The 115,343-nt window shown below is 46.9% G+C and carries 109 protein-coding genes, 1 pseudogene and 2 riboswitches (2 of these 112 running past the window's edge); of the genes and pseudogenes, 77 read left to right on the top strand and 33 right to left on the bottom strand.

Translation table 11 applies throughout. The features are described from left to right. The 4 genes in view from KAI37_RS24480 to KAI37_RS24465 are tightly spaced (at most 28 nt apart) and all read left to right on the top strand, a layout consistent with a single transcriptional unit that may run on beyond the window. Positions 1 to 435, top strand: the end of a protein-coding gene (locus KAI37_RS24480; protein WP_258383022.1) for a hypothetical protein. 609 nt of this gene lie to the left of the window's left edge; only the last 435 of its 1,044 coding nucleotides appear in the window; its start codon lies beyond the left edge, outside the window; it ends in the stop codon at positions 433 to 435. 17 nt (positions 436 to 452) lie between these two features. Then, positions 453 to 2,474, top strand: a complete 2,022-nt coding sequence (locus KAI37_RS24475; RefSeq protein ID WP_220030400.1) for a DUF4163 domain-containing protein — start codon at positions 453 to 455, stop codon at positions 2,472 to 2,474. A gap of 21 nt (positions 2,475 to 2,495) precedes the next feature. Then, positions 2,496 to 3,890: a phage late control D family protein gene (locus tag KAI37_RS24470; RefSeq protein WP_220030399.1), complete on the top strand. Its 1,395-nt coding sequence runs from the start codon at positions 2,496 to 2,498 to the stop codon at positions 3,888 to 3,890. Positions 3,891 to 3,918: 28 nt separating this feature from the next. Beyond that, a complete protein-coding gene (locus tag KAI37_RS24465; protein WP_220030398.1) occupies positions 3,919 to 4,065 on the top strand; it encodes a hypothetical protein in 147 nt (48 codons plus the stop codon). Between the two features lie 255 nt (positions 4,066 to 4,320). Here KAI37_RS24465 and KAI37_RS26600 read toward each other — a convergent pair whose 3' ends face one another. The 4 genes from KAI37_RS26600 to KAI37_RS24445 form a co-directional block, all read right to left on the bottom strand. Next, entirely contained in the window at positions 4,321 to 4,473 is a 153-nt protein-coding gene (locus KAI37_RS26600) for a hypothetical protein (protein ID WP_258383020.1), read from the bottom strand. A 47-nt stretch (positions 4,474 to 4,520) separates the two neighbouring features. Next, entirely contained in the window at positions 4,521 to 4,865 is a 345-nt protein-coding gene (locus tag KAI37_RS24455; protein WP_061830511.1) for a hypothetical protein, read from the bottom strand. 195 nt (positions 4,866 to 5,060) lie between these two features. Continuing rightward, entirely contained in the window at positions 5,061 to 5,417 is a 357-nt protein-coding gene (locus KAI37_RS24450) for a hypothetical protein (protein ID WP_220030397.1), read from the bottom strand. A gap of 540 nt (positions 5,418 to 5,957) precedes the next feature. Then, positions 5,958 to 6,311, bottom strand: a complete 354-nt coding sequence (locus KAI37_RS24445; RefSeq protein WP_258383019.1) for a hypothetical protein — start codon at positions 6,309 to 6,311, stop codon at positions 5,958 to 5,960. Positions 6,312 to 6,391: 80 nt separating this feature from the next. Here KAI37_RS24445 and KAI37_RS24440 point away from each other — a divergent pair, with 80 nt between their 5' ends. The 12 genes from KAI37_RS24440 to KAI37_RS24385 all read left to right on the top strand — a co-directional run bounded on the left by KAI37_RS24440 (position 6,392) and on the right by KAI37_RS24385 (position 18,142). After that, on the top strand, positions 6,392 to 7,855 hold the full coding sequence (locus KAI37_RS24440) for a lipase family protein (protein WP_220030396.1): 1,464 nt from the start codon (positions 6,392 to 6,394) through the stop codon (positions 7,853 to 7,855). A gap of 37 nt (positions 7,856 to 7,892) precedes the next feature. Next, positions 7,893 to 8,189, top strand: coding sequence for a WXG100 family type VII secretion target (locus KAI37_RS24435; RefSeq protein ID WP_220030395.1), 297 nt, complete (start codon positions 7,893 to 7,895; stop codon positions 8,187 to 8,189). Positions 8,190 to 8,221: 32 nt separating this feature from the next. Next, on the top strand, positions 8,222 to 8,533 hold the full coding sequence (locus KAI37_RS24430; protein WP_220030394.1) for a hypothetical protein: 312 nt from the start codon (positions 8,222 to 8,224) through the stop codon (positions 8,531 to 8,533). 403 nt (positions 8,534 to 8,936) lie between these two features. After that, positions 8,937 to 9,281 (top strand): hypothetical protein, encoded by a 345-nt coding sequence (locus KAI37_RS24425; RefSeq protein WP_023990832.1) that lies wholly within the window; start codon positions 8,937 to 8,939, stop codon positions 9,279 to 9,281. 175 nt (positions 9,282 to 9,456) lie between these two features. After that, positions 9,457 to 10,530, top strand: coding sequence for an ABC transporter substrate-binding protein (locus KAI37_RS24420; RefSeq protein ID WP_104497685.1), 1,074 nt, complete (start codon positions 9,457 to 9,459; stop codon positions 10,528 to 10,530). Continuing rightward, on the top strand, positions 10,530 to 11,459 hold the full coding sequence (locus tag KAI37_RS24415) for a nucleoside hydrolase (protein WP_071643699.1): 930 nt from the start codon (positions 10,530 to 10,532) through the stop codon (positions 11,457 to 11,459). Before KAI37_RS24420 ends, KAI37_RS24415 begins: the two co-directional genes overlap by 1 nt. A 27-nt stretch (positions 11,460 to 11,486) precedes the next feature. Next, positions 11,487 to 12,308: an ABC transporter permease gene (locus tag KAI37_RS24410; protein ID WP_013312457.1), complete on the top strand. Its 822-nt coding sequence runs from the start codon at positions 11,487 to 11,489 to the stop codon at positions 12,306 to 12,308. A gap of 6 nt (positions 12,309 to 12,314) precedes the next feature. After that, positions 12,315 to 13,103: an ABC transporter permease gene (locus KAI37_RS24405; RefSeq protein WP_013312456.1), complete on the top strand. Its 789-nt coding sequence runs from the start codon at positions 12,315 to 12,317 to the stop codon at positions 13,101 to 13,103. A 16-nt stretch (positions 13,104 to 13,119) separates the two neighbouring features. Beyond that, positions 13,120 to 14,178, top strand: coding sequence for an ABC transporter ATP-binding protein (locus tag KAI37_RS24400; protein ID WP_025721836.1), 1,059 nt, complete (start codon positions 13,120 to 13,122; stop codon positions 14,176 to 14,178). Positions 14,179 to 14,206: 28 nt separating this feature from the next. Further along, a complete protein-coding gene (locus KAI37_RS24395) occupies positions 14,207 to 15,934 on the top strand; it encodes an adenine deaminase C-terminal domain-containing protein (RefSeq protein ID WP_220030393.1) in 1,728 nt (575 codons plus the stop codon). Positions 15,935 to 16,351: 417 nt separating this feature from the next. Further along, on the top strand, positions 16,352 to 16,828 hold the full coding sequence (locus tag KAI37_RS24390) for a Dps family protein (protein WP_076292720.1): 477 nt from the start codon (positions 16,352 to 16,354) through the stop codon (positions 16,826 to 16,828). Between the two features lie 150 nt (positions 16,829 to 16,978). After that, entirely contained in the window at positions 16,979 to 18,142 is a 1,164-nt protein-coding gene (locus tag KAI37_RS24385) for a nitric oxide synthase oxygenase (protein ID WP_220030392.1), read from the top strand. 25 nt (positions 18,143 to 18,167) lie between these two features. Here KAI37_RS24385 and KAI37_RS24380 read toward each other — a convergent pair whose 3' ends face one another. Next, entirely contained in the window at positions 18,168 to 18,329 is a 162-nt protein-coding gene (locus KAI37_RS24380) for a hypothetical protein (RefSeq protein WP_220030391.1), read from the bottom strand. A gap of 120 nt (positions 18,330 to 18,449) precedes the next feature. Here KAI37_RS24380 and KAI37_RS24375 point away from each other — a divergent pair, with 120 nt between their 5' ends. Then, on the top strand, positions 18,450 to 18,908 hold the full coding sequence (locus KAI37_RS24375) for a hypothetical protein (RefSeq protein WP_071643691.1): 459 nt from the start codon (positions 18,450 to 18,452) through the stop codon (positions 18,906 to 18,908). Between the two features lie 69 nt (positions 18,909 to 18,977). Here the strand turns inward: KAI37_RS24375 and KAI37_RS24370 are convergent, their stop codons facing one another. The 5 genes from KAI37_RS24370 to KAI37_RS24350 form a co-directional block, all read right to left on the bottom strand. Continuing rightward, positions 18,978 to 19,415, bottom strand: coding sequence for an AbrB/MazE/SpoVT family DNA-binding domain-containing protein (locus KAI37_RS24370; RefSeq protein ID WP_071643672.1), 438 nt, complete (start codon positions 19,413 to 19,415; stop codon positions 18,978 to 18,980). Positions 19,416 to 19,600: 185 nt separating this feature from the next. Then, the gene (locus KAI37_RS24365; protein ID WP_013312448.1) at positions 19,601 to 20,320 is read right to left on the bottom strand and encodes a 3-ketoacyl-ACP reductase; all 720 of its coding nucleotides are present in this window, start codon (positions 20,318 to 20,320) and stop codon (positions 19,601 to 19,603) included. Between the two features lie 120 nt (positions 20,321 to 20,440). Further along, positions 20,441 to 21,292, bottom strand: coding sequence for a DUF4097 family beta strand repeat-containing protein (locus KAI37_RS24360; RefSeq protein ID WP_071643487.1), 852 nt, complete (start codon positions 21,290 to 21,292; stop codon positions 20,441 to 20,443). Positions 21,293 to 21,296: 4 nt separating this feature from the next. After that, positions 21,297 to 21,848, bottom strand: a complete 552-nt coding sequence (locus KAI37_RS24355; RefSeq protein WP_071643483.1) for a DUF1700 domain-containing protein — start codon at positions 21,846 to 21,848, stop codon at positions 21,297 to 21,299. After that, positions 21,841 to 22,170, bottom strand: coding sequence for a PadR family transcriptional regulator (locus KAI37_RS24350; protein ID WP_061830478.1), 330 nt, complete (start codon positions 22,168 to 22,170; stop codon positions 21,841 to 21,843). The genes KAI37_RS24355 and KAI37_RS24350 overlap by 8 nt, the downstream gene beginning before the upstream one ends. A gap of 382 nt (positions 22,171 to 22,552) precedes the next feature. Between KAI37_RS24350 and KAI37_RS24345 the strand changes: the two genes are divergently transcribed. Then, positions 22,553 to 23,086, top strand: a complete 534-nt coding sequence (locus KAI37_RS24345) for a DUF6985 domain-containing protein (RefSeq protein ID WP_220030390.1) — start codon at positions 22,553 to 22,555, stop codon at positions 23,084 to 23,086. 87 nt (positions 23,087 to 23,173) lie between these two features. Here KAI37_RS24345 and metE read toward each other — a convergent pair whose 3' ends face one another. The 4 genes from metE to KAI37_RS24325 all read right to left on the bottom strand — a co-directional run bounded on the left by metE (position 23,174) and on the right by KAI37_RS24325 (position 29,237). Next, positions 23,174 to 25,492 (bottom strand): 5-methyltetrahydropteroyltriglutamate--homocysteine S-methyltransferase, encoded by a 2,319-nt coding sequence (gene metE / locus KAI37_RS24340; protein ID WP_220030389.1) that lies wholly within the window; start codon positions 25,490 to 25,492, stop codon positions 23,174 to 23,176. 161 nt (positions 25,493 to 25,653) lie between these two features. Next, positions 25,654 to 25,849, bottom strand: a riboswitch (cobalamin riboswitch). A gap of 182 nt (positions 25,850 to 26,031) precedes the next feature. Further along, complete coding sequence (nrdG, locus tag KAI37_RS24335; RefSeq protein ID WP_220030388.1) at positions 26,032 to 26,529, bottom strand: anaerobic ribonucleoside-triphosphate reductase activating protein; 498 nt, start codon at positions 26,527 to 26,529, stop codon at positions 26,032 to 26,034. Then, a complete protein-coding gene (locus KAI37_RS24330; RefSeq protein WP_220030387.1) occupies positions 26,526 to 28,475 on the bottom strand; it encodes an anaerobic ribonucleoside triphosphate reductase in 1,950 nt (649 codons plus the stop codon). The genes nrdG and KAI37_RS24330 overlap by 4 nt, the downstream gene beginning before the upstream one ends. Positions 28,476 to 28,766: 291 nt before the next feature. After that, a complete protein-coding gene (locus tag KAI37_RS24325; RefSeq protein ID WP_076292715.1) occupies positions 28,767 to 29,237 on the bottom strand; it encodes an AbrB/MazE/SpoVT family DNA-binding domain-containing protein in 471 nt (156 codons plus the stop codon). Positions 29,238 to 29,471: 234 nt separating this feature from the next. Here KAI37_RS24325 and KAI37_RS24320 point away from each other — a divergent pair, with 234 nt between their 5' ends. Together KAI37_RS24320 and KAI37_RS24315 are read left to right on the top strand one after the other, a co-directional pair. Next, entirely contained in the window at positions 29,472 to 32,423 is a 2,952-nt protein-coding gene (locus tag KAI37_RS24320) for a glycoside hydrolase family 3 protein (RefSeq protein ID WP_220030386.1), read from the top strand. A 66-nt stretch (positions 32,424 to 32,489) separates the two neighbouring features. Next, on the top strand, positions 32,490 to 32,987 hold the full coding sequence (locus KAI37_RS24315; RefSeq protein ID WP_025720321.1) for an Rrf2 family transcriptional regulator: 498 nt from the start codon (positions 32,490 to 32,492) through the stop codon (positions 32,985 to 32,987). An 87-nt stretch (positions 32,988 to 33,074) separates the two neighbouring features. Here KAI37_RS24315 and KAI37_RS24310 read toward each other — a convergent pair whose 3' ends face one another. Then, positions 33,075 to 34,166 (bottom strand): diguanylate cyclase, encoded by a 1,092-nt coding sequence (locus KAI37_RS24310; protein ID WP_220030385.1) that lies wholly within the window; start codon positions 34,164 to 34,166, stop codon positions 33,075 to 33,077. A 224-nt stretch (positions 34,167 to 34,390) separates the two neighbouring features. On the opposite strand from KAI37_RS24310, the gene KAI37_RS24305 reads away from it, so the two are divergent. From KAI37_RS24305 to KAI37_RS24295, 3 genes are read left to right on the top strand one after another with little or no spacing between them, the layout of a single operon-like run. Continuing rightward, positions 34,391 to 36,025 (top strand): spore germination protein, encoded by a 1,635-nt coding sequence (locus KAI37_RS24305; protein WP_220030384.1) that lies wholly within the window; start codon positions 34,391 to 34,393, stop codon positions 36,023 to 36,025. A 43-nt stretch (positions 36,026 to 36,068) separates the two neighbouring features. After that, complete coding sequence (locus KAI37_RS24300; RefSeq protein ID WP_028540755.1) at positions 36,069 to 37,244, top strand: Ger(x)C family spore germination protein; 1,176 nt, start codon at positions 36,069 to 36,071, stop codon at positions 37,242 to 37,244. Positions 37,245 to 37,271: 27 nt separating this feature from the next. Further along, complete coding sequence (locus tag KAI37_RS24295; RefSeq protein ID WP_220030383.1) at positions 37,272 to 38,384, top strand: GerAB/ArcD/ProY family transporter; 1,113 nt, start codon at positions 37,272 to 37,274, stop codon at positions 38,382 to 38,384. Between the two features lie 325 nt (positions 38,385 to 38,709). On the opposite strand, the gene KAI37_RS24290 is transcribed toward KAI37_RS24295, so the two are convergent. After that, complete coding sequence (locus tag KAI37_RS24290) at positions 38,710 to 39,027, bottom strand: YczF family membrane protein (RefSeq protein ID WP_104497705.1); 318 nt, start codon at positions 39,025 to 39,027, stop codon at positions 38,710 to 38,712. Between the two features lie 187 nt (positions 39,028 to 39,214). Here KAI37_RS24290 and KAI37_RS24285 point away from each other — a divergent pair, with 187 nt between their 5' ends. From KAI37_RS24285 to KAI37_RS24260, 6 genes are all read left to right on the top strand, one after another. After that, on the top strand, positions 39,215 to 39,610 hold the full coding sequence (locus tag KAI37_RS24285) for a Fur family transcriptional regulator (protein ID WP_023990809.1): 396 nt from the start codon (positions 39,215 to 39,217) through the stop codon (positions 39,608 to 39,610). Next, a complete protein-coding gene (locus KAI37_RS24280) occupies positions 39,586 to 40,425 on the top strand; it encodes a winged helix-turn-helix domain-containing protein (protein ID WP_071643454.1) in 840 nt (279 codons plus the stop codon). The genes KAI37_RS24285 and KAI37_RS24280 overlap by 25 nt, the downstream gene beginning before the upstream one ends. Before the next feature lie 146 nt (positions 40,426 to 40,571). After that, positions 40,572 to 40,985, top strand: coding sequence for a BlaI/MecI/CopY family transcriptional regulator (locus KAI37_RS24275; RefSeq protein ID WP_023990807.1), 414 nt, complete (start codon positions 40,572 to 40,574; stop codon positions 40,983 to 40,985). 2 nt (positions 40,986 to 40,987) lie between these two features. Further along, the gene (locus tag KAI37_RS24270) at positions 40,988 to 41,848 is read left to right on the top strand and encodes a M56 family metallopeptidase (protein ID WP_220030382.1); all 861 of its coding nucleotides are present in this window, start codon (positions 40,988 to 40,990) and stop codon (positions 41,846 to 41,848) included. A gap of 119 nt (positions 41,849 to 41,967) precedes the next feature. Next, a complete protein-coding gene (locus tag KAI37_RS24265) occupies positions 41,968 to 42,375 on the top strand; it encodes a DoxX family protein (RefSeq protein WP_028540751.1) in 408 nt (135 codons plus the stop codon). Between the two features lie 155 nt (positions 42,376 to 42,530). Beyond that, positions 42,531 to 44,519 carry a methyl-accepting chemotaxis protein gene (locus tag KAI37_RS24260; RefSeq protein ID WP_220030381.1) on the top strand — a complete coding sequence of 663 codons (1,989 nt, stop codon included), beginning with the start codon at positions 42,531 to 42,533 and terminating at the stop codon, positions 44,517 to 44,519. A 216-nt stretch (positions 44,520 to 44,735) separates the two neighbouring features. Here the strand turns inward: KAI37_RS24260 and KAI37_RS24255 are convergent, their stop codons facing one another. Then, entirely contained in the window at positions 44,736 to 45,716 is a 981-nt protein-coding gene (locus KAI37_RS24255; RefSeq protein WP_252508936.1) for a DMT family transporter, read from the bottom strand. A 181-nt stretch (positions 45,717 to 45,897) separates the two neighbouring features. Here KAI37_RS24255 and KAI37_RS24250 point away from each other — a divergent pair, with 181 nt between their 5' ends. The 19 genes from KAI37_RS24250 to KAI37_RS24160 all read left to right on the top strand — a co-directional run bounded on the left by KAI37_RS24250 (position 45,898) and on the right by KAI37_RS24160 (position 65,907). Continuing rightward, entirely contained in the window at positions 45,898 to 46,755 is an 858-nt protein-coding gene (locus tag KAI37_RS24250) for a LysR family transcriptional regulator (protein ID WP_023990802.1), read from the top strand. 69 nt (positions 46,756 to 46,824) lie between these two features. Continuing rightward, positions 46,825 to 47,538 (top strand): pirin family protein, encoded by a 714-nt coding sequence (locus KAI37_RS24245; RefSeq protein ID WP_220030379.1) that lies wholly within the window; start codon positions 46,825 to 46,827, stop codon positions 47,536 to 47,538. Between the two features lie 15 nt (positions 47,539 to 47,553). Continuing rightward, the gene (locus KAI37_RS24240) at positions 47,554 to 47,892 is read left to right on the top strand and encodes a hypothetical protein (RefSeq protein WP_028540747.1); all 339 of its coding nucleotides are present in this window, start codon (positions 47,554 to 47,556) and stop codon (positions 47,890 to 47,892) included. Between the two features lie 179 nt (positions 47,893 to 48,071). Further along, on the top strand, positions 48,072 to 49,697 hold the full coding sequence (locus KAI37_RS24235) for a spore germination protein (protein ID WP_104497710.1): 1,626 nt from the start codon (positions 48,072 to 48,074) through the stop codon (positions 49,695 to 49,697). Then, positions 49,697 to 50,914 (top strand): Ger(x)C family spore germination protein, encoded by a 1,218-nt coding sequence (locus KAI37_RS24230; protein WP_220030378.1) that lies wholly within the window; start codon positions 49,697 to 49,699, stop codon positions 50,912 to 50,914. The genes KAI37_RS24235 and KAI37_RS24230 overlap by 1 nt, the downstream gene beginning before the upstream one ends. Beyond that, a complete protein-coding gene (locus tag KAI37_RS24225) occupies positions 50,907 to 51,131 on the top strand; it encodes a hypothetical protein (RefSeq protein ID WP_220030377.1) in 225 nt (74 codons plus the stop codon). The genes KAI37_RS24230 and KAI37_RS24225 overlap by 8 nt, the downstream gene beginning before the upstream one ends. 43 nt (positions 51,132 to 51,174) lie before the next feature. After that, a complete protein-coding gene (locus tag KAI37_RS24220) occupies positions 51,175 to 52,329 on the top strand; it encodes a GerAB/ArcD/ProY family transporter (protein ID WP_220030376.1) in 1,155 nt (384 codons plus the stop codon). A 101-nt stretch (positions 52,330 to 52,430) separates the two neighbouring features. Next, entirely contained in the window at positions 52,431 to 53,282 is an 852-nt protein-coding gene (locus KAI37_RS24215; RefSeq protein WP_069080101.1) for a uroporphyrinogen-III synthase, read from the top strand. A 206-nt stretch (positions 53,283 to 53,488) separates the two neighbouring features. After that, on the top strand, positions 53,489 to 54,043 hold the full coding sequence (locus KAI37_RS24210; protein WP_023990794.1) for an LOG family protein: 555 nt from the start codon (positions 53,489 to 53,491) through the stop codon (positions 54,041 to 54,043). 57 nt (positions 54,044 to 54,100) lie between these two features. Further along, positions 54,101 to 54,286, top strand: a riboswitch (cobalamin riboswitch). A 311-nt stretch (positions 54,287 to 54,597) separates the two neighbouring features. Further along, positions 54,598 to 56,394: a precorrin-3B C(17)-methyltransferase gene (gene cobJ / locus KAI37_RS24205; RefSeq protein WP_071643439.1), complete on the top strand. Its 1,797-nt coding sequence runs from the start codon at positions 54,598 to 54,600 to the stop codon at positions 56,392 to 56,394. Between the two features lie 91 nt (positions 56,395 to 56,485). Next, on the top strand, positions 56,486 to 57,568 hold the full coding sequence (locus KAI37_RS24200) for a sirohydrochlorin chelatase (protein WP_220030375.1): 1,083 nt from the start codon (positions 56,486 to 56,488) through the stop codon (positions 57,566 to 57,568). Further along, positions 57,565 to 58,344: a precorrin-6A reductase gene (cobK, locus tag KAI37_RS24195; protein ID WP_220030374.1), complete on the top strand. Its 780-nt coding sequence runs from the start codon at positions 57,565 to 57,567 to the stop codon at positions 58,342 to 58,344. Before KAI37_RS24200 ends, cobK begins: the two co-directional genes overlap by 4 nt. A gap of 379 nt (positions 58,345 to 58,723) precedes the next feature. Further along, positions 58,724 to 59,368, top strand: a complete 645-nt coding sequence (locus KAI37_RS24190; RefSeq protein ID WP_013312413.1) for a precorrin-8X methylmutase — start codon at positions 58,724 to 58,726, stop codon at positions 59,366 to 59,368. A gap of 113 nt (positions 59,369 to 59,481) precedes the next feature. Then, the gene (locus tag KAI37_RS24185) at positions 59,482 to 60,588 is read left to right on the top strand and encodes a cobalt-precorrin-5B (C(1))-methyltransferase (RefSeq protein ID WP_220031523.1); all 1,107 of its coding nucleotides are present in this window, start codon (positions 59,482 to 59,484) and stop codon (positions 60,586 to 60,588) included. Continuing rightward, positions 60,581 to 61,837 carry a precorrin-6y C5,15-methyltransferase (decarboxylating) subunit CbiE gene (gene cbiE / locus KAI37_RS24180; RefSeq protein WP_220030373.1) on the top strand — a complete coding sequence of 419 codons (1,257 nt, stop codon included), beginning with the start codon at positions 60,581 to 60,583 and terminating at the stop codon, positions 61,835 to 61,837. The genes KAI37_RS24185 and cbiE overlap by 8 nt, the downstream gene beginning before the upstream one ends. A 31-nt stretch (positions 61,838 to 61,868) precedes the next feature. Beyond that, positions 61,869 to 62,585, top strand: a complete 717-nt coding sequence (cobI, locus tag KAI37_RS24175; protein ID WP_220030372.1) for a precorrin-2 C(20)-methyltransferase — start codon at positions 61,869 to 61,871, stop codon at positions 62,583 to 62,585. Continuing rightward, on the top strand, positions 62,582 to 63,376 hold the full coding sequence (cobM, locus tag KAI37_RS24170; RefSeq protein ID WP_220030371.1) for a precorrin-4 C(11)-methyltransferase: 795 nt from the start codon (positions 62,582 to 62,584) through the stop codon (positions 63,374 to 63,376). The genes cobI and cobM overlap by 4 nt, the downstream gene beginning before the upstream one ends. Next, positions 63,369 to 64,457: a cobalt-precorrin 5A hydrolase gene (locus tag KAI37_RS24165; protein WP_025719610.1), complete on the top strand. Its 1,089-nt coding sequence runs from the start codon at positions 63,369 to 63,371 to the stop codon at positions 64,455 to 64,457. Before cobM ends, KAI37_RS24165 begins: the two co-directional genes overlap by 8 nt. After that, a complete protein-coding gene (locus KAI37_RS24160; protein ID WP_220030370.1) occupies positions 64,450 to 65,907 on the top strand; it encodes a cobyrinic acid a,c-diamide synthase CobB in 1,458 nt (485 codons plus the stop codon). The genes KAI37_RS24165 and KAI37_RS24160 overlap by 8 nt, the downstream gene beginning before the upstream one ends. Positions 65,908 to 66,041: 134 nt before the next feature. On the opposite strand, the gene KAI37_RS24155 is transcribed toward KAI37_RS24160, so the two are convergent. Beyond that, a complete protein-coding gene (locus tag KAI37_RS24155; RefSeq protein ID WP_023990783.1) occupies positions 66,042 to 66,491 on the bottom strand; it encodes an AbrB/MazE/SpoVT family DNA-binding domain-containing protein in 450 nt (149 codons plus the stop codon). Positions 66,492 to 66,930: 439 nt separating this feature from the next. Between KAI37_RS24155 and KAI37_RS24150 the strand changes: the two genes are divergently transcribed. The 9 genes from KAI37_RS24150 (at position 66,931) to KAI37_RS24110 (ending at position 75,214) form a co-directional block, all read left to right on the top strand. Beyond that, the gene (locus KAI37_RS24150; RefSeq protein ID WP_071643427.1) at positions 66,931 to 67,569 is read left to right on the top strand and encodes a ThuA domain-containing protein; all 639 of its coding nucleotides are present in this window, start codon (positions 66,931 to 66,933) and stop codon (positions 67,567 to 67,569) included. A 102-nt stretch (positions 67,570 to 67,671) separates the two neighbouring features. Next, positions 67,672 to 68,031, top strand: a complete 360-nt coding sequence (locus tag KAI37_RS24145) for a phasin family protein (protein ID WP_013312404.1) — start codon at positions 67,672 to 67,674, stop codon at positions 68,029 to 68,031. Position 68,032: 1 nt separating this feature from the next. After that, complete coding sequence (locus KAI37_RS24140) at positions 68,033 to 69,703, top strand: ABC1 kinase family protein (RefSeq protein WP_023990781.1); 1,671 nt, start codon at positions 68,033 to 68,035, stop codon at positions 69,701 to 69,703. Between the two features lie 23 nt (positions 69,704 to 69,726). After that, positions 69,727 to 70,284, top strand: a complete 558-nt coding sequence (locus KAI37_RS24135; protein ID WP_104497724.1) for a hypothetical protein — start codon at positions 69,727 to 69,729, stop codon at positions 70,282 to 70,284. Positions 70,285 to 70,554: 270 nt separating this feature from the next. Then, entirely contained in the window at positions 70,555 to 72,003 is a 1,449-nt protein-coding gene (locus KAI37_RS24130) for a SulP family inorganic anion transporter (RefSeq protein ID WP_068938975.1), read from the top strand. A gap of 219 nt (positions 72,004 to 72,222) precedes the next feature. Continuing rightward, a complete protein-coding gene (locus tag KAI37_RS24125) occupies positions 72,223 to 72,888 on the top strand; it encodes an amino acid ABC transporter permease (protein WP_071643423.1) in 666 nt (221 codons plus the stop codon). Then, a complete protein-coding gene (locus KAI37_RS24120; RefSeq protein WP_220030369.1) occupies positions 72,869 to 73,546 on the top strand; it encodes an amino acid ABC transporter permease in 678 nt (225 codons plus the stop codon). The genes KAI37_RS24125 and KAI37_RS24120 overlap by 20 nt, the downstream gene beginning before the upstream one ends. An 18-nt stretch (positions 73,547 to 73,564) precedes the next feature. Further along, a complete protein-coding gene (locus tag KAI37_RS24115; protein WP_220030368.1) occupies positions 73,565 to 74,320 on the top strand; it encodes an amino acid ABC transporter ATP-binding protein in 756 nt (251 codons plus the stop codon). A gap of 18 nt (positions 74,321 to 74,338) precedes the next feature. Next, positions 74,339 to 75,214, top strand: coding sequence for a cysteine ABC transporter substrate-binding protein (locus KAI37_RS24110; RefSeq protein WP_220030367.1), 876 nt, complete (start codon positions 74,339 to 74,341; stop codon positions 75,212 to 75,214). Positions 75,215 to 75,744: 530 nt separating this feature from the next. Here the strand turns inward: KAI37_RS24110 and KAI37_RS24100 are convergent. Further along, complete coding sequence (locus KAI37_RS24100) at positions 75,745 to 76,977, bottom strand: PHB depolymerase family esterase (RefSeq protein WP_220030366.1); 1,233 nt, start codon at positions 76,975 to 76,977, stop codon at positions 75,745 to 75,747. Between the two features lie 424 nt (positions 76,978 to 77,401). On the opposite strand from KAI37_RS24100, the gene KAI37_RS24095 reads away from it, so the two are divergent. Together KAI37_RS24095 and KAI37_RS24090 are read left to right on the top strand one after the other, a co-directional pair. Beyond that, positions 77,402 to 78,886 (top strand): phytoene desaturase family protein, encoded by a 1,485-nt coding sequence (locus KAI37_RS24095; protein WP_220030365.1) that lies wholly within the window; start codon positions 77,402 to 77,404, stop codon positions 78,884 to 78,886. Positions 78,887 to 78,911: 25 nt separating this feature from the next. Continuing rightward, positions 78,912 to 79,526 carry a TetR/AcrR family transcriptional regulator gene (locus tag KAI37_RS24090; RefSeq protein ID WP_104497729.1) on the top strand — a complete coding sequence of 205 codons (615 nt, stop codon included), beginning with the start codon at positions 78,912 to 78,914 and terminating at the stop codon, positions 79,524 to 79,526. Between the two features lie 68 nt (positions 79,527 to 79,594). On the opposite strand, the gene KAI37_RS24085 is transcribed toward KAI37_RS24090, so the two are convergent. Continuing rightward, positions 79,595 to 81,016 (bottom strand): SMI1/KNR4 family protein, encoded by a 1,422-nt coding sequence (locus tag KAI37_RS24085; RefSeq protein ID WP_220030364.1) that lies wholly within the window; start codon positions 81,014 to 81,016, stop codon positions 79,595 to 79,597. A gap of 17 nt (positions 81,017 to 81,033) precedes the next feature. Continuing rightward, positions 81,034 to 81,810 carry an SMI1/KNR4 family protein gene (locus KAI37_RS24080; RefSeq protein WP_220030363.1) on the bottom strand — a complete coding sequence of 259 codons (777 nt, stop codon included), beginning with the start codon at positions 81,808 to 81,810 and terminating at the stop codon, positions 81,034 to 81,036. Between the two features lie 158 nt (positions 81,811 to 81,968). On the opposite strand from KAI37_RS24080, the gene KAI37_RS24075 reads away from it, so the two are divergent. Next, positions 81,969 to 83,603, top strand: coding sequence for a DUF6138 family protein (locus KAI37_RS24075; protein ID WP_220030362.1), 1,635 nt, complete (start codon positions 81,969 to 81,971; stop codon positions 83,601 to 83,603). A gap of 53 nt (positions 83,604 to 83,656) precedes the next feature. Here the strand turns inward: KAI37_RS24075 and KAI37_RS24070 are convergent, their stop codons facing one another. Further along, complete coding sequence (locus tag KAI37_RS24070; RefSeq protein WP_220030361.1) at positions 83,657 to 84,316, bottom strand: hypothetical protein; 660 nt, start codon at positions 84,314 to 84,316, stop codon at positions 83,657 to 83,659. Positions 84,317 to 84,536: 220 nt separating this feature from the next. Between KAI37_RS24070 and KAI37_RS24065 the strand changes: the two genes are divergently transcribed. Beyond that, positions 84,537 to 84,680 (top strand): hypothetical protein, encoded by a 144-nt coding sequence (locus KAI37_RS24065; RefSeq protein ID WP_220030360.1) that lies wholly within the window; start codon positions 84,537 to 84,539, stop codon positions 84,678 to 84,680. A 62-nt stretch (positions 84,681 to 84,742) separates the two neighbouring features. On the opposite strand, the gene KAI37_RS24060 is transcribed toward KAI37_RS24065, so the two are convergent. From KAI37_RS24060 to KAI37_RS24025, 8 genes are all read right to left on the bottom strand, one after another. Continuing rightward, complete coding sequence (locus tag KAI37_RS24060; protein WP_220030359.1) at positions 84,743 to 85,186, bottom strand: immunity 26/phosphotriesterase HocA family protein; 444 nt, start codon at positions 85,184 to 85,186, stop codon at positions 84,743 to 84,745. A 2-nt stretch (positions 85,187 to 85,188) separates the two neighbouring features. Next, complete coding sequence (locus KAI37_RS24055; protein ID WP_071643410.1) at positions 85,189 to 85,749, bottom strand: hypothetical protein; 561 nt, start codon at positions 85,747 to 85,749, stop codon at positions 85,189 to 85,191. Then, on the bottom strand, positions 85,733 to 86,260 hold the full coding sequence (locus KAI37_RS24050) for an SMI1/KNR4 family protein (protein WP_220030358.1): 528 nt from the start codon (positions 86,258 to 86,260) through the stop codon (positions 85,733 to 85,735). The genes KAI37_RS24055 and KAI37_RS24050 overlap by 17 nt, the downstream gene beginning before the upstream one ends. A gap of 83 nt (positions 86,261 to 86,343) precedes the next feature. Further along, on the bottom strand, positions 86,344 to 86,973 hold the full coding sequence (locus KAI37_RS24045) for a hypothetical protein (RefSeq protein WP_071643409.1): 630 nt from the start codon (positions 86,971 to 86,973) through the stop codon (positions 86,344 to 86,346). Positions 86,974 to 87,002: 29 nt separating this feature from the next. Further along, complete coding sequence (locus KAI37_RS24040) at positions 87,003 to 87,509, bottom strand: HEAT repeat domain-containing protein (protein ID WP_071643407.1); 507 nt, start codon at positions 87,507 to 87,509, stop codon at positions 87,003 to 87,005. A 46-nt stretch (positions 87,510 to 87,555) separates the two neighbouring features. Next, positions 87,556 to 87,966, bottom strand: a complete 411-nt coding sequence (locus KAI37_RS24035) for a hypothetical protein (protein WP_071643406.1) — start codon at positions 87,964 to 87,966, stop codon at positions 87,556 to 87,558. Beyond that, positions 87,959 to 88,603, bottom strand: coding sequence for an immunity 50 family protein (locus tag KAI37_RS24030; protein WP_071643405.1), 645 nt, complete (start codon positions 88,601 to 88,603; stop codon positions 87,959 to 87,961). The genes KAI37_RS24035 and KAI37_RS24030 overlap by 8 nt, the downstream gene beginning before the upstream one ends. A gap of 39 nt (positions 88,604 to 88,642) precedes the next feature. After that, positions 88,643 to 89,251: a hypothetical protein gene (locus KAI37_RS24025; RefSeq protein ID WP_258383103.1), complete on the bottom strand. Its 609-nt coding sequence runs from the start codon at positions 89,249 to 89,251 to the stop codon at positions 88,643 to 88,645. Between the two features lie 350 nt (positions 89,252 to 89,601). Here KAI37_RS24025 and KAI37_RS24020 point away from each other — a divergent pair, with 350 nt between their 5' ends. The 13 genes from KAI37_RS24020 to KAI37_RS23960 all read left to right on the top strand — a co-directional run bounded on the left by KAI37_RS24020 (position 89,602) and on the right by KAI37_RS23960 (position 105,784). Continuing rightward, positions 89,602 to 91,251 carry a DEAD/DEAH box helicase gene (locus tag KAI37_RS24020; RefSeq protein WP_220030356.1) on the top strand — a complete coding sequence of 550 codons (1,650 nt, stop codon included), beginning with the start codon at positions 89,602 to 89,604 and terminating at the stop codon, positions 91,249 to 91,251. Positions 91,252 to 91,460: 209 nt separating this feature from the next. Then, positions 91,461 to 92,363: a cation diffusion facilitator family transporter gene (locus KAI37_RS24015; RefSeq protein WP_013312377.1), complete on the top strand. Its 903-nt coding sequence runs from the start codon at positions 91,461 to 91,463 to the stop codon at positions 92,361 to 92,363. A 91-nt stretch (positions 92,364 to 92,454) separates the two neighbouring features. After that, entirely contained in the window at positions 92,455 to 93,468 is a 1,014-nt protein-coding gene (locus KAI37_RS24010) for an LCP family protein (protein ID WP_220030355.1), read from the top strand. A 150-nt stretch (positions 93,469 to 93,618) separates the two neighbouring features. Continuing rightward, a complete protein-coding gene (locus tag KAI37_RS24005) occupies positions 93,619 to 94,782 on the top strand; it encodes an AI-2E family transporter (RefSeq protein WP_071643397.1) in 1,164 nt (387 codons plus the stop codon). Between the two features lie 103 nt (positions 94,783 to 94,885). Further along, a complete protein-coding gene (locus KAI37_RS24000) occupies positions 94,886 to 95,905 on the top strand; it encodes an LLM class flavin-dependent oxidoreductase (protein ID WP_220030354.1) in 1,020 nt (339 codons plus the stop codon). Between the two features lie 231 nt (positions 95,906 to 96,136). Beyond that, on the top strand, positions 96,137 to 97,030 hold the full coding sequence (locus KAI37_RS23995) for an ABC transporter ATP-binding protein (protein ID WP_025722201.1): 894 nt from the start codon (positions 96,137 to 96,139) through the stop codon (positions 97,028 to 97,030). 12 nt (positions 97,031 to 97,042) lie between these two features. After that, positions 97,043 to 97,846, top strand: coding sequence for a hypothetical protein (locus KAI37_RS23990; RefSeq protein WP_220030353.1), 804 nt, complete (start codon positions 97,043 to 97,045; stop codon positions 97,844 to 97,846). Between the two features lie 87 nt (positions 97,847 to 97,933). Beyond that, positions 97,934 to 98,410 carry a glutathione peroxidase gene (locus KAI37_RS23985; protein ID WP_220030352.1) on the top strand — a complete coding sequence of 159 codons (477 nt, stop codon included), beginning with the start codon at positions 97,934 to 97,936 and terminating at the stop codon, positions 98,408 to 98,410. 391 nt (positions 98,411 to 98,801) lie between these two features. Continuing rightward, positions 98,802 to 100,163, top strand: coding sequence for an FAD-dependent oxidoreductase (locus tag KAI37_RS23980; RefSeq protein WP_071558124.1), 1,362 nt, complete (start codon positions 98,802 to 98,804; stop codon positions 100,161 to 100,163). 387 nt (positions 100,164 to 100,550) lie between these two features. Then, complete coding sequence (locus tag KAI37_RS23975; RefSeq protein WP_104411481.1) at positions 100,551 to 101,384, top strand: formate/nitrite transporter family protein; 834 nt, start codon at positions 100,551 to 100,553, stop codon at positions 101,382 to 101,384. 371 nt (positions 101,385 to 101,755) lie between these two features. After that, a complete protein-coding gene (locus KAI37_RS23970; protein WP_220030351.1) occupies positions 101,756 to 103,888 on the top strand; it encodes a molybdopterin-containing oxidoreductase family protein in 2,133 nt (710 codons plus the stop codon). A gap of 46 nt (positions 103,889 to 103,934) precedes the next feature. Further along, complete coding sequence (locus KAI37_RS23965) at positions 103,935 to 105,185, top strand: MFS transporter (protein ID WP_220030350.1); 1,251 nt, start codon at positions 103,935 to 103,937, stop codon at positions 105,183 to 105,185. A gap of 104 nt (positions 105,186 to 105,289) precedes the next feature. Further along, positions 105,290 to 105,784: a GNAT family N-acetyltransferase gene (locus KAI37_RS23960; protein ID WP_071558126.1), complete on the top strand. Its 495-nt coding sequence runs from the start codon at positions 105,290 to 105,292 to the stop codon at positions 105,782 to 105,784. Between the two features lie 99 nt (positions 105,785 to 105,883). On the opposite strand, the gene KAI37_RS23955 is transcribed toward KAI37_RS23960, so the two are convergent. Both KAI37_RS23955 and KAI37_RS23950 read right to left on the bottom strand, forming a co-directional pair. Further along, positions 105,884 to 106,432: a GNAT family N-acetyltransferase gene (locus KAI37_RS23955; RefSeq protein WP_025722193.1), complete on the bottom strand. Its 549-nt coding sequence runs from the start codon at positions 106,430 to 106,432 to the stop codon at positions 105,884 to 105,886. Between the two features lie 84 nt (positions 106,433 to 106,516). Next, positions 106,517 to 107,242: a copper amine oxidase gene (locus KAI37_RS23950; RefSeq protein WP_071558127.1), complete on the bottom strand. Its 726-nt coding sequence runs from the start codon at positions 107,240 to 107,242 to the stop codon at positions 106,517 to 106,519. A gap of 207 nt (positions 107,243 to 107,449) precedes the next feature. Here KAI37_RS23950 and KAI37_RS23945 point away from each other — a divergent pair, with 207 nt between their 5' ends. Next, entirely contained in the window at positions 107,450 to 109,129 is a 1,680-nt protein-coding gene (locus KAI37_RS23945) for a glutamine--tRNA ligase/YqeY domain fusion protein (protein WP_220030349.1), read from the top strand. A gap of 187 nt (positions 109,130 to 109,316) precedes the next feature. Here the strand turns inward: KAI37_RS23945 and KAI37_RS23940 are convergent. Further along, a pseudogene (locus KAI37_RS23940) lies at positions 109,317 to 110,536 on the bottom strand (MFS transporter); the annotation flags it as partial. 603 nt (positions 110,537 to 111,139) lie between these two features. Between KAI37_RS23940 and KAI37_RS23935 the strand changes: the two are divergent. Beyond that, on the top strand, positions 111,140 to 112,909 hold the full coding sequence (locus tag KAI37_RS23935) for a motility associated factor glycosyltransferase family protein (protein WP_258383018.1): 1,770 nt from the start codon (positions 111,140 to 111,142) through the stop codon (positions 112,907 to 112,909). Continuing rightward, on the top strand, positions 112,893 to 115,343 hold the 5' portion of the coding sequence (locus KAI37_RS23930) for an Ig-like domain-containing protein (protein WP_220030347.1). It continues 1,170 nt past the right edge of the window; the window shows 2,451 of its 3,621 coding nt (coding positions 1-2,451); the start codon lies at positions 112,893 to 112,895; its stop codon lies beyond the right edge, outside the window. Before KAI37_RS23935 ends, KAI37_RS23930 begins: the two co-directional genes overlap by 17 nt.

Below are 115,343 nucleotides of genomic sequence, written 5' to 3'. Positions count from 1 at the left end.
GATACTCAACAACATACAATCATGACGTATCAGAAATTTGACAGGACTGGACCAGAAAGATCAGAAGTATTATATGGAAATAAAGATAAAAAATTTGTATACCCTACGGTTCCTAAAGATATTATCCAAAATTATTTGGAAGATCATTATCTTATGAATCGCTTCTTGATACACTTGCCCGAAATGGCGGAATTCACAGCTTTGTCAGAAAACCCGAAAAATAATTTTTTTGAAGATATCATAGATTTTTCAACTATGGACTATACGGGATTAGATCTGAATATAAAAGAGATTGCTAATAAGGCTGATCAGCGGGCATTTTTGGTAAAGAGTAACTCAGAAGAGGAGGAATCAAACCAAGGACTTGTATTTACATTAGAAAAACAGTCAGGCAAGTGGAGGATTATGAGCATAGAGTTAAACGATAAATCGTAGAGAGTGTGATATCCAGCATGAGTCACTTCAAGGGCGGTCGTATATGTTTCGTCCTGTTATTGTTATTTTCCTTCGTGGTACTGAACGGATGTACGAAGGGAAATGATTCTTCAAAAGCAGCAACAAATCATGCGCTTGTTCTCCAAAATGAAGCCAAAACGATTTCCTATTCGAAAAGGCTGAATACGTTGCTAGAGACACTTCATATAATCAATGATGAAAATATGGATTCTGATGTCAGACGAAACAAGATTCAGGAGTTCGTACAGGGACTCAATTTGTTGTTAAACGAACCGGAGAGTGCAGAGCTGAAGGATGGAGAATTAGTAGAAAAATTTAATTACAATCTTACTATCTTAACAAAATCGTTTCAGTTAAAAAGTGGGCAGCTAAATGTGAGAGTTGTGAATTATAGAGCACCCACTACGGTAACGGGTACGATCGGAGGCAAATATACATTTATTCAGTGGTGGAGTACGAAAGAACTTGTGCATGCCCAGATGCTTGAGGAAGACAGGCCAGAATTAGCTACAGATTTTATGGTTCGGGATTCAGACCAGGGAATACAGCTGTTGTTAGGGGGATATGTTTCAATATATCATCCAGACCCCGTATTTGTTGCGTTGTGGGAATTCTCCGGAGAAAAATGGACACAGAAAGGAATAGTAACAGATAAGATAAAGCTTCCAGATGCGTGGGAATTGAACGAGGATATAGATGAGTTTATTTTAGAGAATCGGCAGCATGATAGCATGAGTATCGAAGTTTTAGACCACGGCGATGGCTTCTTAATAAACAGTGATGATTCTGAACAGAACCTTATCATTGAGTTTTCCACCAGTGGAGAAGTCCGTATTGATTCTGAGTATAGCACCGCCTCGAATACTAGTGAACAGCAAAGCTATGAACTCATTCAAGAGAAATATTCAGAACATGGGATCATGATTAAATACCCTCAAATTACAAAACTCAAGGATATTGCAAAGCAGAAATCTTTAAACCAAATTCTTAAGACTGATGCTTTAGAAGGATTACAAAACTATGCGGATTCCAATTCTGGAGTCCATGTCGAAATTGATTATGAGATCAAACGACAAAGTGAACGATTCTTGAGTGTTCAATATACGGGTATTCATTATGTGAAGGACGCAGCCTATCCTAGTCATATGTTTTATACGACGAATCTGGATATGAAGCAGGCTTCAAGAATAAGATTGAGGGATCTGGTAAAGATCGAGAAACCTTTTATTGAGCTTATAAAAAGCGGGAAGATTACAGCTGTTCAGCCAGAGCAACAAGGGTTAATCGGTGATTTCACAAAAGATGATTTGATTAAACTGTTAGCAAACGCGGATGTAACCAAAGGTTCGCTTGTGGAAGTAGAAATGGAATCGTTTAGTTATCTCACAAATGATTCGTTGGGGATGAGTGTACCTATGGCTCATGTGGTAGGGGACCATGCGGAGTATGAGATTCGTTTTGGGCAAATTCCAGATAATATCAAGCAAAATAAGGAACTATGGAGTGAGCTAAGTCCTGTTGTGGATCAGTCTGTTTCCGCTAGTGGCGGTGAAAAATTGGATACAGATCAATATGAAATTGAAGAGTCGCAGTCTTTTCACACTACTCTCGAAGGTTTTGGAAAAGTTCGGTTTGTATCCACATATGGGTATCCGGAAGGTCTTCGTAAATTCTTTTTCTTCCTATTGGATGACCAAGGACATATTCTGTATCCATTCCCCGATTTCTACGGGAACCGTGAGTGGGTTGCACGTTACGGAGGTGTAGAAGCAGTGGCCTTTAAGGATGTGAATAAGGATGGATTGAAGGATGTTATCATCATTGCCGATGTTGACAACGGGATTCATGGACCTGGTAGAGTTGATGAATTTCCTATAGCGGACATATATTTTCAGAAAAAAAATAAAACCTTTACCACGCTCCCTGCATTGGATCAGGCTCTCAACGATCAGGAGCATAATCAGACCATTAAAGATGTCATTCAATACGTAAGCAAACAACGGATAATTGTAAACTAACCGACAAAAAGGGGCAGAGACATGGGATATCCAATCATAAAGTATAACGGAACGGTTTTATCTCTTAAAAATCCGAAAGTTAAAGTTGTACAGAAAATGAATGAGCATGTGAAAGTCTTTTTGACAGGTGTGTTAACGGGTGCCCAAATGGAAGAGTACACAGATCATATGGAGGCAGGGGCTAAGTTAGTCGTTTCTTATGTGAATGATGATCAAAAGCAGATTGTATTATTTAGGGGATTAGTCACGCAGTTCAGAATTAAGCTGGTGTCCAATGTAGCCCATTTGGTCGTCGAAGCCCTCTCCTATACAAGCCAGCTGGATGAAGTGCTTCATAGACAATCTTTTCAAAATGTGAAGATGAAGGTGCAGGCATTACTTGAACATGTACTCAAATCATATCCCAAAGCCAATTGTACGAGCCGCTTAAAAGATCAGCTTATACAAGAATTTACGATGCAATTCGACGAAACGGACTGGTCGTTTCTGAAACGCATCGCGTCTCGGCTTGGTTGGGGACTGATACCTGATCCGATTGGAGAAAAACCTCAGTTTTATTTTGGGTTACCGGATGGTGTGAATCAAGGCGAGCTGAAACAGTATAACTACTCCATGACCAGAAAAAGCAAATCAGGGGCCAGCAAGGACGACAACCTTTTGTATTATAAAGTGCAGACGACTGGGGCCAAAGATGTCCTGCTGCATATTGGTGCAGAAGTCAAGTTCAAAGGGAAAGCCTTATACGTCCTGCAGTCTGTTGCGTTTATACGGCATAACGTCTTGTGGTATGAATATGTGCTGACTACAGCGGACGGAATGAAGCAGGATTTAATTTTAAATGAGCCCATTCGTGGCATCTCATTGAAGTCCAAGGTCATTGGAATTGAACAGGATCATGTGAAAGTTTTCTTTTATGAAATGGATAAGGTCAAGCCTAACGTCAAGGAAACCTTCGCTTTTCCAACGGCTACATTTTATACATCAGAAGGGAATACGGGATGGTACTGCATGCCAGAGTTGTTTGACTTTGTAGATATCTACTTTCCGACGGCGCAAGAAAAAGACGCTATTGTGACCCACTCGATTCGTAAGAGATCCAAAGGCGGTGACTTTATTAAGGACCCGTCGACAAAGATCTTTATGACCAAGTACCGCAAAGCTATTATTTTTGAGAAAAATGAGATTTTAATCACGGGGAACGACGATGAAGTGGTGATTCGACTGCTGGATGACCATGGAATTGAACTGCGAAGCAAAAAGGATATCCGTGTAAAAGCAGACGGGAACCTGGTGTTCAATGCGGGTAACACAATACAGGTCACTGCGAAGGATGCTATCGGTTTAAAATGTAAAACGAGTTTGGTAGAAATGGATGGTAACATCAAAATGACTGGAGAAAAGATAAAGACGCAATAACTAAATCCATCGTGAGAGGGTAAAGAATATGGCTAAAGTAACTACAGGAGCAATCGTGAATGAGAAACCGGCTACCCAAGAAGATATGATTCAAGAATGGAAACGTAAAATAAGCAAAGGCGAATATCCTTTTATTTATGTAACTAAGCATAGCACCAAAAGTGAAGAGCGTTAAATATGACTAACGATGACTAGAAAAGGCTCCTAGGGAGCCTTTTCTGCAATCATGGTTCAATATTCTAATTCTTTTTAGGATTCCTACTGTCAATGAACCAATCCGGTCCTAATACATCTAGGACTTCTTTTTTTCAAAATCGTAAGCGATGGATATCGAGTGATCTTCATGTCCTTTTATATAGTCTATTAGATAAATCGTGTTATTAACATAGCTACCTATATAGTCATAACTCTTAAATATGAAATCTGCCCTTTAGTATTCCTTAATGTACTCTTTTCCAATAGGTATGCCTTTCCGAACGATTTCTTCTTTTTTGGCATTCGATGCGTACTGCATGTAATAGAAAACTCCTACCAGAATGACAAGTGATATAAAGACAAAAAGCCATAGTTGCTTCTTTTTCAAGTTGAAGTATTCTCCTTAAAACTGAGCTAAATATGCTATACGCTTTCTTAGGAATAAGGTGCATTCTTATCTATAACCTTACTATCAATAAACCAATCCGGTCCCGTAACATTTACGATTTCTTTTGAGTCCAAGTCATAGGATATCCTAATTAAGTCTGTATCGTTTCCTTTTATATAGCCGTAAAGATGTACTCTTGCAAAGACACTGTTTTCTTCAATATTGTAATTTTTTAATACGAAATCCGTATTATAGTGAGTTTTAATATATTTGATACTGACAGTAGTAGCAGACTCCACTATCTCTTCCTCTTGAGCGGTAGAAAAACCACAACCGCCCAGAATGGTTAATATTATGATGAGAACTGTGCAACATTTAAGGATTGTGTTCATTTACGCAACATTCCCCTAACATGCTATTTATAATTTAATGTGAACTACAACCAGAATGCAGTGAACAATGACTTGGTTCTTATTTTTGTTGCAAATATCTCTCAGTAACAGGAAGTATTTTAATGATATTACTTCTTCATATTTAGGAAAAAGTCATCTGTTAGAGGGCTGATTATTTGGATACTGGACTTGACTTTAGAATGGAAAAATAATCTTTTTGGGATAACGGCTGTCAATGAACCAATCTGGTCCGGTTACACTAGACACTTCTTTCTTTTCAAAATCGTAAGCGATAGATATCGATTGGCCTTCATGCCCTTTTATATAACCGATTAGATGAACCGTATTATTAACATAGCTACCTACATAGTCATAACTCTTAAATATGAAATCTGCCCTATAGTATTTCTTGATGTACTCTTTTCCAATAGGTATGCCTGTTCGAACGATTTCTTCTTTTTTGGCATTCAATGCATACTGTATGTAATAGAAGACTCCTACCAGAATGACAAGTAATATAAAGACAAAAAGCCATAATTGTTTCTTTTTCAAGTTGAATTAATCTCCTTAGAATTGGGAGTGAATATGCTACACGCTTTCTTAGGAATAAGGAGCATCCTCATCTATAACCCTACTATTAATAAACCAATAACAAACCAACCCGGTCCAGAAACGTTGATCACTTCTTTAGTTTAATAAGTGTAGTGAATGGTAATTTTGCTGTTCTCGTGACCTCTAATATAGCGTAGTTTATAGTTTGTAGTGGATAAGGTTGATGCCGATGGGAGTTGCGACATCTATAACTCTTTTTCTTGAGGTACTGAGAAACCGAATCCTGTCAGAATAAGCGGCGTCATAGAAATATTAGACACAACTTAAAAGGTATGTTCATTTACGTAATCTTCTCCTAACATACAGCTATAAAGTCCTAATCGTTATTAGGTAAGAACTATCACCAAAAATACAATCCTCTCCGACTTTGTTCTCATTTCTGTTCCGATTGATACTCGAAATAAATATAATACATTATAATGATATTGCTTCCTGAGAATGGAAGAGTGAACTTATTTACTGAATAAAGCGAATCTTATTTTATGGAATAGATACGTCCTCCTTGGGATCCTGACTATCGATGAACCAATCCGGTCCAGTTACGTAGAGTACCTTTTTTTTCTTATAGTCGTAATTTAGTGAGATTATCTGACCTTCATGTCCTTTTATATAGCCACGAAGATAAACGGTAGAGTTAACATAGCCGCCAATAAAGTCGTAATTTTTGTATATAAACTCGGCATTATAATGTTTCCTAATGTATTCTTTTCCAATAGGTATGCCAGATTGGACGTATTCTTCTTTTTGTACATTCGCCGTATATTGCATGTAATAAAAGATTCCAACAAGGATTGAAACCAAGGTAAGAGCAGAAAGCCAAATTTTCTTTTTCAATTTTCTTTTCTCCTTTAATGGAAATAATGACTTTTTATAACTTTATAATATCTCAGCTATTTAGACAAGGTGGGGAAAAATTGAATTACGTTAAAGATGAAACTTACTGGATCATATCGAATGAAGCTTACGAATTGAATATTGATCCAAAGACTTATAGAAATAATAACATTCCTGGTTGGAGGGTTGCTGATTTAGACGAAAAACTATTACATGACACGAACGGTTCTGGATTTGATGCCACCGTTTTTCACAATGAGAATAGCAATCAGGTGATTATAGGATATAGGGGAACTGAACCAGGAGGAAGACCAATATGGAGTAGAGCGATGGACATAGGAACGGATATTAGCGATGTCGTGGGCGGACGAGCAAAAAATTTAAATCAAGTTCACGATTATTATGTAAATAATCAAGAAGAGATAAAAAATTCCCTCCCACAGGTACAAAGTTCATTTCATCAGTATGAGGCCCAGTATCAGGATAATCAATTTACAAAAGCTCAAACTCTGTACGACGAAGTGAAGAAGAAGTATCCCGCTGCCGAAATATCTACGACAGGCCATTCTTTAGGCGGTGCAGAAGCAGAATATGTTGCAGTGAAGAATGGTTTATCATCTGTGAGTTTTGCTGCTCCGAGCATTGTACATTTATTGCCTGAAGATCTTCAAAAGAGGGTAAAAGCAGGAGAATTCAAGAAGACTAATGTGGCTTTTGCCCATCCCGGAGATAGCGTTGGTGGGGGAGCCACTAAGGCTAACCAACATGTGGGGGAAACGTATCATATTGGGAGTGATTATAAGACTGCCAATGTAGCCAAGTTTACTATTCCTGTTTCAATTCCCTTGGAAAGAAAAACCGAATTGGAAAGACTTTTTCTTGGACCCAAGTGGACTCCTATTGTTTATGTTCCGATTACATTGCCTATGATGCAGCAAGATGCATTCACCAAATTCTATAATTCTGTATTAGGTGGAGAGCACACTCATAGCATGGAAAACTTTACATTTGATGAAAATGGAAATATCAGCAATCCACTGTACACCATGGACGGGCAACTAGTAGAAGGTAACCCACGGGTGCAGGCATACGAGCAGATGCTGGCCGCGCGAGCAGAGCTTAAGGAAGTCGTGGGCGATCTGGTTGAACGTTACGGTGAGCAAATGGGTGCCTTCGGGCAGTTTGCTGCTACTGCACTGGGAGTGAATCTGATGGGAGAAGGACAGCAAAATGGTCGCACCCATGGCGGGGCATATTTTGTGGGCAACAAAAATGGGGGCACAATTCAATTAACACCTGAGGAGCTAAAGCATGCGGCTAACCAGATGCGTTCCAGCCTGCATGGATTCTCTAGCGATACCCGAGCATCCATCCAGTTATTTCAGGCTCATATCGGGACGAGTGAAAGTCAGTCTTTGACCCCAATTGCGCATAGTGCAACGGCAACGTTAGATCGGATTAATCGCTGGTATCAGGAATCGATTACGGAGATCGCAGAGTATATAGATCGCAAGGGTCAGGAATTCACGATGGTGGATCAGTAATAGATCAGCTGTAAGAACACAACAGGGGGCAAAAGAGATGGGTAGAATATCTTTGAGCCTGGGGGATCTGCGGAGGGCTGTACAACAATGCGAACAGCTAAAGCAAAGACTTCAGCATCAGGAGCAGCAGATGAAAAATATATATGGTCGGCTGCATGAATGGCGGGGAGAATCAGCTGCTGAATTAACACGTAAAATGGAGGCGTTTCTCCAAGGAACCACGGTACGAATACAAGAATTGGACGAGCATAAAGAGCAGTTGAAACGCTATATTCGGAAAATGGAAGAAGCTGATCGGCGTGAGGAGAGACGCAAACGGGCTGCACAATGGTGATACAGACGGACTGCAATAGTTAGGAGAACATCATGAAAGATCAAAATGCATTTGTCATTTTACTTATATTGAATATTGTTTATAGCTTAACGTTATTTGCCTATCCGGCCATGCTGATGGTGGTCGCATTTTCTTTCGATGCACCAACAGCTGGAGATTACCTCATCAGTTATATTTTTGCCTATGTCATAGTGAGCTACCCGATAGGAATATTCATATCGTGGAGCTGTTGGTATTTTTATCATCGTTATGCTTTTAAGAAGGCGTATATCATAGCTAACTTTATGCTGCTGTGGCCAGCTACTCTTGTAGTGTCCTCATGGATTCAATCGGCTTTTTCTTGAAGGGGTTCCCATCTGGTCCAGTCAGCTACATAACATAAAAAAACCGTACAATCGCTAGGGGACTCCCGCGGGGTACGGTTAAATGCATTTAAGTAAAAACCACATATATAGTAGAAGAAAAAAATTTCCTCTGGAGTGACGACGATAAAACCTTTGGCCAGAGATTTACCGGAGTCTACTTTAAATTATCCTGTGAGCGAATATAGCAGCGTTCGGAAGCTTGGAGATGAGTTAAATAAAGTGTAAAAATGTTGAAAAGCTACAAAGTTCGACATATTGTTCGCTTTTTCGCATCATATGTTATTGAATTAGGGATTTTTGTTTGCTATTTATCGTATATTTATGTATAATCTATCGTGTTGAAAGATTGATTGTACGTAATATGCTGATGAGGGTGGGTTCATTGACGCTGCTCGACAGTAACGAAAGCAAGAAGCGGATGTGCCAGATTTACAATGAAGTTTCAAAGGAACTGTTCGGCTTCGGGACCACGCTGCTGCGGGCCACCGTTGAGAACAACATTGTTACCTTTGTGGCGAAGCACCGGCGTTCTCCACGCTCGGCAGCATTGGAAGTGGAAGCCCCCGGCTTGAAGCTGGAAGTGGATTTCCGAATGTCCATGCTGTACAAGAAGAGACTTCGCGAGAAGCTGATTGAGGATATGGAGCTCGATATAGAAGCTTTACTGCGCGATTATGATGCAGCAACGCAGTGGGCAATTACGAACATCATACTGAAAGAATCCTAATAAAATTGGATATTCGGCTTTTCGCTTCGGATCTATCTGAGGGGAGAACCTGTTATAACGCGCAGCGGGATCAACTTATTCTTTGTTTACGAAGAAAAGTATTCTTGTTTTACAAGAGTACTTTTCTTTTTTGTGTCATAAGGTGTGCAGAATAAAAAAACAGGGGGAGTTTCATATGAAAAAATGGTTTAAAGGATTTATGGCTGTGACCTTGGCATCTGTGGTACTGGCAGGTTGCGGCAGCAATGCTACTGGCGGTCAGACAGATGGAAAAGATGGCTCAGCTGATGGGAAAAAGAAACTAGTTATTTCAACATGGGGCTTTTCCGAGGACTTTTTTAATAAAGAAGTGTACGAGCCTTTTGAAAAGGAACATAACGTTGACATCGTAGTCGAAATTGGAAATAACGCAGAACGGTTGAACAAAATCAGCCAAGGCAGCACTGATGTCGATCTGATTTATCTGTCTGATTATTATGCTCAACAGGGAATTCAACAGGGATTGTTTGAGAAGCTGGATCGCAGCAAGGTGCCGAATCTGAACCAAATTTATGACATTGCCAAAGCACCACTGGGTGAGGAGTATGGTCCTGCTTATACAGTTGGGCGTCTCGGTATTGCCTATAATCCGGAGCTGGTGAAAAAAAATGTGACCTCTTGGGCTGACCTGTGGGGGAATGAGTTCAAAGGAAACGTGACTCTGCCGAACATTACGGCGACTGCCGGACCAATGATGGTAGATGCAGCCTCCAAAGTAGCGGGTAGTAAGGAGTTTAATGAAGACCAAGCCTTCGGAAAACTGAAAGAGCTGAGTCCGAATATCGTTAAGTTTTATAGTAAAACGTCCGAGTTCGTGAACATGTTTAGTCAACAGGAAATTGCGGGCGGTCCGATCATGGAAATGTACTTCAAAGATTTGCAGGCGGCTGTGCCAGGAGCGAAATTTGTAGCTCCTAGTGAAGGTGCTTACGCAGTAATGAACACGATTAATGTAGTGAAAGGCTCCGACCAGAAGGAGCTGGCTGAGGAATTTATCAACTGGCAGCTGAGCAAAGAAGTTCAAGAAAAATCCGCCAAGGCAAAGGTTGATTCCCCGGTGAATACGCAGGTGGTACTATCCGGTGCGGATACAGAGGGAATTACGTACGGTGCAGATGTAGTGAACAAGCTGACCAAGCTGGATATGAAGTTCGTTAACGATCATATCAAGGCATGGACAGATCGTTGGAACCGGGAAGTTGCACAATAATGAAAAAGGTCATATTAGATGTAGATACGGGCATTGATGATGCGTTGGGTATTTTACTAGCGGCCAAAAGTGGTCAGCTGGATATCCAAGCGATTACTACAGTATGCGGTAATGTTTCACTTAAACAAGCAACATTGAACACATGCAAAATCCTCGACCTTTTGGATAGACCGGATATTCCGGTTTATCGGGGGGCAGAGGCTCCCTTAATACGTAAAGGTCTGCACGAGCACCGTGTCCATGGAGAAGACGGCATTGGAGGTGCATTGAGTGGAGTAGTACCAGCCATGTCTGCGTCCGAAGGTTTTGCACCGGATATCATCATTGATACCGTGATGGCTCACCCGGGGGAAGTGACGCTCATTTGCACCGGTCCACTCACCAATCTGGCACTGGCGCTACTGAAGTGTCCCGAGCTGACGGATCACGTCCATGAGGTCATTTTTATGGGCGGTGTTATTCACGGGTGCGGCAATATTACACCTGTAGCGGAGTACAACATGTATGCTGATCCTGAAGCCGCACGAATCGTATTTCATGCAGGATTTGGTCGATTGATACAGGTGGGACTGGATGTAACACGGAAGGCTCTGCTGACTGTGGATCATATTGCTCGTCTGACCCGCCCAGCAATTCGTAATTATGTAGCTGAAAGCACGGCCGTTTATACCAAGCGTTATGAAGAACGCAACGGGGTAAAAGCGTGTGCGCTTCATGACCCGCTTGCCGTGGGTGTCGCGTTGAATTCGAGGTTAGTAAATACCTCGCTGTTGTATGTCGACGTGGAAACCTCGAGTCGCATATGTGACGGACAAACAGTGGGCGATGTACAGAACCGCCTCAATCATAGCCCTAATATGAATGTGTGCGAACAGGTGGACAGCGAAGCTTTTCTGGAGCTGTTTATCCAGGTGCTGAATAAGGAATAACATTTTGATAACCGCAAGGAGCTACCCATGAAGAAAACATACTTGTATTGGCTGCTGCTGCCAGGTCTGCTCTTTCTGGCGGTGTTCATGGTCATTCCGATTGTGTTGACGATCGGTTCGACCTTCGTACAGAACAGCTCATTCACCCTAGAAGGCTATCTCCATTTCTTCAAGGACCCTTATTTTTTGAAAATATTGCTGACTACGCTGGAAGTCAGTGTCGTAACGACACTCGTGTGCGTATTACTCGGCTTCCCGACGGCTTATTATATTTCGCAAAAGGCCCCGCGTCGTAAAGGGATTTTGCTAGCGCTGGCTATCTTCCCCTTGTTGACGAGTCCGGTGGTGCGGTCATTCAGCTGGATGGTCATTCTGGGTCGCAAGGGGCTGTTAAATAACGTGCTCATCGGTTTAGGACTCGTGGATGAGCCGCTGAATATTTTGTATACTCCGGCAGCGATGATTATTGGTCTGGTTCATTTGTTTTTACCGCTGATGATTATTTCACTGATTGGTGTACTCGAAAATATCGACGGTGATCTTGTTCATGCTGCCCAGAGCCTCGGGGCCTCCAGATTTAGCGCATTTCGTAAAATCGTATTTCCGCTGTCTGTGCCAGGCCTGATCATTGGAAGCATTCTCGTTTTCGTGGGCAGCCTGACTGCATATACGACACCAGCACTACTTGGAGGAAAACAGCGGGTTATCGCTACATTTTTGTATCAGAACGCGATGACGCTAAACGACTGGTTTTTAGCTTCTGTTATTGCAACAATTATGATTGTTATTACATTTATCGTGGTCGGTCTCTTAAATAAGGCGGCCCATAAACTCAATCCGAAGGGGTAGGTGGATATGCGGGAGAAACATTACGGACTAGGCTTCTTTAGCCTGCTGGTCTTCATCTTTCTGCTCGGTCCGCTGTTGATCATATCGGTCACTTCTTTCGAGCCGGGCACGGTATTAAAATTTCCTCCGCAGGGCTTTTCTTTGCGCTGGTATGAAAATATTTTTGAAGTGGATTTGTTTATGTCCACGTTCAAAACGTCCATTGTCGTTTCTCTGCTAGGCAACATCTTGGCACTGTTGATCGGTATGCCTGCCGCCTATGCACTTAGTCGTTTTTCGTTTCGCGGGAAGGATGCGCTGAATGCTTTGTTCCTCTCCCCGTTGCTTATACCAGGTATTGTTCTTGGTTTTACACTGCTGCGCTATTTGATCATTGTTTACCATTTACCAGTATATGCTGGACTATTGATCGGACATACGGTGATTATGTTGCCGTTCATTATTAGAGTCATTGCATCCAGTTTGTCTAACTTTGATTTTGCGATTGAGGAAGCAGCGCTTAGTTTGGGGGCTGGACGGCTGGAAACCTTTTTCAAGGTGGTTCTGCCTAACATCCGCTCAGGTATTATTGCGGCTATCCTGATTGCCTTTCTGGAATCATTCAACAATGTCGACATTTCCGTCTTCATGACAGGACCGGGCTTCAGCACCCTGCCCATTCAAATGCTGACTTACGTCGAAAATTATTTTGACCCGACGATTGCGGCGATTTCGGTTATGCTGATGATTTTGACCGGTATCCTGATGTTCTTGATTGAACGACTGATGGGATTGTCTTACTTCACTAAAAGGTAATGGAGGCTTCAACCTTATGGCACTGCTTACTCTGGATCGCGTATCGGTCGCTTATGACAACCAACTGATCTTGCAGGATTTCGATTTGCAGCTCGAACGGGGGCAATTGCTCTCGCTGCTCGGACCGAGTGGTTGTGGCAAAACGACCACACTTCGTCTCATTGCAGGATTTCTCGAAGCTAAACAAGGAACATTTTTGTTTGGCGATAAGGATTATACTCGGGTTCCGGTAAATAAACGGAACTTCGGCTTTGTATTCCAAAGTTATGCACTCTTCCCGCATTTGTCCGTTTTTGATAATGTTGCCTTTGGTCTGCGGTTACGCAAGGTAAAGGAAGATGATGTAAAGCGCCGCGTTATGGCCATGCTGGATACGGTTAGCCTGGGGGGATTTGAAAAACGTTTCCCCGGTGAATTGTCAGGCGGACAGCGTCAACGTGTTGCGATTGCGCGAGCGCTTGTGATTGAACCCGATCTGCTGTTGTTTGATGAACCTCTGAGTAACTTGGATGCTAACCTGCGTGTAAACATGCGTGTGGAAATCCGCCGTATTCAACAGGAACTGGGCATCACTACCGTATATGTATCGCATGATCAGGAGGAATGTTTTTCGATTTCTGACCAGGTTGCGATTATGAATAAGGGGAACATCGAACAATTAGATGCTCCATCGACCATTTTTAAATATCCGACGACCGAATTTGTCGCCCGTTTTATTGGGTTTAATAATTTTCTGAGTTTTGACGAGCGTACTGAAGAAGGGGATCGTATTCAACTGAATACAGGCGATCTTTCGTTCGGCGTAGCGCGTAATCAGGGTACTGCCCAGCCGGGTGCTCGTCAGGGCGCTATTCGCCCGGATGATTTGGTCATTCGAACAGAAGGCAACGAGACAGGGGAAAATGAGCTTCCCGGTATTATTAAGGTAAGTACTTACCTGGGGCGTAGCTATCAGTATGTGGTAGAAACGGCGAAAGGCAACTTTACGGCTAATCAGGAAATGGATACGCCTTACCTGAGTGGTCAACGGGTTACCCTGCATTTTCCGGCAGATAAAATGGTGCTGGTCCAATAATCAGCGGGTTCAATGAAGGAGATACATCATGCGTGCAGACAAAATGATTTTACAAGTTAAGGTGTATAACAGTTACTACAAGACGTTCGAAGAAGGTAATGTAGCTATACTTGACGGTAAGTTTATGTATATCGGTCAGCGTGGTCTGGAATCTTTCGAGGTGGCTGAGATTGTGGAGGGGCATGGGAAATATATGATTCCCGGCCTGATTGACATCCATCTGCATATCGAAAGCACAATGGTGACACCGGCAACCTTTTCCTATGGGCTGATTCGCAATGGGGTAACGACGATTGTACCGGAACCGCACGAAATGGCGAATGTTTTCGGATTGGAAGGCATTCAGGAAATGATGGAAGCCAGCAAAGATTGCGTGGCTGATATGTTCTACGGTATTCCAAGCTCTGTCCCGGCAACGCCGCTCGAAACCTCAGGAGGCGAGATCGGTATTCCCGAGATAGATGCCCTGCTGCAAACCGGTGAAATGATCTGCCTGGGTGAAATTATGAACTATGTGGACGTCATTCGTGATCCGGAAAGCAAGACGAATCGCATTCTACGCCATGTTCGTGAGCATTACCCGGAGCTGATCATTGAAGGCCATACACCGCAGTTGCTTGATCTGGACCTGCATCAGTTGATCTATGCGGGAATAGGCTCAGACCATACTCACCAAAGTATTGAAGGGATGAAGGCACGGATGGCTGCCGGGATGTTTATTGAAATCCAGGAAAAATCCATGACCTCTGAAGTGATGGACTATCTTATTCAGGAAGATGTGGCACAACATTTTTGCTTCGTAACGGATGATGTGATGCCAGACTCTTTCGTAGAACGAGGGCATCTGAACCATATTGTAAGTAAAGCTATCGGAATGGGCATGAAGCCTGAGGATGCCATTTATGCAGCTACGTTTACTCCTGCTACACGGATGCGTATGCATGACCGCGGAACCATTGCACCGGGAAAAATAGCTGACTTTGTACTGCTGTCCGATCTTGGTCAGTTTGATGTGGAGCAAGTCTATAAGGACGGACACAAGGTTTTTGATAAATTCGAGGAATACCATCAGGCACCAGTAAAATGTCGCTTCCCCGCCCATTTTTATCAAAGTGTGAAGCTCAATCCGCTCACCGAGCAGGATTTTACTGTAAAGATGGATGTAGCTGATGGCACACATCAATGCCGTGTTATGATGGTCAAGGATGGCTCAACTTTTACGAGTGAACGGATTGCACCTGCACATGTGGAGCAGGGTGAACTGGTATGGGAACATGGTGAACATGGACTCATCGCTACGTTTGAGCGATATGGAAAGAATGGCAACCGTGCTTACGGTTTGATCGGGGGAGATACGATTAAACGTGGGGCAGTGGCAACCACCTATTCGCACGATAACCATAACTTGCTGGTCGTAGGGCATAACAAGGAAGATATGATATTGGCCGCGAATACGGTTCTTGCCAGCCAAGGCGGTTTTTGCGTAGTTGAAAATGGCAAGGTGCTGTCCCATTTGCCGTTAACCGTAGGCGGGATTTTAACAGAAGGACCGCTGGAAATGGTTGCAGCGCATGTGAAAGAGCTGCGTTCAGCCTTGCTGTCGCTGGGCTACCGCCATTACAATCCAATCATGTCGCTGAGTACGCATTCTTTGCCGGTCAGCCCAGCCTTGAAGATTACCGATCATGGTCTGATTGATGTAAATGCTGGCAAGGTTGTACCTTTAATCGTGGAACCTTTAGAGATACAAGAATAATAAAAGAGCCGCCCCTTTTACGGGCCGGCTCTTTTTTGTCGTGGTTAGGTATGAGGTAGGTTATGGATTTTGCCTAAAATAAAGATGCTTTAGCAGACAAAATTAACATCTTCTATCCTCCTATTGATGTAACCTATGTATAAAAGATAAACAAGTCCTGATTGTGGGTGTCCGATTGCATGTAGAGTTAGATTTACAATCAATTCACGTAATCTTCATGATTAAAACCGAATAAAGACTTGAAAAACATCGACACAGTGTTATAATTAAAACAGGATTTAGATTAAGTCTAAATTAATTAATTAATATTTATTGGATTGACGCATGGGATTTTGAAGAAAATCAGACACTACTGCTAACGAGTATCCAAGCTTTACACCAACTATATTTTGAATGATAACGAGAGGGGATTTTAACATGAGTACATTAAATCATACGAACGCACCTACACAAGAGGCTATTCAAGAATTGCACAAGGCATTAAATCGTCAGGTAGCTACCTGGTCTGTATTGTACACGAAACTGCATTATTTCCACTGGTATGTGAAAGGACCTAAATTCTTCACACTGCATGCTAAATTTGAAGAGCTTTACGATGAAGCAACAGCTAATCTAGATACGATTGCTGAACGTTTGTTGGCTATTGGTGGCCGTCCGGCTGCGACCTTGAAGGAGCATTTGCAACTGTCGGCTATTCAGGAGTCCGCAGGTGAGCAGACAGCTGACGATATGGTGAAGTCCGTTGTTTCTGATTTTAAAACCATCACTGTTGAACTGGCTAATGGGATGGAAGCAGCTGAAGCAGCACAGGATAAAGCGACAGAGGATCTTCTTAACGGCTTGAGAGAAGCAATGGATAAACATATCTGGATGCTGAGTGCGTATTTGGGATAAGATCTTGGTATATATTTACATGGATATGGAGATCAGGTGAACAAGATACACATCCCGTTGGTTCCACTCTGCCACTGGAGTATAATAACGTGAAGGCGTGGAAGACCACAGGCTCTTGAGTCATAGAGCTGCCGGGATGGGGTGTGTGTTATGGAAGTGAAACAACAGCTTTTGCATGAAGCGGAGCAGTTTATATATACATGTTATGAGGAGCTGGGCCGAAGCCGCGATGAAGCGGAAGCCCGGCTTCTTCATATTCGTCACGACATAGAGACAACTGGAACGTATGATCATACGTACGAAGAGCTGGAGCACGGAGCACTCATGGCTTGGCGCAATAGCAATCGTTGCATCGGGCGCTTATTTTGGGACAAGCTTTTGGTCAGGGATGCGCGGGGCGCGTCAGATGCGACGGAGGTGGTCCGCGAGCTCCTGGAGCATATGCGCATAGGAACGAATGGCGGTAAAATTAAGCCAACGCTTACTGTATTTCGCGCCTCCAAGCCGGGGCAGCCGAATATTCGCATCTGGAACCATCAACTCATTCGTTACGCTGGATATGAAACCGATCAAGGGATTATCGGGGACCCGATTTCGGTGGATTTTACCAATGCTTGTAAAGATATGGGCTGGCAAGGAGCGATGACTCCTTTTGATATTTTGCCACTGGTTGTGGAAGCAGGCGGGCGGCCTCCCGAGCTATTTGATATTCCCGAACATTTGGTGATGGAGGTAGACATTGAGCATCCAGAACTTTCGGGTTTCGCTTCCTTGGGATTGCGTTGGTATGCCGTGCCTATGATTTCAGACATGACGCTGGAGATTGGCGGTATCCTCTATACGGCGGCTCCCTTTAACGGCTGGTATATGGGAACAGAAATCGGCGCCCGTAATTTTGCGGATACCTTCCGCTATAATATGTTGCCACAGGTGGCTAAGCTGATGGGGCTAGATACGACGAGTGAAACAACGCTTTGGCGTGATCGTGCGCTGGTGGAATTGAATATTGCTGTGCTGCATTCTTTTAAAAAGGCGGGAGTCAGCATTGTCGACCACCATACCGCAGCGGCACAATTCAAGCTGTTTGAGGAACGGGAGGCCAAGGCTGGGCGCACACTGACAGGCAACTGGACATGGCTGATCCCCCCGCTATCCCCGGCGACAACGCATATTTTTCATAGTTCCTACGATAATCGGCTTGTGAAGCCGAATTTCGGAGTTCAAGATAAGCCGTATATGTCGAGGCAGGCTAATACAGCATCAGATACAGTGCTTCAGCAGAAGCGCCAAGGTTGCCCTTTTCATTCCGAATAACGATGAGAATGACCTAATGGCTGGATTAGGATTCCAGCTTATCCCATGCAACGATAAAAAGGGTAGCCAGTGGTCCTATTAATAGGGAGAGCAGAAACCAATTTAGCCCGCTCCGATTTTTGGATTGTGTCAAACCGGCATTAATAAGGGCAAGCGTTCCCCAGCCTATATAATAATCTTCTGACATGGTATTCTCCTTTGTAAAAAGGTATAATATCGTACTGTGTATGGTATGAACACATCCATGATTTCATGAGTTTAGAGTAAATATAACTTTATATATCCTGGTTTGAGGAGCGAAGCTAAGTTGGAAAGATATCAGGCAGAGCGCATTGTCGCTGAGCTTTTGGAACGGGCTGCTATAGGTGTAACAGTCAAGCTGGAGAAACGTTTTCCTGGTGGAAGGCTGATTGGGGGCAAATATGCTATGAATGCTCACGCCATTACCATGTATACGGACGTTATTGAAACACAGTGTTTACAAATGTTCGGCAGCGTTGATCGAGTTGAGGAGTATTTTACGGTTGTGCTTGCACATGAGATCGGGCACGCCGCCGATACGGAATTAGTGGATCTCTCCGATGCTTTGGAGCAAGAGAGCGGGATAGGGACCCGGCAACGACTTGCGCTGCAAATTGAAGAAAACGCATGGAATTATGCGCTTAGACTGGTGCCTGAAATAGAAGCAACGTTTATTTCTGCCGTAATAGACGAGTCCTTGCTGGCCTATCGAGTCCCGGTTATGGAGCATTCTGACATTGCGTAACGATGATGATCCGAGAGCCGTCAGGCTCTTTTTTTGTTGATAATAACAGACGAGATCGGGCCGGATCATTTAAAGGAGTAGCTTTTTAAGCTGCGACACGCGTCCCTGGGATAGTTCGAGCATTTCGGCTAATTCTTTTTGAGATACATTAGGATGCTCCTGCATGAGCTGTTTTAGTTTATTTAGGAGATCATTCTGATTTCTGTAACTCCTTCTTTTCTTGGGCTGGACAGAACGTGCTTCACTCAAATGACTGGAAGGATTATCGCTCTTCAGATTTTCAATACAACTTTTACATATCAGATGATCCCTGAAATAGCTCAAATGATCTACGGCGCCACAAAAATAGCAAGAAACCCCCGTATACTTGCGAATCATCAGTCCCTCTGGGGTAATAAAAAAATCGAGAGCATCTCCAATATTAATATTCATAGAATTGCGCAGCTCCTTGGGCAGCACAATGCGGCCCAAATGGTCTAATGGCCGTGTCATTCCTGTGTTCTTCATCATTTTTCCCCTTTCCTGAAATGCGCTTATAGTTGTAGGAATTGTATGTATATATGCTGGAAGTAAAAAGCGCTTATATTACAGTTTGTTTTGGTATAGCTATGCTGAAAAAAAGCTCCGGCATGACGAACAATTACGTCTGCCGGAGCATTGTACAGCCAATGAATCTAAGATGTCGTGTCGAATTACTGTGGGTTGGTTGTCCAAATACCGGCTACTTTTAATTGAACCCGTGGAGGCAGTTTCAATGCAGCTAATGTCAGATCGGCCAAATCTTGCGGTTGAAGCATGCGATCTTCATCACCAATAGGCAATCCTGCATTTGCCGCCAGTTCTGTATTGACAGTGCTTGGAGTCAGCGCGGTGACGCGAATGTTAGATTTGCGAACTTCCTGCATCAGTGCTTCCGTGAAGCCCATCAAAGCAAATTTGGATGCGCAATATGCCGACCCTGTTGCAAAACCTCGTTCTCCTGCCGTCGAGGAAATATTAATAATATTTCCGCTCTTTTGTGCCAGCATGCTTGGAAGAACAGCATGTGTGACATAATAGGTTCCCATCAGGTTTACGCGAATAATACGTTCCCACTCTTCGGGGTCCATATCTGCGACTGTGCCAAAGGTAGCAATGCCTGCATTATTGATCAAAATATCGACAGCGCCCAGCTCATGTTCCAGTGAAGCTACAGCGGCAGCGGCCTGTGCGCGATCCGATATATCTGCAACGGCACTCACCACTTTCACACCGTATGTACTCCCCAGCGAATCCTGCAGCTTTTGCAGGTCAGTCAATGTGCGTGAAATTAATCCCAGGTTGACGCCTTCCTTAGCTAAAGTTTCGGCAATTGCTTTACCGATTCCTTTGCTGGCCCCTGTAATAATGGCTGTTTTATTCTTAAGTTCCATCCAGTCTCCTCCTTTTCACTCCATAACGTGGTTGTGCATGTGAGCACATGGTTACATTATACAAGGTTAAACTCATTGAACCAAACTTCGCCTCTGATGAGGTATTCATCCAGAGGTCTCCTATTTGGAAATATTAATATCCCCTGAGGTGGTTTCTACCTTTATCACTTTCACACTACCGGGAACAGATTCGGGAGTATCTATACTCCCAGAGTCAGAGTGGACATTATAAACACCTTTAAAATCGGGAGCTTGCTTAATCTTCACGTCACCAGAATCAGCATTCACTTCCAAGTTGGCTACGGCACGTTGCGTAATATTTGTCTCTCCTGAGGTTAGGGAAATAAGGCCATTACCGCTATAATCGCGGATGGTAACATCGCCTGAAGTAAGCTTCAACTCCATATCTGCTGCAAGCTGACTGGCTGTAAAATTGCCGGATGTTAAATTTGCGATCAGGTGGGTACTTTGGAGGTTTGTAATCTCGGCAGTGCCTGAAGTAGCGGTGATGGAAGTATTCTGCACGGAGGCATCTTGAAGCTTTACATTCCCTGAATGTGCATCTACCTGTAGGTCAGTTAGTGTTTCGCCGGAGGGCATCTCTACGGTAATCGTTTGATCCACATCAGGGGTGATCGAAAGGAATGACAAGGAAGCGGCCGGCTCCGATTGAATCGTAAGCATACCGTTCTCAATTCGGGCATTATGAATTTGGTCGGCTACCTTTGTCTGAACTTCTCCACTAATGCGTATCGTACCTTGGTCGCCAGAGCCAGGAGTAAACAAAATAGAGACATCATCAGAACTGTCCACTTTCAGCTTCTGTAGCTGACCACGTGTGAACGTCCATTTTTTGTTAATCGCAGTTGTTTCCTTCATGACTTGTTGACTCCATGGCGCACCGTAAGCCACCATTCCGACTGCACCGATCACAATGCACAGGCCTGCTGTAATAAACCACTTTTTATTCATGTTGTTAGTAAGCTCCCCTCAGGGTAGTCTGATTCCATTTCCAGTATCGTACTGTGCCTTTGACCATAAGGAGTAAGAGATAACGTACTCCAGACAGCAGCAATAGACCTATACCCGTCAACGTGATAGAGAAAAAGAATTTGGCCGGGTAAAAGGTACTGTTTAGCGCATAGTCAGTAACGGCGAGAAGGGGGGCTGCAATGAAGCTGACCGCTACCACGGTCAATGAAACCCATACTACCCATAGGGTAGCCATAATCGGGATGGAGATCAGCAAGTTAAGAAACAGCAGCCCTAAGAAAGTAAAAAGATTGCGTGCGAAGCTTCCCTGGCGAAGCGGAGGAGAAGCGTTCCAAGCTGCATTGGGATCATCCAACGCTTCTCGGGCAATATCCTCTGGGTTACCCAGCTCATTGGCAATCTCACTTTCGCTTTTTCCATTGACCAACCCGTAGTCAAAATGCTGGCTCAAATCACTAAGCAGCTCATTGCGTACCTCTGCAGGGAGAGGAGAAAGACGCTGCTCCACCTCTGTAAGAAACTGTTTTCTATTCATCGGAATTTCCTTCCTCCAGTAGGCTTGCGACATGATGGACAAAATCATTCCATTCCCGCGTAAGTATTTTTGTATAATGGCTTCCAGTATCAGTCAGCCGATAATATTTGCGGGGGGGCCCCTCGGTAGATTCCTGTAAATACGTTGTGCAGTATCCTTCTGATACCAGACGGCGAAGCAGTGGATATAGGGCTCCCTCAGCTACTTCAATATGACGGGAGACGGCTTGAGCCAACTCGTAGCCATAACGGTCTCTGCGTCCAATTAGAACTAGAACGCACAGTTCCAGTACCCCTTTTTTGAATTGGATGTTCACATTCACGAGCGGTGCTCCCTTCCTGGATGTTATCAATAGTTCATAGGTGTCGTTCGGAATAAGGGGAAGAAACGTGTGTTTGTGCATAATTTGTCACGGGTACTAATTATAGAACAGTAGTCAGGTATAATTTAACATCATGTACTGATTAATGCAAGGTACTAAATTTTTAATAATAAAATATTTGTGCCAAAATGGGCGGATTTTCTTTCTTGAAGGCTTCAATGAATAGCGAATGTTGTAGAAAAAAGTAGTTTTATTTGGGAATTCCTCGAAATATGGCTGGAAGCACAAATAGGATGCTACTTTAATTTCATTCATTAAAATGATAGATTGTAAAGTATTCAATAGGGTTATAGATTACATTTTATGAAGAGGTGGGTAAAGGGTGGACTGGAAACATTGGTATATGGAACTGGAACAGGATGATGAGCCTTGGGATGTATCTGAGGAGGTTGTTCTGCGTGGTGTAGTGCATCTTAATTTTTGCGGGCAACCCTCGGAAGTAGAAGTTGAATTTATCGTGGGAGCCGACTCCGAAGAACAGGCACAGGCTATAGCAGAACCTACAGACCTGCAAAAAAAGACATGGGAGCAGTATATGGAATATTCGTCAGCTATTCATCCTCAAGTGTTGGAGTCCATACACCATCATTATGCTGGCATAGTGGAAAAGTACCGGAATGCTTACAGTACATGGGGAGAGGACCCCGATGAATATGCGCCTTATGTGGAGCGGCCGGAACAATTGCTGGATCGAATACAACTTATGTCTATACTAATTTCCGACTCATCGGCAAAGGATGAATTGTATTTGAATTTTAGTTGTTCCTGGGATCGAGAACATGGCTTAGGCGTACATATGAAGCAGATGAAAATGGAGCATATTCAAGGCGTTTATACATTATATGACCTAGAATAAATCCCCCTTCCCGGCTTTTAGCAAAAAGGGCGGGGAAGGGGAATAGGATAAGGTGAAATGATGGCGCTATTCGATACGATAAAAAAATTAGTTGGAAACAGCCAATGCAGCCCGGGCTGCTTGAGCCGCTTGTACCATTAGTCGCAAGGCGGCGACAGATTCCTCCTTGGTGCGGGTTTTCAGACCACAGTCTGGATTAACCCAGAACAAATCTGATGGCAGTACGCGCAGGGCACGCTGGATCATGCTTAGCATTTCGGATACATCGGGGATGCGCGGACTGTGGATATCGTACACGCCTAGACCGATGCCCTTGTCGTATACCTGATCTTCAAAGCTGACAATCAGTTCTCCGTGACTTCGTGAAGTTTCAATAGATATAACGTCGGCATCCATATCGGAGATGGACTGAATCATATGCTGAAATTCGGAATAGCACATGTGCGTATGGATTTGGGTCGCAGGCTCAACGGTGGCCGTGGTCACAAGGAAGGCTTGAACCGCCCAATCCAGATAGGCTTGCTGTTGTTCTTTTTTCAGTGGAAGCCCTTCACGAATTGCAGGCTCATCGACCTGAATCATGCCGATGCCCGCTTGTTCCAGTGCCTCTACCTCTGCCCGTAATGCCAGAGCCAATTGTAAAGCAACTTGACTACGAGGAATATCGTTGCGTTCAAAAGACCAGTTCAAAATGGTCACAGGGCCTGTAAGCATTCCCTTAACAGGCTTGGAGGTTAACGATTGGGCGAATGCCGTTTCTTCCACGGTCATGGGCTGATCGAAGGAAACGTCTCCGTATATAATCGGCGGTTTGACACAGCGGGAGCCGTAGGACTGCACCCATCCGTTTTGCGTAAAAGCAAAGCCGTTCAGCTTTTCGCCAAAAAATTCAACCATATCGGTCCGCTCAAATTCGCCGTGTACAAGCACGTCAATGCCAATGTCCTCCTGAATATCAATCCATTCCTTAATTTGCTGTTGGATGAACGCCCGGTATTGCTCGGCAGACCATTCTCCTTTGCGATAGTGCAGGCGGGCCTTGCGGATCTCGGCGGTTTGCGGGAAGCTACCAATGGTCGTCGTCGGCAGCGGAGGCAACTTCAGCTTATTTTGCTGAATCTCACGACGCTCGGCGAAAGGAACGCTGCGTGACAGAGGCTCTTTTGCCAACAGGTCGGCCAGATCTGCAGCTGTCTGTACGCGTGCCGCTGAGCTGTTGAAACGGGTTACCGCATCCGCACTTTGCTCAAGCTTGGCGAGTGCGGAAGGATCGTGTTTGCCAAGTGCAGCCGTCAGGACGGCGATTTCCTCCAGCTTTTCATCGGCAAAGGCCAGCGCTTGCACCAGCTCCTTGTCCAGCTTTTGCTCTGCCTCCAGACTGACCGGCACATGCAGCAGACTGCATGATGGCTGTACGATAAGCTGTGCGGCAGTGGTTTGTTCTGCTAACTGACCCAGCAGGGCAGCCACAGCGTTCAGGTCGCTGCGCCATATGTTGCGCCCGTCAATGACCCCAGCGCCCAGCGTTTTTCCTTTAGGGAAGCCATGCTGTAATATATGCTGAAGATTTTCGCCATCATCATACACAAAATCAAGACCCAGTCCCTGTACCGGAAGTGCGGACAGACGCTCATAATGGTCCAGGCTGCCAAAGTAGGTTTGCAGCATTATATTTAAAGAGGGCGCAGCTTGAGTTAAAGCTTCATAGACTTCCTGAATAATGTCCAAATCCTCTGCCGGGAATGAGGTGGTCAGGACAGGTTCATCGATTTGGACCCACTGAACGCCTTCTGCCGCTAGTTCAGACAGGATACGGGTGTACAGTGGCAGGAAGCTTCGTACGATGGTGGCCAAATCCTTATGATCATAGCCTTTGGAAAGGGTAACGAATGAATAGGGGCCGATGAGGACCGGTTTCCCATCAATGCCTAGTTCTTGTTTTGCTTCACGATAAGCCTGTAAAGGTTTATTTTCAGTGAACACCGGGACTGCGTTTGCCAATTCAGGAACGATGTAGTGATAATTGGTATTCATCCATTTGGTCATTTCACTGGCGGTTGCTCCCTTCTGTCCACGAGCGATCCCGAAATACACGGACAGAGGAACCGGACCTGCGGGACGATGGTTGAACCGTTCGGGTACCAGACCGAACATCACAGATGTATCCAGCATGTGATCGTAATAGGAGAAGTCTCCGACAGGAATGCGATCAATCCCCTTGTCACGCTGCTTGCTCAGATGCTCCAACCTTAATCTTTTCATCTCCATTTGCAGTTCGCTTTCGTTAATGCTGCCGTTCCAGAAGCGTTCCAGTGCTTTCTTCCATTCCCGGTTTTCGCCGATACGTGGATATCCCAGATTACTGCTAATCAAGCCGGACAATTCAGGCCATTCAATAATGGACATGTACTTTTCCTCCTAGTGGGTAGCTGTTTTATTTTTACGTACCAAAAAAGGCATTCTTCCCCCCAGAGTTAAAAATAAGTAGGGGAAAGAATGCCTCCGTGATTGAAAAATCAAAAATACGGCGACTGCTCTTAACACCTCCCTATCTTCCGTAGGTACTTGCGATGTTGTTAAAACAGGCAGGTCTCCTGACTTACGGATCATGACTCTCAGCATTCCTTCCCGGTCTGTGGACCAGTGGATATATGAACAGCTGAAAGTTCCCCGTTTACAGTGGCGGGACCGTGCCGGATTTGCACCGGCTTCCCTTTTAAGCCTGATCTGAATAGAACAGACACCTATCTCCAAGCTATGCGGTTGAGGTATGACGAATAATTATGCACTCGTATACTTGTTCACCATCATAAGTGAAACTTACAGGATGCGCAATAGAAACTCCAATGGAATCTGTTAGCATATGAAAAAAAGACAAGCCTTACCCGTGAGGGGGACTTGCCTTACATTAGATATAGCATCTTGCCTTCTGGGTAGACATCGCCTTATGCCAATGAAACGGTATAGCCTGCCTGAATACTGGCTCTCACATCCACCAGACGCTGGTTGCGACTGCCCCGGAAGGGAAGGGTCAGGTCCTTTTGCTGTTCTACAAAACGACCATCCACAATCACATCGCACAAAAGCGCTAGCTCCTGTCGCTCCTGATCTGTGAGTAAATCTTCATAGACAAAGCCAGTATAAGCCCACACGGTTCGGTCGGGACAGGCCTCGCGGAAGTCACGCACAAATTGCGAGCATTCTGCTGCTGAGAAAAACGGATCTCCCCCGCAGAGAGTCAGTCCGTCCAACAACGGATTATCCATGATGTCACGAATGACTTCCTGTTGTCGTTGGGGTGTGAATGGCTCACCTGCACGGAAGCTCCACGACGCTGGATTAAAGCATCCGGGACAGGCATGGCGGCAACCGCTAATGAACACGACGGTGCGCAGGCCGTATCCTTCGTTCAGAGATTCCGGAATATAGCCACACAAATTCACTTATGTTTCACCCGGTCTCGAACTTCTGCCTGTTTTGCAGCATTAAAGCGAACGGTATAATCTCCTGTCAGATATCCGGTTACCCGACGTAAGCGCTGAAAGTGTGTATGCTCCTCATCTGTGCCGCATTGGGGGCAGCTTGTCCCGATAATCCCTTCATAACCACATTCCGTACAACGATCCACCGGGTGGTTGATAGAGAAGTAGCCGATGTTCTGATGCAGCGCGTACTGAACAATTTTAAGAAACGCATCCGGGTTATTCCGCGCATTACCGTCCAGCTCGATGTATGAAATCGCACCAGCGTTGCATAGGTTATGAAACGGAGCTTCCAAGCTGATTTTACGAGCAGCCGGGAGTGTGTAATACACGGGAATATGAAAAGAATTCGTGTAATATTCTCGATCATTTACCTCAGGAATAATCCCGAAATCACGTTGATCCAGCAATGTGAATTTGCCCGACAGACCTTCGGCAGGCGTAGCGAACAATGTAATATTTAAATTGTGATGTTCACTCATTCGATCGCAATACACGCGCATGGAAGTGATGATTCGCTGTGCCTCGCGGTATACGAAATCATCCTCCCCGTGGTGTTTCCCGTATAGTGCCTTCATGCACTCAGCTAGCCCGATGAACCCGATCGAAAGCGTACCGTGCTTTAGTACGCTTCCCACCTTATCATCTGGCGCCAGTTCTTCTCCACCTTCCCATACCCCTTCACGCATCATAAAGTCCGAAGCTTTGGCCGGCTGGCTGGTCTGGATTTGATAGCGATGGATTAGGCCATCCACTGCAATGCGCATAACTTCTTCCAGTCTCGCATCAAAGCGATCACGGTCAGGTGTCAGGCGTTTGCCTGTGCAAATACCATACTCAATGCCAAGCCGCACCAGATTAATGGTATTGAAGGAGAGATTTCCCTTGCCACTCTGCCGGTTTCTGCCGAAACGGTCAGAAATGGTACGGGTACGGCAACCCATTGTCGCTATAATGGTATCCGGGTCATCAGCACGGTAAAAAGGCAAGTTGAAGGTGGCATCCACATTCACAAAATTGGGATACATCCGTCTGCTAGAGCATTCTACCGCCCGTAAGAACAAATCATAATTGACGTCGCCTTCTGCCTGGTTGATTCCCTCTTTGCATTGGAAAATATGCTGCGGAAAAATAGGAGTTTCCCCGCTACCCAAGCCGCGAATAGTGGCCTCCAGCAGCGATTGAGTAACAAGCCGTCCTTCAGCAGACGTGCACATTCCGTAATTCAGTGAAGTGAATGGAATCTGTCCACCCGCCCGACTGCTCATGGTGTTCAGGTTATGAATGAGCGATTCGGCAGCCTGCCGGGTTTCCGTTTCCGTTTCTTCGCGTGCGAATGCGTATGAACGAGGGCAGACTTCTTGCAAATAGGGATTGGCCATATGTAGTTCGTCGTCAGACAGACTGGATTCTATCTCTTCCTCGAACAACCGTAGTCCCTTGCGCAGATGCTTGCGGAAGGACCGGGCAACGTATGGGGCAAGGTCCCAATCTATTTTATTGGCGGAGACACCTCCGAATTGGCTGTTTTGCTGAGACTGGAATATGATGGCGACCAGTGCCATAGCGGACATAATCGTTTGCGGTGTGCGCACAGAGCCGTTGCCTGTATTGAAGCCGTCTCGCAGTAAACGACCAAAAGGGATAAAGATACAATTCGTAGTTCCGAGCGCATATTGGTCCAAATCGTGAACATATACATATCCGTGGTCAATCGCGTTCGTCAGTTCAGGCGGAAGTACCCGCAGGCGCGCATACCATTTGGCATACTCGGACCCAAGCTTGCTCATTTTGCCACTGAACGATTCTCCATTCAAATTCGCATTCTCCCGTAGCATGTCCAGATCTTGTGCCCCAATGACCCGCTCGCCGATGTCGTATAATTGATGTTCCTCCAGCACCTTCATCGTAAAACCCTCCATATAGTAAAATATATATATTTTTCACAAAAACAACATATTGATGATATCTTGTGTTAACCAATTGTTTCGATCTATATATTGTATATACGTAAACATTGAGAGTATGTGACTATTGTCACATTGATAGGAGTGGGCGGTATAAAAAAGCCAGATACAGAGTAAGGGACACATCCACGGATATGTACCTTACTCTATATCTGGCAATCATAGTTACGATGAAAATGATAGGCTTGCGAGTACATAATATATGATCTTGGGATATTGTTTTGAGAAGGTTTAGAGTAGCTTTTTCAACTGGGACACCCGGCCTTGGGAAATATCTAGCATTTCGGCATACACTTTTTGTGGCAGGTTCGGGTGTTCCTGAATCAGCTTGCGTAGCTTTTTTACCATTTCACCTTGCTGCACTCTAGATTGCTTGGGCTGCCAGGTTGTGTTGGTTCGGGTCGGCTTGGAATGTTCTTGAGCCTGGATAGCATCGGTGCTTGTGGCATGCACATTTTCATCGTTCTTTAATACCTGGATGCACTCTGCGCAAATAAAGCTGTCCCGAAAATATGTTAAATGATCCACCGCGCCGCAAAATTTGCAGGAGACACCCGTGTATTTTCTTAATACAAATCCTTCTTCATCTACGAAAAATTCAAGTGAATCACCGATATTGATATCCATTGTGGTGCGCATTTCCTTAGGGAGTACGATCCGCCCCAATTGATCCAGAGGCCTTGTCATTCCGGTATTTTTCATTAGCGCTTCCTCCTTCAATGATATATCCTGATTATACCAAAAAATATTATTTTTAGCTTTGTATATTGAAGGTAAAATACAACTTTTTTTGTCTTTATGCCGGGGTCTCTCTTTCATCCAGTATAGGATGTTTTCGGTATTGTTGCCGGGGTACTCCTTTTTAGCTATGATATATTAAAACGTTTTCATAAAAGTACTTTTTATCATCTTAATTAAGCTAAGGAGATGAAGGATATGAGTCATGAAACAACGGGTATCGAATATTTATTTCAAGATCCGAAGATTCACCTGGATGAGCGTGTACGGGATCTCGTGTCGCGACTAACCTTGGAGGAAAAGGTTGAATCCATGTTGCAATACCAGCCGGCCATTGACCGATTGGGAGTCGCAGCTTACAAGCACGGTACGGAAGCGGCACACGGGATAGCGTGGTTGGGTGAGGCGACTTCATTTCCTCATCCTGTAGGATTGGCATGTACTTGGGATACGGAATTAATGCGCCAAATCGGCTCTGTTATTGCAGATGAGGCACGTGTTTACTATCGCCGTGATCCCAAATTAAACGGTCTGACCCTGTGGGCACCTACGGTGGACATGGAGCGTGACCCGAGATGGGGGCGCAATGAGGAAGCTTACGGCGAAGATCCGTATTTGACGGGAGAGTTGTCAAAGGAGTTAGTCAAGGGCATACAGGGGGATCATCCGGTATATTTGAAAGCGGTTGCCACTTTAAAACATTTTCTGGGTAACAACAATGAAGTGGACCGGGGAATCGGCTCCTCCAGTATAGACCCACGAAACCTGCGAGAATATTACCTAAGAGCCTTTGAGAAGCCTTTTACAGAAGGCGGAGCCCAGTCGATGATGACTTCTTACAACCTGATTAATGGAACGCCTGCTACGTTATATCATGGGGTTAACGATATTGTCAGGGGCGAATGGGGGATGGACGGCTTTGTTGTAAGTGATGCGGGTGATGTCATGGGGATTGTCAATGATCATCAGTATTACGATTCCCATACGCCTGGCGTGGCCGAATCTATTCGAGCGGGAATTGACAGCATTACAGATGATGCGGAGCTTTCCAAGCAGGCGATTCGAGAAGCTTTGGCGCAAGGAATGCTACAAGAAGAAGACTTGGATCGGGCATTGTTCCATACGTTCCGTGTCCGTTTTCGTTTGGGGGAATTCGACCCAGCGGCAGACAATCCCTATACCTCGATCGGAGAGGAAGCTCTCATGACAGAGCAAGCCCGTGAATTGTCGTTGCGTGCTGCGAGGGAGCAGATCGTACTGCTTAAAAATGAGCATGAACTCTTGCCATTGAACCCTGCCCGGTGTGGCAAAGTAGCGGTCATTGGTACGCATGGCAATGAGGTATACCGCGACTGGTATTCCGGTACGCTGCCCTACCGGGTTACACCGCTGGAGGCGATTCGTGCCAAGCTGGAAGGCGAGGACGCAAAGGAACGCGTCGTGTACCGTGATGCCAAGAATCGCGTGACCTTGACGGCGGCGAATGACGGAGCGAAGCTCGCAGTTGATTCTTCTGGCGAGATGCGCCTATCCCAGGATGGAGAGCCCACAGTATTGACCATGACGGATTGGGGCTATGGCAGTGTGACGTTACATGATGAGCATCTGGGTACTTACGTGACGAGTGATGAGGAAACGCTCCGTGTGACAGCTGATGAAGCGTATGGCTGGTATGTCAAAGAGGTCTTTGGGCTGACTCCTGTTGGACAAGGAGAGCATCTGTGGACAACATGGAATGGCAAACCAGTGATTGCCGGAACGGAGGGCTCATTAAAGGTAGTGGAGGCTGAAAAATCTGCACTTAACGTTGTAGAGAGTAACGCCTCGACAGCCTCGACAGTTTCAGGACAGAGCCAAACATTCCAGGTAGAGACGGTGTCTGATGGTTTAGCGGAAGCGATAGCCGCTGCGCAAGCGGCAGATACAGCAATTGTATTTGTTGGAAATCATCCGCTCATCAATGGAAAGGAAGAGAATGACCGCCCAGGCTTGGAACTGGCAGCTTCCCAGCAACGGCTTATCGAAGAAGTGTATCGCGTCAATCCGAATACGATTGTGGTTCTGACGGGCAGCTATCCATTTTCCATCCCTTGGGTTCAGGAGCATATTCCAGCGATCGTATACACATCTCATGCGGGACAAGAGCATGGTACGGCAATAGCGGATGTGTTATTTGGAGATTACGCGCCAGCGGGGCGTTTGAACATGACCTGGGTTCAGAGCGAGGATCAATTGGGCGACATCAAAGATTACGATATTATTCGTGGTGGTCGTACCTATCAATATTTTGAAGGTGAATCCTTGTATCCGTTTGGCCATGGATTGACGTATTCGCCTTTTGAATATAATGACCTGCGTACGGATGCCCCAAAGGATAGCGTAAAATCTATTGCCGCACTGGATGCCGTGGATACGCTCCAGGTGTGGGTAGAGGTGACGAATAGGGGCTTAGCTGCTGGTGAAGAGGTTGTACAACTCTACGTACGGCCTGGTGCCTCACGAGTAAAGCGACCATTGAAGACATTGTGCGGTTTTCAACGGATTCGCTTAGAGGCAGGTGAGACGCGAACGGTTTCCTTTACGATTCGGATGAAGGATTGGGCGATTTGGGATGTTACACGGGATTGCTATTGCGTTGAATCGGGTGAATATACACTGCTGGCAGGCGCTTCCTCAGCAGATATCCGGTTAGAGCACCCTGTGTACGTTCGTGGCGAAGTTATTCCACCACGCCAAGCCGGACGAAGTATCCGCGCTGAAAACTTTGATGATTGCTCCGACATCGTACTGGATGAAAGCAAGGAGCAAAGGGAGGCCTGTGTGCGTCCGCGCACACCTCAACGTTCCGGTTGGATTGCCTTTCATGGCGTAGACATGGATACGGTGAGTGTGGTTGAGCTTCAGTGCCGCGTGTCAGGCGACAGTAGCGATGCCACAATTGAGCTGCGTTTGGATGCACCGGACAGCGAAGCTGTGGCACGTGTGAACGTGGGTAATACAGGAGGAGCGCAAGCCTGGGTTACGCTTTCGGAAGCGGTACATTCAGTCTCTGGCACACGTGATGTATACCTGTTGTTGAGCGGAGAAGTGCGGCTAGCTCATTTTACTTTGGGCGCTAATGCTACAGAGGATTCCGGCTTTCAGGCTTGAACTTACTTCTGACATCACGTACAATGCATTCAACGAAGTTTCTACAGCTTAGGGGTGTCATCTCATTTGAATAGTGAAAAACGACTACGCACCGCAACGCCCAAATGGCTTGGGGTGGCGGTAAAGGCGCTTGTCTATTTGGAAAAGCACGGAGAACTCTGTGCCAGCGGTTCTATTGCCCGTTCCATTGACTGCGAAGTCACTTTGGTGCGCAGGGTGCTGACGCGACTTGTACAGGCAGATTTGATTGCAGCACGCGAAGGTCGTGAGGGAGGCTATGTGCTTACCCGTTCGGCCGACCATATTACACTTGCCGATATATACCACGCCATTGAAATATGTGATCCGATTTTCCCGGGTATGATGCATGAACCGGAAACCAATCCTTTTTGTGAGGAGTTGGCGATAGCCGTATCCGAAATTTTAGCCGAGAGCGAACGACGTATGCTGGAAGTATGGGGGTCCCATACGCTGGCTTCGCTTGCCAATCGTACATCACTCGTGGTGGGAAAATGCAATCATAATGAAGATAAGGATGCCAAGTCTCCTTCCCAGAGGGATTAACACATTTTCATTCAAAATGATAATAGCCGATACGACTCTCAAGAGAGGGGGGTATCGGCTATTTCTATGAAATGGTCATGTCTCAAATTATATTTCATACGAGCAAACCCGGTTACGTCCTGCATTTTTAGCTTCGTATAGTGCTTTATCTGCCTGCTCTAACAGGGCTGCCCCGGACATATCTTCCCCGGTACCAGGAAAAGTCGTCACGCCGATGGACACCGTGACCTTGAGAACAAGACCGTCCGCTAAAATAAACTCGTGCTGATTTACTCCACTAAGAATTTGATTAGCTATGCGCAACGCTTGCCGAAAAGCACAATTAGGCAAAAGCACGGTGAATTCTTCCCCCCCGCTGCGGGTGACTACATCATTAGAACGACATTTTTCCATTAAAATTTGCCCAAGCTGGCGCAGCACTGCATCTCCTGCTGCATGCCCATAGGTATCGTTGACTTCCTTGAAGTGATCAATATCCAACACTAGTACAGATAAGTGCTCATGACGTTGGCGAGCTTGAGGGAGCTTCTCTTCCAATGAGAACTCAAGCTGTCTTCTGTTACTTAAATTAGTGAGATGGTCTGTGTAGGAGGTATGCTCCAGACGAAGTAATAGCTCATTGGATGTGTTGATAGATTCAGCAATGAGATACAGCAGACATCCGCCGACCATGGAAATGAAGAATTGGAGCGGATAAACGTGCAGAACATCATCAAGATTTTTCAAATTAATCATAAGGGGACAGAATATAATGCCCAAAGCAAAAACGTTCATAATGATCAGCTTAGGTAAACGTGACCAGGACAGATGTGACAGCAAAGCGCACCCCAGCCCAACGAGCATCATAAAAATAGCGCCTACGATGGCTTGAGCGTTAATACCAAACAGCAATAATCTACCTACACATATAAATAGGGTAGCCATGAGCGTTGCTGGGCCGCCGATGTACGTTGCAGTAGCTACGATGGCCAAATGACGAAGATCGGCAATCGTATTAAACCCTACTGGAATTGAATAGTACATCATAACAATGCCATAGCACCCAAAAAGAGCGCCTCCGATCCAATGTATCTTACGCTTCAAGGTGTGCAGACGGATTTTATATCTTTGTGATATGAGGCCAGTTATGTACAAAAAGGTGACAAGGATACAGGTATTTACAAAAAACGTACTGAACAAGATGCTAACCCTCCCGAGAGGCATATTTCTTCATTTTATCAAAAAAACTGACATTAAGCTTGAAAATGAAGAATTTATTGAAATTTATTACGTTGATGCGCTTATAACGTTTCGTTCATGTGTTTGGTGCATAACTGGGAATAGATTGAGCATACTCCAAAGATACAAGAATAAGGAAAAATGGGCGGTATCTATTGCTGCCTTACTGGAGATGAGGTTTGCTCATGATTCGCTATCCCTATCGCAAACATAATAAAAAGTCGGGTGCGGGCAAGAACAATGAAAATTCTCCGCGCTATTTAAAAATCGATACTTGTTTGGAAACCAACTTGCAGCAAATTAAGAAATTGACATCAGATAGCCCAGACTTTCTGATTCGCCGCTTTAAATTAGGGCTGAGGGCGGATGTTCCCGCCGCTATTGTGTTTCTGGATAGTATGGCTAAAACGGATACGGTGAATGAACTCATCATGAGATCCATGCTTAGCCGCCCATCTGCTGAAGTGGCTGCTGAGGCGGAGAATGCAGAAGCGCTGTACGCAAGAATACAGAGTCATGCGCTTGCACTGGGAGAAGTGACGGACTGCGATGATTGGAGTTCCATGATGGAACAACTGTTAATGGGGGACACGATCATCTTATTGGAAGGCTGCGAAAAAGCCATTGCGTGCGGCACGCGTGGGGGAGAGACACGCGCAGTCAGCGAGCCAACAACACAGACAGTCGTCAGAGGACCGAAAGAAGGATTTGTAGAATCCCTGTTCACGAATATTTCTCTGGTCCGGCGACGGATTAAAAGCTCCGATCTTACACTGGAGATGTTCCAAGTGGGAAGCACGTCTCTCACGAATGTAGCCATGCTGTACATGAAGAATATTGCAAATCCAGGCGTCGTAGATGAGGTTCGTAAACGGATAGAAAACATCAATATTGACGCTATATTTGAGTCCGGCATGGTTGAGGAGATGATACAGGAAAATCATTTCACACCATTCCCAACGATTTTTAACACGGAAAGACCCGACACCATCAGCAGCAATATTATGGAGGGCCGAGTAGCGCTCATCGTAGACGGGACTCCGTTTGTACTGGTGATGCCTACAATATTTGCCCAATTTTTTCAGAGTTCTTCGGATTATGAAGAGCGTTACGATATGGCGACTGTTGTTCGGCTCATTAGATATATCAGCTTCATTATTCTTATTCTGGGGCCTTCTCTCTACATTGCCTTAACAACATACCATTATGAAATGATACCGACTCCACTACTGATCAGCATATTGGCTCAGCGGGAATCCGTTCCTTTTCCGGCATTTCTAGAGGCGTTTATTTTGGAGATTACCTTTGAGATTTTGCGTGAGGCGGGTATTCGAATGCCGCGTGCGGGTGGTCAAACGGTATCCGTTATTGGTGCGCTTGTGTTGGGTCAAGCGGCCGTGGAAGCCGGAGTCGTCACCCCGCTGCTCACAATTATAGTAGCCCTGACAGGAATAGCCAGTTTCGCAATCCCAGCCTATAACATGGCAGTGGCCGGGAGATTGTGCCGGTTTATTTTCATGATACTGTCAGCGTTTATGGGGCTATACGGCATTACATTGGGGCTGATTGCGTTGATTGCTCATATGAACAGTCTAAGTTCCTTCGGGGTGCCCTACATGGCGCCTTTCAGTCCTTTTGTGCTGGAGAGTCAAAAGGATGCCGTATTGCGACTCCCATTTTGGATGATGAAGAAACGTCCTAAAAGCATAACGTCTAAGAACCAGAAACGAATGAAGGATGGAAGCGGGAATTCCCCTTCTGATAAAACCACACCGATGCAGGAGGGGGGCAATCAGGGTGTATCAGGGGAAGAGGAATGAACAAAGGGCAGTAACCTTTAAGGGGAGTATAGGGAGACTGTGTTTGGTCCTGTTACTGTTCGCTCCCTTGTTATCCGGTTGCTGGGATTCTGTGGAGTTAAACCAGAGAGCAGTAGTAGCGGGGATAGGAATTGATATGGTTGGGGAGTCAGATTACGAAGTTTCCCTACAGGTGATCGTGGCAGATGAAATCGCCGGAGCCAAAGCGAGAGGAGATACTCCTGTCGTTTTGTATCGGGAAAAGGGAAAAAATCTGTTTCAAGCGCTCCGCAGAGCCTCACAAAAGGTTCCGAGGATCATTTCTTTGGCGCACACCAAACTGGTCGTTATTGGTGAAAAGCTGGCACGGGCTGGAATCGGCGATATGATGGATTCTTTGGAAAGGTCTACAGAAATCCGGTTGCCGGTGAAAATGCTGGTGGCACGCGGTAATACTGGGAAGGATGTACTGGCAATCATGACCGCGATCGGCCGTATTCCGGCCAATGATATTTCAGGAAAGCTGGAAACATCGGAGCGTTTGTATGCCGGGGATTACGCGGTGACTATCGACGATGTCATTCGCAGCATGTCTCATAAGGGTGGCGGTCCTGTGCTGACGGGCATAGGGGTCAATGGGAATTTGGAGCAGGCTGCAAGCAAGAACAATGTGGACAATATTTTACCGAAAGCCATTGTTCATATTAACGGAATGGGGGTGTTCAAAAAGGATCGGCTTGTCCACTGGTTGGACGATGACCAGGCCATTGGACTGTCTATGATCAACAACAAGGTGAAAGGTGCCCAAACAACACTGAGCTGCGGTAAGAATAGGGAAACCATTGGCATCGAAACCTTGTTTTCTGCAACCAAGATACACACTCGGATGGAGCAAGGAGAGCCTATTTTTGTGATTAACTTAAAACAGACCGGGGCAGTACAGGAAGCCGAGTGCTCGATTAACTTACAGAGTCCGGAGGCGATGAAAAGACTGCAGGAGCAATGGACAGAGGAGACGAAAAAAGTAATCGCTTCAACAGTCAGGGACATTCAGCGTACCCGCAGCGATGTAATAGGCTTTGGCCTTGCGCTGGAGAGGAGCCATCCCCAACAATGGAAGAGGCTCTCTCACGATTGGAGCCGTTATTTTGCGGAAAGTACCGTTCGTATTCAAGTGACTTCTATACTGAAACACACTCAGTCGCGGACTAACCCATATTCCAAGGGGGAATCAGACTAGTGAAAAATAGAACAAGGAGGGAAGGCCATGAAAAAAAGGGTACAGATAGGTGCAAAAGAGATGATCTCTCTTATGGTGTTGTTTGAGATGGGTACATCCATGATGTCTATTCCCGGAAGGAATGCGGGCAAGGATGCATGGATCGCCATCCTCATTTCCACGGTTTTGGGGGCAATGCTTTTTGTATGCTATGGCAGCCTTCACCGACGCTTTCCCGACTTGCTCATGACACAGTACTGCAGAACCCTTTTGGGCAAGAAAGCAGGGAGTGCGCTTGCTTTTTTATATATCGTGTTTTTTCTTTACGGCGGAGCACGGGATCTTCGGGACACGGGGATCCTGATTGCCGACCGGACACTTCAGCATACGCCGTTGACAGTCATTTGTGCTTTAATGATTGGACTTGTAATGTATGTGGTGTATTTGGGAATCGAGGTTGCAGGCCGAACGGCCATCATCATGTTGATTTTGCTGCTACTGCTGGGCCTGGCTACGAATATATTAATTTTGTTGGCAGGCATTGTAGATGTGGGCAATATATTGCCCATAGCCGAGCATGGCTGGCAGCCGATATGGCAAGTTGTTTATTCGCAAGCCGTGATGCTACCGTACGGCGAGATGGTTACGTTTGCGATGATTCTTCCCACATTAAAAAAGGGCTATCGTGCCAATGGGGTAGGGGTCTCTGCTATATTGTTCGGAGGGCTGCTCCTGTCTATTGTTACACTGTCTAATGTGCTTGCACTGGGAGAGGATGTGTTTAAACGGGCGACTTACCCGCTACTCTCGATGATCAGCAAGGTCGAAATATCTGATTTTATCGACAGAGTGGATGTCATCGGCGTTATGAGCGTTATTATCTTTGATTTTTTTAAAATTTTCATCTTCTATTATGCCGCGCTTAAAGCCGCAGAGGATGTATTGAGAATGTCATACGATAAACTGATCCTGCCATTTGGGATTATCATGTTAGTCTCTTGTGTATTGATGACACTGAACTATCAAGATCACCTTCAAACAGGCGAGTTAGTGCTGAAATGGCTGTTTCCGATATTTGCCGTGTTTTTTCCTATCTTGCTGCTAATCGTGTGTGGGCTGAGAAAGACCCGAAATAAAAAAGGAGAGGACAATGTCTCATGAGACATTGTCTTGCCGACAAAACATACAACAGTATCGGTCAAATGCTCATTTTGATGTTCGATTTTATTCATGGAAATGCGGTCATTATCTTTACTGAAAAAATACCAAGCCTGGTCGTGGCTTTTCTGATGATTCTCTGCGTAAAAAGGCCTTCACAGCTCATCAAAGCTGGATATGGGAGTATTCTAGCCGGAGGTATCGTATTAGTTGAAGTTGCAATATTAAATGTAACCGTGCTGGGTACGAGTATAACGGAACGCTCGATCTTTCCATTATTAAGCACCTTTGCGAATGTGCAGCACTGTCCCTCATCTATATTCATCCATTATTTGTTTATGTTTTCCCTTGTTTGTTCTTTCTGATGACTCTCTTGCGGAGAGGCAGAGGAGGAAGTAGAAACTTTAAGGAAACGTGACCATTGTGAGAAAAGGAAGCGAAATGCGTTTCCTATTTGCTTTTTGCCCACATTTATAAGAAGCACCATGAGCATTCCTATCAGGACGATATATTCTGATGGTCGCATCGTGAGAAAAGCCAATGAAATAGGCTCCCAAGGATGATGAACACCAAAAAGCCATTTTATCGACATACTTGTTCCTAGCATTAGCAGCATAAAAAGCATGAATATCCAAAGTGTTTTCAACAAGCATCCCTCCGATATTTATATAAGCCAAGCATGTACCATGTATACATTGTGTTGCAAAGTCGTTCAATTTATCCGATCCCATTGACTTGAAATAAATTAAGATTTATACTTATTCTAAATTGATATTTGATATGATTTTAAGTTTGTAATTAATATAATCTGCTTTGGTTAAGGGAGATGCGGTATGAGAACTTTAAATTTAACTTCACAGCGCCAAGCGGTATATGATGTGGTTCGTGAAGCCCACGATCATCCTACTGCGGCCGATGTTATGAATCGGTTGATGGAGCGCGGATATAATCTGGCCTATGGAACAGTATATAATTCCCTACGTTATTTGACGGATAAGGAACTAATCCGTGAATTGAAGTTGGGGGAAGCTGCTAGTCGTTATGACGGACGGATGGACGATCATCAGCATATTATTTGTCAGGTATGCGGCCGAGTAGATGAAGTGATGAGTGAAGTCCCACATGATTGGATTGACACGGTTGCGCATGAAACGGGGTATAATATTGCCCATGCCCATGTCGTATTCGGAGGAGTGTGTAAGGAATGTCAAAGCAAACGAATCAGATAACGAATCGTTTCAAAGTGGCTGATATGCCTAGACGGGTGAAGGGCAGTTGGACATCGATGTTAGCAGCTCCCTCTACACCTACGGTGCAGACGGTTCCTTCCAATGAGCCTTTGTATTGTCCGACTACACGTCGTATCATTCTGATCAGTTCGGTACCGGGTGTAGTTCATGGGTTGGTGCGTACGTTGTCAGATGCGTGTTTTGATGTGATGGTTTTTCATCGCTGGGAACCTGAAGTGCAGCGTCATCTGGGAAGCGATCTGTTGATTTACGATTTGACCGCCACCGAACCACAGAGTGAATTACTGGATATCCGCAATCGTCTCGAGGTAGAACACATGAAAGACACACCGGTTATGTATGTGGTTCAGGATCGGGTGTCTGTACATGCGCATGAGCTGCTCCCTTCAGAAGAGGTGCTGGTGTGGCCGCTGGCTTCCAATCATATGGTGCATGACATTGAACGGATGATTGTACGCCATCCTGCAGCTTCCCGTCAGGCAGCGCAAGCCAGCCGTCGTACGGTATTCAAGGACATCTGGATTGACCGAGATAAAATGCTGGTATATAAAGAAGAGAGTCAATTGAATCTGACTAAAACAGAATACGATTTGCTGCTGAAGCTGATTGATGCTCAAGGCAAAGTGATCTCCCGCGAGCAAATGATGCACGATATCTGGGAGACGGATTTTGTAGGAGGCAGCAACGTTGTAGATGTGCATGTCAAAAGTTTGCGCAAGAAGCTGGATGATCGACCTGCGGAACCTGAATATATTGCAACCGTAAGAGGTGTAGGATACAGATTGGCAGATTGAACTAAAGGCTATGAATATCGATGAATTTCCGTCGGATGGAGACATTCGGCGGTTTGTATATGATTCCATGAAGAAACTGACATTAGGTGTGACGGTTGACTTTAGCCGGATATATACACTACAATCGGTAGTGTGAGGTGCTTCTTATGAAACGACTGAATTTTAAAGCTGGCGAAACCGGGCTTAACCGATTTTTCGGACCTCTGGAAGCCAAAATTATGGATATTTTATGGTCCACTTCGGATCGGAGTATCAAAGAAGTGCAGACCGCGTTGGAGGGGGATCGGGACTTTAACTTCAATACGGTAATGACCGTGATGAACCGTTTAGTGGAAAAGGGAATACTGAGTAAGAGTATACGTGGGAGAACGTCTTTATATCGTCCAGTATTAAGCAGGGATGAGTTCATGGATGAGCAATCCAAGGGACTGAGTCACGAATTGGTGGATGAATTTGGTCCGCTTGCTGTCAATCATATGATTGATGCTCTGGAGGTGGCCGATCCGAAGTTGATCGAACGTCTGGAACAAAAAATTAAACAATGGAAAAAGGATATGTAGCGATGTGGAAAACACGTTCTAAATTACTGTTTACAGCAGGCGCCTTGATTTCGGGTTTCGCCCTTATGCAGATGGGTATGTACGCCGGGCAGCATGTTTTCGGCTGGAAATTGAATTATAACGTGTTTCAAATATGCAGAAGCTTGTTGCAGCACTACGGAATCGGCTACATGGTGGATGCGCTCAGCGGGCTGGTTCTCGTTACCTTCACTATCGCCGGAGGAGAAGCAGTCAGACAGTGTATGGCTACCAGGGCAGCTTTTCGCAGACTGCACCGAATGCGTGACCTGCCGCTGACCGAAGCACTGGGTGAGCGATATCGTGAACTCGGGACCGATCGGATATGGGTCATTGATTATGCCAAGCCAGCCGCCTTCACCATGGGATTATGGAAGCCACGTATTGTATTGTCCTCTGCCCTATTGTCCGTACTGGACAAGCACGAGGAAGAAGCGGTCATATACCATGAAGCCTATCATATGAAACATTATGATCCGTTGAAGACCTGGTTGCTGCAAGTGTGTGCTAAACAGCTATTTTACTTGCCGGTACTGCGTCACATTACCAATCATTATAAGACGGCCCGTGAAATTTTGGCTGATAACGAAGCGATTCATCGAGCTGGTTCCCCAGTTGGGATTGGGAGCGCATTGCTCAAGCTTCTGAGTATGACGCCTGCCAATACTCGCCTGGTAAACTCCGCCGCTTGTTCCTCGTTTGCAGAAACGTCCATTAATTATCGTATCTCACGTATTTTAGACCCTCAGCAAGAACCTGTCATTCAAATGCCTTGGCGTTCGATTATGTTTTCCAGCTATGTGCTAGTGATGCTGACACTTATGTTCGCACTGGCGCTAATCTAGTTGGACAAGATGTTTCTTACGGGTGGCGCTTTTCGCGCTCCCGATTCTCGATGTTCAATACACTACACTATGTAGTTTTTTTTACAGAATTTTTATACAACTTAAAAGGAGATGAGCAAATGAATCAAACGCTTATGAATATTGGATTGTTGTTGGTACGAATCTTTACAGGGGTTATTTTTATCGTTCACGGTGCACAAAAGTTTCAGGGATTAGACGGAACCTCTGGTTTCTTCCAAAGCATCGGACTCCCTGGCTGGATGGCTCCTGTGGTCGCTACCGTTGAGCTGGTTGGGGGTATTGCACTGGTTCTGGGTATCGGAACACGGCTGGCTGGAGCGGCATTGACTATCGTTATGATCGGTGTATTGCTAACTGCTAAAAAAGGACAGCCTTTTGGCTCGATTGAATTTGATCTGCTGATTCTGTTCACCAGCCTTCAGCAAGCGCTTGTCGGTGGACGGTTTCTGGCAGTGGATCAGTTATTTGGCCGTAAAAAGGCTGAAAACAGTAACGTACAGGTCTAAATGTTTATATAACCGCGTCCTTAGTCTCATAGGGCGTGGTTTTTGTTTTTCTCCTTTGTGAAATTTTATTGTAAATCATTTGTTACTTTCAACCGATATAACTAACACTGAATGTTAATTCAAATATAATGTTTTATGAGCAAAGGGGAAAAAACATGGGAACAACGCGAAAGAGAAAAACTATATGGACACTCAGGAACAAGCTAAGTTTAGGTTTTTTGCTTGTTTTGCTGATTCCGAGCTTAAGTATTTCCATTGCGACCTATAAATCATCATATAATGCTATGGAAAAACAGCTCTACAGCAGTGCAAATCAGGGTGTAGCGACGGCTAACTCGATTATTGAATACGCAATCGCCAGTAAAATTAAAGATGCGAAGTATTTGGCAGAGCGTCTGGACGCCTCAATGATAGATGGTCGAAACAGCCCATTGATTCAGCCCAAACTGATTCAATACAAGGGCTTGCACGAAGATGCGACGGATATTTTTGTTGGAACACCGGAGGGGCTGATGATTCGGGGGGTGCCCAAGGAGGACGAAGGGACATTTGATCCTCGTACACGGCCATGGTACATCGAAGCGATGAAGCAACCCGGTAAGGTAGCGATCACCCCTGTTATCATCAATTCATCGGGTATTCCTGTTGTGGTGGTATCTCAGACGCTTTCCGACCAGTCCGGGGTTATCGGTATTTCTCTAAATCTGGAAAGTGTACGCAAACTGGCCTCCATCAAAGTCGGCCAGGAGGGGTATATCATCATTTTGGATCATACGAAAAAATTTGTAGTCCACCCTACGGCTAAGCCGGGTACATCTCTTGATGCAAGCTTTATAAATAATATGTATGCAGCGCAGAGCGGGCAGTATACATATGTGTATGAAGGTCACGAGAAATATTTGACCTATGTAACGAATACGGATACCGGCTGGAAAATTGCAGGTACCTTCTATCAATCCGAGATCAGCGATGCCACCGCTGCCATGCGTTATGTAACCATTTTTGTGTTGGCTGCCTCATTGGTGATTGCGCTTATCGCGATTTTCCTGATCACCCGTTCTGTTCTGGTACCAATTCGTAAGCTGCAAAAATCAGCAGAACGAATCAGTGAAGGAGATTTGACGGGCGATTTGGAAACCGGAAAAACGGATGAGGTTGGCGAATTGTCTTCTCACTTCCAAACCATGGTCGACAGTTTACGTACGATGATTCGAAGCGTTCACGAAACGACAGATCGGGTAAGTTCTTCAGCGGAGGAGCTGGCTGCGGGTGCAGATCAGACAACGCAAGCGATTGAGCATGTCACCATTGCTATCCAGGAAGTAGCTGTGGGCAGTGAACGTCAGGTGCAGAGCGTCAAGCATGGTTCTGTACATATGGAGGAGCTTGCTCAGCAAGCAGCGAACGTATCCGAGCGTATGGTGGGCGTATCTGAACATGTGAAGATGAACGCCGAGTCGGCTCAGGAGGGTAGCAAGGCTGCTACGCAGGCTGTACAGAAGATGCATGACATCGACGAGACCGTTAACGATCTCGGACAAGCGATGGACTCCCTCAATGAGCGCTCCGGTGAAATCGTGAATATTATCAGCGTTATATCCGGTATCGCTAAACAGACCAATCTGTTAGCTCTGAATGCGTCCATTGAGGCCGCACGCGCTGGGGATCATGGTAAGGGATTTGCCGTGGTCGCTACGGAGGTGCGTAAGCTAGCTGAGGAATCTGCCAAATCGGCTACCTTGATCTCGGAGCGCATTGAAGCGATGCAGGTGGATATGAATCATGCTCTGGGCGCTATGCATCAAGCGCGGACACGGGTGACGGAAGGCATTGATTCGGTAACCACGTCTGAGCAATCCTTTGCGGAAATCAGCCAAGCCGTGGAACGAGCTATGGAGCATATCAATGACATTACCGGAGTGACTCAGGAAATGGCACGGGGGACTGTAGGTGTCGTAGATATTATGAGCGATATTTCCCACATTTCGGATGAGGCAGCGAGCAACACCGAGTCGATCTCAGCGGCAGCTGAGCAACAGCTCGCTTCTATCGAGGAAATTGCTTCATCTACAGCGGACCTGAGCCAAATGGCAGAGGAATTGCGCGAACTGGTTGGACGTTTTCAGGTTGAAGGAAAATCCTAAAATGAGGGTTTCGCAAAAATCCAATAAGCGACTTCCAATGAATGAGATATAGATCGAAATGGTTTAGTTCGTCTATATCTTGCGCTTCAGAGCGACTGAAATCGAATTCTGCAAAATCCTGAAATGAATAAAAAGCGCCCGGATACAGGAGATTGTACTCTGTATCCAGGCGCTTTTAATGTTTTTAGCATAATTTTTGGTTTGCAGGGTTAGAAGTTAACGTTGGAAGGACTTGCGGCGATCCAGACGGAAACGGACATCCCGAGAGCTGTCGGAAGGACGTAGCGAACTTCTCTGAAACATATTGTTCAGAATCAGTGCGAAAATGACTAGCACTGTACCATATAGTTCAAAACGGCTAATAGCATAACCTTGGAAGTACATGAGTACCAGCGTGGTAATCGGTACAAAGTTAATAAATAGAATTCCGTTCAGTGGAGACAGCTTTCGGATTCCAGCATTCCAGCTAAGCAGGGCAGCTAGCCCTGGAAGCAGGATCATAAAGCTCATTTCGTATTTAACTGACCACACAGCCTGCCAGTCCGGCACCACAATCCAGTTGAAAGCAGAGGCAAATGTGACGACTACGAAGGAGACGAGAGTTCCGAGCATGCAGGTTAGGGTTGAATACCGTAGAGTAGACCATCCTGCAAAATGGCTGCCTCCCATGGAATATACGACCCATCCGACGACGCCTACGAAAATAAGCAGCAGCGGCAGTAAATGTTGTCCGGCAAGCGTGAAAAAGGTCCATTTTCCGTTCGTGATCACAAGTAAAGCCCCAGCCAGCGCAATCACCATGCTGATTAGTGTATATTTCGGAGGCATTTTACGGGTCATGATCCACACCATCGCAATGGAAATCATCGGCATTAGCACTTCCATTATAGAGGCTACCAGAGTACCTGCTGCCCCCATCGCGTGCTGTCCCTGGAAAACGGCCATATTATAAATGGTGAATCCCATGGTCCCGAAGAATAACAACGTCTTGCCCTTGCCCTCAAAGCGAAATGCTGTCCGTCCCTCTTTGAGCCACAATAGCACAACTAAAATGAGTGTAACCGATAAATAGCGCAAAAATGAAAAGTACAGTGGATTGATGTGTTGTAATGCAATGTGCGAAACCGGAAACATCGCCCCCCAGGACATACTGGCGATTAGGCATAATAAAGATCCGGTCATGATTTGTCTGTTCATGGTGTACAAAAGCTCCTCCTTGCCGATCTCAGCGGACATATCTTATGGACACATCATAAAGGATAGGAAGCTGTTGGTAAAATGATTGAAAATAAACATTATGATCATTTAAAATGATAATAAGTGACAAGGCGCGTCAATTTTGATGGCCCATTGTCCTTCACAATAAGGGGGAGCAGTAGTGGATCTGAACGATTTAAACATTTTCCAGACGGTGGCTGCGCATGGCAGTGTCAGCAAGGCTGCAGCCGAGCTTAGCTATGTCCAGTCCAATGTAACGGCCAGAATCAAGCTGCTCGAAAAGGAACTGCAAACGCCTTTATTTAATAGACATAAGCGGGGAATGATCCTCAATGCCGAGGGCAAGCGTCTGCTGCAATATACGAAAAGCATTTTATCGCAATTCGAGGAAATGAAACATGCGTTTCAGAATACCTCTGCACCTTCGGGGGTGCTGGAGATTGGCATTGTGGAGACTGTCATTGCCCTCCCGGCCATTTTACATGCCTACTATAGCAAGTACCCGGATGTCGAGTTGTCCCTCAAGGCCGGGGTTACAGAGTCTCTGGTGCAGGAGGTTGCAGAAATGCGGCTGGATGGAGCTTTTGTGACCGGGCCGGTGAAGCATCCGCTGATTGAACAGTTTGATGTATTTCAGGAAAAACTGGTCCTTGTTTCCCAAGGAGATGACTTTTCTGTTGAGGATCTTACAACCCGTCCACTCCTGCTGTATAAAAAAGGCTGCGGCTACCGGGGACGGCTGGAAACTTGGCTCAAAATGGAGGGGATTATTCCTAAGCAGATTATGGAGTTTGGGACATTTGAGACAATTATCGGCAGTGTGGCGGCTGGTATTGGAATGACTGTTTTTCCCGAATCTTCGATCAGCGGGCTGGTGGCTCAAGGCCTTGTATGCGGTCATGCGATGCCTGAGCCGTACAATGAAGTAACAACGGTGTTTATCCGGCGTAAGGAAGCCTTTGTTACCAGTACTTTGCAGTCTTTTATAGATGAGATTATCACTCAGACAGAGGCGTAGCTTTATCGCTTGGGCTCGGTTACAATGAGAGGGATTTGATCTCATTTTTCTTCCTGAAGGAGGGCTATTATGTTTACAATATATCCGGCGGCTTCCCGATTCAGCTTCGATAAGGGCTGGCTGCGGGGGAGTCACAGCTTTTCATTCGCGGAGTATCAGGATGAGAACAATACAGCGTTTGGTCCTATGCGTGTCTGTAATGACGATGTCATCACACCGGGACGGGGCTTTGGGGCGCATCCGCACAGTGATATGGAGATTGTTTCGATTGTGCTGTATGGGGAATTGCGTCATGAAGACAACCGTGGACATGTAGCGGTGACCAATTTTGGAGGCATTCAGCGAATGTCAGCGGGCCACGGTATCATTCATACGGAGCACAACGCTTCACAAACGGAGGATGTCAGTCTACTACAATTGTGGTTTAGCCCGCATACGAGAGGCCTGAAACCGTCATATGAGGCTACAGCGTTCAATCCTGAGCGTCTTCACGGTCAGCTTCTGCCTGTGGTTGCCGGAAAGCGTGTACCAGGCACAGAGGGTGAAATAGCTGCAATCAACCAGGATTTAACGATTTATTTAAGCAAGCTTCAGGCTGGAGAGCAAGTAGAATTCACACAGGCCGAGGGTCGGCGCGTGTTTCTATTCGTCATCGAAGGCTCGCTGCGTGTGAACGGTGAACATATTCTGCAAGGACGCGATTCCGCTCGTATTGAGCAGGAGCCGAAGCTCTCACTGAAAGCAGAAGATTCTGTTTTTTATATGTTGATTGATTTGCCCTAAAAGGAGGTGCGCACAATGGCGCAGCAGGAAACATGGCTGATCAAGCATGCCGTTACGGGACGTAGCTTTGCTGACAGCCGCAAGCAGGTTTTCGATTGCCATTTGGAATCGGCGGACGGCGTGTTTCGCTTTACGCTTCAAGGACTGCCGCATGAGACGGCGGAGGCGATTGTGCGTTATAGCGGGGAGTTGAACGTATTTCGTTTTGTAACGCCGGTAGACGATGGACCCGTGGTGAAGCATTGGTATTACGTCACCCCGGAAAGCGTGGAATATCATGATCAGACAGATGAGCTTACGTTCAAAGCTAGTTCTGAGATTGAATACCATCCCGAGGAGTATTGGGGAGATTAATCATTCTTTTATAATAAATTTTTAGATTTATAATGGATTTCCGAAGACCCTGCATCATTGCAGGGTCTTTTTGTTATCTGTTCAACATGTTGAGTTCATTGGATACATAATCCTTTGCAGGCTGGTACATCCTATATGTCATATTATCTGTTCCGCTCATTCGTAAAGGGGGAATAACGATGAAGAAAGGGCGCTTTCCCAAGTTGCCGAAGCTACCGTGGAGCCGGAGAGCGATTCCAGCCGCAGACCGCAAGACACGAAATTCCAATGTGCCTAAAGGACTGCCTGAGTCTTCGTGGCTGGAACAGCCGCTACGTAGCAGTGTGGAAGACAATTTGATTGCTTTGCGTGATATTTTCAAGGATTGCTCTGATATCGTCTATCGAGAGCTCATGATTTCCCCTGAACGCAAAGGGTTATTGGCTTATTTTGAAGGTACGGTAAAATCGGAGGATTTGCAGGATCATATCCTGCGGCCTGTTATTCTGGGCATGATGCTCAAGGACCCTGAAGTGAACGGCAAATTGGAGCCGCTGGATGAAACTCGTATCTCCATGTCCCAGACCAAAACGATGGACGAATGGAAGATGGTATCGGCAGCGATACTGGACGGCAATGCCGCCTTGTTCGTAGATGGCACACCTCGTGCGTATATTTTCAGCGCCAAGGGAGGTGTCCGCCGTGGAGTGGAGGAGCCGCAGACCGAATCGGTTATTCGTGGACCACGTGAGGGATTCACAGAGACACTCCGCGTCAATACGGCACTGTTACGTTTCAAGTTGAAAACCTCCAAGCTCAAGATGTACAGCATGACCATCGGAACAGAAACTCAAACGAGCGTCGTCCTTACTTATATTGAAGGGATCATAGATCCGAAGCTGGTGGAGGATGTAAAAAAAAGGCTTAGCGATATTAAAATTGATGGTGTTCTGGAGACTGGATATATCGAGGAACTGATTGAGGATCATCCGTTTTCGCCGTTTCCGCAAATGGAATACACTGAACGCCCTGATACCGTCACCGCGCAATTATTGGAAGGACGTTTTGCTATTTTTGTAGACGGAACGCCCTTTGCCCTGATTGGGCCAGTCACGATGTGGCAGATGATGCAAGCGAGCGAAGACTATTATGAGCGTTTTTTTATCAGTAATATGGTGCGCTGGATTCGTTTTCTTTTTCTCATATTGGCTCTCTTTCTGCCTGCATTATATGTAGCGGTGACGACCTATCATCATGATATGCTGCCCACGACGCTTATTTTGAGTATTGCGGCAGCACGTGAGTCTATCCCTTTCCCCGCTTTGGTGGAAGCACTGATGATGGAAATTTCCTTTGAGGCGTTACGAGAAGCGGGGATTCGTCTCCCCAAAACGGTCGGTCAGGCTGTCAGTATCCTTGGAGCGCTCGTCATCGGTCAGGCCTCTGTACAGGCGGGGATTGTATCGGCCCCAATGGTTATTATTGTGTCGCTCACAGGTATTGCGTCGTTTACCATCCCGCGTTTTAACTTTGCCATCACGGTTCGTCTGCTACGATTTCCAATTATGCTGATGGCGGGATTATTCGGATTGTTTGGGATCATTATTGCGACCACGCTGATTGCTACGCATCTAACCAAGCTAACATCGTTTGGTGTTCCTTATATGAGCGGGTATAGCCCGTACAACCATATGGATCAAAAGGATATCATCGTCCGTGCGCCTTGGTGGAAAATGACTAAACGTCCTTCCTGGATTGGTAAAGACAACAACAAACGAGCGAAGGAAAAGATGAATGGATCGCCTACAACCGAGGAGGGATGGTGATGAAGTCCAAATCCGATGCACGAAAAGTACGTAAAGCGGCTGTACTCTGTTGTCTGTTGCTTTGTTCAGTTCTCTTGGGAGGATGCTGGGATCGTCGTGAAGTGAATGATGTGGCCTTTGTGATGGGTACCGGACTGGACAAGGAAGGCGATCAATACCGGATAACGATGCAAATTGCTCTGCCCGGACAACTTGGATCTTCGGGCAGCACAGGAGGAGGGGGAGGTACAAGCGGTACGAAGTCCTACTACCTGGAGTCCAAAACAGGTCCAAGCTTTCGCGGAGCAAGCACTGAGGAACAGCGCGGAGTTTCGCGAACACTGAATTACTCCCACCGGCGGGTGCTGCTGTTCGGCGAGGCGCTGGCACGAGAAGGGATTAGTAAAATGATGGATGTACTGGCACGTGTTCCGCAGAACCGACTGTCTTCCCTGGTTGTTATCACGAAGGGGTCAGCCCTGGAAGTGCTTCAGGCAGATGCTCCGATTGAGCAATATCCAGCAGAAATGGTACGTGAGCTCAACTTTTCCTACATGAAAAAACCTCGTTCCGTTAAGCTGCTGATGAATTCCGTCCTGCTGGAAGGCATTGACCCGGTGGTGCCAGTAATGTCTCTGGTGAAGAATGGTCCCTCTAACCTTAAAGACAAGAAGACAAATATTCAAGTCGATGGACTAGCTGTATTTCGGAAAGACAGATTAACAGGGATTATAGATAACCACCTCAGTCGATTTCTGCTTTTGGGTATGGAGCAAGCCAAGGAGACAGAAATATTTATCCCCCCTCCCAAAGGTAGAGGCTACATTTCTGTACACCTCATCGAAAATAAAGTCCATATCAGGCCCAATATTCGCGGGGATGAGATTCGAATGACCGTTCATATGAACTGTAACGGGAATGTGAAGGAAAATGAGACGGATTTCGATATTTCCAACGAGGAAAATTTGAAGTGGCTGGAACAGCAGACAGCCGAGGAAATTAAGAGGGAGCTGGGAGAGGGTGTCAAGGTGATCCAGCAAAAATATCACTCAGACATACTTGGTTTGGGCCGGGCTATTATTACGAGTCATCCGGATGAATGGGAACGGATTAAACCTCAATGGGATCAACTGTATCCCAAGGTGGAGGTTACTATAGATCCGGTCGTGCATATTGAAAATATCGGTGCGGTCACCAAACCATTCGGGGTCAAAAAGGAGCAAATCCAGAATGAATAAAGTATTTCTATTACCTTTATTGCTGGCTATGCTCTTCATGTATCTGATCGACCGTAAAAGTATGAACAATGCACACGCCGTCAATCGCTGGATCGCACGCGTATTGTATGTCATTAGCATTGGTATCTGGATTTACGGGACATCGACGAAGAGCTCCGTTTATGTGGCTACATGGCTGACCCGTTTTATTGACATGTGGCTCCCCCCTACGTTGTAAATCGTGTAATGGATGCCTGCGGGCAAAAGGAGGATGTACCTGCATGAGACAGTTCACAACCAGACAAATCGTGCTGCTTGGTGTATTGATGGAGGTCGGTATTACCCTTGTACATGCTCCGGCGCAGGCAGCAGATTACGCGAATCAACATGCCTACTGGACCTGTATAATTGCGGCTATCGTGCTATGCTTGCCGATCTGGGCCATGTTGAAACTCAAGCGGCGTTTTCCTGATCAGGACCTGATGCAGGCGATGGTGAGCTCTCACCCTGTGCTAGGACGTATGCTGCTTGCAGTCTACCTTATTTTATTCCTGATTATTTTTGCACGGGATTTGAGAATTATCACGGATTTGGTGGAGGTTGTACTTTTGCCGCTGACTCCGATTGTTATCGTATCTCTTATTTTGCTTTTGACTCTGGCATTTATGGCCAAAGGTGGAATAAGCACCATCGTCAATATGGCGGAGCTTTTTGTACCGTTGTTGATTCTGACGCTGCTGACCATGCCGCTTTTTTTCGGGCGTAATATGGACTTTTCGGTACTGAGACCCTATTTACATCCAGAAGTAGAGGGAGTGATCAAGGGCAGCTGGCGCATGCTGGGATATATGGCCGATATCATGATGGTTCCCTTTGTGATTTCTGGGAAGAGCTATAATGGGCGTAGTGCGTGGTATGGGCATTTGCTCGGAACTGCATTTCTGATCACGCTGGTGTTGCTGTCGGAGTTGGTTATTGGTGTCCCTATCTTGTCCCGGCTATTTTATCCATCCTATGAACTAGTGCGTCAATTGCAGCTAACGGACTTTCTGGATCGGTTCGACTTGTTCGTGGCAGCACTGACTGTACCGACCTTTCTTACGAAGATTGGGGTTGATCTGTACGTTACCAGTTTGGCGGTAAAGCGTATGTTTGCCCATGCATGGGGAAGTCTGATGGTTTGGCCCGTAGGTTTGTTAGGTTACGTCTGCTCGTTTATGTTGTTCTCCAATATCGTGCAAATTTATGATTTCAGCCGGGAGTGGACCGTGGTGATGATCATTTTTTTTGTTATCATGCCCTTGTTGCTATGGATGTTGCTCCGATCCAAATCTAAAGGAAGAGGCGGAGATGATAAGGCATTTAACGGAGAGCGGGATAGCAGTAGTCAGAAAGAAAGCCAGCATGGAGGCAGAACAGGACACGACCACTTATAAGATTACTGTATTTATCGGAAAAGTAATTCTTATTTGTCTTTTACCCCTCTGATTGTATACTTGGTAGAAAGAAATATGACTTCTACAAGGGAGGCAACAGAATGGCACAACGCATGGCAGGTAAGAGAGTCGCTCTTGCTGGTCCCCGTAAGGCAGAAGAAATGGCGCTGCTAGTTGTGAAGATGGGGGGTGAGCCAGTACAGCGCCCGGCCCAGGGCACCGTTTTTTTGGATGATATCGAGCTGCGCAACGCTGTTGTATCGTGGGTGAAGCACCCTCCAGACTGGTACATCTTCACGACAGGAATGGGGCTGGATGCCTTGTTCGATATGGCAGAGGATATGGGCGTGGCCGAGCAGATTATGGAGTTGCTGCAATCCTCCAACATTGCAGCGCGGGGCTACAAGACGGTCAATGGACTCAAAAAGCGTGGCTTTACGCCAGCAGTACGAGACGAGGACGGAAGTTTGATCGGATTGACAGGAGCTTTCGCCCCATACGATCTGAAGGGGAAGGAAGTATTGTTGCAACTGCATGGCGATCCAGCTCCACGGTTGGTAAAGTGGCTGGACGAGCAGGGGGCAGTGACCCGCCAGGTACTTCCTTATAAGCATATCCCACCTGAGGAAGCAAAGTTGCAGGCGTTACTGGAGGATGTTATCCATCGTAATGTTGATGCTGTTACGTTCACAAGTGGTCCGCAAATCCGATTTTTGGCCCAATATGCCAGAGAGCAAAATCGAATCGAGGATTTACTGGAAGCTTTTCGTGAGGATGTGATTGCTGTATCCGTAGGGAAGGTGACTGCACAGTCCATTGTGGAAGAAGGGATTGATCGAGTCGTGTTTCCAACCGAAGAGCGCATGGGCGCGATGATGGTGGAGCTGGGCAAATATTTTGAACATAACGATTCGGTGCATGGCTGTGGTCTGAAGATCGTGAATGGTCATTGAAATGAGCTGGAAATTATAAATGCAGTATGCTAAAAAATGAACTTATATTTTGGGATACAGAGTAAAATAAAGATAAGGGCCTACGAGGTCTTTATCTTTTTTTGTTGGACATGCATCGACAAAGATTTTTGTTATAGCGAAAATGTTTATCTAATATAATGAATAAGTTTCGATGCATGATACTTAGGACAGGAGCTGAGACGTTAATGAATTCTATTTGCGTATTTGCCGGGTCCAGACCTGGACATTCATCGGTATATGTTGAGGCTGCAGGCAAGCTGGGGGAAGCCATGGCTCGCCATCATATCCGTCTGATCTATGGTGGCTCTAGCAGGGGGCTGATGGGAGAGGTGGCAGATGGAATGCTGGCGGGTGACGGTCAGGTCACTGGCATTATGCCTACCCTGTTATTTGATGCAGAGATCATTCATCGGGGAGTTACCGAATTTATTGAGGTGGCAAGCATGCATGAGCGTAAAGCGGCAATGAGCGAGATGGCCGATGCGTTTATCGCCCTTCCAGGTGGCTTGGGAACCTTCGAGGAGCTATTCGAGGTATTGTGCTGGGCGCAAATCGGGATTCATCGCAAGCCCATTGGGCTGTTGAATGTGAATGGATATTTTGACCCGTTAGTAGAAATGGTACGTCATAGCGTGCAAGAAGGGTTTACCGGGGCTGAGCACCCAGCGTTATTAAGTATCTCTGCGGACCCGGACGAATTGCTACATATGCTAAAAAATAAAGCAGAGAACTTGAAATAAAGCGTTTTTCGTGCTTGCACAACTGATTGAGGCAAGGTTATGATAAGACCCATAATCAAATAGCGGACAGACAAGGTGCCTTTGCGGTTGAGCAAAGGGTAACAGGGAATCGGGTGCAAATCCCGAGCGGTCCCGCCACTGTAAGGAAGAGGATTTTTTAAAATGGTCACTCGTGAAAAACGGGGAAGACGAAAGAATCCGTTGATGCCAAGCCAGGAGACCTACCTTGAACTGTATGCACCGTTAACCTTCGCGGAGAGGATGGGTGTACGAAATCAGGAAATCAGGCACACGTTGCTTTTTCCATGTTGGCTAGAGGTTTGCGTGGATATGAACGTGCAGCAGCGTTTGAAACGTAAACAGTCAGATGGAGGACAACGGCAGGCTGGAGGAAGACAAATAGTGTCTTCTTACGCTGTTTGTTCGTCTGATGAGAGATGCGTACATAGAAACCCCATCCGGGCAGGATGGGGTTTTTTTGAGTTACACGATGTGCATAAATCATTGAAATAGATAGCATAGCTGCCCTGAAAAGGATGAATAGGAGGAGCACGATGAGCCCATTAGGAAAATTGCTGGTGATTGGATTTGGACCAGGAGATATGGAACATATCACAAAACGGGCGCTGGATGCGCTGGCCGAAAGTGAGGTCATTATCGGCTACAATACCTACGTTGATTTGATCCGTCCGTTGTTGAACGGACAGGAGATTGTACGCACAGGGATGACAGAGGAAGTGAGCCGTGCGCAGGAGGCGGTTCGCCAAGCAGAGATGGGCAAGAAGGTAGCTGTCATTTCCAGTGGAGATGCGGGAGTCTATGGTATGGCAGGACTGGTGTATGAGGTACTGATGCAAAAAGGCTGGCGACGCGAGGACGGAGTTGAGGTAGAAGTCGTACCGGGGATTTCGGCTATTCAGTCCTGTGCTTCACTGTTGGGGGCGCCAGTTATGCATGATGCGTGCACGATCAGTCTGAGTGATCATCTGACCCCATGGGAAACGATTGTGAAGCGCGTAGAAGCAGCGGCTTCGGCCGATTTTGTAATTGCATTATACAACCCGCGCAGTGGTCGGCGTACCCGCCAGATTGTGGAGACGCAGTCCATTTTGCTGCGTTACCGCGATCCGCAAACTCCAGTCGGGTTGGTGAAAAGTGCTTATCGTGAACGTCAGCAAGTTATTGTAACGACGCTGGAGGATATGCTGAATCATGACATCGGGATGCTGACGACTGTAATCATCGGCAATTCCTCGACGACGGTGTATGACGGCTTGATCGTGACTCCGCGCGGATATCAGCGCAAATACACATTAGATGCGACCGAGCAGGCACTCAAGCCGCACCAGCGTCTCCGCACGGAAGCGGAGCCGTGGTCACTGGGCGCACAAGAGGATACACCGCAGGCAGGCGCAGCCCCGACTACGCCCGGCGGGCCTTCCGCGAGCGGCGCTGCGGTTGCGACGCAGGCACGCCCGCAAGCGATGGCTGCCGTGCAGGCAACGAATGCTGTGCAAACCGGCGCAGCCCCAGCATCGCTGGCGGCAGAGGCACTAAGCCGCCTCGCTGTTGGCGGCAAGCTGCCTGGCGCAGCCAACGCTCGCTGGAGCGGGCAAGCGCCTACCTTCGAGAGCACCGCCGGAACGTCAGCGGTGGCCGGAGCGGGGGCTACGGCTGGAATGGCGACAGGCGGCTTTGGCAAGCCTGCGCTATTTGAGGTGGGCGTTTCCCCCGGGGTGGGAAACAAGAAGTTCACCGCTCGCCAGATGGCGCTGCTCGCCGAGGTAGCGGGTGATGACGGCGAGCTGGAATACACGCCAGATCATCAGATCGTACTGCGCGTACCGTGCGCAGACCCCGAGGAACTGGTCGGACGGCTGCGGGATGAACGATTCATCGTCATGCCGATTGGCGATGTGTTTAAGGTGAAGGCGTGCGACTTCTGCAATATGGAAAAGGATGACGCTGTGCCTGTGGCTGAGCATCTACAGGTTGTACTTGGCGGATTACAGGCACCCAAGGAAACGAGCATTGCTTTGAACGGATGCGGTATGGCCTGCTATGGAGCGGTGCTGGAGGATATCGGAATCGTCTATCGCAAGGGAGGATACGACCTCTTCCTCGGTGGCAAAAAATTCGGTCGCAATGCTCATGCCGCTCAGCCCGTAGCGGAAGGGATTCCGGGCGATCAGATTACTGACATCGTGGAGAACGTCATTGCTGAATATAAAGAAAAAGGGCATCCGAATGAGCGTTTTCATAAATTTTTTAAACGTGTAGGTGTCGTTGCGGGTTTCCGGCATGAAGATGCACCAGCAACGGTAGAAGTGAACGCGGTTTGTGGTGATTAATGGACTGAAGGCCTGATGAACTGGATACAAGCATATATATAAAATAGGGCGTTATGAGGTTATCCCTATTAAAGAGGAGGAAAAAACAGCAGTGGATGCAATATTGTTGGTTGGACATGGAAGTCGGGACCCGGAGGGGAACCAGGAACTGCTGGAATTTGCACAGGCAGTGGCAGACCGGGTACCGGATATGTGCGTGGAAACCTGTTTCTTGGAGTTGGCACGTCCCAGCATTGCTGATGGGATGCAAACATGTGTGGAGAAAGGGGCGACGCGTGTCGTTCTTATACCGATTATCTTGTTCGCAGCGGTACATGCCAAAATTGATATTCCGATGGCTATTGACCGAGCAAAGGCGAAATATCCGCAGGTGGAATTTGTATACGGACGTCCGATTGGTGTTCATGAGAAAATCGTCAGCATTCTACAAAGCCGCTTGAAAGAGGCACGTCCGGTTGCAATTCCAGCGGGAATGAATAGCGCTGTAGAGGCATTTGCCGAGGTATCCGACGAAGAAACGGCGGTACTTGTATTAGGGCGCGGAAGTAGCGATCCAGATGCGAACAGTGACTTTTTCAAAATCACCCGTATGCTGTGGGAGCAGCTTTCTTATACGTGGGTAGAGAGCAGCTTTATCGGTGTAACGCAGCCTTCTTTTCCCGATGGATTGGAGCGTTGTGTGCGATTGGGGGCCAAAAAGATTATCGTACTTCCCTATTTTCTGTTCACGGGTGTGCTGATTAAGCGCATCGGAGAAATGACCCAGGAATTTGCCGAGGCTCACCCTACATTACAAGTGGAGATGGGCGGATATTTTGGTTTCCATCCCCAATTGATTGAACTGGTGCTGGAGCGAGCTAAGGAAGGCTTGTTTGGCAAGGTTACGGCCAATTGTGATAACTGTCAGTTCCGTCTGGAGGCGCAGGAGCACCATCATCATCACCACGATCACCATCACGATCATGATCACCATCATGACCACCATCACGATCATGAGCACGACCATGAACATCATCATCATGCACATGAGCACGATCATCATGATCACCATACACACAGCCACGATCACACTCATGAGCATGTCCATGCTCACAGCCATGATGACCATGATCACCATCACGAGCATTCACATACGCCATCTGTAGTGAACGGAAGCGGGCAGGTGGGCTCATGATATTCATGCTATGCGGAACGAGCGACGCTAGGGAATTGGCGCTGCAAATCCGTGACAATGGCTTCAACGTATTGACCTCGGTCGTAACCGAAAGCGCGGCAGCCAGCTTGTCCGAAGCGGGACTAGACGTACGTACAGGCCGAATGACAGCCGATGAAATGGCTGCAATGATTCGGGAGCAGGGAATACAGGCGATTATTGATGCCAGTCATCCTTTTGCAGAAGAAGCACATGCGAATGCGATGGCAGCCGCTCGCGAGTCCGGGGTTCCTTATATTCGCTACGAGCGGGCGGGACTGGTGTATGACAATCATCCGTTGCTCCACATCGTGTCTTCCTATGAAGAGGCCGCATTAGAAGCGAAGCAACTCAAGGGCTCTGTAATGCTTACGACGGGCAGTAAGACGCTCGGTACGTTCACCAAGCATTTACTCGGAGACCCGGAGATTCGTCTGGTTGCACGCATGCTGCCGCGCCTGGACAATATGGAGAAATGCGGCGAACTGGGCATGGAACAAAAGAATATTATTGCCATGCAGGGACCCTTTTCCCGCGAGATGAATGAAGCATTGTACAAGCACTATGGTACGACCGTGATGGTCACCAAGGAAAGCGGACGCACGGGAGCCGTGGATGAAAAGGTTCAATCTGCATTGGAGCTGGGGATTCACGTACTTTTGATTTCCAGGCCGGAAGTGGAATTTGGCACAGTATTTGATCATTTCGACGGAGTGATTGACGCACTGCGTATAGACAAAGAGGAGTCTGTGCTTTAAGACATAAGCCTATGAAGCTGGTCGGTCCAGTCAATCCGATGAATTCAGAACGATTTCTGGCGTGTATTTAAAATATAGTCATCTTAAAATGTGTAGTTTTTGTGTAGAGGTGTTTGTAACTCCTTAACATGAATGTCATTTTCCCTATATAAGACGAACTTGAAAAATGAACATAAAACGGAGTAGTCGGAATGGTGCTGTACAAGCGTAGCGGTCGCTTTTGTCCCCGGATTTCTACGCTGATCATAGGTTTTATTCAAGGAATCCGGGGGCGGTGGCGATGGGAAGCACCATCCGACTGCGTAGTGGAACAATAGTTAACTTTAATGTTCTAAGCTAATTTAATTTTCTAATTTTCCATAAGGGAGTGGTCGATACGATGGATTTTAAAACAGATTTCAAACCGCTAACGGTACAGCCGCAGGAGATCGAGGGCAAAAGCTTCGAGATGATCACAGAAGAACTGGGAGAGCATCCTTTTACAGCAGAGCAATATCCTGTTGTACAGCGTGTCATTCATGCATCTGCTGATTTTGAGCTGGGCCGCAGCATGGTGTTTCATCCAAAAGCGATTGAAGCCGGGGTTGCAGCTATTCGTGCAGGACAGCAGGTAGTGGCGGATGTGCAAATGATTCAAGCGGGGCTGAGCAAGGATCGTATCCGTCAATTTGGTGGGGATGTGCATGTGTACATATCTGACCCTGACGTCATGGAAGAAGCGAAAAGGCTGAATACGACACGCGCCATTATTTCGATGCGCAAAGCGATTCAGGCGGGCGAAGGCGGTATCTATGCCATTGGTAATGCACCGACAGCGTTGCTGGAGTTAATTCGTCTGGTGAAAGAAGGAGCGGCTAAGCCCGGACTAGTAATTGGCATGCCCGTCGGTTTCGTCTCGGCGGCAGAATCCAAGGACGAGCTGCGCAAGCTGGATATTCCGTTCATTACGAATATTGGACGCAAGGGCGGCAGTACAATTGTCGTAGCAGCATTGAATGCGATCTCCTTAATGGCTGTCCGCTAGATGCGGTTGTCCGTTTGCTGTATCATGAAATGAATTGGAACATGATCAGCAGAAGAGGTTAAGGAGGAATTGGGATGGAAAAGGAAGCGGCGTCCGCCGACAGGCCCAAACGGATGAAAAGCGGTGAAGCTCCCGCACCGGACAAGCCAATGCGGTCAGGCTTTACGACTGGAGCTTGTGCGGCTGCAGTGGCCAAAGGAGCGGTACAACTGCTCATCACGGGCATTCCGCCGAAGGAAGCAGTGATATCGCTGCCCGCGGGCTTTGATCATGCGTTTGAGCTGATCGAGCCTGTGTTGGACGCGGACGAAGCTTCTTGCACGACGATCAAAGACGGTGGCGATGACCCAGATGCCACGCATCAGGCGAAAATTAGCGCCTCTGTTAGCTGGCGCGAGGAGCCGGGCATTGAGCTGGACGGTGGCATCGGCGTTGGGCGGGTAACGAAGCCCGGTCTGCCTGTGCCTGTCGGGGAAGCAGCGATTAATCCGGTGCCGCGCCGTATGATTACGGAGGCTGTGACAGACGTGCTTGAAGAGCACGGATCGGCCAAAGGTGTCCGTGTCGTCATCAGCGTACCGGACGGCGAAGAAATCGCCAAGAAAACGTTGAACGGACGACTTGGCATTCTTGGCGGTATTTCCATACTAGGCACGCGTGGTGTGGTCGTTCCGTTTTCCACGTCAGCTTATAAAGCCAGTGTCGTGCAGGCCATATCGGTTGCGCAAGCGATGAAATGCCAGGAAATAGTCCTGACCACAGGTGGCAGCAGTGAAAAATATGCCATGCAAATGTACGATCAGCTGACGGAAGAGGCCTTTATTCAGATGGGGGATTTTGTCGGCTTTGCCATTAAGCACGGGAAACGGCTGGGAATGAAAAAGATTATTCTCGTCGGTATGCCCGGCAAGCTGTCGAAGGTAGCTCAAGGTGTCATGATGGTTCACTCCAAGAGTGCTCCGGTGGACTTTGGCTTTTTGGCTGAGGTCGCGCGTGAAGCAGGTGTGGACGAGTCGCTTGCAGCGGCAGTGGCAGAGGCGAATACAGCTACGCAGGTGGCGGATATGATGACCGAAGCGAATGCGCTGAGCTTTTTTGAAAAGCTGTGTACCTATGGATGTCAGCATTGTCTGGACCATGCAGGTGGTGGAATTGTCGTGGAAATGGTACTGGTAACGATGAAAGGGAACGTGCTGGGGAGGGCGAGAGTCGGTGAGTAGAGTGATTCGTGTCATTGGTATCGGTGAAAATGGAGCGGCAGGTCTGTCGCAGGAGACGCTGGAGCACATTGAGCGTGCCGACCTGCTGGTTGGTGGAGAACGCCAGCTAGCCTTTTTCAAGGCATTCGCAGGGGAAAAACGAACATTAAAGAGCGGCTTATCTGCCGTGGTAGAAGAATTGGGACGGTTGCGTGAGGACAAGGATATTGTCGTGCTTGCGTCAGGCGATCCGCTTTTTTTTGGAATTGCAGGTTATTTGTCTGCCAAGCTGGGGGCTGAACATCTGGATATTTTGCCGCATCTCAGCTCGGTTCAGCTGGCGTTTGCGCGTCTCGGTGAAAGCTGGCAGGATGCGGTGCTGGAAAGCGTACACGGCCGTCCGATGACTGGATTGGCGCAGCGGATCGACGGACAGAACAAGGTCGCGCTGCTGACGGATGACCGAAATCATCCCGCCGCCGTCGCTGCCTATCTGCTGCATTATGGCATGACGGAATATGATGCCTTTGTCGGCGAGCATTTGGGCGGACCGGATGAGGCGTATCAGCATTATACGCTGGAAGAGATGGCGCAGAGAACGTTCCAACCATTGAATGTGGTTATTTTACGCCGCCGTAAGGGAGAAGACGTGCCTGCAATTCGTCGGGGATTTGGCTTCGAGGATGCAGAATTTCACCAGCGCAAGCCGGAAAAAGGGCTGATCACGAAGCGTGAAGTACGCGTATTCAGCTTGTCCGAGCTGCGTCTGACCGAACGAAGCATCGTATGGGATATCGGCGCAGGCTCCGGCTCTGTAGCGGTGGAATGTGCGCGGCTAGCCAAGTATGGGCAAGTATTTGCCATTGAGAAGAACGAAGGCGATCTGGCTAATGTGGAAGCGAACAAAATCAAATTCCGTACCGATTTCCCGGTTATTCATGCCAAAGCGCCTGCCGGACTGGAAGATCTGCCAGACCCGGATGCGGTGTTTATCGGTGGGAGCGGGGGAGAATTGGCGGAGCTGATTCGTCTGTGTGCTTCCCGTCTGCGTAAGGATGGACGAATTGTAGTGAATGCTGCAACGATTGAGACGCTGCATGATGGGATGAAGGCGATGCAAGCAGCAGGACTCGAAACTTCGGTGACGTTATTGCAAACAGCGCGCAGCAAGCCGATTTTGAATATGACGCGTTTTGACGGACTCAATCCGATATATGTTATTACAGGACAGCCGTCGGTGGACGTGGCTGACGAAGTAGCAGGGGAGTAAGCTGGTAATTCAAGAGGGGGAGAGAGACAGCATGAATACGGCAGCAACAGGAACACTTTACGGCGTAGGCGTGGGGCCGGGTGATCCCGAGCTGATTACGGTCAAGGCGTATCGCATGATTCAGGAATGTGCAGTTGTGGCTTATCCGAAGAAACGTCGGGGAGGTAAGTCGTATGCTCACGAAATCGTGGAGTTGTACGTCAACCCGGAGGAAAAGGAGATGCTGGGACTCATTTTTCCAATGACCAAGGACCCGGTTGTACTGGAGCGTGAGTGGAACAAAACGGTGGTTGCTTGCTGGGAGGCACTGAGTCAAGGCAAGGATGTAGCCTTTGTCACAGAGGGAGACCCTAATCTGTACAGTACCTTTATTCATTTGGCACGGCTCATGAAGGATCTCCATCCAGAGGTGCCGATTGTATCTATTCCGGGCATTTCGTCTGTGTTGGGAGCGGCGGCAGCGCTGGAATTGCCTTTGGCAGACGGAGATCAGCAGGTCGGTATAATTCCGGCTACGGATGATTGGGAAGCGATGAAGCGGGCGATTGAGAATCACGATACGGTCGTGTTTATCAAGGTTGCCAAGGTGCTGGATTTGATTTTGGATGTGCTGGATGAACTTAATCTTGGGGACCGTGCATCAGTCATTACCAAGGTCACTTCTCCTTATGAAATGGTATGGCGCAACGCACGTGAGCTGCGCGGACAGGAACTTGAATATTTGAGTTTAATGGTGGTGAGCAAATGACGTTGGAGCCCAAAGTATATATCGTAGGAGCAGGTCCCGGCGACCCGGAGCTGATTACTGTCAAAGGCTCCCGGATTTTACGCACGGCCGATGTGGTATTGTACACGGATTCACTCGTGAACGACGAGTTGATTGCCACGGCCAAACCAGAGGCACAGGTACTGCAAAGCTCAGGCATGGATCTGGAGCGGCAGGTCGAGATTATGAGCGAGGCTGTGCAGGCTGGACGCAGTGTAGCTCGCGTACATACAGGCGATCCGGCAGTATACGGAGCCATTTTGGAGCAAATGGTGTTGCTGAAGCAGCGCAGAGTAGCATACGAAATCGTGCCGGGCGTCAGCTCGGTCTTTGCTTCTGCGGCCGTGTTGGGTGCAGAGCTAACTGTGCCTGACCTGACGCAGACCGTCATTCTGACGCGCGCCGAAGGCCGTACACCTGTACCGGATCGGGAAAAGCTGCGTGATTTAGCATCCCATCACTGCACAGTGGCCTTATTCCTCAGCGCAACGCTGGCAAAGAAGGTAGTCGTTGAGTTTCTGGCGGCAGGCTGGAGCGAGGACACACCTGTAGCGGTTGTACAGCGCGCGACCTGGCCGGATCAAAAGATCGTGCGCACGACGCTTGCCCAATTGCCAGCTGATCTGCGTGCAGCAGGCATTACGATGCATGCCATGATTCTGGCAGGCTGGGCGCTCGACCCGGGACTGGTGGACAAGGACGCGCATCGTTCCAAGCTGTACGACAAGTCGTTCACCCATGGCTACCGGAAGGGAGTGAAGCCCGGTGAGTAATCCATTTGCCGCTGTGGCGATCACGAAGCATGGAGTGGAAATGGTCCGCAATTTGGGAGCCAGCTTTCCGGGCACGGATGTGTATTACATGTCCAAGTTTGAGCGTGGCGACGAGCAGGAGCGTGGCATTCAGTTGTTCGAAGGCTCGGTCAAGCTGATTTTGCCGGATTTATTTAAACAATATAACGGTATTATTTTGTTTATTTCTCTCGGTGCAGTAGTTCGTATGATTGCACCAATTTTGGTGGATAAAAAGGTAGACCCAGCGGTAGTTGTCATTGATGATCGCGGCGAGCATGTCATTAGCGTATTGTCTGGCCATTTGGGTGGCGCCAATGAATTGACCCGCCATGTAGCGGCTGTACTAGGCGCACGTGCTGTAATCACGACTGCATCAGACGTGCAGGGCACGATTCCGGTGGACATGTTTGGTCGGGAATTGGGTTGGGTGGTCGATAGCTTTGACAAGGCCACTCCTGTGAGCGCCGCTGTTGTGAACGAGGAGCCTGTTGCGCTCATACAAGAGACAGGCGAACGGAACTGGTGGCGTTATGACAAGCCTGTACCTGGACATATCAAGGTATATGCTTCGACGGCAGAAGCATTACAAGAACCATTTAACGCCGCGTTGGTCGTGAGTGACCGTTTATTGGAGCCGGAGGAAGAGGAGCAGCTTCTTTCTAATGGCGTGCTGTACCGTCCGAAAAGCTTGGTGCTTGGCATCGGCTGCAACCGTGGGACTGCATTAGAGGAGCTGGAGGCGGGTGTGCTGGACACCTTGCAAGAGCTGCGTTTGTCCGTGAAAAGCGTACGGAATATTGCCACCATTGATCTGAAAAAGGACGAAGAGGGTTTACTTGCTCTTTGCGCCAAATACGGTTGGGAACTGGTGACGTATACTCCGTCAGAGCTGAATACGGTGCAGCTTCCCAATCCATCGGAAACCGTCTTCAAATACACTGGCGCATATGGGGTCAGTGAACCATCAGCCCTGTTGTCTTCTGGTGCAGACCATTGGCTGCTGGAGAAGAAAAAAAGCGGCAATATGACGTTGTCTGTAGCGCGGGTTTCCTATGACTGACGTCATGAAGCAGGCTATACAGTCTGATCCATCTGCCGCTACGCGCAGAAGCCGTATTGTTGTTGCTGGAACAGGCAGCGGCGCAGGCAAAACGACTGTTACCCTCGGGCTGATGAAGGCGTTCGCCGATAGCGGCCTGCGAGTGCAGGGTTTTAAGTGCGGACCGGATTATATTGATCCGACCTATCATACTGCCGCGACCGGTACTTCTTCCCGTAATCTGGATTCATGGATGACCTCACCAGATACGGTGCGTGAAATCTTTATCCGTGCTTCCGAAGACGCGGATATTTCCGTGATTGAAGGCGTCATGGGGCTGTATGACGGCAAGGACCCGCTCAGCAACACCGGCTCGACCGCTGAGATCGCCATGCTGACGGACAGCCCTGTATTGCTGGTGGTCGACGTGCGCAGTATGGCACGAAGCGCCGCCGCTATTGTGCTCGGCTTTCAGCGCTTGGAGCCCAAGCTGCGCATTGTGGGCGTAATTGTGAATCGCTGCGGTAGCCAAGGGCACTATGGCATCGTCAAAAAGGCGATTGAGCAGGAGTGTGGCATCCCCGTGCTCGGCTGGTTAAAGCGTGATGACGGGCTGGATATTCCCGAGCGTCATCTGGGATTAGTACCTGCTGTGGAACGCGGCGAGCTGGAGCCGCTTTTCCAACGGGCGGCAGAGCTGATCCGCGCGGGTACGGATCTGGATGCACTGCGGGCATTGGCGGATTCGGCTCCACCGTTGTCTCTGCCCGCACAACCGTTGTTTCCCCTGGACTGGCTTCCATCAGCAGGGCATGAAGCTGATACCGGGGAACGTCCCGTCATCGCCGTCGCCAGAGACGCGGCGTTCAATTTTTACTACCCGGAAAATATGGATTTGCTACGTCAGGCGGGAGCGGAGATTGTCTATTTCAGTCCTCTGGCGGGAGAACGCGTGCCTGAGCAGGCAAGCGGCCTATACCTGGGCGGCGGTTTCCCCGAAGAGTTTGCCGCAGATATCGCTGCAAATACAGGCTTTTTGGAAGATATCCGCAACGCGGTGAGCCGGGATATGCCAGTATTCGCCGAATGCGGCGGTTATATGGTACTGGCACGGACACTTACGGATCGTATGGGTAATTCCCATCACATGGCCGGGGTTATTCCGTCGGACGTCCGCATGCAAGAGAAACGGGCCGCACTGGGATACCGGGAAGCAACCGCTTTGCAGGATTGCTTGCTGCTGGAGGCTGGAGAGACCATTCGGGGACATGAATTTCATTATTCTGTCATGCACTATGATGAATCATCCGCCCCCTACTCCTATGCCTATCAAACCAAGGGGATGCGTGGTCTCCAGAGCGAGGGCTATGCGAAAGGGAACCTTTTGGCAGCCTACACGCATGTTCATCTCGCTTCTCTTCCCAAAGCGGCAGTACGCTGGGTGGAACAATGCCGGGCTTACGGTCAATAGTTTTGCAAACGAGTCCAATACTTCATAGAAACGAAAAAAGCCGATTCCCCTAAAGGGTCCGGCTTTTCTAAATTTCAATAGATTTAAACCTTACATACATTGGAAGCGTATACATTACTTTTTTGGTGATTCGCTTACATGAGCTTTTTCAGCTGGGAAATCCTTCCCTGACTCACGCCAAGCATGGAGGCGAGTTGTTTTTGTGAAGATGCTGGATGTTCTTCCATAAGCTCTCTCATTTTCTCCAAAATAACATCTGTGCGCTGATAAATTTTTTTCATATGCATATTTTGCTTAAGTGGGGGTGAATGGGTTTCAGTCGCTGTGACCGGAAGTAAATCTTCCGTTTTCATCGAGGCTGCACATTCATCGCAGATAAACTGATCTTTAAAGTAGGTATTGGTATCAACCGCACCGCAAAAAATACAGTTGGTTGATTTGTACTTACGGAGCATGAGTGTCTGGTCTTCAATAAAAAACTCTAATGGATCGCCGATGTCAATCTCCATCGTCATGCGCAACTCTTTAGGTAGCACAATTCGCCCCAAGCTGTCCAAGGGCCGGGTCATTCCAGTCCTTTTCATTCATGCAACCTCCCCGGTTTTTTAAGATTTATAGAATGTATAAGGTTTGAGGCAATTCTTATCAATTCTATAACCGCAAGCATAAATTCTTACAAAAAGCGGCCCTTTATTGTTAATCAAGCATGGACGCACTTTTTTTCTTACGAGTATACCATAAACAGGCCGAATCGCCATCGTTCAGATTTATAAATTTTGAATAAGTTTTGAATAAGTTTATCCCGAGCGAACATATATGCTATAATCTTCTGCTAAAGGATTTAATAGGCCGTCTGTAGAATTATTTATATATGCCGTAGCTCGGACAATGATGGCGGTGTTATGGGAAATGGATGAGGGCCAAACGGAATTTTCTGAGCGTTTTGACCCCACAAACAAGAATAAATGACACGGGTCCCGCCTTTAAAGTCCTTATATACAAGTCAGGCAAGGAGGATTTATCATGGAAAAAAGAAAAGCATTGTTGTTAGGGGATTATTCGTATCCGGAGTTTCACCCGCTGCAAGGGGTGGACGAAGAGATTAGCCATATTTTACAGGATTGGATGACCGTACAATGCAGTGAGAATCGTAAAATGCTGCTCAAGGAAAATCTAACTCCATTCGATCTATGTATCTCGTACTGTGATAGCCGCAAGGAGGTTCTGTCTCCTCAACAAACAGCAGGATTGCTGTCCTATGTTAGCGGCGGGGGTGGATTGCTTGTGCTGCATAACGGAATCACATTGCAAGGACGGTATGAAATTGCCCAATTAATGGGGGCGCGTTTCTTGCGGCATCCGGCTGCCGGACCGCTTTCCTTCAAAGTAACGGCGCCGGAACATCCGATTATGGAAGGAATCGAGCCGTTTGAGATCCAAGAGGAACCGTATCGTTTTGACTTTGATCCATTCACTGAAAAAACACTACTGATGGAATATGAACACGAGGGCGAGTGGTGGCCGGCGGCATGGTCACTGTCCTATGGCTTGGGTCGGGTCGTCTATTTGATGCCTGGACATAATCAGCCAAGCTTCCAGCACGAGGGATACCGCAAGCTGCTGCTTCAAGCTGCTAAGTGGGCTGGACGCTTTCCAGGTTAAACATAGATTATTCCATTCATTGAGGAAGGGGAGCTGCGAGCTTTATGCGGCTCCCCTTTTCAGGTTATACTATAGGTAATCACAGGTAGGGGAGGATATATTATGAGCGATTTGTTCAAAAAAGCCATCTCATTGGGGTGGGGCCTCACCGTTGTCAGCAAAGAAAAGGTGGAGAAAGCCGTCGAGGATCTCGTAAACCGGGGAGAACTTGCGCCCTCGGAATCCAAAGCGCTGGTCGATCGTCTGATCGAACGAGGGGCAGAGGAACAGGGACAATTCAAAACAGTGATCCGCGAACAGGTTAGCCGCATTTTGCAGGAGCTGGAAGTACCTACCGAAAATGATGTTACAAGTTTGGAGCAGCGTGTGGCATTGTTGGAAAAACAGGTAGCGGAGCTGGAAAAAGAAAAGGCGGCGCTTACGGGTTCGAGCGACGCTGAAGAAGCGAACCGGCTGGATTAAAATGGCGGTTCGTATGAAGCACGCCGGTCGTTACCGGGAAATTGCCATGGCGCTGGCGCGTCATGGCTTTGGCTATATGGTGGAAGAAATGGGACTGTTCCAGCTGCTGTCATTGCCTCGCAAGTGGCTGACGAGAGAAACTCCCGAGTCCAAAACGTTAGGTGAACGGATTCGACTTGTGCTGGAGGATCTGGGGCCTGCATTCATCAAGCTTGGACAGTTGGCAAGCACACGTGCTGACCTGCTGCCGGAGCCTATTATCCGTGAGCTGGTTAAGCTTCAGGATCAGGTACCGCCGTTTTCATCTGAAACGGCGCGTGGCATTCTGGAGCAGGAGCTGGACACGTCATTAGAGGACATACTGGTTCGTTTTGACGATGTTCCGCTGGCCGCTGCTTCGATTGGGCAAGTGCATTTGGGCAAGCTGCACAGCGGCGAAATGGTCGCCATTAAAATCCAGCGTCCTGGCGTTAATCGCATTATTCGGCGAGATTTGGACATTTTGCGGGAACTGACCGCTATGGCAGCCAAGCGCTGGGAATGGGTAGAGCGGTATCAGCTTCGCCAGATGGTAGAGGAGCTGGGGAGATCGCTCATTCAGGAGCTGGATTACAACCATGAAGCCCGTAACACAGAGAAGATTGCGCTCCAATTTGAGCAGGACCCACATATCTATATTCCGAAAATATACTGGGATCATACCTCTTCCCGTATACTGACCATGGAGTTTCTAGACGGAACTCACTTGGGTAGTCGTGAAGAGCTATTACGCCGTGGATATAACTTGAAAGAACTGGCGCAGCGGCTGGTGAACAGCATGCTGCATCAAATTTTTATGGAAGGTTTTTTTCATGCCGATCCCCATCCGGGGAATTTACTCGTTCTGAAAAATGGCAGTCTCGCTTATTTGGACTTTGGCATGACGGGAAGGCTGAGCGAAGAGATGAAGAATCATCTCGCTTCCCTCATTATTGCCCTGATGCGCAAAAATACCGATGCCATGGTTCGGTCTATCGAACGTTTGGGTCTGGTCGAACCGGACACCGACCTGAATGCGCTGCGTGCCGATCTGGACAAGATACGCGAAGATTACTCAGACGTTCCTTTCTCACAGGTCAGTATTGGTGATGCATTGAACGACCTATTTGGCGCAGCGCAGCGCCATCGGATTGGTTTGCCGTCGGACGTCCTGTTGCTAGGCAAGGCGTTGCTGACACTGGAGGGGGTCGTGGAGCATCTGGACCCTGATCTCAGTATTATCGCTTTGGCTGAGCCCTTTGGTAATAAGCTGTTGAAGGAACGCTTTAGTGGTCGTCGTATCCGAGGCAAGCTGCTGGGTGGTGCAACCGAGCTGGTGGAGACGCTGATGGAACTGCCAGGACAGGCGAGACATTTGGCCTCGATTATCAGCAAGGGCAAGCTTAAGCTGGAGGTTACTGTGCCGGAGCTGGAAATGCTTCTGCGCAGGCTGGATCAGATCAGCAACCGCCTGTCATTCAGTATCGTGCTGTTAGCGTTCAGCATTATTATGGTCGGATTGATTATCGGTTCATCGCTGAATCATCAGGCGACCATGCTGTGGAATGTACCTGCCATTGAAATCGGCTTTGTTGTAGCTCTCTTAATGGTTGCCTTTTTACTGTATTCCATTTTTAAATCGGGAAGGTTTTAGATACCGACCAGAAAGGAGGGGTTATGGATACACATAAGATGAATAGTCTCCAAATTGCAGAGGTGCCATGGCACCGCCTGACTACTCCTTATGGTAGGGGCACGGAGTTGCCACAATTGATATCCAACGGGGAGTACGCAGCAATTGCTGATCTGATAGAGCATCAAGGCACACTGTGGCAGGTTACGCCATGGGTGTTACTTTTCTTATTACGTAATATGCATACGAGAAATTTGGATGATATCACGCTGAGTGAGTTGGAACTGTACCATACGGTTGTTGGAGCATTGAACATGGAAAACGCACAAGAGGATTCACAGAAGTCTGTGGAATCTCTAACCATGCTGCTGGACGAAAAATATCTATGGCCAGCAGACAGCGATCCAGAAGAAGATGAACTGGAGTGGGAAGAGGAAGAAGCACGCGGTTATGATCCGGTAGCTTTTTGGAGTTATTATGACTATAGCTATCGATTATTGAAGCAAGCACTGCCTGACTTTGAAAGCTTACTCCAGCACCATGCAGACTCGGAGATTGCTGAACCCCTATCGGAACTTGTACAGGAATTGCGAAAATTTTAAATATAAGAAAACGAATAAGATGAAGAAAATGAGCGATATTTCAAGGGAATAGATGATTTCTTTCTGTAAACAGCCTTTTAACTCATTCGTCTCTGCGAATTCCTTACGTTATAATGATGGACTGAATGTAACGGACCGGGTTCGTTTGAGAGAGACGAGCTGAATGATAGGAGAGCCTTGGCGATTGGCAGCTGGACGGATGCCCGAAACACACGGGTTGCGAGTCAACACGCTACTCTCTGTAAATATAGGAGGCTGGAACGAGACAGTATGAATCTTAGACAACAATGGTTCGGTAATATCCGGGCCGATATACTTGCGGGCATGACTGTGGCGCTAGCACTAATTCCCGAGGCGATTGCCTTCTCGATCATTGCGGGGGTCAATCCCATGGTCGGACTGTACGCTTCCATCTCAATGGCAATTGTCATCTCTTTTGCAGGTGGACGTCCGGCGATGATCTCGGCAGCGACCGGGGCCGTAGCTGTACTGGTCGTTGGCCTGGTGAAGGATCATGGCGTGGAATATCTGTTTGCAGCTACCATTTTGGCAGGAATCATACAAGTGCTGCTGGGTGTTTTGAAAATAGGTCGCTTTATCAGCTTTATTTCGCAGCCAGTTATGACCGGATTTGTGAATGCGCTGGCGATCCTCGTCTTTATGGCACAACTCACCCACTTTCATGGAGCTAATTGGATCATGTACGCGATGGTAGCGGGGACGCTGCTTATTGTGTATATTTTACCGAGATTTGTGAAAAGCATTCCTGCACCATTGACCGCAATCATCATTATGACGATCATTACGTATGTATTTGGATTGAATGTGAAAACGGTAGGAGATATTGGTACGCTAACCAGCTCGCTACCTTCATTCCATTTGCCGCAAATTGAGTGGTCGTGGCATACTTTGCGGATTTTGCTGCCGTATTCCTTTACGATGGCACTGGTTGGACTGCTGGAATCGCTGCTGACAGCCAGTATTTTGGATGAAATGACCGAAACGAAAAGCAATAAAAACCGGGAAGCCCGCGGACAAGGGATCGCTAACTTTGTAAATGGCTTTTTTGGTGGTATGGGTGGTTGTGCCATGATCGGACAATCCGTCATTAATGTCAGCTCAGGTGGAAGAGGGCGTTTGTCCACTTTTACAGCTGGGGTATTCTTGGCCTTTCTGCTGCTCGTGCTTGGCGGGGTTGTAAAGGAAGTGCCAATGGGCGCATTGGTGGGAGTCATGTTCATGGTGTGTATCGGAACTGTGGATTGGAAATCGCTCCGAAACATCGCCAAGGTTCCGAAAGCAGATACGTTAATTATGGTAGTCACGGTGATCATTGTGGTGGCTACGCATGATTTGTCCAAGGGCGTGATCGTGGGCGTACTGCTCAGTGCCCTGCATTTTGGCTGGAAAATGGCTAAAATTCGCATTAGCGCGACGGAGAACAACGATGAGAAGGTGTACCATGTCAGGGGTCCGATGTTTTTTGCATCAACAACTCGTTTTGTCGATCATTTCGAACCTTCGGATGATCCAGAACGTGTCGTTGTGGACTTTAGCCATTCTCATATTTGGGATCACTCCGCGGTTACTGCTATCGGCAAGGTGTTGCAAAAGTATACGAAATCCGGCAAATCTATTACCCTGCAAGGGTTAAATGAGGAAAGCCGTTTAATTATAGAGAAGCTTGGCGGTCCTGTAGTTACAGAGCCACTCGTGTGATGAATCGTATAGCATAAATCAAAGCTTGAAATGAAATTTATTCATTTCAAGCTTTTTTTATTTGTTTCCGAAATAAAACAACACTTTTCTTCCTAAATCATAGATAATTATGACAAATTTTCGTCAAAGTATTGACGTAATAATTGGGCAGGAATACAATCATTGTTATTAAGCAGAGCAAATACATAGGAATAATTGAAAATTGAAAGGTATGCATATATGAACTTAGACTGGGAGTTTATTGTAGAGAGCTTGCCGTTATATGGAGAAGCTATGTGGCTGACGTTGAAGATCGCCTTTTTTGCTATTCTATTTTCACTAGTCGTCGGTTTGCTGTGCAGCACAGTACTGTATTACAAGGTAAGGGGAATTAGCGGCATCATTGTTGCCTATATTGAGCTTTCCCGAAATACGCCGCTGCTTGTACAGTTATATTTTTTGTATTACGGGTTTACGAAAATAGGTCTGCATATGAGCGAAATGACGTGTGCCATTGTGGGCATGACCTTTTTGGGCGGGGGTTATATGGCTGAGGCGTTCCGTGGGGGGATGGAAGCAGTGAGTAAAACCCAGACGGAATCCGGGCTGAGTCTCGGACTGTCCAAGGTACAACTGGCGAGATATGTTATTTTGCCACAGGCTTTTGCCATCAGTGTTCCGTCTCTGGGAGCGAATGCGATTTTTTTGCTCAAGGAGACTTCCATTGTTGGCGCCATTGCTTTATTAGATCTGATGAATGTGGCAAAAGACCTGATCGGCATGTACTACAAAACAACAGAATCGCTAATTCTGCTGGTATTGGCATATCTCGTTCTGCTTTTACCTTTGTCGATACTGCTGACGTGGGTGGAAAGGAAGGTGCGATATGCTGAATTCGGGGATTAATGTGCTCTTTGAAGGTTCCAATTTCGAGCGTCTATTAGGGGGATTACTCGTTACGCTGGAGATTGCGCTACTTTCCATTATTATCGGTACTCTATTAGGCATTTTGATGGGGTTGCTGCGCACCTTAAAATCAAGACCGATTCGGTTTGTGCTGAAATTATATTTGGAGACATTCCGCATTATTCCAATTCTGGTGTGGTTGTATGTCGTATATTTTGGATTTACTCCTTTGTTGAATGTGAATATCAGCGGGGAATTGACAGCAATTATCGTATTCAGCCTGTGGGGAGCGGCCGAGATTGGTGACATCGTTCGTGGTGCATTGGAATCACTGCCCAAGCATCAGGTGGAATCCGGGCAGGCATTGGGACTGACATATGGACAGTTATACCGCCATGTGCTCATTCCCCAGGCGATGCGCCGAATGCTTCCCGGTTCTATTAATCTGGCGACACGGATGATCAAAACCACTTCATTAGTGGTGCTGATCGGTGTAGTGGAAGTGGTCAAGGTCGGACAGCAGATTATTGAGCTTGGTGTAATCAAAGCGCCCTCCGCATCCTTCTGGGTGTACGGCTTTATTTTCATATTGTATTTTCTCGTATGCTATCCGTTATCCAGACTTTCCAAAAGATTTGAACGCAGATGGCAAAATTAGCAGGATGGGGTGGGTGTCATGGGAGAGGCTGTGGAGGTTTTACTCGAAATTCGAGGGCTGCACAAAAGCTTCGAAGACCGAAAAGTATTGCAACAGATTAATCTGGACGTAACGAAAGGGGAAGTCGTGGTCGTTCTCGGTCCTTCGGGATGTGGAAAAAGCACACTCCTCCGATGTCTCAACGGTCTGGAACCAGTCCAGAGTGGAGCTATCCGTTATAGAGGGCAGGACCTGACGGATAAGAAAGTGAATTGGCGTGAGGTGCGGCAGCATATCGGTATGGTGTTCCAGAACTACGAGCTGTTCCCGCATATGACGGTCTTAGAAAATATATTGCTCGGCCCGCTTAAAGTTCAGCGGAGAAACAAGCAGGAGGCACTTGAGCAAGCGGAGCAACTATTGGAGCGAGTGGGTCTGCTGGATCGCAAAGATGCGTATCCGAGACAATTATCAGGCGGGCAAAAGCAACGGATTGCGATTGTGCGCGCCCTGTGTATGAACCCGGAAATTATGCTCTTTGATGAAGTCACCGCATCCTTGGACCCGGAAATGGTCAGAGAGGTGCTGGATGTCATGCGAGAGCTGGCACAACAGGGCATGACCATGATTATCGTGACGCATGAAATGGGATTTGCCAAGTCGGTAGGAGATCGTATCGTTTTTATGGATCAAGGGCAAATATGTGAAATGACTACGCCACAGCAATTTTTTACCCAACCGGAAACAGAGCGTGCCCAGCACTTTCTGGATATATTTCAGTACGAAATGATATAAACAGGGGGATGAATACAGATGAGAAAAGGAATGAAGTTCACGACGTTATTACTGGCTTTGAGCTTGCTGCTTGTTGGTTTGGCAGGATGTGCAGGAGCAGGAAATACCAACGGTAGTTCAGGTTCGGCTAAATTTGCTTCGATTGAGGACATTAAAAAGAGTGGCAAGATTCGAATAGGTGTATTTGCAGATAAGCCGCCTTTTGGCTACGTGGATTCGGCAGGGAAGAATCAAGGCTTTGACGTTTGCATTGCGAAGCGGTTTGCCAAAGATCTCTTGGGCGACGAGTCCAAGGTGGAATTTGTCCTGGTGGATGCTGCCAGCCGGGTCGCCTATTTGGAATCCAACAAGGTAGATATCATCATGGCTAACTTTACGGTGACGGATGAGCGTAAAGAAAAAGTCGATTTTGCCAATCCATATATGAAATTATCCTTTGGCATTGTGTCACCTGACAGCGCTCCAATCACCACGATTGACCAATTGAAGAATTCGGACCAGAAGCTGATTGTCGCAAAGGGAACGACGGCTGAAACCTATTTCACGAAAAATTATCCTGACATCAAGCTGCTTAAATTCGATCAATACACAGAAATCTTCTCAGCCCTCAAAGACAAACGCGGCGCCGCGATTGCCAACGATAATACAGAGCTGATCGCCTGGGCCAAGGCCAACCCCGGCTTTACCGTAACCATCCCGGCCTTTGGTGGTCAAGATACAATTGCACCCGCAGTAGCAAAGGGAAATAAGGAGTTGTTAGACTGGATCAACAATGAGCTGGCTACATTAGGCAAGGAAAACTTTGTGCATCAAGCCTACAAGGACACACTGACCTCTGTTTACGGAGAAGGCTTTACAGATCAATTGGTCGTAGAGGGCGGCAAAGTGGATTAATTATTGTAAGTTGTTGTTTTACCATAAAGAAGCGTTGGGATAGCAAGCCCAACGCTTCTTTATTAATATGGGGAAAAGGTGTCTTTGGCAACTCCTTAATAAAGATACATACTCTACCCAAAAGCTCTTGCATGCTAGTAGATTTCATTATATAATCTTAAATGATAATGAGAATCATAATCATTACTAACAGTCTTTAGGTGCATGCTCCCAATATGAGCCTAAGTGAATAGGATGGTAATGTGCACATGGCTAAAGCAGATGTGGCAACTGTCAGAGTCCGAACAAGGTAACTCGCAGACGAGCTTTGAGAACGATCAAAGCTGCGAAACGGGCGAAGTAGCAGGTTCCAAGTTAACTGCAAATGGCAATACCAGTGTCAAATTTTCAGTCTCCTCGTTTTGATATTGCACCTACTTTCCTGATGGTGGTACACAGGAAGGCAGGTGCCTTTTTTTATAGATATAAAAAAGCGCCAGGCGGGTATTGAACCGTTCTGGCGCATTATTTTTAGAGCTATGGAAACAATTTTATTTCTTTTGTGCAAACAGCCATTCAATCATATCCTGATTTTGCAGAGCCGGAACCCAGGAGAAGTGTCCTGTAGGTTTGATAATCCCTGCATCGTATTCAGTGAAGTGAATGAGGTTTCCGTTTTGTGCTTTAATGGCAGCGACCATTTCTTGCGAGTTTTTAGGACTTACTGTGGTATCGTCTGCAGCATGGAAGGCCCAAATCGGAACGTTTTTCAATACCTCGACGTGTGTAGGTTCAACAGGCGCGTACATGTTAACGGCTTTTTCATAGTTGGTCAAACCGGCAATCGGTACGCCTGCAGCGAACAAGTCCAGATTTTTCTCTAACAATCTCCACGTTCCCATAGCTCCTTGAGAAATACCAACAATATAGATTCGGTTGGTATCGATCGGGTATTTCAACGCGGTTTCACGTACCAAATCGGCTACAGCGCTGTTGCGTGGCTCATCCGCCCAAATGAATTTATGCTCCAGGTCAATCGGGCTTTGTGGAGCGATTACGAAGGATGGGTGTTTGGCTTGCTGCTCAGGAGAAGCCCAAGTAACAGCTCCGGCATTTGCCAGCAGGTTTACTCCGTTTCCGTCACCACGTTCGCCGTTTCCGTGCAGAAACACAACCAGAGGGTAGGTTTTGCCGGGCTCTACTTTAGGCTCAAACGTAAAGTAGTTCAGCTTGAAGCCTTCTTTATTTTCAAAGGTGTTTTTTTGGAAATCGTCTACGATCGGTGTGATTTTATCCGTTGCTTTTACAGTCTGTGCAGAGGCTGGAATGACTGTTTTCTTTGAAGTTGCAATATCTTTCTTTTGACTAATATTATAATTCAACGTGTTGATGCGGTTAACTGCGCTTGTTGCATCATAAGTAAGGGTACTTGCATTTTTATCTTGTGTGTCCAGCTCAATCACGACATATTTACCATGAGTACTGCGGTTGGTGATAGCTCCGGTATCATTGGTATATACACCGGTCACGGTTCTGTCTGTATATACATCATTGAGTACAGATTGAACCTGAAAGCTGGAAGTGGATAAGGATGCCCCGTCAATATTGGTGCTGTATTTCAGTACAACAGCAGATACGACTTCACCCAAGGGCTGTACCTGCGTAAGCAGGGTAGCCTGTGGCGCTGGGACATCGGCTGCTGCGGCAGAGCTGGAGGATGGGAAAAAGATCGTAAGCAGGAACACGAAAGATAATAAAACAATGGCAAAACGTCTTCTTTGCATGAGATTAATCTCCTTTGGTGTCATTTTTTAAAGCGCTTACTACATGTTCGGGATGGTTGACTGTATGCTGTGGAATTCATACAAATCAAAAAAAGGCAAACTCCGGGTACACAAGTGTACTCGGGTTTTGCCTTTTCAGTAACAATCCCACTTGAAGGATAGCACCTTCATTGGATTCTGACAAGTGAAAGCGCTACATTTTTGGATCTTTTTTATAAAAAAAGTTTTACCTTCACAACGGGAGGATTCTACAAAAATCCTTAAAACGGCTTGCAATTAGAAGTAGATAGATCGAACTCATTGTATTCTTCTATAGCGGGCAACCAAGATACCGGGCTTTTCAATGGTAATATTGTGGTATATAATCTCCTTAACTTAACACTGTTAACTTATATAACAATGTTAACAAAAGGGGGATGAAATCATGAACCAATACGATGTTATTGTCATCGGTGCAGGACTGGGTGGCTTGTCCTGTGCAGCAAGACTCTCCGCGCTCGGTTACCGAACAGCTGTTTTTGAGAGCCACACTCTGCCTGGCGGTTTCGCAACTGAATTTACAAGAAAGGGCTACACTTTTGATGTCTCCTTGCATGGTGTCGGTGGACTCGAGGAAGGCAGCTTCGGTCGGCTGTTAAAGGACTGCAATGTGGACCAGCGAATTGTCCCTCTCCGCAAAAAGCACCCTTACTCCATTCGTTGGGAAGGGCAGACCCTTGATATTCCGTCCGATGTTCAGGAGTATGTGCAGCTCCTCAAAAACATGTTTCCTGCTGAGGTGAAAGCCATTGACAGTCTATTCGCGGGCATTCGCCGTTTTGAAACAGGCTTCTCTGCTTTTTCTTCCCTCACATCCTGGCGCAAGGCGGCTGGCCTGCTCAAAGCAGGAACCTTCTTCCGCTGGACGCAAATGACTACCTGGGAAGCTGTAAGCCAGTTCGGGTTGTCTGACCGATTCACGGAATTTTTCACCGCGCTGTGGGCTTATTATGGATTGCCTCCGAAGCGGCTTGCGGCCTTGTATTTTTTCATTCCTTGGATCGGCTATCATCTGGAGGGGACATATTACATTGAGGGAGGCGCACAGGCTTTATCCAGTGCACTGGTTGACGCTATTAAGTCAGCGGGAGGAGAAGTTCACCTACGCAGTCAGGTGTCTGAGATTATACTCGAACGCGGTAAAGCAGCTGGTGTTCGTCTGAAAAAAGGGGATGTATATAAAGCCAACTGGATTGTGTCTGGTATCAGTCCCCATCATACGTATGGTCGCCTACTGGAAAATCATGATGCTGCCCGTCGTGAGATGGAAGCTGTCAGCAGTCTGGAGAACGGCACGTCTCTCACCCAGCTATATCTGGGATTATCATGTGAACCCCATGAGCTTGGTATCACCGAAGAAGACTTAATCCTGCGTAATGAGCCGGATTCGGAGACAGATTATGAAGTTATGATGAGCGGCCAGTATACGAAAGGCAACTGGATGCTCACCAATTATAACGCCATGGACCCTAAATTTAATGAGCCGGGAAAGGGTGTCATCGCAATTACATTTTTGGACAGATTGGAGAACTGGCCTGTCGCACGTCCCGAATATAAAGCCAAAAAAGAAGCCGTGACACAGCAGATATTGGGATGTCTTGAACAGCTGTATCCGGGTTTTGGCAGCAAGGTAGTGGTGGCCGAGTTGGGCACACCGCGCACGATGCAGCGTTATACCGCTAATCCCGACGGGGCCGTTTATGGCTACGCACAAACGGTCCGGCAGTCCGGTATAAAAAGACTGAAGCACAAGTCAGCAGTAGACCGTCTGTCATTGGTAGGGGCCTGGACACAGCCTGGGGGCGGGTTTCAAGGGGCTATGAACTCGGGTATAATGGAAGCTGATCGTATCGCCGCCAAATTGGGGTAGGCAGAAAGGGCAAGTACATCTACTCATGAAACATATCAAACGCCGAGAACGTGAAAACAGTGAAATCCGCCGGAAAATCATTGAGGCCGCCCGGTCGCTTTTCCTGAATCAAGGGTATGCCGAAGTCTCCATGCGCAAAATTGCGGATCAGATCGAATATTCACCAACGACTATTTATCATTATTTTGCCAATAAGGAAGCCGTTGTCCGTGAACTGCTGCTAGAAGGAAATACCTTGTTCCTACAGGCTCTTCAGCAGCGTGTGGATGAAGCACAGGCAGCGGGATCGAATGCGCTGGACACACTGAAAACGGTATCTGATGCGTATGTTCGTTTTGGGACGGCTAACCCCGAATATTACAACATCCTGTTTATCAGCAACCTGGAATCTGTAAGCTTGGTCAGCCTTATAGACAGTGGGCGTTTTAAAGGCTTTGAACTGCTTGAAGCGGGGCTCAAAGCCGCTATGGAGGAGGGCTGCATTATTCAAGGAGATGAGCGCCTGATCGCCACATCCGTATGGAGCATGCTGCACGGATTGACTTCCTTGCTCCTGAATTTTGAACTTCCTATGTCAAAATCCAATGATGAATTGATCGCATTCACTATAGATACTTTCCTCAGGGGGTTAAGCCGCTGACGCAGCGGCTAACTTTCTTTACCTCACATCACTGTACATGTGAATCCGCATACGACCATTCCGAAAGATTAATGAAGTTCCAAATTTGAAAGCTGCTTAAGCACGGCTTCAATACGACGTTTATCTTTTTTGAGCATAACGAGCTGCAAAGAAGCAAGAAGCAGATCTGAGATATTGGCCCAAGCGTCTGCTTCCAGAGCGGGAAGGAGATCCCGATGAATCATGATATCCAGCGCCTCGGTTGCAATTTTCTGATGAAGCTCGCTATCGGATAGCCATTCAATCAACTGCTCAGCTGTAGGACGGGAGTGAGCGAAAAGTATTGCCCAGCCATCCACCGGATGATTGACCTTATCCCGCATCCAGTTAATGACCTGTGGTGAACGAAAATGTTGTAGCTGCCCATTAGCGGTGTATCCTTCTAATTTGTCTTCTGCGCCCGAATGCTGTAGCAGGTGATTGCAAACACATACCAAGCCTTCCTGCTCGGGTAGGCAGCAGGCGCTCAGATAGGCACGTGTGGACGCAAATGCACCCTTAGCATGTAGGGGATTGTTTTGAGCTAAAGATGTCCATGATTGCTCGGTTTCTGGTTCCCACAAGGAGCGGACCCAATCAGCAGCCCCAATCCCCGCAGTCTTCCCTACCAAAACGGCCCAAGTAGAGAATGGAACCTGGCTATGTTGAATGTTCTGCCAGTGCTGCTCCCAGGCAAGAAAAATATCCTTTGGATCATAGGCTTGAAAAGCCTGCAACACAGCAGGATGATCTACGCCATGCATGGTGGTGTAATGGATTAGCGTCTCCAACGACTTCGCATCCTCCAGCTTCATCGTGCAAAACATGTTCAACCAGCGTTGCCACAGTTGCAGTGGTGGGCTGTTTAGCTGAATGCCATGCTCATCGGCCACTTTAAACCAATCCCATAGCCATAGCCCGTGCAAGGTGAGCATGGTGTCTATATAGGCGGGGAGATTTTCCGCGAGCAGCGTGAACTGGTCCAGCTCGTGATGATAGCATAATACCGCTGGCTCTGTTGCGGATGTCGCCATATCAAGCAGTATCGGATCACCCGCACCATTATAATTAAGGATCAGATATCGTTGCTCGTCCGCTGCTGAGTCGGTATCTTCCCCATAGGATGTAAAATAGCCAATATACTCATGATTCCAGCCAAACTCTCCTGTGATATCGTCTAGGATACGCTGCTCTTGTTCAAGATCCTTGCTGTTTTTATATGAACACTCTGGTCCATCAGCTACAATACAGTGTTGGGGGAGGCACCATAGTAAATTTAAGCTGCCACACCGCTGTATCAATTCAGACAGGGAGGCAGGCAAAGGCATCTGCAGCCGTTCCTCCAGCTCAGTTAGTTCACCTGTAGAAATCCCCTCCGTCCATTGATATACCACGTCAGGCATCCCACTTTGTCTCAGACGATCAACGATTTGTTCCAGTTTTTCTAAGGTTTGTGCAAAATGTACTGTCATTCGTATTCGTCCTCCTCTTACTCTACAACCCGGCAATGCTCTTTTTGCAAGAATGCTAGAATTTCATCACGAAGTACTATCGCCTTAGGTTCATAAATGATCGCCACTTCGCGTCCATATGCATAGTTAAAACGCACGTATCCGCCAAGAGTCTGAAGAAAAGCCATGCAGATATGCTCATTTTCAATCCATAGATTTGAGTTAAAATGCTGTTTAAATCGCTGAGCCAATGCTTGTAAGGATGCCGGAGCAAAATTCAGCGCCTGATCGCCCGGATTGGCTGGATTGTAGGCCTCGGCCGTATCCAGGGGACTAAACAGTAGGAATGTAGCGGTTTTGTCTGGGCTGACAGGTTCGAAATAACGGGGGAATGGCTCTGTTCTTCCAAATTCATCTTGTAGTATATGCTCTAATGTCTCTGTGAATGGAACTTGAACATCTAAAGTCTTTGTAGTAATGATCTCAGAGTGTCGTGGCAGCCACAGCAAGCCTTCAACCTGAGGGTGAATGGCTAGGAAGTCACCATCTATGGAGCTGCCGATGACTACGCACTCGCCCAGCTGCTGTGCTGTAATTGGGCAGTTATCATCATGCGTCCACAGTTCGTAATCCGTATAGGATTGCAATAGTTGAGGATCGGGCCTTTCAATCATCAGCAGGCCACAATAGGTGCCTGGCCCGTAGCGGGTGAGGAATGCTACATAGGGAAGTGGTAAAGTTATTCCATAGGTATGCTCAAAATTTGTCAGTTCATCGGTAGCCACCGGTGTGTGCTGTGTGGAAACCCAATACATGTAGAATACACCTGCTTTCCGGCACTCTATCTATAGGGATAGAGCCCAAAAGTAAATGAGAGATATGCTATAATCAGGAAATAAAATAGTTATAGATTAGTCTATCTTAATTTCATAGGAACTACAATTTGTGAGGGGACGAAGGAGGAACACATCTTATGACATCAGGGGTACATGCCTACATAGATCCAATTTTTGAGGCGATTGATGAGGCGTACGCTTCTGAGCAAAAGCGCATCGCCGAATTCCAAATCAAAAGTGTCCTTCACGAAGGGATTCATGAATACTTAAAAGTTACCTGTAAGAAGGATGGGCTGTGGGTGGATACCTACGAACCGTTTGATTGGGATCATCGTAGACCGGATACAAAAATTTCTGGGTTTACAGATGGGGTAACATTGCAGCAGGTACAGGACGAATGGATGCCTGTGTTTAGGGAACGGATAGAGGCTCTGTTTAAGTCGGAAGAATTTAGTTCCATGTTCTTTCGTTATCGGCTGGAATTTCATCTGGAAGTAGTCTTGGAGAATAAGGCTAGTCATTTTACATTCTCGCTCCTAAATGAAGATAAACGGCAGCAACTTTTAGCCACTATCGAACAGTTTGTGGAGCAAAAGCTCGACCCCTCCAGTAAAGCTGTGCCGAAGGAAGAGGACGATTTCTTCTTAGTGAGGCACTTGCTTGATCCTCATTTGTACCCTGTAAACGCCCAGCGGATGAATGAGCTGCTGAATCGAATGGATGCCAAAGTGAAGGTCAGCCGCAAGCGTGAGGAAGCATGGAGGTATCAGCTCAGCAGTGGCTTAAAGCATTGGGCTGAGGATGAATTTCTGCTGAAGTATGCGGATCGGGAAAAAAGCTATGGACTGGATTATAAAGTGAAGCCCGATATTCTTCCTTCGGAAATTCCCGCGCCAGCCATGGAGATGTTCCTGCTTACCGCGATGCGAGTGGGCTCGACCGATGCCGATGCACGGCAGAAGTATTTGGAGATTGCTGCACAGTTAGGCTCGGAGCAGGCTTCCGTGTGGCTTGAGAGCGGATCAGGAAGCATCCCAGCGTTATATACAAGTGAGCGAGTCATCTGCCAAGCCAATGATATTTTGCAAACGCTGGAGGTTCAGATTCGTTCAGAGGAAGAAGAGAGCTATAGAGAAGCACTTGTATATTTATGCGATATTTTAAGAAAGGGTTTTACCAAGGAATATCGGATGAAGTTCAAAAGCAAGGTGAAAAACTACCTGCCTGTACCCAAGTTGGCTAAATCTACGTTACATCGTTTCTTCGCCAATGCACTTGAATACCCTGCGCTGCATCCGTTGCTGGCTGAATATGCTGAGGTCGTGATGGAAGAGTTCAAGTGGTATAACGATGTAGAGCCCGGTGAAAAGTCGGCGATGCCGGGAACCTATGCGGTGATGGGACTGGGCCTAAAAGGAAAGAACTATTTCCCATTAGTGAATCGTTATATGAAGCTGGTGGACAGTGAACATCAGTCCGTACAGGACGGTTACGCCGCTGTATTTGCTGACGCACACGGACTGACACCGGACACGATACCCGTTTGGACGAGGGCTCTACTGGCAGGCAACGAGTCTGCCAAACCACTGAAGTCATCCGGAATCGAAACCGTAGAGCAGGCACAGGTACTGGTGGAGGAGCTTAAGAAGCTGGAGGACTACGAACAAGAGGTGCTTGTTTATCGTATATGGGGTGGCACGAAGAAACTAAAAAACAGCCTGAAGCAGGCTGTCCCTGAGGTAAAAGAGCTGCTGGAAACGCTTATTCCATAAAAAAATCATTGATCTCTGTTTGGCCAACGGCACGAATCAATGCTTCAAGGCTGTCAAAAGTTTGTATGCTCATGTATGGAGGCCCCTCCCTTAGTCGCTGGCTTATGCTGTAGCTTTTGTAATATTCTCAAGATGGCCTGTCGATTCTTCGCATCCTTAATGTACTTGGGAATGGAATGGGAAGCCGTACGCATCATACCGGATGTAGGCTTTTCTCGCAACTCGGCAGAGATATAGGAGAGCAGGTAATTCAGGTGTATCCGGTTAAGAGCCCAGACAGGTTTACCCCGATAGTAATCAAGGAAGTACAGCTGAAGCTGGAAAATAGGGTCTTTTCCGTTTTGGATCACGTCCGTATGCCATTCGCGTGATTGGACACGATGCACCGGAACCTGATTGCGTGTCTCACAGTGTGGGCAGTTCATATTCGTATTTTTATGGAGTTTCGTTCGGTCATCATGGATTTCGATATTAAAATACCGCTCGCAATGGTTGCATACGCCGCGTGCATAGAATGTATAAGATTCTGGCTGCTGATATGTGTAGTAACAATGAGAACATCGAACGACGTAATGACAGTCTTCCATTGAGTTGGAAATGAAAGCTTGGCCCTGACAACGAGGGCAATGAACAGCTACCTGTTCTCCTCTCCTGATCACGGCGCTAAAGTCATATTTATATCCATGTTCATCTTTGAAGCGCTTTTGCTCCATATTCGTTCCTCCTTTTTCGAAAAGAGCGTAAAAACGTACGTTTTACGAGTCGTATGTTATAATATTCCTTAACAACATTAACACTTGAAAATGGTCTTATCAATGCGCTGAAGGGTGAAAAGGTGAATAGGACGTGCAAAAGGAGAGGGGAACATAAGCATTTTTACAGGGCTGCAACGTTCGCAGTTTCAGGCTTATTTATGATGAGGCAGTCTATGCTTTGAATCTACACACATGGGGCAATTTTCGGTATGCAGCCCCGGATTTGTATAGCCTCGTCGAAGCGTTGGTGGATGAAGAGCGCGTGAAGTCGGTATTGGGGACAGAGCGTACACCATTCTCTTATACGTTCGAGCCCTTTTAGCAGCGTAAATAACCACCTTGGTATCAAACTTCAAGGTGGTTATTTGCGCTGCTATTCTTCTGCTAGTGGTCTTCATATTGGGCTAAATATTGCTGTACCAACTCATATCCAGCCACGCCCATTACAGTATATTGATTATATTCTTCCAATTCCAGATTACGTATATATTCATCCCCGCAGTACAGATGGCCCGCACAATTAAAATATTTTAGCTGCTGTTGTTCTTCGGATAGAGGGCGCTGATCGATAATAGGCCATACTCCCTTCGTCAGATTTTGGGTGGCAGTGAATATAACTTCAAATCGGCCGCGATAATTTGTAAACGGAAGATATGTCGTTTCACCCTCGTACGCTTGATTCTGGCCTATGGATAGAACCCCGAAGGAGAACGCTTTTTTGAATCTACCATACAGTGCGCAGATCACCTGACATACTGCAAATCGGCCGTCATGCAGGGAGATAACAAAAATATCGCCTTCCCGATGCTTGATTCTTTTGAACACCATCGTCAGGCCAGCTCTTCCTGAATGATCTCTGTTTTTAGACCTTTAGCGCTGGTAATCGTAATGCTGATCGCATCATAGCCGTTCCGCTTCGCATCTTCAAAATCGCATCGTTCGCCGTTGATCAGCTCTAACTGTCCATTCTCATCCACATCGTCTGCAAACTCGTCATCCCAATCCACATTATAAAAAGCGGTCAAGCTTACCTCGAAAGTATCTTCACCATCTTCGTCCAGATAGGGCAGCAGGGGAGTGCGATTGTTCTGCTGTTCCTTGGTATAAACTTCGCATAGTAGAGCATCGTAACCATGGCGGGTTCCGTCAAAAATCACGATCTGTTCACCTGTGACTGCCTCTTCTGCAATAATAAGCTGGGGTGCAAATTCAGTTCCAGTGATCAGCTCGTCCATAAGTTCTCCATAATAAAAAATGTGGAATTTCGTATGTCCTGCCTGTGAACGAAGCGTACCAGTCCACTCCTGCTCGACCCATGCCTCCGGGTTTTTGGGTACAACCCAACCTTCCAAATAAGCCGGTCCCCATTTAGGATTATGTATTTCTGTCATCAGTAGGCCTCCCTTTCTGCTCGTTGAGTCGTTCAATTACCTGATTAAAAAACGTTGTAAAGTCTGTTGCCACCAGATATAAATGTCCACATTCGTCCTGCTCTGCAATATCATAGTTCAGTTTGTCATCATAAGCATGAAGATGTGTGCGGTCCCAGTAGTACACATACGGGGTGTATTCATTACATATTAGAACGTAAGAATTGTCGCCCGCATCTGCACCAATCAACAAAGCGTTGTCGACATGATTGATTTCATTCAAAAATTCATCATTAATCGCTAGAAGGTCATGATTTTTGTTGGATACCTCATATCCGAAAAAACAAGTCAAATCAATGTCTCCGTTATCCACGCGATCGAAGGGCACATTGCAATAAAAAGGGGCGGCTACATAAAAGCCGTTATATTGTGAAAGAAAACGTGTATAGCCAGCAGGTAATATACGCTGTATTTGCTCCTCCAATGCCGCGATCTGGGCAGGCGAAAGCCCTGATTCAATTGCGAATGACATCAACAATCAGCCTCCTTGATCCTAGTAAACCATAGATCTCTTTTTTGAAAATGAGACGATGCAGCGGTGCATCGTTTGTGAGATCATGTCATGGATAGGGTGACGATTTTGTTGTCCTCATCCACATCTACCTTCACATTCACTCCCAGCTTGTCCTTAAACAGCTTACTGATATTGATATAGTCATCCTTTACCGCACTACTTGAATTACCAGAGGTGCGAGTCATCCCAGCGGTGATGATGGAGCGCACATAGGTTTTGTCGAGCCGGGCTTCAGGGTTGTAAGTATAAATAACCTGCTCCTGTTGATTGTAATAATGGGTTAAATCCGTATAGTCGTTGGCGTTCTTATACTGTTTTTCCTCACGTACATACTCAGGATGGTCCATGGTGTAGCGAATTCCCCCGTCCAGAAAAGGATTTTCCTTGGAGGGCTTGAGTTCATATTGTCCATAGGCTAGTTGAAACAGATACTCTATACCTGAGCCCTCTGCCTGATAGTAGAGCTGACGAGGGTCCCCTTTTTTATCTATCGCGGTATAGCTGCTGATTAAAGGCCAGGCATCATACTTTTTACCCTTTACCTCAATGGCAAGCTTGTAATGTACAAGCACCTTTTCATTTTGAAATAATCCAAAGCTACTCATAATAAAATAGGCAGGCACACAAATAATTCCGATAATCAATATGAATATAAATATTCTTACACGCATGAGTAGAGTAATTCTCCTTTGGTTGTCGATTATGTGGACAGCTCTCGTTGGGCAGATGCGCCGAATTCCTCATGTTGCAATAATAGTTTCAGCGCATGTTGTGCGAAAGGGTTGGCTTTATGTGCGCGGAGCAGTGCAAAAGCGGCCCCCTTGACTAAGATATATGTATCACTGCGGATTAAGTCCAAAGCTAAACGTAGCTCTGCTTCTGAACAAGGCATCCATGCCAAAGTTTGTAAAGCTGCGTTTCGTACATCATCATCTTCCTCAGGCTTGGACAGCAGCTCGCGAATTCCTCGCATGATCGTCGGCTGCTGGCTCTGATCTGCATATAGTCCGATGACCTTCAGCGCTTCTATACGAAGCAGATCATCCGCGGACGATTGCTGTACAAGCTGCAAAAGTAATGCGACGGTGTCCCCCACGGGCTGGGGGATTGCTGTTAATTCGCGTAATGATACCAATTGATCTTCATACGATAGTGTAGGGAAAACAGATAAAAATGTCTTTCCGTCATCATCAGTTTGTATGGACATATATCCCCCTCATTTCTTATCCAGATTACTTTTTGGGCATTGTATACTAGCTTTTCTCATGTCTGTAGTTCGATAAGGCTTCTTCCGGTCCGCCACCCTCCAGCAGCACCATAACCGCATAGGAGATCATATCAATCCAATCGTCGAGGGTGTTGATCTGCTCTACGGTCAGCAGGTTGTTTCGCTGCAGCATACTATCAGGATACAATGCCCATGCCCGTGTATATTGACATATCCCCCACAGAGCGGCAATCAGCTCTCGTTCTACGGATGGTTTCTCCAACTCATCTGCCAGAACTTCAATGATAGTCATCAGCTCATGGAAATTGTCCTCGATCAGTTCGCCTTGGAAGGGACGAAGCATCCCTAGAAATCCGTTTTGCATTTTGGGATGATCCAGATCATCGTGAATAAAAGAATGACAACGTAATAGCTCACGAGCCTCCTGTTTATTCATTCAGTTCCTTAATCTCTGCGCGGATACCTCTGCACAGAAAGCTACCTGACAGTCCCGATAAGGCATCGATATCAACGACCATGTCTGCTTCTTCATAGCGGAAATCAAGCTGCAAGATGATGTTTTCTGTTTCTACAGGAGTTAATACATGCTCTTTGGTTTCCAGAAATGTAAAAGTCACTGCATAGCGTGGGACGTCTTTTACTGGAGCTTCAGGGATTACAGGTGCCTCAGTTGAAGGCTCCAGATCCGGTGATTTAGGGACAAGCACGCTAGCGTAGGATAGCTCAATCGTCAGCGTAATCTGGTCTTTCGTCATATTAGCAGCTGTAATTCGGTCATAATGAAAGGGAGGAAAATAGCCGAGCTTTTCGACAATGCTGTCTGCACCTTGAATAGAAACGGTTGGAGAGAAAGCCAGTTCCAGTCCGATGGACCCTGTCAGTTGGTCTTCATATTCTGGATTGATACGTACAAGGGCTTGTTCCGGCTCTACTTTCAAAATCGTGCCTATAAAATACTGTTTGCTATGGATCAGAACAATATCATGCGGAACGAACGGCAACGCTCCCCCGGCTTGATAATGAATGAGATATTCGTTCTCTTTTTTTTCAACCTTTTGAACTTGAATTTGCATAAATTGCAGCCTCCTGGGGTTAATAGTATGACGGATTGTTTAAGTGTGTGGTAAAGGGAACGGAGTCCACGATTGAAAAACATACTTCATATCCGGAGTATCCTTTTCGAGCATAAATGGAAGAATATCCATAATGGCACGTGCTTTACTGCCAGCATAAAAGTTGCGCGAGCTGTGTAACATTTTGTTTGCCTTTATCCACTGGCTCAGCTGCATCATAACGTCTTCGACGATTGTTTGGTCGATACGTTCATAAACGTCCTGACGGATCGAAACGAGTATGCCGCAATTATTGGATGATTGGGACATGGGGTCATTGGACAAAAGAATGTACACTTCCGGCGTTGTCCCTTTGTTATAGGATGATTTGATACTGGGAGCCTCGATAGCTAGCATCAGCGGAATCAATTCATCATCGGTTACAATATGAAGCAACTCCTGCTTGTCCCAGCGAATCTTACCGTGTTTGGCCTTTTTAGCTCCGGCTTGATAGACTGACACACGGGTATTGCGGATTCCTGATATATTCAGGAGCGTTTCAAAACAATCGAACAGGTTAGTAAAGCACTCTTCGGCAAACAAAGTGTGCTCCTCCGACAAGGAACCAGTCATTATGAAATTATAATGCAGGTTGTTAACCACAAGCATCCATCCTTTATTCATGAATTACCAATTCATATACCATAATATATGACATGAAGATCGAATTCACCTTTTACATTGACTGTGGTACTGTTCATTAAAATCGTTTGGAAACCAGTTCAACTTCGCGTATACTAGGAAAGTCATAGATGGAACGGGCCTGAGCCGCATTGCGGCCGTATGTTGGTTACATGAACAGATTCAACGATAACGGATAAGCTCCCTTCCTGAAAAGGGTAGAATGAGAACCGATACAAAAATGGGAATTCTGAACTATGGAACGATAGATGTCATATGGCACATGAACCTATTTTACGTGACACATATTGAATACAGATAAGGGAAGTGAATACCACTTGAAGAACTTTGCAGCATTAGGCGTAGAGCAGCATTGGGTAGAAGCCTTGAAAGAACAGGGGATTTCATCCCCAACTCCTGTACAGCAGGAGTCGATTCCACTGTTGATGGAAGGTCAGGATGTTATCGCCGAGGCACATACGGGAACAGGGAAGACGCTTGCGTTTTTACTGCCGATTCTACAAAAGCTCAATTTGGATAAGCGACACCCGCAGGCGCTCGTGATTGCTCCAACTCGTGAGCTGGCGCTCCAGATTACACAGGAAGCGAACTTATTGGCGGCTACGGAGCCAGGCTTGTCGTTGCTGGCTGTCTACGGAGGACAGGATGTAGAGCGTCAGCTTCGCAAGCTGAAGGGCGGCGCACAGTTGATTATCGGTACAGCCGGACGACTGCTGGACCATCTGAGACGCGGCACACTGGATTTGAGCGGTGTTAAAATGGTGGTGCTGGATGAGGCCGACCAAATGCTGCACATGGGCTTCCTGAACGACGTAGAGACGATTCTTCAGGAAGTTCCGTACCGGAGGCAGACGATGCTGTTCTCTGCTACGATGCCAGCCGGTATTCGCAAGCTGGCTCGTGTATATATGAACGAACCCGTAGATGTCAAAGTGAAATCCGCTTCTTCCGTTCCGGTGAGCCAAATCCGTCAGGTCGTTGTGCAAACAACAGACCGTGGTAAGCAACAGGCATTGGTGGATATGCTGAATACGGATCGTCCGTACTTGGCTGTTATTTTCTGCCGTACGAAGCGCCGGGCTGCCAAACTGAACGAAGAACTGCAAGAGCTGGGCTTTGAGAGCGGTGAGCTTCACGGAGATTTGTCCCAGAACAAGCGGGAGCAAGTGATGAAGGCGTTCCGGGAAGCGAAACTCCAATTGCTCGTAGCGACTGATGTAGCTGCGCGCGGCCTGGATGTAGAAGGCGTCACGCATGTCTTTAACTATGACATGCCGCAGGATGCCGAAAGCTACATCCACCGCATCGGGCGTACCGGCCGTGCCGGAGGCAAAGGCGTGGCGGTGACGCTCGCTACACCAAGAGATGTTCCAGAGCTTCGGAACATCCAGAAAGTTGCTGGTGTCACATTCACCAGCAGTGAGGGCGGCGGACAGCGTAGACCTGCTTCCGATACGGCTGATCGACAGGGGCGAGAACGCCGTTCGGGCAGAAACGACCGCCGTTCCTACGGCGGCAACGACTCCGGCGGTGGACGCCGGGGCAGCGGCCGCGAACAGGCGGGCCGTCGTGATGCCATAGGCGGCGAACGTCGCTCTAGCCGCGACAGTAGCGAGCGCGGCGGATATGACCGCAGCAGCGGCGGTTCTGCACGCGGAGGTCAAGGCCGCTCGGCAGGACAAAGCAGCGAGCGCGGTGGATATGACCGCAGCAGCAGTGGTTCTGCACGCGGAGGCCAAGGCCGCTCGGCAGGGCAAAGCAGCGAGCGCGGCGGATATGACCGCAGCAGCGGCGGTTCTGCACGCGGAGGCCAAGGTCGCTCGGCAGGACAAAGCAGCGAGCGCGGTGGATATGACCGCAGCAGCAGTGGTTCTGCACGCGGAGGCCAAGGTGGCCGCGGTGGACAAGCCAAAGGCGGCCCGCGTGGTGGTCAAGGACAAGGAGGCCGTCGCGGACGGTCCAGATAGATAAAACAGGAGTATTCTCATAGAATACTCCTGTATGGTTATCATAATAGCCCCGGGGAGGCTCATCTTCCGGGGCTATTGTAATCTTCACCCATAACGTTTGAAGGAGCAGCACCATAAGATGACATGAGCAGCGGGGCTACCTTGAAATAAACGATTAGCGTTTAGGATACATTTTTCAAAAGATAAATTTGGAGGGGTTATACATCATGCAGGAACAGGATATGGGCAAACGCGCCATGGTCTCAGCATGGATCAGCCTGATTAGCAACATCCTATTAACCGGCATTAAAATTATTACAGGACTTATGTTCAACAGCAAGGTGCTGGTGGCCGATGGCGTGCATAATGCCGGGGACGTGATTGCCTCTGCAACGGCACTGGGAGCGATGCGCATATCCAGCCAGCCGCCGGATGAGGATCATCCTTATGGTCACGGCAAAGCAGAAGTGATCGGTGCAAGCGTGGTGGCGGTCATATTGTTTGGAGCGGGCATATTTATCGGCTATCATTCGATTGCAGCACTGTTCGAACCGATGCCACAGGAGCATATACTGGCATTGGTGGCCGCCATTATTTCCTTGCTCTGGAAACAGTGGTTGTATATCTACACGATTCGTATCGGGAGAGCGGCCAATAGTCAGGGTCTTATTGCAACGGCAAAAGATCATCTCGCTGATGTGTACGCCTCTGGGGCTGCTGTACTGGGTATCGGTTTGGGGCTGATTGGGGAGCACTGGAGCATTTCAATCTTATCCTACGGCGACCCTATTGCGGGATTCGTAGTGGCATTGCTAGTTCTGAAATTGGCGTGGGAAATGGGCCGTGAATCCATAGATGTGCTTATGGAAAAAGCGATTGCAACGGAGGAAATTGAAAGCTACGCCGCAGCCGCACTGAGTGTAGCCGAGGTTCAACGTATTGACCGTATCCGTGCCCGTGAGCACGGCCATTATATTATCGTGGATATCCGCGCTTCAGTGGATGCCTCTTTGACGATTCAGCAGGGACACGATATTATCCGACTAATTAAGGGGGCTGTCATGAAGCGGGAACCGCGGGTTTATGAGGTGCTTGTCCATTTGAATCCATGGTATGCGGACGACCACTAGAACAGACGACGCGAATTGACAGATAACTTGCAGGGAGGGTATGCTTTTAAAAGCCGAACGATGATGAATAAAAGCGAGGTTACCCGAAAATATGCGAAAATTTTTAAAATGGTTAGGCATTTCTGTGACTGCGGCGGTTCTTTTAGTGGGCGGATATTATACGTATTCTATATATCATTTTACGAATCAAATTTCGGTTGCTTCCGGGCAAGATTCGAAATTCAAACCGCAGGCACAAACTCAAACCAATGTACAACCTGTAGAGGTATCGCTCCCACCGGAATGGGATGGGACAGAAAGAGTGAATATTCTGCTGCTAGGCGGCGACTCCCGTGGAGAGGATTCAGGGCGTTCTGACTCCGTTATGGTTGCTTCTATTGATCCGGTTACGAAAAAGGCTACACTTATGTCGATTCTTCGTGATACGTACGTCAATATCCCAGGTCATGGGCAAAGTCGATTAAATGCTGCTTTTTCCTACGGTGGACCGGATTTAACCAGACAGACCGTGAGCGATCTGTTGGGCATACCGATTCAATATTATGTATATACTGATTTTAATGGCTTTATTGCGCTGGTTGATTCTGTGGGTGGTATTGACCTGGATGTCGAAAAAGATATGCACTATACCTCCAAGGCAGATAAACACCAGTTTGATATTGATTTGAAAAAGGGAATGCAGCACATGGACGGTAAAACAGCCTTGCAATATGTACGCTTCCGTCATGATGCGACTTCCGATTTTACGCGTACGGAGCGGCAACGCAAATTCATTACCGAGCTTGGCGGTAAAATTCAGTCAACCTCGTCTCTAATTAAACTGCCAAGTATTTTAACTAGCATTTCTCCTTATATTGAAACGAATCTCAGTACTACGGAAATGCTGCAATTGGCTTCATTGGGCTTTAATATTGATGCAACAACAGTAGCGAAGCAGCAAATCCCGCCGAATGAATTGGTGCGCGGGGAAACCATTAAGGGTGCGCAGGTGTTGGGTGTGGACGAAAGAAAGCTCAAGCGCTTCATACAGAATCTTTTTGAACAGGAGAACAAACCTGTGACCACGACGGTGGATGCTGCAACTACAATTAATGATACTCCATAACCCTCGAAAGCAAGCGAAGTTCGTACGATGACGTACAACTTTGTTTGCTTTTGTGTTTATTTGGGTATAACCTTGTATATTTTGTTCCAAAAATATATCGTAACTATGAAGAACGTATACTCAATTGTGTAAAGAGAAGGGGAATGTGGTGTGGAAATAACTCCGGCATGGAAAGACCGATTCAAGAAGTTTTTTCTGAACAACAAGTTTGTGTTATTCCTGCTGGTACTGCTGCTGATCGGCTTGAATATCTTGGTGCTTACCAAAATTTCATACATATTCACACCTGTCATGGTGCTGCTGAAAACGATAATTCTCCCTGTCATTTTATCCGGCGTGTTGTACTATCTGTTCAATCCGTTGGTTGATGTACTGGAGCGTAACAAGGTGAAACGAATATACTCCATTATTGTACTGTTTTTGCTCATTATAGGGGTTATTGCGATTGTGGTTACATCGGTGGTGCCTGTAATCCGCGATCAAATACAGGGGCTTATCCAGAATTTCCCTGCCTATAGCGAACAAGTACAACGACAATTCGAGAAACTGATCGGCAGCGATTTTGTAAACCAGTTCCAGAACACCATTCAAATTAATCCATCTGAGCTGGCCTCCAAAGCTTCTGAAAAGTTATCTAGCTTTATTAATAATGCATGGACGGGCGTGGGCAGCTTCTTGGGCGTGGTTACAGAAACGGTACTTGCGATTGCCACGGTTCCATTTATTCTGTTCTACTTGCTAAAAGATGGACACAAGCTGCCACAGTTTATCCTGAAAATGCTCCCGCCTATGTTTCGTAAAGAAACAGACCGCATTATGACCGAAATGAATCATCAGGTCAGTTCCTATATTCGTGGGCAGATTATTGTCAGCTTCTGTATTGGGGCGCTGTTGTATATTGGTTATCTAATCATTGGATTGGACTACTCTCTGACGCTTGCAGTCATTGCGTCCTTTACGAGCGTTGTCCCCTACTTAGGTCCCGTCATTGCCATTACACCTGCGTTAATTGTAGCCTTGGTCACCTCACCGATTATGCTGCTCAAGATGGTTATCGTATGGACAGTCGTACAGCTCATTGAGGGTAAATTTATTTCTCCACAAATTATGGGTAAATCTCTTCGAGTACATCCGATCACGATTATCTTCGTTATTCTGACGGCAGGCAATTTGTTTGGTGTGGTGGGAATCGTACTGGCGGTTCCAGGTTACGCTGTCTTGAAAGTAATCGTTACACATCTGTACAGTTTCTTTAAAAAGCGTTCGCATCTCTATGAGGCGGATAAAGTGAACACAAGTCTTTACGAAAAATAAACTTTTCCACTATAAAATCGATATTGACCCCTCTTGGGTAACTGTGGCTTTGCGTGCTATAATTAATGTCTATCCTTATTCCAAAATAGAAAGGTCAGACTTTATGATAAAACTCAGCATTCTTGACCAATCGCCGGTATCGGAAGGCATGACGCATGCACAAGCATTACAAAAGACCGCTGAGCTTGCTATAGAGGCGGAACGCTTGGGTTATCATCGCTTTTGGGTATCAGAGCATCATTCTGCCGCAAATCTAGCAGGCTCCAGTCCAGAGGTACTGATTTCGCATCTGGCTGCCCGTACCTCAACCATTCGAGTGGGGTCAGGCGGTGTGATGCTGCCCCATTACAGCGCTTATAAAGTTGCGGAAAACTTCCGTGTGTTGGAGGGGTTGTATCCGGGACGCATTGATCTGGGTCTGGGACGAGCGCCTGGAGGAATGCCCATTGCTACCAGAGCACTGCAAGAAGGCAAAATGCGGGGTGGTGTTGATCTGTACCCTGAGCAGTTGGATGACCTGTTAGCTTATTTGCATGACAGCACGGGCCATGATCACCGTTTCGGTTCGCTACAGGCGATGCCGCTCATAGAAACTGTACCGGAAATGTGGTTGCTCGGCTCCAGCGGTGATAGCGCAGGTCTGGCAGCCGAGCGTGGCGTGGGCTTTGCGTTTGCGCAGTTCATTAATGGTGAAGGCGGCACAGGTGCTATTAAGGAGTACCAGGAAAGCTTCCAGCCTTCCCGGCATAGTGACCAACCGCGTTCGCTTGTTGCCGTATTTGCGATCTGTGCGGATACCGAAGAGGAGGCGAATCGGTTGGCTTCCAGTATGGACTTGTCTCTTGTACTATTAGAGCAGGGAATGCGCTCCGCTGGAACACCTTCCGTCGAAAAGGCACTGGCGTATCCGTATACGCCGTTTGACCGGATGCGTATTCGTGAGAATCGCAAACGTATGGTGGTCGGTTCGCCCGAACAGGTGAAGCGTCAGATTGAGCAATTAAGTAAGGACTATAATGCCCAGGAGATCATGGTTGCGAGCATTATTCACGACTTTGATGCCAAAATGAAATCTATACGTCTCATGGCTGAAGCATTTGGACTGTCTTCTGTACAATCATAATGCGATTCGCCGGATTTAAAAGATCACAGCTTCGAGGAGCTGTGATCTTTTTTTGAATTTTTTGAGGAAATATTGGATGATATGCACTGTATGATATAGGAAATAAACGAGTTAACACTTGATAATGATTATCAATATCTTTATTATATAAAGATAGAATGAAGTTTTGATGAAAGTCGTGCGTTAAGCCCGTGACTATATATATTGGATAAGGGAAAGGGATGATTCCAAATGTTTCGTCTGAAAACGGCAAATCTGGATATTGCTTATGAAGATCGATTGATTGTAGAAGATCTGAACGTGGAAATACCGCAAGGGAAAATCACAGCCTTGGTGGGCGCAAATGGTTCTGGCAAGTCCACCATTCTGAAGACGATGGCTCGCATCATGAATCCTAAGGGCGGCAGTGTTCTGCTTGACGGTAAATCCATTCATAAGCAATCCACCCGGGAAGTAGCTAAACAGCTGGCTATTTTGCCACAAAATCCGACTGCACCGGAAGGATTAACCGTGACGGAACTGGTATCTTACGGACGTTTTCCCTATCAAAAAGGCTTTGGTTCCATGAAAGCGGAAGATCGCAAAATGGTAGAATGGGCCATTCAAGTAACGGGAATGAGCGAGTTCCACGATCGTCCGATTGATCAGCTTTCTGGCGGCCAGCGTCAGCGTGCCTGGATTGCTATGGCGCTTGCGCAGGATACGGATATTTTGTTTCTGGATGAGCCAACGACATTTTTAGATATGGCGCATCAACTGGAAGTGCTGCATTTGCTAGAGTATCTGAATACTTCGGAGGAGCGCACTATTGTTATGGTCGTGCATGATTTGAACCATGCCGCTCGGTATGCTCAGCATATGATTGCGATCAAAAAAGGGAAGGCCGAGGCGGTAGGAACTCCAACTGAGGTTATGTCCCCTGATGTGCTGCGTGAGGTGTTCGGGATCGAAGCGGATATTGTAACAGATCCTCGTACGGGTGTACCGCTCTGTCTTCCGTATGCTTTGGCTGGACAGCCTGCGGTAAGCCAAGCAGTAAAAGAAATGAATATGGAAGATAAGCAACCTGTGGGTTCTGTTGCTGAGCGACGTGATGCTAGAGCACAAGTAGCGGCAAGAGGTTAAAGAGGACATACCATGAGACCACTGGATTACGATCAACTTGAGCAACTAGCGAAAATAGTGAGAGTCACGCCGGAGGATGCAGTATATTCCGGGCCAGTGGCCGAATGGCTTGAACCAGATAAAATCCACTCTGTGATGGAGTATTACGGCGATCTTCTGCGTGCTGAAGACGATTTAACCGCAGCCGTTTATTTTGTGAACCAGTTGCGTGGTCTCGTGTTTGCACAGCATTTTATGGTGTCACTGTGTGAACGTCGTTTGGATCTGTCCGTTTCCAATCTCAGATTTCATATTTGTTATGAAGGTCAATATCCTTCTATTAGCCTCCAGGTCATCGACCTAACAGAGCTGGACAATACGCGGAACAATGGGGATGACTATTCTTCCGAACAGGCTCAGCAAGTGTTACGTGACTTTTACAGTTTGCAGATGCGGCCCATATTGGAGGCAATAGCTGCAGTGGGGAGCGCATCTATTGGGCAAATGTGGGGACAGTTTCCGTTGACATTGCTGTATTTTAAGGATAGAGTACAGCCATCGTTGACTGATCCTCAGGATGTGGAGCGCTTTGAACAAGATTATATGTATGTGACACGTGAGCTGAAGGGAGAGGTATTCGGGCGTAAAAGAAATCCGTTTACGGTTCGTCTCATTGAATTGGACAATCCTTACCGTCCCGGTGAAAATACCTACATGAAACCGTCCTGTTGCCAATATTACAAGACAGGTGGAGGTCAGCGGTATTGTTATGCTTGCCCAAAAATGTCCGCTTCCGAACGCGAAGAACGCAGACTCGAAGTGATGGCATCACGGTAAAGTCACTGTGGATGTTGGCATGTCCGTCACGTTTTGGCTAAAATAGGTTATGTAACCTAAACCAAGCGACACGAAGGAGGATGCTGTATGTCTGTCTATTCACATAATGCCGTAACACCAGCGAATCAGGAGGTTTCTCTGAATACTTACACCGGTAAGGTGCTGGTTATTGCGAATACCGCCAGTAAATGTGGACTTACCCCGCAATATGGGGATTTGCAAAAGCTTTATGACGAATATAAGGATCGGGGATTAGTTGTATTAGGATTTCCTTGCAACCAATTTGGCGGTCAGGAGCCGGGCAGCAGCGAGGAAGCGGCTGAATTTTGCCAACTGAATTACGGGGTTAGTTTCCCGGTATTCGCCAAAGTGGACGTCAACGGACCGGATACAGCGCCTCTGTTTGGATATTTAAAAAAGCAACAGCCTGGAGAACAGGAAGATGGGACAATTCAGTGGAATTTCACGAAATTCATTGTGAATCGTGAAGGTGTACCTGTGGGTCGTTTTGAACCGAAGGAGTCACCAGAAGCGATGAAAGCAGCTATTGAGCAATTGCTATAGTAGCTTCGCTTTAATTCCAATGTATATGTTTAAAAAGGGTCTGATTTCCGGAATGTCTTCGGGAAACGGACCTTTTTTGTTCTCTACATATACATTTGTCTAAGGAGTGTTGCATCATGTGAAGGTCGATTCCAAGGGCATAATCAGGGGGCTTACAGGGAAAACTGGATGGAGCAAAGAAACATTTCAGCAAACGACCGAACTCGGCTATCCTTTCTTTTTTAAATGTGGACAAATTGTGAATATCTTAAAAAGCTATTGTAATGTGAAAAATATCACACTATAATAAGCGCATGAAGTGAAATAAATCACAAACGTTAACGAGCTGTTTACGTGAAACTATTCACAATTATTATACATTTTATGCCCACACACCAAGGAGGAATTTAACATGAAAGTAGCAGTTATCGGATGTACACACGCAGGCACGGCAGCTATCGTCAACACAGCTAAATGTTATCCAGATGCCGAAATTACCGTTTATGAGCGTAATGATAATATTTCATTCTTATCTTGTGGTATTGCTCTGTACGTAGGTGGTGTCGTCAAAGATCCGCACGGACTGTTTTATTCGTCTCCAGATCAACTGGCTGACTTGGGTGTAGAGACCAAGATGCTTCATGAGGTAACGAGTGTGGATACGGCAGGCAAGACGCTGCATGCACGTAATCTCCAAACAGGCGAAGAATTTACAGACACATTTGATAAATTAATTGTGACTACAGGATCATGGCCCATTATTCCGAAGCTGGAAGGCATTGAACTTGATCATATTTTGCTCTGTAAAAACTATAATCATTCGAATGATATCATTGAGAAAGCCCAGCACGTACAGAACATTACAGTCGTCGGAGCTGGATACATTGGTGTTGAACTGGTAGAAGCTTTCCAAATGAACGGTAAAAACGTAACACTGATCGACAGTGCTGATCGTATATTGAATAAGTATTTGGACCATGAGTATACAGACCGGATTGAAAGTTCCCTGAAGGAGCATGGCATTAAGCTGGTACTTGGCGAGACGGTGAGTCGTTTTGAGGGTACGAACGGTAAGGTGAGTAAAGTCGTGACCTCTAAAGGAGAATATGAAACAGAGCTTGTTATTCTCTGCATCGGTTTCCGACCTCAAACGGATCTGCTCAAAGGTCAGGTAGATATGTTGCCTAACGGTGCGATCATTGTGGATAACTATATGCAAAGTAGCTGCCCGGACGTGTTTGCAGCAGGTGACAGTTGTGCAATCCGCTATAATCCGACAGGCAAAACGGCTTATATCCCTTTGGCAACCAACGCAGTTCGTATGGGTACGCTGGTAGCACGTAATCTGGTACAACCAACCATTGCCTACATGGGAACCCAAGGAACTTCGGGTATCAAAATTTACGAAGACAATATCGCAGGAACAGGCATGACGGAAGCGGCGGCAAAGGACGAAGGCATGACTGTAGAAGCTGTAACCATTGAGGACAGCTACCGGCCTGAATTTATGCCAACCTCCGAAAAGGTATTACTGAAAGTGGTATATGAGCAGGAGACACGAAGAATTTTGGGTGCTCAAATTATGTCGAAGGTGGATTTGACGCAATCCATTAACACGCTATCTGTAGCCATTCAAAATCATATGACTATTGACCAGTTGGCCTTTGTCGATTTCTTCTTCCAGCCGCATTATAACAAGCCTTGGAATTTCCTGAACGCAGCAGGTTTACAAGCATTGCCTACAATATCCGAACGGAACCCAGTTACTGTATAATTCGGTTTGTCTGTGACATTGTTCATAAGTTTGTCAACAATCTGAGGCGTACGAATGAATCCTTATAGTACAATATAGAGTAGCATAAGGATCAGGGGGGAAGTAGCTTATGGGTTTGTTTTATATCCTTTTTCTTGTAGTCGTGGCGCTGGTAGGCCTCGGTGGAGTTATTTGGTTCTTGAGAGCAGTTGAAAAGGAAGAATACAATTAAATGTAAAGCGCGTAGTAGCGCAGTAGATGCAATAATACAGAAAGACAGTCCTTTTTCCAAGGGCTGTTTTTTTTATAGTTAATAAAGTGATTTTTTTCACAAACATAATCACTGATTTTAAATAAAATATGAGAGAAGAATATTCGAGTAAAAAGATGTTAAAGGAGCGGGAACATATGGCAAGCTATAAGCCGGGGCAAATTGCCGAAAAGACGGTAGAAACAGGAGTGGCTAAAGCGAACAACCCGTGGACTGTGTCGGTGGTATTGGGATTTTTGGCAGGTGCATTTATTGCACTCGGGTTTTTGCTGGATATACGTGTCATCGCAAGCGCACCTAAGGAATGGGGGAGTATTGCTACCTTTATTGGAGCTTCCGTGTTCCCTGTAGGTCTCGTGTTGGTATTGATCGCTGGCGGAGAATTGCTGACCGGTAATATGATGGCTGTCCCTTTGGCGAGATGGGCAGGACGGATTAAGACCGGCGCTATGTTCCGTAATTTGGCCATTATTACGCTCAGTAATTTTGCAGGTGCGTTATTTGTTGCATTTTTCTTTGGGCATGTGCTGGGTATGACAGAGACGGGCCCTTACTTGGACAAAGTGGTGGATATGGCAGGACATAAGCTGCATGAAAGCTTTTTGCAGTCGTTTATATCGGGTATAGGATGTAACTGGCTCGTAGCACTGGCTGTATGGCTGGCATATAGCACAGACTCAATCGGTGGCAAGATTATGGGGATTTGGTTCCCGACAATGGCCTTTGTCGCTATTGGATTTCAGCACGTTGTTGCCAATATGTTTCTCATTCCGGCGGCTATTTTTGCAGGCCACTTTTCATGGGCAGATTATGTTATGAACTTCATTCCGGTATGGCTGGGGAATTTGGTAGGAGGTAGCCTGTTTGTGGCTGGAGCCTACTGGTTGGCCTATTTGAAAAAGCCTCAAGCCAACGCACATCCAGTGAATGAATCTCCAACTACTTCTTCGGTTGCACATCAAATCCGTTGAGTGATCCTGCTTAATTATGGTACTTTAAACAGCAATGAACAAAGCAAATCCGCCATGACAGGCCCGGGGGAACGAAACCTGTCATGGCGGATTTTTTTGGGAGTGGTCCATGATTTGGCATGGAGGATGAGTGTGCTCTCGTCCATAATGCCTTGATCTCTTTTACCCTCGGTAAGAAATGATGAAACAGGGTGATAAAAAAATAATTATGATTTTTAAAAATCCGTTTTGCTGTATACAGCAGACGGATTTTTTAATATTTTGGAGAGCGGCTGTGTGGGAAAATCCTTCTCTTGCCATAGGTCAAAGCTGTAGATATGATAAGATCAGTGTAATTTTTGGAAACGGTAACGGAAAGGAGCATCAACACTATGGATCATCGCAATAGCGCGCCTCCTGAGGCCACGCTTCAACAAGACTTACAAAGGGGACAGCGGATGACGGAGCAGCAGGCCGGTATTTTTCCGGCTGTATGCCCGTTAGATTGCCCGGATACGTGTGGGCTCCTGCTTCACAAGGAAAATGGAAAGATAGTCAAGGTGACTGGGAACCCGGATCATCCTATTACCAAAGGGGCTATTTGTAACAAAGTTCGCAATATGACGGAGCGGGTATATGATCCTGATCGGGTGCTCTATCCGTTGAAACGTATAGGCCCCAAAGGAGAAGGGAAGTTTGAACGAATTAGCTGGGAGGAAGCGGTCGATACCATTACAGGTCGGTTCAAGGAGCTGATACGTACGGACGGATCGGAATCTATTCTCCCCTACAGCTTTTATGGCAATATGGGCGTATTGAGTGTGGATGGAATGGATCGCCGATTTTTTAATGCGCTGGGTTCAAGCCAACTGGATCAGACGATATGCAGTGTGGCAGGGAATGAAGGCTGGGCGTCCGTTATGGGTTTTAAGGGCGGCACCAGCCCGGAGGATACGGAGGATGCAGACCTCATTATTGTGTGGGGTGGAAATGTCATTAGTACCAACATGCATCAGGTCGTTTTGGCTGAGAAAGCACGTAAAAAAGGTGCTAAGGTGGTCGTTATTGACGTTCATCGCAACCGGACGGCGCAATGGGCGGATTGGTTCATTCCGTTATATCCGGGGACGGATACGGCGCTCGCGCTGGGGGTTATGAATGTGCTGTTCGCTAAGGGACTGACGGACGACGAATTTTTACATCGCTACACGGTAGGCCATGAGGAACTGCGCGAGCATGTTAAGACATATACACCAGAGCGAGTTTCGCGGATTACCGGCGTGCCGGAAGTAGATATTATCCGTTTAGCGGAAATGTACGGAACTGCGCGAGCAGCGTATATCAATATCGGCAATGGGCTTCAGCATCATGATAATGGCGGTATGAATGTACGTGCGGTTACGTGCTTGCCTGCGCTCACTGGACAATGGCTGAAGCACGGCGGGGGAGCATCACGCTCTAATGGTGCTTATGGCAAGTTTAACGGCGCCAATCTGGCACGTCCTGATCTGCGACAGAACCCGGATGCCCGGGTGATCAACATGAACCGGATCGGAGAAGCGCTGCTACAGAAGGAACAGCCAATTAAGGCGTTATTCGTATACTGCAGTAACCCGGTAGTTGTAGCTCCCGATTCGGAACGGGTGACTGAAGGATTTGAACGAGAGGATTTGTTCACAGTCGTACATGACCTGTTTCTTACGGATACGGCCCGTTATGCCGATATTGTGCTGCCTGCAGCGTCTTCCTTTGAAGGTACGGACCTATATAAATCCTACTGGCATCACTATGTCCAGATGCAGGAACCCGTCATTGCTCCACTCGGGGAAAGCAAAAGCAATTATGAGCTGTTTAGCCTGCTCGGACGGGCTATGGGCTTTGACGAAGCTGCCTTTACGGAAAGTGAAGAGGACATGATCGCAGGCGCGCTTGATAATCCAACGAACCCTTATCTCAACGGTGTAACCTTGGAAGCCTTAAAAGAGTCACCTTTTGTAAAGCTCGATATGTCGCCAAAGGCCACTTATTTGGATCGTTTAACCACGCCTTCAGGCAAGATTGAACTATATTCGGAAAAAATGAAACAAGCAGGTCTGCCCGCGATGCCTTCATATGTGCCGCTGATCGAAGGGTATGATGGCGAGCATCGACCGCAAGCGGACGAGCGGTTTCCATTAATGTTTATTTCACCGCCAAACCATAATTTTCTGAATTCTACTTTCGCTAACTTACCCAAGCATCAGCGGCTGGAGCGGGAGCCCTTGCTACAAATTCACCCGGAGGATGCTCAGACCAGAGGCATCGCGGATGGGGAACCGGTTACCGTATGGAATGATCGGGGGACGTATGAGCTGAAAGCCAAAGTCACCGATCTGATGCTGCCCGGTACAGTGATTAGCCAGGGATTATGGTGGGAAGGCAAAGGACGCAGACAGCGTGCCAATGTGTTAACCTCTGATCGGCTGTCGGATATGGGACAGGGGGCTACTTTCTTCTCAACGGTGGTGAATGTGAAGCGCCAATGAGATAATGCCATTTATGGCGTCAGATGCAAAAGGAGAAACAAAAGATATGAAATGGTTGGAGTCTTATCCGAAAGAAGTGAAAGTGTTTCTCGTTGCTAGCCTGATTAATTCCGCTGGAAGTTCATTGATGTGGCCGTTGGTTAGCATGTATGTGTTTGACGAACTGAACCGTAGTATGGGAGATGCAGGGATTGCGATTTTAGTGCAGTCTCTGGGCGGGATTTTTGGTCAAGTGCTGGGCGGAGCCCTCTATCATCGTATTGGAGCCAAAAAATTGATTGTTGGCTCGCTGGCGATGAACGCGCTGGGACTTCTCACGCTTCCATTTACCAGTGGTCATTGGGTAGCGTTTGTCATCATGATGGGCTTTATCGGCTTTTTTAATGTCGTATCTGTGCCTGCGATTCAGGCCTTTGTAGGTTTTCGTTTCGCTGACCGTCGTGGAGAGCTGTTTAATATTATTTATGTCGCTAACAATATTGGGGTTGCAGTGGGTACGGGATTGAGTGGCGTTCTGGCTGACCTTTCCTATCAGCTCAGCTTTGTGATGAACGGGGTGACTTCTGCGGTATTTGCCGGGTTCTTCTGGTCTTATCTAAGTAGGGTGGATCGGGAAGAGGGAGAAGTACAGCTCAGCAAGTCCGTGAAGAAAAGAGAGGAAATGCCAGCTCGTTTGCTGTTTCGTGATACCAGATTGTATCTCTTTGTGGGGTTAGGCTCGCTTTTTTTATGGTTCGGCAATTCGATCTGGAATACAGGAGTGTCTCCCCATATTATTGAGCAGGGCTTGCCTAAAACGATGTATGGGTTACTATGGACGCTGAATGGTATCCTTATTTTTGCTGCACAACCCATTATTTTTTGGATAAAACGACTGTACGCTCATCACGCTTCAGCGCAAATGACATGGGCCGGAGGATTTTATTTGGCGGCTTATATTGTCATGCTGGGCACACAGAACTATACTGGAATGATATTCGCTATGGTTCTGGCGACCCTGGGAGAAATGCTGATTGCACCTGCGGTTCCAGCATTCCTGTCTGATCATGGAGGTCGGGGTGCACCCTTTTACATTGGGCTTGTGGGGGGCATTGGCGCAGCCGGACGGGTAATGGGGCCTTATATTATGGGGAAGTTGTATGATGGCGGTGGGTTACCGCCTACACTTTGGCTGGCATCAGGCGTAGCAGTGTTGTCGATCCTGTTTTTCGTCCTGCATAGCTGGATGAACCGTTACCGGCATCATTCGGATACTTTGGATACTACGACATCCAAGGTAGATGCTCCCAGTTCTTAAGTCCTAATAAAAGTGCAGTAATATGCTGTAATTATGGTACAATAAGTGACGAATGGTTGTAGTTATTGCTTCAGGAAAGCCTTCACAGGAAGGATTGAAAGGAATTGTTTACAAGTCAACCCTTGACAATACGTCATTCGGAGATGAAGGATGCTCCTGATCTGATTGCGCTGGATGAATTGGTATGGAATGAACGCACGGCTCCCGCTTCGCTGTCTTGGAAGTCGCGCGGAGAGTTTCTGCGCAATACGCCTCCAGGCTCTCAACTGGTCGCCATCGAACAGGAAGTACTCTGCGGGTATATTGGATTTCGTTCTCCAACGCTGTTGGCTAGTAATTGTCATGTACTCGAAATAAATATAGCTGTACATCCAGCTTACCATCGTAAAGGTATTGGGACAGCGCTCATGAAATCCATGAAGGACATTGCAGCTGCCGAGGGCATACGCAAGTTGAGTTTGCGTGTACTCTCATGCAACACGGAAGCCCTTATGTTTTATGAAAAAAGTGGTTTCGCGATTGAAGGACGTTTGCATGAGGAGTTTTACATAGCAGGCCAATTCGTGGATGATGTGTTAATGGCCTATTTTTTAAAATAGGCGGGAGGCTACAGACAGTAATATTCGCTTTTATGCCCGGCCTAAACAAACAACGCCGCAGGCCTGATCAGGTCTGCGGCGTTGTTGTACAATACAATATTACCGAAGTTGCTTCCATTCATTTTGGAGCATACCATACACTGCGTGGTTCATGTAGCCGTCGGGCAGCAATTCCGCTTCGCGTACAATGCCTTCGAGCACAAAGCCCAAACGTTCTGGAATACCGCGGCTGCGGCGGTTCGTAGTTGCACAACGGATTTCGACCCGATGTAAGTTCAGCTCCATCAAAGCATACTCAACGAATACGCGGCAGGCGCTGGTCATAAGACCTTGTCCTTCGTACCCGTGTCCAAGCCAGTATCCGATGCTAACAGAGCGGTGAGTCCAATTGATCTCATGGTAGCTGATGATGCCAGCAAGCTCGTTGTCTATCCAAATTCCAGCGGTCAGACTACCGTTCTCTGCGGCTTGTTTTAAGGCGCCCTGCACGAACTGCTCTGTGTGGCTGATTTCCGTGGTAGAGTCTACCCATGGAAGCCATTGACGCAGGCGGTCACGGGACATTTCGATCAGCTCAAACAGAGGCTGCACATGCTCCTTGGTGAGCGGCCGAAGGACTGTGCGTTCGTCCAACGCATATGTAAACATGATTGATCCCCTCTTTCACTCGGAAAATCGCTAAACCAGCCAGTCTAGCATTTAATCCCATGCTACCTTATTCTGCGAGAGTCGTCAAAAGGGAGAGGAAGCTTCAAATTCTATAGGTCCCACCCGGAACCGTTCGTGCTCGTATACATATTTCAGATCCAAATCCCCTACAAATTCGGTTGGGGATACACTGCCAGATACAGTGGCTTGCAGAGGAAGCTGTTCGGCATCATACATGACGACAGAGCTAAAATCGAGATGTTTTGTAAATTGGGCTGGATCATCGTAAAATACGGATGCTTTAGGGTCTATCGTGTGTGTAACACCGTCAATCGTAACAGCAATATGGACCTGGCGGTTGTGGTCACGTAGCTCCACTGAGCTGTGTACGCGCTGGGACACAGCATCTGCTGCCGATTCGACCGCATATTCTTCCATCGTGCGTGCGTTAACAATATGCAATTCCTGCAATTCGACACCCGTTCCCGAGGCGCGTGTGATAATCACGACGGCTTCACGAACACCATCCCCGTTCACATCCCTGTAATATAATTGTGGTACGGTGGAGATATCTGCCGAGCCCGACCATCGGAATGTGCGGCGTTGCTGACCGATTTCCAGTACAGCTGAATGGAATAATCCCTGTGACGGATTAACAGCATATAAGCGGACGGATGAGTCTTCTGGAGCGCGGGCTAGCGGACGAGATTGTACGGTTTCGTTCACCGGGTCCGGTGAAGGATGGCCCGAAGTCATGACGGAAGAGGACAAAAGCATAGACAGCAGGATCACAATGAGCAGCTTAAACACGGGTGGGTCTCCTTTTCCGGGCAAAATAAAAGATATATACACTATAACGAATTTATTTGCCGAAAATGTTAACTCTTTTTCATAACTTGTCACTTTTTTTGCTGAAGCGAGCATAAGGATTTTCATTTTATTGAGTTATGCGGTGTGAAAGGGTATATTTAAGGGAACAGGTTTTACACAGATTATACGGAAGAAAGGTTGATTAGCGTGGAGAAGCCGATCACTCCCCCCAATTTTATTAAAAATGTTATTGAAGAGGATTTACGTACGGGTAAGGTAAAGGAGGTTGTTACACGATTTCCACCTGAACCTAACGGATATTTGCATATTGGACATGCCAAAGCTATCTGGATCAATTTCTCGCTGGGAGATGAATTCGGAGGACGCACAAATCTGCGTTTTGACGACACCAATCCGGCGAAGGAAGACACGGAATATGTGAACTCCATCCAGGAGGACGTGAAGTGGCTCGGTTATGAATGGGAGGAAAAACATTTTGCCTCCAATTATTTCGAAGAAATGTACAAGCGTGCTATCCTGCTGATCCAAAAGGGTAAAGCCTACGTGGATGATCAAAGCGCGGACCAAATCCGCGAAACTCGTGGCACACTGACCGAACCGGGGCAAAATAGCCCTTATCGGGATCGCAGTGTGGAAGACAATCTGAAGCTGTTTGAAGAGATGCGTGCAGGCAAATACCAAAATGGTGAAAAGGTGCTGCGTGCCAAAATTGATATGGCTTCAGGAAACATTAATTTACGTGATCCGGTTATTTACCGCATTTCACACACAGCACATCACAATACAGGCGACACATGGTGCATCTATCCAATGTACTCCTATGCTCATCCGCTGGAAGATGCGATTGAGGGAGTAACGCACTCGCTCTGTTCGCTGGAGTTCGAAGATCAGCGCCCGCTGTACGATTGGGTTGTAGCTGAATGCGAGATGGAAAAGGTACCGCACCAATACGAATTTGGACGGCTGAACCTGGCTCAAACCGTAACCAGCAAACGTAAGCTCAAGCTTCTGGTCGATGAAAAGCACGTAGATGGTTGGGATGATCCGCGTATGCCGACGATTTCCGGTTTACGTCGTCGCGGCTACACGCCGGAGGCCATCCGCAGCTTCGTATATGAGACAGGCATTTCCAAAGCCTACGGAGTCATCGATTTGCAGGTGCTGGAGCATTTTGTACGTGAGGATTTGAAGCTTAAGGCACCTCGCACCATGGCAGTCATAGATCCGTTGAAGGTGGTTATCACAAACTATCCTGAAAGACAAGTTGAGATGCTGGAGGCGGAAAATAATACTGAAAATCCGGAACTCGGTACACGTCAAATTCCGTTTTCCCGTGAAATTTATATTGAGCGTGAGGACTTCATGGAAAATCCACCGAGCAAATACTTCCGTTTGTTCCCTGGTAATGAAGTACGTCTCAAACATGCTTACTTCATTAAATGCAACGATGTGATTAAGGATGCGGACGGAAATGTAACGGAGATTCACTGTACCTATGATGTAGAAACCAAGAGCGGATCAGGCTTTACTGGACGTAAAGTGAAAGGCACGATCCACTGGGTAGAGGCTACTCAGGCTGTACCTGCCGAATTCCGTTTGTATGAGCCTTTGATTAACGCAGAGGACACGGAAGAGATTGAAGAGGATGCATCGGAAAAAACATTCCTTGACCAATTGAATCCGAACTCTTTGGAAATTGCTCATGGCTATGTCGAGCCGAACATGAAAGAAGCTCAATCGCAGGACAAGTTCCAATTTTTCCGTCATGGTTATTTCAGTGTCGATCCGAAGCTGTCCAAGCCGGGTGAGCCTGTATTTAACCGTGTTGTATCGTTGAAAAGCTCTTTCCAATTGCCTAAGCAATAGGTTGTTGGAAAGTGTGGGAGAGATGGTAGCTTCATGCGACCAAGTTGAAAAGGAGTCTGCCGTCGGCAGACTCCTTTATTTTACGCATGCACACTCTTTATCCATGATCATTGACTTGACGATACTCTATTGTCTTTGCTAACAAGCCAGAAGGGAAGAGGGGATAGCTCATTCCTCTAGTGTTGTTAGGGGCTTCTTCTATTCGTTTGTGCCCGCTGGCAGTCCTGGCTGATAACCGTTCTTGTACAGCATATACCACATGATAGCGAATCCCACAGAGCCAAGTAGGGCGAAAAAGACCCCTGCATGGTACATCATTTCTCCGCCAAAGTTCTGGAATAGCCAACCTCCTGCAAAACCTGCTACGATACCGGATATACCACTCCAGGTCAAGGTATATACGGCCTGTCCGGATGATCGGTATGCTGCAGGGGTAAATAGGACGGTCAACTGGGTGCCTACATAGAAGTATCCACCGAAGGTGACGCAATGAAGTGCCTGAATGAACACGATCTGAATCGGGTCTGTGGCCAGAGCCATCAGTTCCCACCGTAAGGCAAACAGCAAACTGACGAGTGCCAAACAGCCGACCATCACGGTCATTCTTTTCTTCAAGAAGCGATCAAACAGCAAAAATACAATAATTTCGAATACCGATGACATAAAAACAGCAAAACCAAGCATCTGTTTGGACCCACCCAGTTCGGTGATATACAGGGACATAAAGGCGCTGTTGATCGAATTCGGGATGGATACAAGGATGCCCAATAAAATAAAGGATATAAAGTATCCGTTCATTAAAACGCTGCCAAAGCCACGCAAATGAATGGTTGCTGTCTCCACAGTGCTTTTCAATGGTGGAATCGACAAGGTGCAGATCAATGCAGCCAGAAGAAGTACCGTAAAGATGGTGGATATGCTGGATATCCCCGTTTGGTCAATAACTATGCCAGCAACTGCCGCTGTCACAGCCCAGCCGAAGGAACCCCATATACGGAATGAACCAAATTTCCGGTCTGTGCCCTCAATATAGCTGAGAATTAGGCTGTTGCTTTGCGCAAATAAAGGGCTTTGGAAAAAATAAAAACCAATCATCGCCACATAAATCATGATATACGTATGGACATGAAATAAAGCCTGTAGTAATAACAAGGTACCTATAATCATAAATAGCAGAATACGTCGGAGGTTACGGCTCCGGTCGCTTGTATAGCCCCAAAAAGGGTTCGCGAATACGGATACAAAAGGTCCGATAGCCATCAGACTCCCGATCTCCAGCTTGTCCATGCCGATATCTTGCAGATACAACGGGAAGAAGCTGGAGAAAATGACCATAGCTCCATATAGAAAAAAATTATACAGTTTTAAGGAATATAGAGGAGTCTCTTGAATTTCTCTCTTTTGCAAGACAAGCCATTCCTTTCTTAGCCCGATAGAGAATTGCGCATCGATGCCGATCTGTGGGAGGTTCTTTATTCCAATGTATCATGTGTTGAAAGGGTTAACAAACCAATAAATTAACAATTATGTAATAATTATTAGAAGATACTAGTTTGATATTTGTTTATGCAAACTTAATGATTATTTTGCTATTTTACTAGTTATTGTTTTTGTTGCTCCAAGGGGCGACATGTAGACGAACTACAGCATTTGAAACTATATATGGTTAGTCCTAGTAAATGCTTGGTTAGTTACAAAATCTTTATTTATAAATAGGTTCTTAAGACCTAAAGTTTATACATAGAATAGCCGATACTTAATCCATAATCAGGAGAATTTAGGATTATTTTTTTCTGAATAAAAATACATTGTCGCAGATATTACATAAAATCAGAATACTATGCTTCATAAGAAATGATATAGGTTTAATCGACTGGCCTGTATAGTTGGTTTTATGAAATATCGGGTGGAAAGGGATGGAAAATGGCATTACAGCATCATAGAGACAATTCCTTGTACCACCGATTTCCTCGGCTTCTTTTGCTTCAGGCAGGAGAAGGAGGTGAGTTGGTGACTTCTGAAACCAACGAGCCCAATGTAATACTGACTCGTGAGGGACAATCATACTATTTACATGATCCTGAGCAGCCTGGGCGGGAAGCAGAATTATTTGTTTTGGGTTTTAACGAGGTTACACCTCAAGCGCACGTGATCTTTTTTGGTGTAGGACTTGGGTATCATATTCGTGAATTTCTACGTAAGTACCCGAATACCAGCTTCTCCATCGTCGAGCCAGACACTGGTTTGATGAATATTTTTTTGCAGCATCTGAATGAAAACGATTGGCTGGCTGATGAGATGATCGAAGAGGTTATGGTAGGAGGAATGACAGGAGAGACAATCGGTACACTGCATAGGTTGATCGACCGTGTATCTGGGATCCTAGTTGTTCCATGGCTCCCGTATCGCTCCTTATTTACTGCGGAACTGAAGAAGTTTAATGAAACATTGTATAAAATGGTCTCTAACAAGAAGGACAAAATGGCTATCAATAACGTGTACGAAAAAAAATGGGCTTTAAACAGCATTCATAATTTTCCTTATATTTTACATAGTTCAGATTTTCTGCACGCAGGCTCAGAGCATATTAGGGGCAAGCCAGTCTTAGTAATATCTGCTGGCCCTTCGCTTAACGACGAAATTGAGCACCTACGGCATATTCGTGAGAACAATCTTGCTTATCTGTTTACAGTAGGATCGGCAGTGAACACGCTGGTGGAGCATGGCATTTATCCGCACGGCACATTCAGTTATGACCCGAACGAATACAACGTAAATGTAATTCAAAAGGTGATCGACAAGCGAATTGATTCAATTCCACTTATTTTCGGCAGTACGGTCGGTAAACACACACTCGATCATTATCCAGGTCGTCTTATGCATATCATCATTTCTCAGGATGAACTCTCCAAACACGTATTGCGTACACCGGAGGGAAATAAACCAACGATTATTAACGATGCTCCTTCAGTAGCGGTCATTGCACTCCAATGTCTGATCCAGATGAAAGCAGACCCTGTTGTGTTGGTAGGGCAAAATTTAGCTTATCGGGATGAACAATATTATGCTGAGGGGATTACTCATGCCCAAGGTGTTACAGCTAGTGCCGATTTGCCGCGTGTACAGGGTGTTCATGGCCAACAGGTAGTTACACGACATTCTTTTATTAAAATGAAAACAGAAATGGAGTTTTACATTAGCACAGTGAAGGGAACTGAATTTATAAACACAACGCGTGAAGGCGCTGTTATAAAAGGGACATCTTTTCAGAACTTGGAAGAGGTAATCCAGGCGCGATTAAAAGGTGCTATTGATGATGCGTGGCTGCAAACCAACAGCAATTCGGAATACGATCTCTTGTTTCTGGGGTCACGGATTGAAGAGCTTCAGCGGGATGAGGAGGCTTTTCAAGCGATTATGGAACAGATTCATCATGTTTTGCTTGGTATCAAACATAAGCTCAGTCTGAAGCAGGCCAATATGCTGAACGTGTCCTTTGGACAGTTTGATGACTTATTTGCCTCATTATTAGGTAATTGTTTTTTCAAAATATATGTTCTTCCTCGCCATCGTATGCTGTATGAGTTTTTGTACAGTAAAATGGGCGCCATTCAGAGCAGTAGGAATCCTCTAATCAGAGGGGAGCAAATTCTGCTGTACTTCGGGGATTTCATATGGAAATGCCAGCAGGATTATATGGGAATCAAGAATGAGATCCATGAATTTCACCATTCCATTCACCTAGATAAAAAGGAGCACGTATATGAGCAAGAAGAGTAGAAATAAGAATAGAAGTAAGAATCATGTAAATCGAATGATTAAGGTAAGTGTACTGACAACACAGGTGCTCAATCTAGCCAACCCATATATTTCAGCGACGTTTGCATCGGAGAGCGTAAGCGACAATATGACGGAGAATGTGTCGGTGTCGGACGGGTTCATACAAGACGCTTCCTCATCCCCTGTGGCCTTATCAGTCTATATGCAGGCGCAAATGGACGAGCCTCCATACTATACATGGCTTTCACCTCAGGAAAGTGGCGTTTCTTTGTCCGCAAATCTGGCTATGGCATTCAGCGAAGAGGTGCAGCTAGGCACAGGCCATCTGGTGGTACACCAGAAGGATGGAAGTGAAGCGGGCCGGATTAACGTGAGCGGAGGTACAGTCGTAGGTGGCACGGTACATATCAGTGGTCAGCATGTGCGGATGGAACTGGATCATCCACTGGCGGATAGTACCCAATATTATGTGGAGGTCAGCTCGGGTATGTTTGTAGATCGCGCGGGTCAAGGTACCAATGCGATTTGGGACAAGAACATGTGGACCTTCCAGACGGCAGACACCACTGCGCCGAAGTTGGTAAAGAGAAGAACACCTGAAGGATTGGAACTCAGTGGTGCAGGCCAGTATGCAGGGTTTATATTGGAGTTTAATGAGCCGATGAAGTGGAACCAAGGCTATGTAAGGCTTCACGAAGTATCAGGTGGGGCAGTGGTTCGCGAACTACGAGTATCGGGTGCAGGGAATTTAAACAGTACGCTAGAAGGACATGATAATGTAGTCGAATTTATGCTGTCAGGCGGGTTAGAAGAAGGAAAGTCGTACTATCTGGAAATCACCTCGGGAGCACTGACGGACTGGGCAATGAACCCGTATGTGGGTACGCGTACTCCAGAGGAGTGGACGTTCCGCGTGCAAGATGAGAGACCTTATTATACCTATATGTCTCCTCACGGAAATATGTGGACGCTCACACCTGAGTTGGGAATGGCATTCAGCGAAGAGGTGCAGCTAGGCACAGGCCATCTGGTGGTACACCAGAAGGATGGAAGTGAAGCGGGCCGGATTAACGTGAGCGGAGGTACAGTCGTAGGTGGCACGGTACATATCAGTGGTCAGCATGTGCGGATGGAACTGGATCATCCACTGGCGGATAGTACCCAGTATTATGTGGAGGTCAGCTCGGGTATGTTTGTAGATCGCGCGGGTCAAGGTACCAATGCGATTTGGGACAAGAACATGTGGACCTTCCAGACGGCAGACACCACTGCGCCGAAGTTGGTAAAGAGAAGAACGCCTGAAGGATTGGAACTCAGTGGTGCAGGCCAGTATGCAGGGTTTATATTGGAGTTTAATGAGCCGATGAAGTGGAACCAAGGCTATGTAAGGCTTCACGAAGTATCAGGTGGGGCAGTGGTTCGCGAACTACGAGTATCGGGTGCAGGGAATTTAAACAGTACGCTAGAAGGACATGATAATGTAGTCGAATTTATGCTGTCAGGCGGGTTAGAAGAAGGAAAGTCGTACTATCTGGAAATCACCTCGGGAGCATTGACGGACTGGGCAATGAACCCGTATGTGGGTACGCGTACTCCAGAGGAGTGGACGTTCCGCGTGCAAGATGAGAGACCTTATTATACCTATATGTCTCCTCACGGAAATATGTGGACGCTCACACCTGAGTTGGGAATGGCATTCAGCGAAGAGGTGCAGCTAGGCACAGGCCATCTGGTGGTGCACCAGAAGGATGGAAGTGAGGCGGGCCGGATTAACGTGAGCGGAGGTACAGTCGTAGGTGGCACGGTACATATCAGTGGTCAGCATGTGCGGATGGAACTGGATCATCCACTGGCGGATAGTACCCAGTATTATGTGGAGGTCAGCTCGGGTATGTTTGTAGATCGCGCGGGTCAGGGAACAAATTCCATTTGGGGCAAGAATACGTGGAGCTTCCAGACAGCAGACACTACCGCGCCGAAACTGGTAAGGAAGGTATCACCGGAAGGTTCAGAGCTTAGTGGGGCAGGCCAGTATGCAGGCTTTATGCTGGAGTTTAATGAGCCGATGAAGTGGAACCACGGTTACGTAAGACTCCGTGAAGCTTCGGGTGGGGCTGTAGTGCGAGAGCTGCGGGTATCCGGAGCCGGGAATTCGAATTTTACGTTAAAAGGCGAGGAAAATATAGCGTACATTGGGCTATCGGGTGGACTGGAAGAAGGAAAGTCGTACTATCTGGAAATTACCTCGGGAGCACTGACGGATTTGGCAATGAATCCGTATGTAGGTATGCATACTCCAGAGGAGTGGACGTTCCGCGTACGAGATGAGCGCTCACATCGTTCTAAGGATAAAGAAACGTCAGCTCAGGGTACTTCGTCAGCGGCTTCCCAAACAGAGACTAAGACGGGGGCCGTATTAACAGACGCTAAGACA

This window comes from Paenibacillus sp. S25, assembly GCF_019454085.1.
In the GTDB taxonomy this organism is placed as follows: Bacteria; Bacillota; Bacilli; order Paenibacillales; family Paenibacillaceae; genus Paenibacillus; species Paenibacillus polymyxa_B.
Note: the sequence above shows the minus strand (reverse complement) of the source record. Positions and strands in the feature narration are given on the sequence as shown.

Coding starts and splice junctions, on each gene's coding strand:
- KAI37_RS24365 (WP_013312448.1), bottom strand. CDS start 20,320: ATGGAACTTAAGAATAAAACAGCCATTATTACAGGGGCCAGCAAAGGA.
- KAI37_RS24090 (WP_104497729.1), top strand. CDS start 78,912: ATGAAACATATCAAACGCCGAGAACGTGAAAACAGTGAAATCCGCCGG.
- KAI37_RS24390 (WP_076292720.1), top strand. CDS start 16,352: ATGAGTACATTAAATCATACGAACGCACCTACACAAGAGGCTATTCAA.
- cobM (WP_220030371.1), top strand. CDS start 62,582: ATGACGTTGGAGCCCAAAGTATATATCGTAGGAGCAGGTCCCGGCGAC.
- KAI37_RS24270 (WP_220030382.1), top strand. CDS start 40,988: ATGTGGAAAACACGTTCTAAATTACTGTTTACAGCAGGCGCCTTGATT.
- KAI37_RS23970 (WP_220030351.1), top strand. CDS start 101,756: ATGGATCATCGCAATAGCGCGCCTCCTGAGGCCACGCTTCAACAAGAC.
- cobJ (WP_071643439.1), top strand. CDS start 54,598: ATGAGCCCATTAGGAAAATTGCTGGTGATTGGATTTGGACCAGGAGAT.
- KAI37_RS24370 (WP_071643672.1), bottom strand. CDS start 19,415: ATGAAGAACACAGGAATGACACGGCCATTAGACCATTTGGGCCGCATT.
- KAI37_RS24030 (WP_071643405.1), bottom strand. CDS start 88,603: ATGCAAATTCAAGTTCAAAAGGTTGAAAAAAAAGAGAACGAATATCTC.
- KAI37_RS24155 (WP_023990783.1), bottom strand. CDS start 66,491: ATGAAAAGGACTGGAATGACCCGGCCCTTGGACAGCTTGGGGCGAATT.
- KAI37_RS24265 (WP_028540751.1), top strand. CDS start 41,968: ATGAATCAAACGCTTATGAATATTGGATTGTTGTTGGTACGAATCTTT.
- KAI37_RS23990 (WP_220030353.1), top strand. CDS start 97,043: ATGAGACCACTGGATTACGATCAACTTGAGCAACTAGCGAAAATAGTG.
- KAI37_RS24385 (WP_220030392.1), top strand. CDS start 16,979: ATGGAAGTGAAACAACAGCTTTTGCATGAAGCGGAGCAGTTTATATAT.
- KAI37_RS24150 (WP_071643427.1), top strand. CDS start 66,931: ATGGAAAAAAGAAAAGCATTGTTGTTAGGGGATTATTCGTATCCGGAG.
- KAI37_RS24400 (WP_025721836.1), top strand. CDS start 13,120: ATGGCACTGCTTACTCTGGATCGCGTATCGGTCGCTTATGACAACCAA.
- KAI37_RS24010 (WP_220030355.1), top strand. CDS start 92,455: ATGCGAAAATTTTTAAAATGGTTAGGCATTTCTGTGACTGCGGCGGTT.
- KAI37_RS24320 (WP_220030386.1), top strand. CDS start 29,472: ATGAGTCATGAAACAACGGGTATCGAATATTTATTTCAAGATCCGAAG.
- KAI37_RS24220 (WP_220030376.1), top strand. CDS start 51,175: ATGAGACAGTTCACAACCAGACAAATCGTGCTGCTTGGTGTATTGATG.
- KAI37_RS24415 (WP_071643699.1), top strand. CDS start 10,530: ATGAAAAAGGTCATATTAGATGTAGATACGGGCATTGATGATGCGTTG.
- KAI37_RS24045 (WP_071643409.1), bottom strand. CDS start 86,973: ATGCGTGTAAGAATATTTATATTCATATTGATTATCGGAATTATTTGT.
- KAI37_RS24355 (WP_071643483.1), bottom strand. CDS start 21,848: ATGAATAGAAAACAGTTTCTTACAGAGGTGGAGCAGCGTCTTTCTCCT.
- KAI37_RS24285 (WP_023990809.1), top strand. CDS start 39,215: ATGAGAACTTTAAATTTAACTTCACAGCGCCAAGCGGTATATGATGTG.
- KAI37_RS23995 (WP_025722201.1), top strand. CDS start 96,137: ATGTTTCGTCTGAAAACGGCAAATCTGGATATTGCTTATGAAGATCGA.
- KAI37_RS24235 (WP_104497710.1), top strand. CDS start 48,072: ATGAAGAAAGGGCGCTTTCCCAAGTTGCCGAAGCTACCGTGGAGCCGG.
- KAI37_RS24395 (WP_220030393.1), top strand. CDS start 14,207: ATGCGTGCAGACAAAATGATTTTACAAGTTAAGGTGTATAACAGTTAC.
- KAI37_RS24040 (WP_071643407.1), bottom strand. CDS start 87,509: ATGTCCATACAAACTGATGATGACGGAAAGACATTTTTATCTGTTTTC.
- KAI37_RS24245 (WP_220030379.1), top strand. CDS start 46,825: ATGTTTACAATATATCCGGCGGCTTCCCGATTCAGCTTCGATAAGGGC.
- KAI37_RS24190 (WP_013312413.1), top strand. CDS start 58,724: ATGGATTTTAAAACAGATTTCAAACCGCTAACGGTACAGCCGCAGGAG.
- KAI37_RS24060 (WP_220030359.1), bottom strand. CDS start 85,186: ATGGTGTTCAAAAGAATCAAGCATCGGGAAGGCGATATTTTTGTTATC.
- KAI37_RS24230 (WP_220030378.1), top strand. CDS start 49,697: ATGAAGTCCAAATCCGATGCACGAAAAGTACGTAAAGCGGCTGTACTC.
- KAI37_RS24070 (WP_220030361.1), bottom strand. CDS start 84,316: ATGGAGCAAAAGCGCTTCAAAGATGAACATGGATATAAATATGACTTT.
- KAI37_RS23955 (WP_025722193.1), bottom strand. CDS start 106,432: ATGTTTACATATGCGTTGGACGAACGCACAGTCCTTCGGCCGCTCACC.
- KAI37_RS24080 (WP_220030363.1), bottom strand. CDS start 81,810: ATGTATTGGGTTTCCACACAGCACACACCGGTGGCTACCGATGAACTG.
- KAI37_RS23980 (WP_071558124.1), top strand. CDS start 98,802: ATGAAAGTAGCAGTTATCGGATGTACACACGCAGGCACGGCAGCTATC.
- KAI37_RS24275 (WP_023990807.1), top strand. CDS start 40,572: ATGAAACGACTGAATTTTAAAGCTGGCGAAACCGGGCTTAACCGATTT.
- KAI37_RS23975 (WP_104411481.1), top strand. CDS start 100,551: ATGGCAAGCTATAAGCCGGGGCAAATTGCCGAAAAGACGGTAGAAACA.
- KAI37_RS24085 (WP_220030364.1), bottom strand. CDS start 81,016: ATGACAGTACATTTTGCACAAACCTTAGAAAAACTGGAACAAATCGTT.
- KAI37_RS24135 (WP_104497724.1), top strand. CDS start 69,727: ATGGATACACATAAGATGAATAGTCTCCAAATTGCAGAGGTGCCATGG.
- KAI37_RS24035 (WP_071643406.1), bottom strand. CDS start 87,966: ATGAATAAACAGGAGGCTCGTGAGCTATTACGTTGTCATTCTTTTATT.
- KAI37_RS24210 (WP_023990794.1), top strand. CDS start 53,489: ATGAATTCTATTTGCGTATTTGCCGGGTCCAGACCTGGACATTCATCG.
- KAI37_RS24095 (WP_220030365.1), top strand. CDS start 77,402: ATGAACCAATACGATGTTATTGTCATCGGTGCAGGACTGGGTGGCTTG.
- KAI37_RS24360 (WP_071643487.1), bottom strand. CDS start 21,292: ATGAATAAAAAGTGGTTTATTACAGCAGGCCTGTGCATTGTGATCGGT.
- KAI37_RS24215 (WP_069080101.1), top strand. CDS start 52,431: ATGGCACAACGCATGGCAGGTAAGAGAGTCGCTCTTGCTGGTCCCCGT.
- KAI37_RS24110 (WP_220030367.1), top strand. CDS start 74,339: ATGAGAAAAGGAATGAAGTTCACGACGTTATTACTGGCTTTGAGCTTG.
- KAI37_RS24305 (WP_220030384.1), top strand. CDS start 34,391: ATGATTCGCTATCCCTATCGCAAACATAATAAAAAGTCGGGTGCGGGC.
- KAI37_RS24240 (WP_028540747.1), top strand. CDS start 47,554: ATGGCGCAGCAGGAAACATGGCTGATCAAGCATGCCGTTACGGGACGT.
- KAI37_RS24280 (WP_071643454.1), top strand. CDS start 39,586: ATGTCAAAGCAAACGAATCAGATAACGAATCGTTTCAAAGTGGCTGAT.
- KAI37_RS24025 (WP_258383103.1), bottom strand. CDS start 89,251: ATGCTTGTGGTTAACAACCTGCATTATAATTTCATAATGACTGGTTCC.
- KAI37_RS24405 (WP_013312456.1), top strand. CDS start 12,315: ATGCGGGAGAAACATTACGGACTAGGCTTCTTTAGCCTGCTGGTCTTC.
- KAI37_RS24185 (WP_220031523.1), top strand. CDS start 59,482: ATGAAAAGCGGTGAAGCTCCCGCACCGGACAAGCCAATGCGGTCAGGC.
- KAI37_RS23985 (WP_220030352.1), top strand. CDS start 97,934: ATGTCTGTCTATTCACATAATGCCGTAACACCAGCGAATCAGGAGGTT.
- KAI37_RS24260 (WP_220030381.1), top strand. CDS start 42,531: ATGGGAACAACGCGAAAGAGAAAAACTATATGGACACTCAGGAACAAG.
- KAI37_RS24430 (WP_220030394.1), top strand. CDS start 8,222: ATGAAAGATCAAAATGCATTTGTCATTTTACTTATATTGAATATTGTT.
- KAI37_RS24325 (WP_076292715.1), bottom strand. CDS start 29,237: ATGAAAAATACCGGAATGACAAGGCCTCTGGATCAATTGGGGCGGATC.
- KAI37_RS24225 (WP_220030377.1), top strand. CDS start 50,907: ATGAATAAAGTATTTCTATTACCTTTATTGCTGGCTATGCTCTTCATG.
- KAI37_RS24410 (WP_013312457.1), top strand. CDS start 11,487: ATGAAGAAAACATACTTGTATTGGCTGCTGCTGCCAGGTCTGCTCTTT.
- KAI37_RS24055 (WP_071643410.1), bottom strand. CDS start 85,749: ATGACAGAAATACATAATCCTAAATGGGGACCGGCTTATTTGGAAGGT.
- KAI37_RS24330 (WP_220030387.1), bottom strand. CDS start 28,475: ATGAAGGTGCTGGAGGAACATCAATTATACGACATCGGCGAGCGGGTC.
- cobK (WP_220030374.1), top strand. CDS start 57,565: ATGATATTCATGCTATGCGGAACGAGCGACGCTAGGGAATTGGCGCTG.
- KAI37_RS24470 (WP_220030399.1), top strand. CDS start 2,496: ATGGGATATCCAATCATAAAGTATAACGGAACGGTTTTATCTCTTAAA.
- KAI37_RS24455 (WP_061830511.1), bottom strand. CDS start 4,865: ATGAACACAATCCTTAAATGTTGCACAGTTCTCATCATAATATTAACC.
- KAI37_RS24125 (WP_071643423.1), top strand. CDS start 72,223: ATGAACTTAGACTGGGAGTTTATTGTAGAGAGCTTGCCGTTATATGGA.
- cobI (WP_220030372.1), top strand. CDS start 61,869: ATGAATACGGCAGCAACAGGAACACTTTACGGCGTAGGCGTGGGGCCG.
- KAI37_RS23965 (WP_220030350.1), top strand. CDS start 103,935: ATGAAATGGTTGGAGTCTTATCCGAAAGAAGTGAAAGTGTTTCTCGTT.
- KAI37_RS24140 (WP_023990781.1), top strand. CDS start 68,033: ATGGCGGTTCGTATGAAGCACGCCGGTCGTTACCGGGAAATTGCCATG.
- KAI37_RS24075 (WP_220030362.1), top strand. CDS start 81,969: ATGACATCAGGGGTACATGCCTACATAGATCCAATTTTTGAGGCGATT.
- KAI37_RS24015 (WP_013312377.1), top strand. CDS start 91,461: ATGCAGGAACAGGATATGGGCAAACGCGCCATGGTCTCAGCATGGATC.
- KAI37_RS24145 (WP_013312404.1), top strand. CDS start 67,672: ATGAGCGATTTGTTCAAAAAAGCCATCTCATTGGGGTGGGGCCTCACC.
- KAI37_RS24130 (WP_068938975.1), top strand. CDS start 70,555: ATGAATCTTAGACAACAATGGTTCGGTAATATCCGGGCCGATATACTT.
- KAI37_RS24420 (WP_104497685.1), top strand. CDS start 9,457: ATGAAAAAATGGTTTAAAGGATTTATGGCTGTGACCTTGGCATCTGTG.
- metE (WP_220030389.1), bottom strand. CDS start 25,492: ATGTCCATTATTGAATGGCCTGAATTGTCCGGCTTGATTAGCAGTAAT.
- KAI37_RS24295 (WP_220030383.1), top strand. CDS start 37,272: ATGAAAAAAAGGGTACAGATAGGTGCAAAAGAGATGATCTCTCTTATG.
- KAI37_RS24120 (WP_220030369.1), top strand. CDS start 72,869: ATGCTGAATTCGGGGATTAATGTGCTCTTTGAAGGTTCCAATTTCGAG.
- KAI37_RS24160 (WP_220030370.1), top strand. CDS start 64,450: ATGACTGACGTCATGAAGCAGGCTATACAGTCTGATCCATCTGCCGCT.
- KAI37_RS24380 (WP_220030391.1), bottom strand. CDS start 18,329: ATGTCAGAAGATTATTATATAGGCTGGGGAACGCTTGCCCTTATTAAT.
- KAI37_RS24115 (WP_220030368.1), top strand. CDS start 73,565: ATGGGAGAGGCTGTGGAGGTTTTACTCGAAATTCGAGGGCTGCACAAA.
- KAI37_RS24435 (WP_220030395.1), top strand. CDS start 7,893: ATGGGTAGAATATCTTTGAGCCTGGGGGATCTGCGGAGGGCTGTACAA.
- KAI37_RS24465 (WP_220030398.1), top strand. CDS start 3,919: ATGGCTAAAGTAACTACAGGAGCAATCGTGAATGAGAAACCGGCTACC.
- KAI37_RS24050 (WP_220030358.1), bottom strand. CDS start 86,260: ATGTCATTCGCAATTGAATCAGGGCTTTCGCCTGCCCAGATCGCGGCA.
- KAI37_RS24255 (WP_252508936.1), bottom strand. CDS start 45,716: ATGAACAGACAAATCATGACCGGATCTTTATTATGCCTAATCGCCAGT.
- KAI37_RS24000 (WP_220030354.1), top strand. CDS start 94,886: ATGATAAAACTCAGCATTCTTGACCAATCGCCGGTATCGGAAGGCATG.
- KAI37_RS24475 (WP_220030400.1), top strand. CDS start 453: ATGAGTCACTTCAAGGGCGGTCGTATATGTTTCGTCCTGTTATTGTTA.
- KAI37_RS24100 (WP_220030366.1), bottom strand. CDS start 76,977: ATGCAAAGAAGACGTTTTGCCATTGTTTTATTATCTTTCGTGTTCCTG.